The sequence below is a fragment of the Streptomyces sp. GbtcB7 genome, from assembly GCF_019091445.1.
Classification (GTDB): Bacteria; Actinomycetota; Actinomycetes; order Streptomycetales; family Streptomycetaceae; genus Streptomyces; species Streptomyces mirabilis.
The window spans coordinates 1-112,662 of sequence record NZ_JAGXJM010000020.1 but is presented as its reverse complement, the minus strand read 5'-3'; the positions used below and the strand labels follow the sequence as shown (position 1 = coordinate 112,662).

Genomic DNA, 112,662 nt, shown 5'->3' with positions numbered 1-112,662 from the left:
CCTGAAGCGAGCACGGGCGTGCCCGGAATGATCCTTTTGGTAAGGCGAGAGCCCTTGCTCATATCCCCCGGGTAGGGTGACGGAAATGGAGATCCGCCAAGCGACGGCCGGCGCCGCCCAGCCCGACACGACCCCGGTCCGTAAGCCGTGACCGGCCGGTTCGTGCTGAACACGACGGGCCCGACCCCGGACTCATGCCGCTCGGCGGCCCCATCGGGGGCCACCCCGCCCTGCCGGATCCCCTGCGGGACGCCGTGAACACACCGGCTCCACTGCCGCCGCCGGCCGAAGCCGGGGCGCTGGGCGACGCCGACTGAACCGCCCGAAGGCCACTCGACCCAACGGCCCCGCACGCCCCCTGCCGCCCGTCGCCCCCGCAACCCCCGCCACAGGAAAGAACATGCTCCCTTCTCAGCCCGCGACCACCCCCGCCACCACCCCCCTGACCGTCACCGTGCCCCAGCCCGCGGAGGGAGCCGCCGCCGACATCCGGCTCATCGTCACCGACATGGACGGCACGCTCCTGGACGACGCCAAGCGCATACCCGACGGCCTGTGGTCGCTCCTGGCCGAGCTGCGCCGACGGGACGTGCTCTTCTGCCCGGCGAGCGGCCGTCAGTACGCCACCCTGGCCAAGGAGTTCGCCGACGCGGGCCAGGGCATGGTGTTCATCGCCGAGAACGGCACCTACGTCGTACGGGACGGCGTGGAGCTCAGCTCCGACCCGCTGGACCCGTCCGTCGCCGCGCGCATCGTCACCACGACACGGGGGTTGCGGGCCGAGGGCGTGGACGTCGGCGCGGTGGTCTGCGGCAAGCGGTCCGCGTACGTCGAACGGACCGACGAAGCGTTCCTGGCCGAGGCCCGGCAGTACTACACCCGGCTCCAGCCCGTCCCCGACGCGACCACCGTCGACGACGAGATCCTCAAGGTCGCCCTCTTCGACTTCGGACCGGTGGAGCGGGCCACCGCCCCGGCCCTGCGGCCCTTCACCTCGACCCACCAGGTCGTCATCTCCGGCGAACACTGGGTCGACATCATGAACGTCACCGCCGACAAGGGCGCCGCCGTACGCCGTCTCCAGGACGACCTGGGCATCACACCCGCCCAGACGATGGTGTTCGGCGACTACCTCAACGACCTCGAAATGCTCGACACCGCCGACTGGTCCTTCGCCATGGCCAACGCCCACCCCGCCATCATCGACCGGGCCCGCCACCTCGCCCCGTCCAACAACGAGAACGGCGTCCTGCGCACGATCACCCGCCTGCTCCACCTGCCCCCCATGTGACCGCGGCCGATCAGCCCTCCACTACCCGCCGCGCACCGACCTCGCTCGGGTACTCGCGGACGGTGAACGCGGCGAGGACCCAACCGACGGCGTACGCGAGAAGGGCCGGCAGGACGGGCGCCGCGATCAGGAAGAGGATGCGGCCGGCAAGGGCCAGCCCCGTGGAGCGGCGGGTCTGGTCACGTTTGCGGCCGCGGGCCTCGCTGGGGGTCGGCGGGTCCAGGAGGTCCCTGCGGTGGCCCCTGCGCTGCACCACCCACCCCCAGACCAAGGCCACACAGGAGGCGGCCACCTGCGCCCGGTCCCACACCGTGCGCACGCCTGACGGCAGGTCGCCGCGGAACGACTGGTAGAGCACGAGCGCGATGTAGCAGGCGAAGGCCAGCACGGCGAACCAGAGGACGGCCCCGGAGACCCGGCGCAGCCAGTAGCGCGCACCACGCTCGTACCAGGTGGTGCCGAGCCCCGGCAGGGCCGGGATCCGAGCGGGGGCTCCGAGTGGCGGAGAGCCAGACGATTTTGTGGTCACGCCGAGGATCCGTGTTCCTGCAACCAGCGCCGAGCGCCGACCTCGCTGGGGTACTCACGCACGGTGAGCCAGGCGACCAACCAGCCGACGATGTACGCCGCGAACGCCGGCATGACGGGCGCCGCGAGGATCACGAGGCCCCGGCCTGCGGCTACCAGGCCGGGGGCGCGCCTGTTGTGGTCGCGCTTGGCCTGACGGGTCTGCTCGGGGGTGGGCGGGTGCAGGAGGCCTTCGCGGTGGCCCCGTCGCTGCTTCACCCACCCCCAGACCAGGGCCACGCAGGACGCGACCACCTGCGCCCAGTCGCACACGGTGCGCACGGTGGCCGGCATCTCACTGCGGAACCCTTGGTAGAGGCTGATCGAGAAGAAGCAGACCATGGCCATCACGATCAGCAGGAAGACCGTCGTACGGGCACGGCACAGCCAATAGAGCGCACCGCGCTTGTACCACGTGGTCCCGAGCTTGGGCAGGGCCGGAATATGGGCGGGGGTCCCCAGGGCGGGAACCTCAGAAGATGCTCTTGACGCCATGCCAGATGTCCTTCGCCATTCGTACGCCGTCGTCCCCGGTTTCCGTGAAGACGTGGCCCGTGCCGGTCAGCACACCACCGACTACGCCGTGGTCGTGGATGTCCTCGCTCCAGTGCTCATGGAAGGAGTGGTCGAGGAGACTGGTCGCGCCCACCGCGGCCACGACCCCGACGCCGGCCAGCGCGACCGCGCCTTCGACGGGCAGCGCGGCCACAACTCCCGCGCCGACGGCGACGCCGCCGAGTGCGGCACCGCCGTCGACAACGACGGAGTGCTGCCAGGACCAGCCCTTGTCGTGGTCGTCCTTCGCCTCCACCAGACCGCACGCCGCAGCCGCGGCGACGTCCAGCACCGGGACCTCCTTGAGGAACTCCGGCAGCGCTTCGAGGCTTCGCCCGACACGCAACGCCTCGGCCGCGTCGGCCAGTTTGATGTTGAGGGCCCGGTCGTAGGGGAGCTTGGTGCTGCCGTGGTCGGCGCGGGCGATGTCCTCTTCCAGCGAGTCGACCCTCGTCATCGCGTCGCGGTAGGCGCTCTTGGCGGGGAGGTCCTTGGGCAGTGCGCGGCCTGCCTTCTGGAAGGCCTTGCGCTCGGCGCGGAGTTCCTTCTTGGCCGCCCGCTCCTCCTCCTTGGCACCGTCGATCAGTGTGCGGGCCTCCTTGCCGCCGGCTCGGGCGTCCTCGGCGTCGTATGCGTACAGACCCCGCAGCATGTCGGCAAGGGTGATCTTGTCGCCCGGTGACACCGACGCGGTGACCTGTGCGTACAACCCCCGCAGCTTGTCCGCCGCGACCAACCTCGCGTGCTGCGCCGTATACAGGATCTCCGTGCGCACCTTGTCGTACTCGCCGAACGCCGAGATCGTCCGCTGTTCGTCGGCGCTCGGCGGGTCGGACGTCACGAACTGGAGCGGAGCGCCCTGGGCGCCCATGGGTACGCCCTTCTTCACGGCGATGTGCTCGGCGTTCTGCAGGGCGGTCTCGCAGGCGGACAGCGCGCCGACGAGGGTGTCGAGAATGTCGCCCGCGTCGTGGACGAGGCCCGCGAAGGCCCCCGCCGTGAGGGCGTCCTCGCTCCAGGTGGCGCGGAAGGCCTCGGCCGCCTCGCCCTTCCAACTCGCGTCGCCGACCAGTTCCTCGACGGCGCTGCTGAGCGGATGGACGACGTCCTCGAGCTTCTTCTTGGCGTTCTTGTACGTCTCGGCCATCGTGCGCAGTCCACCGATGTCGCCGCCGACCCAGCTGTCGCTCATCAGCCGTCCCCCACCATCAGGTCCTCGAACAGACCGTGTACGTCGATGTCGTGCCGCTGGAACGAGTCGCGGGCGTACGCCACCTTGTCGCCGTGGTCGTCCAGCCGGTCGGCGAAGCCGGTGTGCAGGGCGACGATGAGGTCGGCGACCTCCTTGATGGCGTGGTCGAGGCCGCTGTCACCGCCGCTGACGACGGGCGGGGCGACCTGGTCGTGCAGGTTCCGGTAGTGGGTGGCCTCGTCGTGGAAGGTCTTGGACATCGAGGTGAGGTCGCTCAGGACCGCCTTGAAGTCGGGCGGCATCAGCGCACCTCCCGTGCGTAGGCGGCCAGATCGTCCGGCTGCCAGTTGTGGTGTCCGGGCGCGACGCGCGGGTCGACGCGGACGGTGACGCCGTGCTCGCGCACTCCCTCGGCCAGCGGCCCGATCGACGTGGCGACCCACGGCTGGGCCTCGCCGAGCGCGGCCACCAGCCGGGCCGGCGTGGTGAAGGCGAGGGCCACGGTCCCGTCCGTGGGGTGTTCGAACAGTTCGTAGGCGATGAAGGGCACGCGGGTGGGGCGGCCGGAGGCGTCCAGCGCGTCGACGTAGCGCGGATGGGCCGGGACGAGCACGGGGGTGTGGTAGGCCGGAACGCCGGGCTTCGGGGCCTGCCGTCCCTCCGCGTCCCGCAGTACGGGCGGCTCCGCCTCGGCGTAGTCGAGCAGGCGCGAACGACGCGGCTCCGGCTCCGGGTTCGACGGACGAGGTTCCAGGGCCGAGGAATCGGCCTTGGCCGACGGCTCGGCCGGCCCGGTCTCGGCGTAGTCGGAAATGTGCGACCGTATCGGCGCCCCCACCGCCGTCACCTCTTCACTCTTCACCGTGGGCATGGTTCGGCCCGGACGTTTTGGCGCGCTCACCCTAACGACCGGCCCCGAGGGCAAATCCCGCTATGTCAGGCTGCCGGGCCGTGTACATGCCGAGTGCATGCCTACTGCATACCGACCGCATACCGACCGCATGCTGAACCGATACGGCCGCTGTGACCCAGCTCTCATCTCCCCCGTGCAGCAGATGAGGGGGCTGCCCCGTCGTGGAGGGGTGACAGGAAGGGAGGAGCGTGTGGATCTGGCAACCGAGTGGAAGCTGGGCGCCGAGCGGGGCGGGACCGAGTCGCTGGACATGGACTTTCCCGCTTTCGTCGCCGCCCGGTCGGCCGCCCTGTTCCGTGGCGCCCTCGTCTTGACGGGAAGTCGCGAAGCCGCGGAGGACCTGCTCCAGGAGACCCTGGAACGGACCTGCCGCAAGTGGCGCACGATCGCCGCCAAGGACGCCCCCGACGCCTATGTGCGGCGGATCATGGTGAACCTGGCGAACGACCGTTGGCGAAGATTCCGCCGCACGACCCCGCACCCCGACAGCGGCGGCGACCGAGCCGCTCCGGGGGACGAGTACGGGCAGATAGACAGCAGGGACCAGCTCGTTCGCGCCCTTCAGCAGCTGCCGATGCGTATGCGCACGGTCGTGGTCCTGCGGTACTTCCACGATCTGTCGGACGCGGAGATCGCGGCCGATCTGAAGATCTCGACGAGTACCGTACGGTCCCAGCTCGCTCGTGGGATCGAGAAGCTGAGAAGCCAGTTCCCCGCGCTCCCCGGCCCTTCACCGCAGCGGCCCACGGAAGGAAACCGATGACTTCACACGATGCACGGCCTTCCAGCCGCACCGGTTACACACCCTTCGAAGAGGAACTGGTGAACGCCATGAACGAATTCGCGAACTCCGCCGACGCGCCGTCCGTCGACACCGTCGGCATCCTGCGCAAGACCCGCCGCAAGCGCGTCACGGCCATCGCGGGTCTCGCCGCCGCCCTGATCGTGGCCGGCGGCGGTACCGCCCTGGCCACCGCCGTCACCAACGGATCCAGCCCCGCGAAGCCCGCCGCCGCGACCACCGCGGCCGGCAACGACGCCACCAACGTGCTGCTGAAGGGCAGCAAGTTCCCGCTGGAGTTCGCGGGCCTCGACCTGGACTTCGCCAAGCAACTGCTGCTGAAGGGCCAGCTCAAGCTCGGCACGGTCAGCAAGGTGGACTGCGGCAAGAACGGCAAGCCGGGCTCGGTCCACTCGGTCGACCCGCACAGCCCGAAGACCGTGTCCATCGGCGCCACCATCAACCTGACCATCTGCGCCGGCTGATCCAAGGCACCCCAACCGCCCCCCGGTCGTCGCGAGCTCCGACGACCGGGGCGGACGACAGAGGTGTGTGCCGAAGTGTCATGAACGGTCGGGACCTCGTCAGGTGAACGCCAACACCCTGGCCCGCCGCCCTCCCCCCGCGTTCGATGGAACGCGGATACCCGTGTCGACGTACGCCGAGGGGTGAGCGAGCGATGGGCGAGGGACAGCGGCGGCGGATCGTCGTGGGGGTGAGCGGTTCGCCGGGGAGTCTGGCGGCGCTGCACCGGGGCGCGTTCGAGGCGCGCCGCACCGGCGCCGTACTGCTGGCCGTGGGTGCCTGGGAACCGCCGCGCGGCGCGCTCGCCCACCCGAGTTCGATGCTCGCGCCGCCGATGACCGAGTTCCGGCAGATGGCGGACGACCGGCTGCTCACCGCCCTGGACACGGCCTTCGGCGCCGACGGGCCCGGGGTGCCGTGCCGGGGGCTGGTCGTGTGGGACCGGCCGGGGCGCGCCCTGGTGCGGACCGCCGACCGGATCGGCGACCTCCTGGTGATCGGCGGCGGGCGGCGCGGCCGCATGCGCCGGGCGCTGTTCCCGTCCGTCGCGCGCTACTGCCTCGCACACGCCGCCTGCCCGGTACTGGCCGTACCGCGCTCACCCCTGCACCGCGAACTCGCCTCCGTACGCCGCCGGGTCAGCCTGCGCCTGCCGCTCGACGCCAGCGAACTGACCGACGGCAGGTCCTGACCTGCGGTTCTGCCGTCCCGGCCCCGCCGTCCGGACTCAGCCGACCCGGAAGCCCGCCGAGACCGTGTCGAAGACCGGGCGGAAGGTGTCCCACTTGAGGTCCGGAGCCGAGAGGTAGATGTCGTACTCCCGGCCGCCCTCCTGCCCGAAGCCCAGGTCGATGGCGCGGAACGCCCGGACCCGGCCCTTGAAGGTGAACTCCCACACGGCCGCGGGCTTCTCCTGGAACGTGGTGCGCTGCATGCGCAGTTTCCGATACGAGGAGGGGTAGTTGAGCTTGGTGTTCGCCTCGATGTTCGTGAAGTGCGACTCGGGGTTCGCGCCCGCCGGCTCGACCATGCCGATCGTGAGGTCCACGAGACGGGTTTCGTCGACGTAGGTGACCTGTTCGGCCGTCGCCTTGCCGCGCTTCCAGCCGTCCGGGACCGGGAAGGAGACGCCCAGCTTCTTCTCCGTGACCAGGTGGTAGCCCGCGGGAACGGCCGGCGGCGCGGAGGCGGAGGCGGCTGCTTTGTGGTGGGTGCCGCCGCTCTTGTCACCCCGGGTCATGGACCACCCGCCCGCCACGGTAGCGGCCGCCAGCACCACGGCCAGCGCGCTCCAGACGGCCACCCGGCGCCCACGGGCCCGGGGCGGTGCGTCTTCCCGCGCCGGTGCCACCGTCGTCGCGGTCGGCGGAGACGGTGCCGGTGCCGGTATCGACGCCGGTATCGGTGCCGGTACCGGACGCGTGGGCGTCAGCTGCGTCGGTACCCCCGAGACCACTTCCCTCAGAACCCGCTCCACCTCCTCCGCCGACGGCCGCTCCTGCGGTTCCTTCGCGAGCAGCGCGTCTATGAGGGGTTCCAGCGGCCCGGCTTGCTTCATGGGGTCGACCGGGTCGACGGCGATGGCGTACGCCGTCTCCACGGCCGTGGCCTTGCGGAACGGAGGCCGCCCCTCGACGGACTGGTAGAGGGTCGCCCCGAGCGCCCACAGGTCCGCGGCGGGTCCGGGCTTCTTGCCCCGCATCCGTTCGGGCGCGATGTAGTCGATCGAGCCGATGATCTCGCCGGTCTTGGTCAGCGTCGAGGTGCCGGTCGCCATGGCGATGCCGAAGTCGGTGAGGACGACGCGGCCGTCGGCGCCGAGCAGGACGTTGCCCGGCTTGACGTCACGGTGCAGCACCCCGGCGGCGTGCGCGGCCCGCAGCGCGGCGACCATGCCGAGGCCGATCCGGGCGGCCTCGGTGGCCGGCACCGCGCCGCCGCCCGCGAGCAGGGCGGCGAGGGTGGTGGAGGGCACGTACTCCATGACGATGCAGGGCAGCCCCTCGTCGTCCACCACGTCGTGCACGACGACCACGTGGGGATGGGCGATACGGGCGGCGCTGCGCGCCTCGCGGCGGGTGCGCTCGTGGAGGGTGGCGAGCTCGTCGTCGGTCAGGTGCCGCTGGACATGCAGCCGCTTGACCGCGACCTCCCGGCTGAGGACCTCGTCCTCGGCACGCCACACCGTGCCCATGCCGCCACGGCCGATCTGTTCGATCAGCCGGTAGCGCCCGGCGACCAGCCGCCCCTCGTCCGCCACCGCGTGCCCCTTGCCGTTCCTTCCGGAGCGCTCGCTCCGGACCGGTTCGAACCATTTCGCGTTCGATTCGTGTCGACACCATAGTCGGCGCAGGTTGCGGGGCAGTCTCAGCCGTCGTCCCGCTCGTCCGGGGCCGCGAGGACGAGTTGGGTCAGCGGAGTGGGGTCGCCCGTGTCCAGGGTGACCCGGTAGAGGCCGGGCGCGGGCACGGTGACACGGGCCGCGAGGTGGTCGTCGTCGCCGTACAGCCGAGCCGGTCGGGCGAAGGCCCCGCCGACCTCCTCGACCGCGCAGTCCAGCCCCGCGGGACTGTCGACGCCGCTCACCCGGACCGTCCAGGGCGTGCCCGGCGCGACGAGGTCCGGGACCTCGATGCCGACCCGTGCCCCGGCCTGCGGGGGGCCGAGGTGCTCGTCCTCCTCCAGGAACGAGGTCACCGCCTCCAACGCGGCCTCCCCCTGGGCCAGCGCACCGTGCTGCAGCGCGAGGGGCACGATGGCGCGGTTCAAGGGGGAGGTCGCGGACTCCTTGTGTACGGTGCCGTCGCCACCCACGTCGAAGCGGCGCGGGGCGCCCGTCTCGTCGCGCATCAGCTCGCCGTCGCTGTGCTCGCGGTAGCAGTGCTCGGAGGCGGTCAACACGCCCTGACGGAGGGTCAGGGACTGAAGGGTGGGCTGGCTGATGCCCACCAGCGCCCGGTGCCCGGGCAGCGCCCGCCCGCGCAGGGTGTCGTGCAGGGTCTGGGAGTCGACGGCCAGATCCTTGTCGCCGCCCAGGTCGGCGATGTCCGTGGGGCTGAGCCGGCGGATGTTCAGGCCCTCGTCGAGACAGGGGAACGTCGGGAGCAGGTCGTGCAGACCCGGCATGGTGTAGGCGAGTCTCCTGAGCCTGCCGTGCGGCAGCGGAACCGGCGCGCCCTGCCCGGTGTTGAGGATCGCGGCGGCGGCCACCGCCCCCTGGAAGGGCGTACCGAGGGTGAGCACCCCACGTGTGTCCGCCGCGAGGTCGCCGTCGGGGCCGTCGGTGAGAGCGGCAAGGGTGAGCAGTCCGCCCATGGAGTGCGCGACGAAGACGAGCCGACCCTCCCGTTCGTCGACCCGGTGCTTGCGGGCGAGCGCGTGTGCGGGGTGCCGCCGCCACCGTTCCAGGTGTTCGCGCGCCGCCTCGGCGAGGAACCGGGCGTTCGTGGCGACGGACAGTCGCCAGTCGTAGGCGAAGGGCAGCACGGCCTCCGGGTCGGCCACGCTCCGGGTGACCGTGGCGACCAGGTCGTTGTAGGGCTCGATGCCGCGCAGGAACGGGCTCCAGGCGGGGGTGCGCAGCAGGCGCCGGGCCCGGATGCGGCCGAGGCGGCCCTCGCGTTCGTCGGGCGTGAGGCGCAGGGCGCGTAAGCCCCGGGGCGCCGTCCACGCCTTCAGCAGCCATCCGGCGTTCGCGAGGCCCCAGACGACGTCGCCCGACTCGGTGTCGTACAACTCGCTCCCCATAATGCCGGGAACGACGACGACGGCGTCCTGCGTCGTGTTCGGGGAGAGGCCCGGGAGGCGGTAGGGCCGCTCGTCGAGGCGGCGGCCTGCGGTATTGGGCTGCGAGGGCTCGGTCATGGCGGGAAGAATAGAGAGCATGCGAGGGCGGGCGGGCGGGCTTGTCAGGATCGGGGAGCCGGGGGACGCCGGCGATACGGGGCGGGCCACGGCGGGCCGTGCGTCGGTGAATGCCGTGGACGAGGACTCCACGCGGCGCACCCTGTTGACCCTCGCCGTCCGCGACTACGGCGACGGGGACGCGGAGTTCACCGCCGGCATCGACGAACAGCTCTCCGTCGTGGCCGACTGGTGGTGCGCGCCGGGAGCACCGGAGCCCTTCACGCACGTCCCCGCGCCGGAGCTGCGCGAGCGCTACGACGTGGAGCGGTTCCTGCACGAGAGCGGGGTGCGCGAGATGCGCGGCCGCGCCCTGGTCGTCTTCATCACGGGACACGGCCAACTAGGCGCCTCCCGCACCCATTTCCTCCAGTTACCGAGGACCGAACCCCGGCGCCAGCTGGCCACGGCCATCCGCACCAGCGAGATCGTCGCCGCCGCCCTCGACTCCCGCGCCGAACACGTCCTGGTCGTCATCAACACCTGCTACGCGGCCGGGATCGCCGAGGAGCTGGAGAAGCTGCACCAGGAGATCCTGCCGAGCCGGCGCACCGGCGGCAGCCTGGACGTCGTCGCCACCTGCGCCCACGACCAGCTGGTCCAGGTACGGCAGTTCCCCTCGGTGATGCGCCGTGTGCTGGAGCGGCTGCGCACCACCGCCCAGATCACCACGCCCTGGCTGAGCGTCGCCCATCTGATGACGGAGTTCGAGAGCGAACTCGGCACCGACACCGAGCGGCGCAAGCACCGGCTCAAGCGGGTCCTGGACGGCGGCGGCCAGACCGCCCTGACGCCCTGTCTGCCGAACCCCGGCTACCGGCCGGTGCGGGAACTGGTGGGGCCCGCGCGCCGCCAGGTCGCCACCCCGGCCGACGAGGTCGACCACTGGCTCGACCGCGCCAGCGGCCGCCCCCAGGAGACCGACCCCGGCTGGTACTTCAGCGGTCGCGAGGGGCTGGGCCGCGCCGTCACCGCGTTCCTCGGCCGTCCTCGCGGTGTCCTGCTGTTGACCGGAACCGCCGGGAGCGGCAAGTCGGCCGTGCTGGCGCGGGCCGTGACGCTCAGCGACCCGCTGTTCCGCGACGACCCGCGCTACGGCCCCGCGCTGCGCTCGGCCGCGCCCGAGACCGTCCCGCCCGAGGGCTCCGTCACCGCCGCCGTACTGGCCCGCCACCGCACCGCCTCCGACGTGCTCGGCGACCTGCTGCGCGCCCTGGAACTGCCACCGCGCCCGGCCGGGCCGACCGACGACCCGGTGGAACTGCGCCGCACCCAGCTGCTGGCCCATCTGGACGAACCGGGCGACCCGGTCACACTCGTCCTCGACGGCCTGGACGAGTCCGTCGAACCCTTCCGCGTGGTCAGGGACGTCCTCGCCCCGCTCACCACCCACTGCGGCGCCGCCCCCGCCCTGCCCGGCCAGCGCCGCCCGGAGCGGCAGCGGTCCCTGCGGCTGCTGATCGGCGTACGCAGCAGCCGTCCCCGTGCGGACCGCGCCGCCCCTCCCGGCCCCGCGGGGCGGGAGGCGGGGCTGCTCGGCGCGCTCCGGGAGGTCTTTCCCACGGCGTCCGTGCTGCGTACCGACGAGACGGACAGCGAGAGCGACATCGCCGACTACGTCCAGGCGCTGGTCGGCGCCGAGACGTCCGACGGCGACAGCACCCGGCAGGCGGCCGAGACCGTCGCCAAGCGGGTCTGGCCGTCCTTCCTGGACGCCCGGCTGGCCGGCGAGCAGCTGCACCACGCGTCCGACCCCGACGCGCTGGCGGGCAACCCCGACTGGCTCGACCTGCTGCAGGCGGGCACCATCGGTCTGCTCCGGCGCGATCTGGCGCTCGTCGAGGACGAGGGGCTGCCCGCGGAGGTCGCCCTCGCGCTGCTGCGGGCCGCCGCGTTCGCGCTGGGCGCGGGGATCCCCTGGTCGGACGTGTGGCCTGCCGTCGCCGGGGCGCTGCTCGGCCGGCCGGTCGAGGAGCCGGACCGGATGATCGAGAACCTGCTGAAGAGCAGGCTCGCCGGATATCTGGCCCACGACGACGAGGACGACCGGCTGGTGTACCGGCCGGCCCACGAAGCCCTGGCCGAGCTCCTGCGGGATCCCCGCCAGGACCTGCTGGCCGGCGTCGGGGGCGACGCCGTATGAGCGACGCGGACAGCCCGTACCGCGCGCCCCGTCCGGGCCGCTCCGACACGGGCGACTCGAAGACGTGGGCCGACGACTCCAAGGCGTGGACCGACACCAAGGACGCGCACCGGCTCATCGCCGAGGCGCTGGCCCGGCTCGTCGCCACGGACCCGACGATCCCGCCGCACCCGTACCTCAGCCGCCACCTGGCCCATCACGCGGCCCGGGGCGAGGTCCTCGACGACGCCCATGTACCGCTCGCCGTACTGCCCTGGGAGTCCAGCGCGAACGTGCGCACACTGCTGCGGCAGAGCGACGCGGTGAGCGCCGCGCGACGGCAGGAGTGGCTGGAGGCGTGGGCCCGCATCGAGCCCTTCATCGGCGGCGCCGGTCCGGACTCCCGGCTGACGAGCCTGCACCTGGCCCATCACGCGGCGACCCGCCCCCGCACCCCGCTCGACACGTCCGCCGCGCGGGTGTCCGGTTCGCGCGTCACCCCGCTGTGGAGCGACTGGACGGCGCAGGACAACGTACTGGCGGTCTCCGAGACCCGCCTCGAATCGCTGACCCGCACCACGACCACCGACGGCCGCTCCCTGCTGGTCAGCGGCGACAACCACGGCACGATCCGCATGTGGGAGCCGCACGGCGTACCGGCGATGGCGCCGCTGCACACGTACGGCGGCGCGGTCCAGCATCTGCTGCCGCTCCCGGGCGATCTGCTGCTCTGCGCGGGCACCGACGGTTCGGTGCGCGTCTGGCACCTCACCCGGGGCCAGCTGCTCGCCGAACCCGTCCACCGCCCCGGCACCTGGGTCAGCGCCCTCACCCTCTTCGCGGCGAAGGACGCCCCGGAGGTCGTCCTCGTCGCCCACAGCGACGGCCGTCTCGGCGCGCTGGATCCCGTCACCTTCCGGCCCGTCGACACCCCGCTGCCCTCCCTCGATCCCGCGCCGGCCCTGCTGAGCGGGGTCGGTCTGGGCGGGGCGGAGGGGATGGCACTGGCCGTGGCCCAGGGCCGGCGCGTGCGCGTCTGGGATCCGCGGCGGGCCGACGGGTACACGTACGAGCACGAGCACGAGGGGGCGGTGCGGGCCCTGGTGGACCTCGCGGCACCGGGGCGATACGCGCTCTGCGACGACTCGGGGTACATCGGTTTCCGGGACGCCTCGACGGGCCGGGAGACGGCCGTCGCGCCCGCTCCGCCCGCGGGGCCCGTCGTCGCGCTGACCGCCCTGACCGTGGCGGGCCGGGCGGCGGTGGCGTCCGGGGGCAGCGACCACACCCTGCGGGTCTGGGACGCGCGGACGGGCGCGGCGATCGGCGGCCCCCTGGAAGGGCACACCGCTCCTCCCGTGGCTCTGACCACCCTGCCGGGCACCTCGCCGGGCACCTCGCGGGAACTCCCCGCCCCGACCGGGCAGAAGCTCCTGGTCTCGGCCGGGCAGGAGGTCCTCGTCTCGGCCGGCGCGGACCACACCCTGCGGCGCTGGAAGCCGGGCGGCCCGGGCGTCGGCGCCGGGCGCGCGGTCCGGCGGCCCGTCACCGCGGCGGCGCTGTCCGGTCCGGGGTCCACCGCCGGGGCGCCACTGATCGCCGTGGCCGACGAGTCCGGTACGGCGCTGTGGGACACCGGGACCGGTCGCCCGATCGCCCTCCCGGCGGGCCACGCCCCAGTGACCGCCTTCGCCTCGGCGCGCGTCCGGGGCGAACCCCTGCTGGTGACCGCGCACAGCGACGCCGGAATCCAGCTGTGGTCCCTGGACCGGGGCGCCCACGCCGCCCCCGCACGGCTGGCCGGACTCCTCGGCCACAGCCTGCCGGTGCGGTCGATGGCCGCCTTCCCGCACGACGGGCGGACCCTGCTGGTCACCGGGGGCGCCGACGGCACCGTACGCCTGTGGGACCTCGACCGGGTGTGTGCGCTGGCCTGCCGGGAGGACCATCTGCTCAGCGTCCGGGACGTCGCCGTGCTCGACACGGCACGGGGTCCGCGGATCGTCTCGGCGGGCACCGACGGGACCGTACGGCTCTGGGATCCGGTGACGCTGCGGCCCGTGGGGGCGCCGCTCCACTGCGAGCAGCGGGTCGTCAACGCCGTCGCCGCCGTGCCCGTCGACGAGCCGGACGGTGCCGAACTCGTCGCGTCCGGCGGGGAGGACGGCACGATCCGGCTCTGGGATCCCGGCACCGGGCGGCCGGTCGGGCGGCGGCTGGACATCGGCGACGGGCCGGTGGCCGCGCTGGCGTTCTTCAGGACCGCGACCGGCCGCCCCTGCCTCGCGGCGACGGGCCCCGGCGGAACCATCCACCTGTGGGACACCGACACCGGCTCGCATCTGCTGCGGATCGTGACGGGCAGCCCGCTCGGGGCCCTCGACGCGCTCGACGCCCGGCAGCCGGGCGGCCCGCGCCCCGAGCACCCCGTCCTCCTCGCGGCCGGAGTCGCGGGCGTATGCGTGTTCGACATCCGAATGGAGGGGCGCTGATCCGGCGCCCGCCGGGCCGCCGAACGTGGGCGTGCGCCTCCCGTGTGCCCCAGCGCCCCCCTCTCGCGCCCCCGCCACGGCGTGGAAGCGGGCATCCGGGGGCGCGCGCTACGGGAGAATGATCGCCCGCATGTTCCGGCGGAACATGCGGGCGAGGGACACGTACGACCACGGGAACGTACGGCCACAGGAACGTACGGGCACGGGAACGTACAGGCACGGGAACCTGCGGGACACAGGGACGCGCGCCTCGTGCGGACCGCGCGGCACACCTTCCGCACGGCACGCGGGCCGCGCGGGCCACCCGAACGCCGGCCCCTCGGCCCGCCGGGCGGCGCCCCGGCAGTGCGGCAGCGGACGCAGACCATCAGCTCAGCAGCGAGGACCAGGATGAACAACAGCCCTTCGGCGGTGACCACAGCCCACTTACCGTCCCTCGTCCCCGCTCCGGAACGCGGAGTGTGGCGGCTGGGCAAGAGGGACCACCCCAAGGAGTACAACCGGCTCGAACCCGAGACCAGCCAGGGCTCCAGCGCGGGCCGCTTCAGCCTCGCCACCTACGGAATGCTGTACTGCGCCAGCGATCCGGCCGGCTGTTACGCCGAGGCGCTCGCGCCCTTCCGCGTCCACCCCAAGCTGCGCGGGCTCATCGGCCACGAGTGGGACGAGCGGCCCAGCCACATGAGGCTCGGCCACCTGGCCTCGGGCTGGCGCGAGGACCACATCCTGGTCCGGCTCGAACCTGCCAAGGACGCCCAGTTCCTCGACGTCGACGCCGAGGCCACCCGGGCCGTCCTCGCGCGCGAACTCCGGGGCGAGCTGGCGGCGTGGGACATCGAGCCCCCGCTCACCGACCTGCACATCCACGGGCGCGACCGCAGGCTCGCCCGGCAGATCGCGGCCTGGACGGTCGCCCAGCGCAACGACGCCGGCCACCGGCTGGCCCAGGGCATCGCCTACCGCTCCGGATACGGCGGGCGCACCTGCTGGGCCATCTTCCACGACGTCGATCTCGTCGAGGCCGAGCGGCGCCCCATCCAGCCGGAGTCCCCCGAACTGCGCGCGGTCGCGGCGGAGTACGGCCTGCGGATCTTCTGAACGGGGTACGTGGATCTCCTCATCACGGCGCGTGGATCTCCTGAACGGGGCCTTCGGGTCCGCCGAACGGCGCCCGTCCCCCGGGCGTTCGGCCGCACCCGCGTCGCCCGATCGGGCGGTGCTCCGTCCCGTACCCATCGACGGCGACGGAGAAAACCCCTGGTCAAACCCCTCACGCCATTTTCGAGGTGGGATTTCACAGGGGATTGAAGGGGGGAAAACGGTGGAGTGAGAGACCCTCTGACGGGTAGACTTCCCTCAACACAACTGAGGAGACGCCATGTTGACACCCCGTCTGTCACCCCTCGCGCCATCCCGCGTCTTACCCGTTTCATGACCGCCAGGAAGCGAGGAATCATGCAGCCACTGCGAGAGCCCGCGTCCAAGACGGTCACCACGAGCGTCACCGACACGGTCACCGAGACCACCGCGCACGCCAACACGGTCCAGAAGTCGATCGCCGACATAGCGCGCTTCCTCCAGGACAACTTCGGGCAGAAACTCACCGCGTTCATCGCCGGTATCGAGGACCCGAAGCAGGTCGGCAAGTGGTCCAGCGCCCAGAACAGCCCGAGAATCGACTCCGAGCTGCGCCTGCGGGCGGCCTACCAGGTGTTCCAGATCATCGAGCTCCAGGAGAACTGCCACACGGCACGCGCCTGGATGATCGGCATGAACCCGCAGCTGGAGGACGACTCACCGCTGCAGGCCATCGCCGAGGACCGGCACAAGGACGTGATGGCGGCGGCCCGCTCGTACGTCAAGGGCGATCTCTGACGCGCCCCACGGGCTTGCTTGCATATGCAAGGATCTCGCGCCTATCTTGGCGCGCATGCAGTCCTACACCATCGGTCAGGCGGCCCGGCTGCTCGGCGTGAGCCCGGACACCGCACGGCGGTGGGCGGACGCCGGGCGGATGGCGACGCACCGGGACGAGGGCGGGCGGCGGCTGATCGACGGGCGGGATCTGGCCGCGTTCTCCGTCGAGCTCGCCAAGGGCGGCAGCGGTGAGGAGGACGCCTCCTACACCTCTGTGCGCAACGCGTTCCCGGGCATCGTCACCGCCGTGAAGCTCGGCGACGTGGCGGCCCAGGTGGAGATCCAGGCCGGACCGCACCGGCTGGTCTCCCTGCTGACCCGGGAGGCCGTGGAGGAACTCGGCCTCGAGGTCGGCATGGAGGCCACCGCCCGCGTGAAGTCGACGAACGTGCACATCGACCGCGTCTAGGGCCTGTCTTTCGCATCGGGCCCGTCGGGCGGCGGCCTCGACGGCCGTCGGTCTACCCGCTCATCGGGTGACGGAGTACGAGTGCGCCCCCGTCCCCGCCAGCGCACCCCCGTCGACGATCAGGTACTCGTCCCGGATCGGGGTCCCGTCGAGCCAGGACTCCAGGATCTCCCGGGTACCCGCCGCGTAACGGGCCTGCGCGGACAGCGACGAACCGGAGATGTGCGGGGTCATGCCGTGGTGCGGCATGGTGCGCCAGGGATGGTCGGCCGGCGCGGGCTGCGGATACCAGACGTCACCCGCGTAGCCCGCCAACTGCCCTCCGCGCAGCGCCCGGTCGACCGCGTCCCGGTCCACGATCCGGGCCCGCGCCGTGTTGATCAGATAGGCGCCGCGCTTCATCGTGGCGAGCAGCTCGTCGCCGAACAGGCCCTCCGTCTCCGGGTGCAGCGGCGCGTTGATGGTGACGACGTCGCAGAGCGGCGCCATCTCGGCGGCCGTGGCGTGGAAGGTCAGCCCGAGCTCCCGCTCCAGCTCCGCCGGCAGCCGGTGCCGGTCCGTGTAGTGCAGCTTCACGTCGAAGGGCGCGAGGCGGCGCAGCACCGCGAGGCCGATGCGTCCGGCGGCGACCGTACCGACGTGCATGCCCTCCAGGTCGTACGAACGGGCCACGCAGTCCGCGATGTTCCAGCCACCGTCCAGGACGACCTGGTGGGAGGGGAGATAGTTGCGGACGAGGGAGAGCGTCATCATCACCACGTGTTCGGCGACGCTGATGCTGTTGCAGTACGTCACCTCGGCGACCGTGACACCGTGCGCGATGGCCGCGTCGAGGTCGACGTGGTCGGAGCCGATGCCCGCCGTGATCGCCAGCTTCAGGTTCTTCGCGGCGGCGATCCGCTCGGGGGTCAGATAGGCGGGCCAGAACGGCTGCGAGATGACGACGTCCGCGTCCGGCAGCTCCCGGTCGAAGACGGAATGGTCGCCGTCCTTGTCGGAGGTGACGACCAGGGTGTGCCCGCGCTCCTCCAGGAAGCGGCGCAGACCGAGTTCGCCGCTCACGCTGCCGAGGAGGTGGCCGGGGGTGAAGTCGGTCGCCTTCGGAGTGGGCGTGGTCTGACCGCCGGGATAGTGGTCGATGACGGGGAGATCGTCCCGGGCGTACGTCGTGGGGTATCCGTCGGTCGGGTCGTCGTACAGCACGCAGAGCACCTTGGCCATGACGCGGCTCTCCTCAACTCCGTTGATCGCGGGCTCCGTTGAACGGACGGTGCTGTCACGATCCTCGGAGCCGATCGCGCTGGTCAAAGCGAACCTCGCTATGCCCGTATAGACGGCGGCTATCAACGCGCCCTCAACCGCGCCCGCCCAGATAGGTGTGGAGCAGCGCGTCCAGCGCGTCCCTCACCCGCGCCTCCCGCGCTACCGTCAACAGCGCCTCCGCGAGGACGGACGGAGGGTCGTCCCGCACCATGACGAGCCCCACCCTCGGCCCGTGCGCGGGCCCCTCCAACGGAACCACCCGCATCCCCTCCGGCACCCCGAACATGTGCAGCCAGGCATGGGAGATCACGCTGGACCAGCGACCACTGGGCAGATGCGCGTACAGCCCGGCGACACTGTCCGACTCGATCGCAGGGGTCGCCTTCGCGCCGTCCGCCGCGAAGCACTCGTCGATGATCCGCCGGTTGCGCATCCGGGGACTCAGCAGGCACAGGGGCAGGGCGGCCGCGTGCGCCCAGCGGGCGGTCGTCGCCGCGCCGAGCGGACCGGTCACCGGGGTGAGGAGCACATACCGCTCCTCGTACAGCGGGAAGCGGCGTACGTGACGGAGCTCTTCGTCGTCGAGATACGTCATCGCCGCGTCGAGCTCGAACTCGGCGAGCCCCTGGGTGATCTCGGCCGACGACAGGGACTCCAGGCCGACGCGGGCCCCCGGGTGGCGTTCGCAGAACGGGGTGGTGAGGAGGGAGGCGGCGGGCAGCGCGGTGGGGACGATGCCCAGGCGCAAGGTGCCGGTCAGGCCGCCGCGCAGCGCCGACAACTCCTGGTGCAGGGCGTCGCGTTCGGCGAGGATGCGGTGCGCCCAGGCGAGTACCACCTCCCCCTCCGGGGTCAGCCCCTCGTAGCGTCGGCCCCGGCGCACGATCGGCACGTCCAGCTCGTGTTCGAGACGGCGGATCGCGGCGGACAACGAGGGCTGCGAGACGAAGCAGGCGGCCGCCGCGCGGGCGAAGTGCCGCTCCCTGGCCAGCGCGACCAGGTACTCCAGCTGACGCAGCAGCATCCACGACCTCCCCGGCGGGTCAGGCTCGCAGACGCGGGTGCGTGGCGTCCATGCCCTGCCCGTCTACGTCCACGACGGGTAGCGGCCGTCCACGCGGATCGCGTTGATGCCGCTGATGTGCCGGGCGCCGCAGCGGTCCTGGGGCAGCACGAGCTGGGGGCCCGCCCGGTCCAACGGGGTGTCGTCGATGCCGACCGCGAGGAGGACCGGGGCGTGCCCGAAGTCCGGGTCGATCTCGGCCCAGGTGAGGAGCGCGTGATGGCCGTCCGCCCCGGCCACCGCGATGAGGAAGCGCAGCCGGTCCTTGCGGCGGGCGGGGTCGAAGCCCGGTCCGGCGTCGTGCAGGACGTCGTGCAGCAGGGGCCCCTCGAAGCGGTGGTGCTGTACGCCGCTGGTGGCGCACTCGAAGCTGACCCGGGCCCGGTGCTGGGGCCAGGCCAGCAGGTCGGGCACGGTCAGCCGGACGGGGCGGGCGAGGTCTCCGGTCAGGGCGACCGACGCGAGCGAGTGAGCGGGCGACTGAGTCGGGGACTGCCCCACTGGGCACCACCTCCCGAATGTCCGTACCCAGGAGGTGGTCCGGTACAAACGCACATGCGTACATCCAGACAACGATCGTGCAGCTCATGCGATGCGACAGGAGACTTCCGGCTTGCATCTGCGGAAGTATGATCGGCGTAGGCATGCCTGAGGCTTCCGAGGGAGTAGACCCGTGATGACCCGATCCACGCGCCGGACCCGCACCCGCACTCTGCGCGTGGCCGGCGTCGGTGCCGCCGCGCTGCTGGCCCTGAGCGCCTGCTCGTCCTCCGACTCCGACTCCTCCTCCAACTCCTCCCCGAAGTCGGACACCTCGGCCTCCTCCTCGCCGAAGCTTTCCGGCACGGTGACCGTGTTCGCCGCCGCCTCGCTCAAGGAGAGCTTCACGACCCTGGGCAAGGAGTTCGAGAAGGCCAACCCGGGCACGAAGGTCACCTTCAACTTCGGCGGCAGCGACACGCTCGCCGCCAGCATCACCGGGGGCGCCCCGGCCGACGTGTTCGCCGCGGCCAGCCCCAAGACGATGGCGATCGTGACGGACAAGAAGGACGCCGCGACCACGCCCGCGACCTTCGTGCGCAACCAGTTGGAGATCGCGACCCTGCCCGGCAACCCCGACAAGGTCGCCTCCCTGAAGGACCTCACGAAGTCCGGCCTCAAGGTCGTACTCTGCGACAAGACGGTGCCGTGCGGTGCCGCCGTGCAGAAGGCGCTGGACGCGAGCAAGCTGAAGCTCTCCCCGGCCTCCTACGAACAGGACGTCAAGAGCGCCCTGACGAAGGTGGAGCTGAAGGAGGCCGATGCCGCCGTCGTCTACAAGACCGACGTGAAGGCGGCGGGTGACAAGGTGGAGGGCGTGGAGTTCCCCGAGTCGGCCAAGGCCGTCAACGACTACCCGATCGCCCTGCTCAAGGACGCGCCCAACGCGGAGGCGGCGAAGGCGTTCATCGCGCTCGTGCAGTCCGCCGAGGGCCAGAAGGTACTCACCGCCGCGGGGTTCCTGCAGCCGTGACCGAGCTGGACGTCTCCGACGCCGCGGCCGACACCCTCACCGGTGGGCCGCGGCGCCGGCACGTCCGGAAGGTCGGCCGGCCGACCGGGGTCCCGCTCCCCCTCCTCCTCCCCGCCCTGGTCGGCCTGGCCTTCCTCCTCCTCCCCCTGATCGCCCTGCTCCTACGAGCCCCCTGGCGGGACCTCCCGAACCAGCTGACCAGTACGGAGGTCTGGCAGGCGCTCCAGCTGTCCCTGGTCTGCGCCACGGCGGCGACCGGGGTGAGCCTGGTGCTGGGCGTGCCGCTGGCCTGGCTCCTCGCCCGTACGGACTTCCCCGGCCGGGGCTTCGTGCGGGCCCTGGTGACGCTGCCCCTCGTGCTGCCTCCGGTGGTGGGCGGTGTGGCGCTGCTGCTGGCGCTCGGGCGCAACGGCGTCGTCGGGCAGTGGCTGGACTCGTGGTTCGGGATCACGCTGCCGTTCACCACGGCGGGCGTCGTGGTCGCGGAGGCGTTCGTGGCGATGCCGTTCCTGGTCATCAGCGTGGAGGGCACGCTCCGGGCGGCCGATCCGCGCTACGAGGAGGCCGCCGCGACGCTCGGCGCCTCCCGGTTCACCGCGTTCCGGCGGGTCACCCTGCCGTTGATCGCGCCCGGAATCGCCGCCGGTTCCGTATTGGCGTGGGCGCGGGCCCTCGGCGAGTTCGGGGCGACGATCACCTTCGCCGGCAACTTCCCCGGTCGCACCCAGACCATGCCGCTCGCCGTCTACCTGGCCCTCCAGAACGACCCGGCCGCCGCGATCGCCCTGAGTCTGGTCCTGCTGGCGGTGTCGATCGCGGTCCTGGCAGGCCTCAGGGACCGCTGGACGGCGGCGCCGTCATGACGGACCCGACGCTTCCCCCGGGCAAGCCCTCCGCCTCCGACAAGGGCCTCGACGCCCACCTGGTCGTCCACCGCGACGCCTTCCGTCTCGACATCGCCCTGGCCGCCGCGCCCGGTGACGTCGTCGCACTGCTCGGGCCGAACGGGGCGGGCAAGAGCACCGCGCTACGGGCGCTCGCGGGGCTCACACCGTTGTCCGACGGCGGCCGGATCCGGCTGGACGGCACGGACCTGGGGCGTACGCCGCCCGAGGGCCGCCCGGTCGGCGTCGTCTTCCAGGACTATCTGCTCTTCCCGCACCTGTCCGCCCTGGACAACGTGGCGTTCGGGCCGCGCTGCCAGGGCGTACCGAAGGCGACGGCACGGGAGCGGGCCGCGCGGTGGCTGGACCGGATGGGGCTGGCCGAGCACGCGGCCGCCAAACCGCGCCGACTGTCCGGCGGACAGGCGCAGCGCGTCGCGCTCGCCCGCGCGCTGGCCACCCACCCCCGGCTGCTCCTGCTCGACGAGCCGCTCGCCGCGCTGGACGCGCGCACCCGCCTCGATGTGCGCTCCCAACTCCGGCGCCACCTCAGCGACTTCGAGGCCGTCGCCGTACTCGTCACGCACGACCCGCTGGACGCGATGGTGCTCGCCGACCGGCTGGTCGTCGTCGAACACGGCCGGGTGGTCCAGGAGGGGACACCGTCGGACATCGCCCGCCACCCGCGCACGGACTACATCGCCCAGCTCGTCGGCCTGAACCTCTACCGGGGCGCGGCCGAGGGCCACACCGTACGACTGGACACGGGTCCGGCGATCACCACGACCGAGGACCTGGCCGGTCCCGTCTTCGTGGCGTTCGCGCCCAGTGCCGTCACGCTGTACCGCGACCGTCCGACCGGCTCCAGCGCGCGCAACCTGTGGCGGTGCGAGGTCGCGGGCCTGGAGACGCACGGCGACCAGATCCGCGCGGACCTCACCGGAGAGCTCGCGCTCGCCGCGGACCTGACGACGGTCGCCGCGGCCGAGCTCGACCTGCACACCGGGGCGCCGGTCTGGGCGACGGTGAAGGCCGCCCAGACGCACGCGTATCCGGCCTGACGAGGCCTGAAGAGGGGGAGGGGCCACTCCTCCCGGTCACTCCTCCTTGGGTACGGCTTCCGCGCGGACCATCACGCAGTCGAACTCGACGACCCGGCCGGTGCTCTCCTCGCGCGTCACCGGGTACATCCCCGAGATCTCGAACCCGCTGCCCTCGTACGTGGCGATCGACTCGCTCATCCGGGGGCTGCCCTCGTAGAGCCGCAGGGCCGCGACCTCCGACTGCATGCCCACGAAGTCCGCGATCCGCTCACCGGCCCCCGCGAACACCTCCAGGTCGTAGCCCTGGGTGTCCATCTTCAGATACGGCCGGGGGTCGGCGATGCCGTCGAGCGCCTTCTCCAGCATCCCGTCGAGGCGCCGGATCTCGATCTCCTCGGTGTTGGTCTTCGCGAACCGGAGATAGCGGTCCTTGCCGTAGTCGCTGGGCGGGAGAAGGGAGTTCATGGTGTTCCAGCCCACGTGGATGGACTGGGCGGAGTCCTCGCGGCCGAGCCCGACGTTGTACACCCACCAGTCGTCGTCCTTCTTGGCGGCGCGCTCCAGCTTCTCGAAGGCGTCCTTGGTGGGTTCGAAGGAGACGATCCGGCCGGTGTAGCCGAGCTTGCGCAGCCGCCGCCCGTACTGGCCGGAGTTCGCGCCCACGTCGAAGACACAGTTGACCTGGTACTTCTCCAGCAGGGCCGTAACGTGCTGGGTGCACAGATACTCGGCGGCGGCCAGCTGGAAACGGCGTTCGTCGGCCGCCGAGGCCGTCTCGTCGACCAGCAGCCGCCCACCGGACTCGCCGAAGGAGACACTGCCCCAGACGTCACCCGGCGACGAGGGCTCCCGGGCGACCACCCACATGTCCGCCTTCGCCTCCGCGCCCACCGGTGTGACCACGTACTGTCCGCTGCCGCGGGCGATCAGATCGGCGGCGCGCCCCAAGGGGACGCGGGTACGTTCGCCGCGCCGGTAGACCACCGCCGCACCCGAACCGAGATCAAGAACCCGCACCCCGATCCGGGGCAGCAGACCGAGCATTCTTCTGTAAAGGGTCGGCATCCCCACACCCTTTCAGACTCCTGTGAGACACGGGAGTGGTCGGAGAACTTTCGAGCGGAAGGACGGAAAGTGAACACGAGCACCGATCCGGAGAAACCGGCGACGGCCGCCGCACTGGGCATGCGGAGGCATCCCGAGGGCGGCTGGTTCGTGGAGACATGGAGGGCGGCGCGGGACTTCCACCCCGCCGGCTACCCGGGTCCCCGGGCCGCCGCCACCGCCATCTACTTCCTGCTGTCCCCCGGGGAGACCAGCGCCTGGCACACGGTCCGCTCCGACGAACTGTGGCTGTGGCACCGCGGCGGCCCCCTCGACCTGCTCCTCGGCGGCGACGGCGAAGCCCCGGACGCGGAGCCGACGGTCCTCCGTCTGGGCCCCGCCCTGGAAAGCGGCGAGCGCCCGCAGGTCCTGGTCCCCGGCCACGTCTGGCAGTCCGCCCGCCCGGCCGACGACCGAGAAGTCCTGGTCAGCTGCGTGGTGGCCCCCGGCTTCGACTACGCGGACTTCCGCCTCCTCGGCAACGGGCCCTGAACCACCGGCAACCCCACCGTGAACCACCAGCAACTCTGTACATCCTTGGCGGCTTTGTGACCTCCGCCCCTGGTTGCCGATCGCCGGGGGCGGGCATCACCGGAGGGCAGGACCGGCCGCGCACCGTTTCGCGCGGGTCCCGGCCGGCGGGGGTCCGGTCGCCGGGTACCGGTTGTCCTGGGAGGGGAAGTGAGGTTGTCATGCGTGCGCAGCAGCGCGCCGTCCGACTGACCGCCCGCGTGGAGTACACACTGCCGCGCGCGGCCGTTTCGGCAGGCAGGGCCCGCAGGTTGACCTCGGCGTTCCTGACCCGTCCGCGTCCGCGGACGGCGGCGCCGACCGCCGACCAGGTCGACGACGCCACGCTCATCGCTTCGGAGCTCGTCGCCAACGCCGTCCGGCACGGCCGTACGGGCTGTCGGCTGCGGCTGCAGCTGGGACAGGGCGGCGAGGTGACCGTCGAGGTCCATGACGACAGCCCCGGCCGCCCCCGGGTCGGACTGGTGGACACCGACGCCGAAAGCGGCCGCGGCCTCGCGATGGTCCAGCAGCTCGCCCACCGCTTCGAGGTCGTCAACACGGGCGTCGGCGGCAAGACGGTCCGGGCGATCCTGGCGGTGTAGCCCCGCCCGCCTCACCCGGGAGGGTGACCCGGGGCGGCCCGTCCAGCGGAGTCGACCGGTGGAGAGCCCGCCCGCAGGTAGAGACAAGCATGCGCTTCTCTCCTCACGAGCCTCACGAGCTCCCCGTGCCGCAACCGCCGCGCGAGCCGGGCAAGCCGCGCAAGAAGATCCGGGTGGCGGCGGTGGCGGCCACGACGGCGCTGGCGGGCGCCCTGACCGCCCTCCTGCTGCTGCTCCCCGGCAACGGAGGCGCGTCCCCGCACCCGGTCTCGGCGGACGAGGCCCAGCGCATGGCACTGGCCCGATTCCGCGCGTACGAGGCGAGTCCCGCGGAGGTGACGGTGCGGCTGCCCGCGGCGGAGACGGGGGACGGGACGATCACGGTGCGTGCCGTGGTCGACCACCATGTGCACCGGGCCGTGGGCGCGTACGAGATCGTCGACGACACCCGGACCGTGCAGGGCCTGCTCGCCTGGGACCTGGAGGACATCGCCGTGGCCCGCCCGCCGGCCGCCGAGCCCGGCGCCGAGCCCGGCCGAACGACGGCCAGGCCCCCCGCCCCGGACATCGTGACGACCGCCGCGCAGGCCGTCCGCAGGGCCGGCACCCTCAAGGGCGAGGAGTGGACCCGCCGCCCCTACTCCACGGCGCCCCTGGACCGAGCCCTGCGCCTGGTGGTGTCCGTGGCCGCGGACCGGCCCGACAACGCGGCACTCCTCGCCCGTTCGGGTCCGCTGTGGCTGCGCGACGAACGCCTGGACGGCCACGGTTACGGCGTCTTCTCCGCCCCGCGCCCCGGCCCGAGCGCCTCCGCGAGCCCCGCCGACGACTCCACTCTCACCTACTGGATCGACACCGACGGCAATCTCCGCCGTGTCACGGCCCGGATGTCGCCGGGCCACTACGCGACGGTGGACTTCGTGGCGACGAGGGTGCGGACGGGCGTCCCCGGCGCCCCGTGGATGAAGGGCTGAGGAGACCTTCTTCGACCGCGCGGGTCCGGCCGGTCCGGAAAGAGGCGGGGTTGCTGGGCCGAACGGGGTGTTACGCGGTCTCGGCCCAGCTGGGGACGGCGGAGCGGGCCGGGGTGACGGCCGGGTGGCAGACGAAGCCGAGACGGGTGAGGGCGCGGGCGACCTCGAGCTCGGTGAAGTCACGGCGGTCCTGCTTGGTGATGACCTCCCCGACCTGCTTGACGGGGTAGGAGTGCGGGCCGATGACCACGGACGCGCTGGTGACGGGTTCGGGCTCGCGGCCCGCCATCGAGTGCTCGACCTCACTCTTGATGAGGTCGAAGGGGAAACGGGCGATCACACAACGCATGGTGTCTCCGCGGGATGAAGTTTCACGGCGCCGGAAGGTGGGCACGGCGGACCGGAAAGTGGGCACAGCGGCCAGAAAATTCGCCGGAAATTCAATCCGGAACGACCGGGAACGGCGGGGCTGAACCGGGGCCGACCCGGACGGAAGAAAAAAAGCAGGTGGCCGGGGCCCGCACCTCATGGTGCAGGTCCCGGCCACCTGTAAGCGTCGGCCGACTCAGAAGTCAGGCGTCAGCAGGTCCCGGACTAGGCGGGGACGATGTTCTCCGCCTGCGGGCCCTTCTGGCCCTGCGTGACGTCGAAGGTCACCTTCTGGCCTTCCTGGAGCTCACGGAAGCCCTGGGTGGCGATGTTCGAGTAGTGGGCGAAGACGTCGGCGCCGCCGCCGTCCTGCTCGATGAAGCCGAAGCCCTTTTCCGCGTTGAACCACTTCACGGTGCCAGTAGCCATGTCAAATCTCCTTCGGGGCAAAGCTCGAGGACCCACACTGTGCGGGTCCGCGTCGCCGCAATGATTGCCCCATCCGGAAAAACTTCCGGATAATTCAGAAGCGACCGACCGGTACGGACCGGAAGTACGCTCCAAGACTTTGGGAACCACAACTGCAACTGATATCGACACTAGCACGTGCAGCTCCCGAAGGGCGGCGCACTATCTCACCCCACCTCGGGGAATAAAAAAACCGCCCGGACGGCGGCCCATTTTCTACCCCGGCCATGACAGATATCTGCCCGCAGAGCCTCGCCGGGGCGGTCCTGCGGGCAGTGGCGGGGTGATCGGCCGGGCCGCTCACCCGGACGGCCCGGTGCGACTGGTGGGCCGCCGGGCCCGGTGGTGGCGTGGGAGGGACACTCGCGCGTCCGCCCCCCTGGAGGCCCCGCCATGAAGGTTCCGAACGGTCCGACCGGTCCGAACGGTCCGTACCGTCTCCTCGCCCGCGCCCTGACCGCGGGCGTCCTGGTGTCGGCGTCCGCGTGCTCGTTGCACGGCCTGAGGCCCGCGGACGCGCCGTCCATCGTGCCGCCCACCACCTCCGCCACCCCCTCCCTCACCGACGCCCAGGCCTCGGCCGCGCTGATCACCCAGGGCGAACTGGGCGGTCGCTGGTCCGCGACACAGGGCGGGGCGACCTGGCGGGACGGGCTCCTCAAGACCAGGACGGACGCGCCGGACTGTCAGCGACTGCTCGACGGTCTGTACGCCGAGGATCTGCTGGGCGAGCCGACGGGAGCGCGAGCCGTCGTGGGCCTCGACGAGAACGGCAACGCGGCGCAACTGCGCTACCAGGTCGCCGCGTACGCCGCCCCTTCGGAGGTGGACGCCAAGCTGGCCTGGTTGCGGACGCTGCCCTCGAAGTGCGCGCAGTTCACGTCCACGGACGTGCGGGGTGGGCGGCTCAACGTGACGGTCGTGCCGGCGGTGTTGCCCGGGGTGGGCGATGCGCGGGAGGGGTTGCGGCTGACGATGAGCGGTGCGTCGGCCGCCGACGCCGGGGACGGTTCCGGCGCGGCGCCGATGCTGACGCTGGACTTCGCCGCCGTGCGGGTCGGGGACCGGGCGGTCTCCCTCACCAACGGCGGGCTGGGCGGGGCGGCGCAGGACTCCACCCTGCAGGCCGTCCAAGTCGGTACGCAACGACTCCAGGACGTCCTGGCGGGCCGACCCCCCACCACCGCGCCGGCCACTCCCACCACCACGCCGGCCGACCCCACCACCACGCCGGCCGACCCCACTACCGCGCCGACCGACCCCCTCACCGGCAGGCCCACCGAACCCCTCACCGAAAGCCCCGCCGACACCGACAACACCACGGCCGATACGGCCGATACGGCTGACACGGCTGACACGGCTGACACCGCCGACACCGCCGACATCGCCCAGGAGGGCTGACCCCGGGGCCCGGCACCAGGACGGGGCTCCGCCCCGAACCCCCGCCACCCGAAGCGCCTCCCCCGCGGGCTGGTCGTGCAGTTCGCCGCGGCCCTGAGGACCCTGGCTCGTCCGGCGTTCGAGAACGGGGGCGCGGCGGCGGTCAGACCAGTCGGTCGACCGCGTCCTTCGCCTCCTTGAGGCCCGCGCCCGTGACCTCGCGGTACACCTTGATCGCCTGGATCTTCCTGCCGTCGCGCGCGAGCGCGGCGACCTGTTCGAGCTCCGGGTCGGCCTCCGCCAGGCCCAGGTGGTCGAGGATCCGGTCGAGCTTCTTCTCGACGCGGGCGATCCTGCGGTCGTTGCGGCTCAGTCTGCCTTCCAGGCCCGAGTAGCACGCGAAGACGATCATGGCGAGGACGAAGAAGCCGAGTATTCCCATGGAGTCAGATCCTAGGGAAGCGCGTCCCCCCGGATTCCCGCTCGGCGCGACGACGGCACCTACCCGGCCGGTACCGCCACCACGGACGGCTCTGTGGACACCGACGGCACGGGCGTGCCTGCGGTCCGACCGGGATAGGTCGCGGCGCCTCCGGTGCCGCCCGGCAGGACCGTGCCCTCGGTCGCCGACGGCGACAGGTCCACCGCCGGGGTCGGGGTGGTCGCGCCCCTGATCTCGACCACCGCGCCCGGCGCCAACTCCTTGTACAGCCACACCGCGTCCGCGCGGCGCAGGCCGATCCATCCGGTCGTGACGTCGTAGTTCCCGGGGGCCTTCTCGTCGCTCGTGAGGGTTCCGACGAAGTTCGTCGTCCCGTCGGCGGCACGCAGACCGATCACCCAGGACACTTTCTGCAGGTCCTTGCCCGCGAACAAGGACAGCGTCCTGACGCTGTCCTTCGTGACGACCATCATCCGTCCCGTGGCCGTTGGGTAGCGGACGGAACCGGAGGAGATCGGCAGGTCGCGGCCCGCGACCGTCAGCATGCGCCGCGAGAGGTCGACGGTGGCCTCGGGCGCGGCCGGGGAGGGGGTGCTGGGCGGGGCGGTGGGGCTCGAAGCCGGGGAGGGGCGGTCCTCGCGGTCGCCGCCGGTCAGGTTCAGGGCCACGACCAGGGCCAGGCTCGCGGCGGCGCAGGCACCGGCGACGGTCACGGCCGTACGGCGGCGGCGCCTGCGGCGTACGGCGCGCTGCCGGATCTCGGCGCCGGACACCGACGGGGGAGTCTCGGCGTCCTGGGCCAACTCGCGCAGGCCGGAGGCGAGTTCATCGGACACGGTCGTCCTCCCTCTTCCCCTCGTCCGTCGGATTCAGCGAGCGCGCGGAGCGCGGCGAGTCCGGGGAGCCCGCGGAACCCGCGGAACCCGCGGACGGCTTCCCCCTGTCCGCGCTCTTCTTGCCCCTCTCGGCGGTCTCCCACTCGTCCGGCGTCGCCAGCGTCTGCGCCAGCGCCGCCCGGCCGCGGGACAGCCGGGCCTTGACCGTGCCCACGGGGGCACCGGTTTCGGAGGCTACCTGCTCGACACTGAGGTCGCACAGATGGTGCAGGACCAGCGCCATCCGCTGCGCCTCGGGCAGCGTGCGCAACGCGGCGACCAGCGCGGTGCGCTCGGGGTCGGGGCCCGGCGTGTGCTCGGGCGGCGGGGTGCGGCGGACGAGTTCCAGCCAGCGGCGCGCGCGGCGCCAGCGGCTCACCGCGAGCCGCATCGCCACGGTCCGTATCCACGCCTCCGGCGCCCCTTCGGCGAGGAACTCCCGCCGCCGGTCCCAGGCGCGGACGAACGCCTCCTGGACGACGTCCTGCGCCTCGCCGTGGTCCCCGGTGAACGCGTACAGCTGACCGGTCAGCCGGGGGAACGCGGCGGCGTAGAACGCGTCGAACTCTTCCTCGGTCATGCCCCCCGTCTCTTCCTCGGTCGTGCCCCCGCCGAAGACTTCGGAATTTCAACTGCCCCGTGCAACCCGGCGGTCCGTGCCGTGCGTACAGGTCCCGTACGCCGCTCATCGAAACACACCGCAGGGGGATCAGGATGACCAGGAGAGCCAGGAGCCGTCGTATCGCGGCCGGTTGGACGGCGGCCGCCGTGTGCGCGCTCGCGCTCGCCGGCTGCTCGAAGGGGGCGGTGACGGGGAGCGCGGGCACCGAGGTGGACACGGCGGCGAAGCCGGACACGACGGCCGGTCAGAAGCCGACCACCCGGCCCGTCAGGACCACACCCCTCGCGAAGCTGACCGGCGCGCACATCAACATCGCCGACGGGCAGACCGTGGGCGTCGGCATGCCGATATCCGTGACCTTCGACCACGCGATACCGGCCGGTGAACGGGCCGAGGTGGAGCGGCAGTTGAAGGTCGACGCCGATGTCGAGGGCTCCTGGAGCTGGGTGAAGGACCGCAATCTGCTGGAAGGGCAGCGGGTGGACTTCCGGCCGCGCGCGTACTGGAGCCCGGGCACCGAGGTCACCGTCCGGGCGGGCTCGGGCATCACCCGGCACTTCACCGTGGGCCGTTCGCTCGTCGCCACGGTCGACGTGCGCACGCACATGATGAGAGTCGTCAAGGACGGGCAGACCCGGAACGTGCCCATCACCGCGGGCGCCCCGGGCATGGACACCTGGAACGGCACGATGGTCGTCTCCGACAAGGCGACCAAGGTCTTCATGAACTCGCGGACCGTCGGCTACGGCGACGCCTACGCGGGCTATTACTACTACGCCGTCCACCTCACCACCTCCGGGACCTACCTCCACCAGAACCCGAAGGCCAATACGTACGCCGGGCACCAGAACGTCACCCACGGGTGCGTCGGACTCGCGACGGACGGCACCGCCAAGAAGTTCTACGACGAGGTCATCCCCGGCGACGTCATCACCGTCGTCGGCTCCAAGGACACGGTGGCCGTGGGCAACGGCTACGGCGACTGGAACGCGGACTGGGCCCAGTGGCGGGCCGGCAGCGCGCTGAAGTGAGCGTGCGGGCGGGAGAGCCGGGTGTTCAGGTCCCGGCTCCCCCGCCCGCCCACACCCCCCACGTACCCGACTCCGAGGGACCGCAGGCCGTGCCCCACACCTCCTCCCCCGCCTCCTCCGACGCCGCTTCCCATGACGTTTCCCCTGCCGCCTCGCGTGCCGCCTCCAAGACCGCCGACGCGCCAGCCGGGAAGGGTGAGTTCGCCCTGTACGCCACCGCGGCCTGGCCCCGTCTGGTCCGCACCGCGCACCTGCTCACCGGCGATCTCCACGAGGCCGAGGATCTCGTGCGCACCACGCTGGCCCGGGTCCGTGCCCGCTGGCGGCGCATCCCGCGCGACGACGTCGACTTCTACGTACGGCGCTCCCTGGTCAGAACCCACCTCGGCCGGACGCGGAGGAGACGCGCCGCCCGTCTGCTGACGCCGCTCCTGCCCGAGCGGGCGCGCCGGGCCCTACCGGATCCCGCGGGGGCCGTCGGCCGGCGGGACGCGCTCGGCCGGGCGCTGGCCGCGCTGCCCGCGCGGCGGCGGGCCGTGGTGGTGCTGCGCCACTGGGAGGGACTGGGCGAGGCCGAGATCGCGCAGCTGCTGGGCTGCTCGGCCGGCACGGTCAAGACGCATGCCCGGCGCGGCCTTGCGGCCCTGCGCGCCCATCCCTCCCTGGGCCCTGCCGTCACATTCCCCGCTCGCCGACACCCCGTCTCCGGAGCCCGCTCATGAAACGTCACCGCAAGTTCCCGCGTCCGTCGGCCGAGTCCGAGCGGCTGCGCGAGGTGTTCGCCGAAGCCGCCTACGACGTCACCCCCTCGGCGGTGCCGCTGGCCGCCATCGAGCGCGCGGGCCGGCAGCGCGGGCGGCGCCGTACGGCCGCGGTGGCGGGGTCCGCGTGCGCGCTGCTCGTGGTCCCGCTGGCCGTGGTCGCCCTGCGCACGGCCGTGTCCCCGGGGTCGGGCGACGAGCGGGGGACGTCCCCCTCCGGTACGCCCATGGCCACGGTGCGGGTCGTGACCGCCGGCGAACGGGTCGAGGTCGCGCACGGCATCAAGATCTGGCTCACCGAGGACGGCGCGCACTGGTCCTCGGCCGCCGGCTCCGGCCCGCTGTTCAGCAGTGTGAAGGACGGCGCCGACAAGCCCGGCGTCACCGTCCAGCAGGAGGGCGCGGGGGACTGGGGGTACTTCCTCTCCGGCGTCTACCGCGGCAAGGACGAGGCGGCGCGGGTCGTGATCGAGACCACCGCGGGCCAGGTCGCGGGCACGGCCCTCACCCTCGCGGGCGGACCGCACTGGGGGGTCTGGTACGCGATGGTGAGCACACCGAAGTCGGTCGCCCCCGGCAGGCCCGTCGATGTGACCAGGAGAGTCACGGTGTACGACTCGGCGGGCGGGGTGACAGCGAGCACGGGGGCCGGCCGGTGAACGGCGCGGACGTGGACACGGGCGGAGGCGCCGGCGGCACCGGCGCCGCCGGTGCCGCCGGTGACCAGGGCAGGGGCGGCAGCCCCGGCGGCGGACGCCACGGCGCCGGTGGGCGCGGCCGGCTCATGGCGGGCCTGCGACGCAGGCTCGCCAAGCGGCGGATCCGTATCCGTCGCACCCGCGGGCGCCGGCTGCGCCGCGCGCTCGTCGTGCTGCTCGCGCTCCTCGCGAACCTCGTCGGCGCGGCCGTGGTGGCGTACCACCTGACGAAGATCCCCGAGCCGCATCCGGAGACGGCCATGCAGAGCACGGTCTTCGTCGACGACCACGGCGACTACCTGGGCCGGCGCGGCCCCGTGGACCGGCAGGAGATCCCGCTCTCGCAGGTCCCCCGCTATGTGCAGGAGGCGGTGATCGCGGCGGAGAACCGGTCCTTCCGCACGGACACCGGGATCTCACCGAAGGCGATCGCGCGGGCCGCCTGGTCGACGGTGAGCGGCGGCGGCCGACAGGGCGGCTCCACGATCACCCAGCAGTACGTGAAGAACGCCCTGCTCAGCCCGCAGCAGTCGCTGTCCCGCAAGGCGCGCGAGGCCTTGATCTCGATCAAGCTGGACCGCACCCGTTCGAAGGACGAGATCCTGCAGGGCTACCTCAACACGGTGTACTTCGGCCGGGGCGCGGCCGGCATCCAGTCCGCCGCCAGGAACTACTTCGGCGTCGACGCCAAGGACCTCACGGTGAGCCAGGGCGCGGCGCTCGCGTCCGTCATCAACATTCCCTCGTACTACGAGAAGGCCGGCTCCGACCCGAAGGTGACGGCCAAGCTGGTGGACCGCTGGGAGTGGGTGCTGGACGCGATGGCGCACAGCGGCGCGATCACGTCCGCGCAGCGGGCCGGGGCCCGTTTCCCGGCCTTCCGTTTCTATCCGCCGGGCGACACGGACGGTCAGCGCCAGTACCTCATCGACGCGGCCGCCTCGGAGGCCGCCGACCGGCTCGGCATCACCGAGGACCAGCTCGCCCGCGGTGGTTACACGGTCCGTACGACCTTCGACCTGACGGCGCAGGACGCGACGGCGGAGCTGGCGGCCGACGGCACCGAAAAGAAGACCGGGGAGAAGACGGCCGAGGAGAAGGCGGCCGAGGCGAAGGCAGGTGGAAAGAAGCGGGCCGAGGTGAAAACGACCGGGGACGTCCGGGTCCACACGGCCGTGGTCGCGCTGGTCCCGGGCGACGGCGCGGTCCGCGTGCTGTACGGCGGCGCGGACTACGCCAGTCAGCCCTTCAACGACGCGCGGGACGGAGCGGTGGAGGCGGGCACCGCGCTCCAGCCGTTCTCCGGCATGAAGCTGCTCGCCCCCCTCACGGACCTCACCCGCACCGCGGCCCCGACCCCGCTCCGGCTCGCCTCCGCGTACGCCACGGCGGCGGCGCACGGCGTCTACGCCACGCCGTACACGGTCGCGAAGATCACCCGCGCGGGCCGCACCCTCTACGAGGCCCACCCCCGCACCCGTACGGCCATGACACGCGCCGACGCGGGGACGGTCGCCAAGCTCCTGTACGGCCGGTTGGACGCTCCTCTGGCCACCCAGACCGGCGCCGCGGGCCTGCGCACGCTCTGGCAGACGACCTACGACGAACATCTCACCCTCACCGTCGCCCTCTTCGCGGAACACCCGGCCAAGGGCAAGAAGGCGGCCCTGCCCGCACCCCTCCCGTACACGGCGGGGAGCCGTTCGCTGTCCGTCTCCGAGGGCGTCTGGTCCAAGATCGTCGGCACCGCCGAAGGCCACGATCCGGCTGCGGAACCAAATCCGGGGCTTCCAACCGGCCAAACAAAGCCCATACTGGCTACACGATGACGAAACCCTCCGCGCCCCGGCGCCACCTGCCCACCAGCCCCTTCGCCGCCCCGGTCATCCCCGTGGCCAAGGAATTCAGCCTCGGAGACCGGGTCACCCACGACCAGTTCGGCCTGGGCACGATCATCGGTGTCGAAGAGGGCATCGCCATGCTCGTCGACTTCGGCTCCCGCCAGGCCCGCATCCTCAGCCCCTACACCCGGATGGACCGGCTCTGACGCACGTCACGAGCCCACACCTCGCGACCGCGCACCTCACGAACGGCCCACTCCACTAGCCGCTCGCCGTTCGTCGGCAGAGGCTGGACGTATGACCGTCCCGGCGCGTGATGACCTTCCCTTCGACGATCTCACGGACTTCGAGAACGCCGATCGGGGGTTCATCGCGGCGTTGGACCCGCCCGTGATCACCGACGCCGAGGCACAGATCGTCTACGACGGGAACGCGTACGCCTTCCTGGACGAGGACTGCCCCGACACCGCGCACCCAAGCCTGTGGCGACAGTCACAGCTGTGCGCGCGCCACGGCCTGTACGAGGTCACCGAGGGCGTGTACCAGGTGCGCGGCCTCGATCTCTCGAACATGACCCTCGTCGAGGGCAAGCACGGTGTGATCGTGATCGACCCGCTGATCTCGGCGGAGTGCGCCGCTGCCGCCCTCGGGCTCTACCACGAGCACCGGGGCGCACGGCCCGTGACCGGGCTCGTCTACACCCACTCCCACGTCGACCACTTCGGCGGCGCCCGTGGAGTGGTGGCGCACGGCAGCGAGAGCGGGCTGCCCGTCCTCGCGCCCGAGGGGTTCCTGCAGCACGCGGTCAGCGAGAGCGTCTTCGCGGGCAACGCGATGCTGCGCCGGTCGGCGTTCATGTACGGCTCCCGGCTGCCGAGGGCCCCGCGCGGCCAGATCGGTACCGGGCTCGGCACCATCACCTCCACCGGCACCGTCACGCTCATCGCCCCGAACGTGGACATCACCCGGACGGGGCAGGAGGAGACCGTCGACGGTGTGCGGTTCGTCTTCCAACTCACGCCCGGGACCGAGGCGCCCGCCGAGATGAACTTCCTGCTCCCCCAGCAGCGCGCCCTGTGCGTGGCCGAGAACGCCAGCCACACCCTGCACAACGTGCTCACCCTGCGTGGGGCCCCGGTCCGCGACGCGCACGTGTGGGCCCGCTACCTCGACGAGACGATCGACGTGTTCGGTGACACCTACGACGTGGCGTTCGCCTCCCACCACTGGCCGATCTGGGGCCGGGCGAACGTCGTCAGGTTCCTCGGCGAACAACGGGACCTGTACGCCTACCTGCACGACCAGACCCTCCGCATGCTCAACCGGGGCCTGACCGGCACCGAGATCGCCGAGGAACTGCTGCTGCCGCCCGCGCTGGAGAGGGCCTGGCACGCCCGCGGCTACTACGGCTCGGTCAGCCACAACGTCAAGGCCGTCTACCAGCGGTACATGGGCTGGTACGACGGCAACCCCGCCCACCTCTGGGAGCATCCGCCGGTCGAACTCGGGCGGCGGTACGTGGAGTTGGCGGGCGGGCAGACGGAGACCCTGGTCAAGGCGCGGGCGTACATCGACGCCGGTGACCTGCGGTTCGCCGCCACCCTCCTCAACCACCTGGTGTTCGCCGACCCGTCGAACAACGCGGCCAAGGACACCCTCGCGGGCGTCTACGAACGGCTCGGGTACGGCGCGGAGAACGGGACCTGGCGCAACGCCTACCTCACGGCCGCCCTGGAACTGCGCGCGGGCACCGCCGACATCCCCGTCGACACCACGAGCCCCGAACTGACGTCCGCGCTGACCGTGAGCATGCTCCTCGACTCGCTCGCCGTCCGTATCGAGGGCCCCCGCGCCTGGAACGAACACCTCACCCTCGACCTCGTCGTCATCGACGAGCAGCGCCGCCACCGCGTCAACCTCCACAACGGCGCCCTCACCCACCGCGCCATGCCGGTCCATCACACCCCGAAGCCCCACGCGGACCTGACCCTGACCCTCACCCGCCCGGAACTGCTCGGGGTCGTGTCGGGCCGGGGCCTCGCGGGCATCGAGTCGGACGGCGACACCACCGTGCTGGCCCGGCTGCTGTCGTACGTCTCCGAGCCGGACAAGGCGTTCCCGATCGTGACGCCGTAAAGGCCCCGGGATCGTGACGCCGTAAAGGCCCCGGGAGGGCGTGCCGGGGAAAACCGTTCGACAGGTCCGGCTCCCCCCGATGAGGATCCGCGCTGTGACAGACAACGCTGCAAGAGACAACGTCGAGCGGGTCGCCCGCGTCCTCCCCGCCGGCCCGAAGTCGGTGCGATTCGTCGAGGTGACGAGCGCGGCCATGACCGCCCTGCTGGACTCCGACCTCGACCGGGCCGGCGGGGAGGTGGGGGCGGAACTCACCGAGTACTTCCTCAGCGACAGCGCGCGCTGGCTCTGGCGCTACCGGCTGAACCAGCTGACCGCGCGGCCCGAGTGCGCGGGATGGCTGTCCAAGGTCGTGATCGCCGAACCGGAGGGTACAGTCGTCGGCTTCGCCGGGTTCCACGGGCCGCCGGACGAGACGGGCATGGTGGAGATCGGCTACTCCGTGGACCCCGCCCACCGCCGCCGGGGCTACGCACGGGCGATCCTGGCCGCGTTGATGCGCCGGGCCGCCGCCGACGCCCGGGTCCGGACCGTACGCCTGACGATCAGTCCCGACAACGCCGCGTCGCTGGCGACGATCGCCGGGTTCGGCTTCACGGAGGTCGGCGAACAGTGGGACGAGGAGGACGGCCTCGAAACCATCTTCGAGATCCCCGCCTCCGAGATATCCGCCTCCTAGACACCGGTCGGGGTGCGCGCGCTACCGCCGCTCGTAGGGGTTCTCCGGCTCTTTCACCTTCGTCACCGAGGCCGCGTCCACCACCGGCGGCCATGCCGCGTCCGAGCCGAGCTTCCCCTTGGGACGCCAGGTGCCGGTGACGGTGACCCAGGTGTCGTTCACGGGCGCGTCGGCGCCCCGCACCTCGATCTTGTACGTACTGGCATCCGCCGCACAGCACGTTATGAGAAGCCGGGCCAGATACCAGCTCCCGTCGCCGCCCCGCGTGACGAAGCCCGTCATCCGCACCGTGCGGCCCTTCAGCGAGCGCCCGCTGTCGTAGACGGCCCGGGAGGTGAACTGGCCGAGGGTGAGGTCGACGGGGTCGCCGGCGGGGAGGGCGGGAAAGGTGCCGACCCCTTGCGCCGCCCGCTGGGCCGCCTCGCGGTCGGCGCTGTAGGAACCGAGGGCCGGGGGCGGGTGGAGGAGCAGGGCGGCGGCGGGGACGGCGAGGAGGAGGGAGATACGAGGGGTACGGCGGTGATCGTGCCCGCCACGGTCCACCTCCACGTCACGCTCTTTGCCCTCCTCATCCTCTTCGCCCCGGTGGTCGTGGTCGTCCTCGTACGTTCTTGTCGCGCGTACGGCGCCCAGTACGGCCAGGATCACCAGGAGCACCCCGGACACGACGAGGTACGGGCGCAGCCCGGCCTGCACGTACCGCAGATACAGGTCGCCGAAGAGCGAGATCCGCAGCACCGCCGCGCCGCTGAGCAGCAGCAACAGCGCGGGTCCGTACCGCCTCACAGGAGCCACCACCCCACCAGCGAACTGCTCACCAGGGCGACCGCCCAGGTGACGGACGAGAAGCGGACCGCGAAGGCCTTCCCGAAGGTTCCCGCCTGGAGGGCGATCAGCTTCAGGTCCACCATCGGGCCGACCACCATGAAGGCCAGCCGCGCGGTGGGCGAGAAGCCGGTGAGCGACGCGGCGACGAACGCGTCGGCCTCGCTGCACACGCACAGCACCACCGCCAGGACGGCGAGCAGCGCGACCGACAGCCACGCGGAACCCGTGAAGACGTCGAGGACGGAGCGGGGGACGGCGATGTTGAACGTCGCCGCCGCGGCGGCGCCGAGGACCAGGAAGCCGCCCGCGTGCAGGAAGTCGTGCTGGAGCCCGGCGCGGAAGTCGTCCCAGCGGGAGGTGTTCGCGTCGGTGCGCGGGCGGGGCGCGGTCGGCAGCCGCAGCCACTCGTCGCGGCCGAACCGTACCCAGAGCCAGCCCATCACGACGGCCGTCGTGAGGGAGGCGGCCAGCCGGGCGAACACCATCATCGGCTTGCCGGGAAAGGCGATCGAGGTGGCCACGAGCACCACCGGGTTGATCGCGGGCGCGGAGAGCAGGAAGGCGAGGGCGGCGGCCGGGGCGACCCCGCGCCGCATCAGGCTTCCCGCGACCGGCACGGAGGCGCACTCGCAGCCGGGCAGGACGACACCCGCCGCCCCCGCGACGGGGACGGCGAGCGCCGGGTTGCGAGGGAGGAGGCGGCTGAACACCTTCTCCGGGACGAAGGCGCCGATGGCCGCGGAGACGAGGGTGCCGAGGAGTAGGAACGGGACGCCCTGGACCGCGACCGCCGTGAACACCGTCCACCAGGCCGCCATCGCGGGGGTGGCGAGGTCGAGGGCGAGGGTCGGGCCGAGGACGGAGGCGACGGTGGCGATCGCGATGAGGGCGAGGCCACCGAGGACCACGTGGACGAGGGCGCGGGCGGCGAGGCGCAGCGCGTCGGGGCGCCGCCGGCTCTCCGGGTACTCGTTCTCCACGCCGCCGTTTCCCGCCTGCCGCGAATGTACGACTCCGGAGGCTAGCCAGTACGCCTGTCCAGAACCCGGCAATCCCCAAAGACCCCCCTGTGCGCCCCCGCCGAGCTTTTGGGGGCGCGGGGAACTGCGCGACCAGCCCCCACCGGCCCGCGGCCGAGGAACCGCCCGCAGTCGCGGAACCGGCCGTTACAGCGGGGGCTGGGCCGGGGCCGGGCCCAGGGTGGTGGTGCCGGGGGCCGTGCGGTGGCCGAGGCCCGTGCGGTAGGCGTCGAGGGCCGCTTCCACCCGGCCCGTGCGGCGCAACAGGTCCCCGAGGAGCCGGCACAGGTCGGCGAGATCCCCCGCCGCCCCCGCCCGCTCAAGAAGACTCAGCGCCCGCACGTAGTGCTCCTCGGCGGACTCCGTGTCCCGGGCGTCCTCGGCGATGATGCCGAGCAGGCGGTGCGCGCCGGCCGAGTGCACGGCGCCGCGCTCGGGACTGAGGTCACCGAGCACCTCGTGGAGGAGGATGGCGGCCTCGCCCGACTTCCCGCGCCGGTGCAGTACGTCCGCGAGCTCCACGTTGACCTGGCTCGTGTACAGGGCGGCGCGCTTCGCCGAGAGCATCGCCTGCGCCTCCCGCAACTCGCCCTCCGCCCGTTCCAGTTCACCGTTCTGGGCGTACAAGTAGCCGCGCATCCAGTGACAGTTGGCGAGCTCGGTACGGATCTGGAGCTGCCGGTAGAGCTCGGAGGCCTTGGCGAGGGAGGCGTCCGCCTCGGCGACCCGGCCCTCGGCGATCATCGTGCGGGCGACGGATCGGTGCATCCGGGCGACGAGGGCCGGATCACCCACCTGGGGCGCCAGGGCGAGCGCGAACTCCGCCGCCTGTGCGGCCCGTGCATGGGCGCCCATGTCCATGTACGGGGCGATGACGCCCGTGTAGAGGAGCAGCAGCGCGTCCGGGTCGTGCATCCCCGTGCGGTTGAGCTCGTCGAGGGTGGACTCGAACAGATAGCAGGCGTAACGGAGTTCACCGGCGAGGTAGTGGGACACGGCCCGGCCGCGCAGGGCGGGCACCCGGTTCGGCAGGGGCGCGTCGCCGAGGCGCTGTTCCGAGGCCTCGAAACGTTCCCGCGCGGTCTCCAGGTTCCCGGTCTCCAGGGCGCATTCGCCGAGCCCGAGCAGCGCCGCGGCCTGCTCGGCGACAAGCCCGTGCGCGTCCGCCTCCGCGAGGAGCGCGTCGTACTGCTCCGCCGCGACCTCCGCCTCGCCGGTGGCGAGCGTGCGCTGGGCGTCGGTGAGGCGCAGCCGCAGATCGGTGGCGAGGTGGGCGGGGCGCCCGGTCGCGATCTCCTCGTACGCCACCCCGAGCCGCTCGGCGATGTGCCGCAGCGCGGGCTCGGAGGCCCGCACCCGCCCGGCCTCCAGGGTGGAGATGTACGCGGGCGTGTACGCCGGTTCCGCCAACTGTTTCTGCGTCAGTCCGCGTTCCGTACGCAACTGCTGAACCCTGCGCCCGATGACCTCCGGGCCGTCACGCTCCGCCATGGATTAAGCATGCCATTAACCCGACTTACACTCGGCCAACTTTTGACTATTGTCCAACTCCCCTTGCACCCCTTGCCCTTCGATGCATCGAACCCCTACGTTAAGCGGCGGATTAAGCCTGCTTAATACGCCGCTGTTGTTGCGAGGTCGCCATGCTCCGACGTATTTCCGCGCGCTACTTCAGAGGATTCGGTGCGGCCGTCGTCGCCGTCGCCGCCCTGGTCCTGGCAGCGAACGCCGGCCCCGCCCGGGCGGCCGAAGCCACCACCCCGCACCTCCAGCACCTCACGGGCCACGCGCAGGCCCTTCGATAGACCGGCCGCCGACGGGAACTCCCCCGTCCCGTCGGCGGCCCCTACGCTGGCCCCGTGATCTCGCCTGCCGCACGCATCGCACTGGACCTCACCGCCGACCTCCCGGTTCCCGACCTGGAGGACTTCTACCGCGACCTGCACCGGCACCCGGAGCTGTCGATGCGGGAACACCGGACGGCCGCCGCGCTCGCCGACCGGCTGCGCACCTCCGGGTTCGACACGGTCACCGGCGTCGGCGGCACCGGAGTCGTCGGCGTCCTGCGGAACGGGCCCGGGCCGACCGTGCTGCTGCGCGCCGACATGGACGCGCTGCCGGTGCAGGAGGAGACCGGACTGCCGTACGCCTCCCGGGTGCCCGGCGTGATGCACGCCTGCGGGCACGATCTGCACGTCACCTGGCTGGCGGGCGCGGCCCGGGCGCTCGCCGCCGGACGCGAGGCCTGGTCCGGCACGCTCCTCGTGCTCGGGCAGCCCGCCGAGGAGACCGGCGAGGGCGCGTCGGGGATGGTCGCGGACGGACTGTACGAGAGGTTCCCGCGGCCGGACGTCCTGCTCGCCCAGCACGCGGCCCCCGGTCCCACCGGGCTCTACGCCCACTCGCCCGGACTGATCATGTCCGCCTCCACCGACGTGGACATCGTCGTGCACGGGCGGGGCGGGCACGGTTCGCGTCCGGAGTCGACCGTCGATCCGGTCGTCACCGCCGCGTACCTCGTGACCCGGCTGCAGACCGTCGTCAGCCGGGAGCTCGCGGCGCGCGAGTCGGCCGTGCTGAGCGTGGGACGGATCGAGGCGGGCACCCGGCACAACATCATCCCCTCCGAGGCCCGGATCGCCCTCAACATCCGTACGCAGTCGGACGAGGTCCGTGAGCGGATGATCGCGGCGATCCGGCGGATCGCGGCGGGCGAGTGCCTGGCCGCCGGCTGCCCGCGCGAGCCCGACGTCGTCGTCGGCAACAACTTCCCGGTCACCGTCAACGACCCGGAGACCGACCGCCGGGTCGCGGCCGTGCACGGCGAGGTCTTCGGCGCCGGGACGATCCTCGACCCGGGTCCGGCGATGGGCAGCGAGGACTTCCCCCGGCTCGCGGAGGGGAAGATCCCGTACTCCTACTGGTTCGTGACCAGCACCCCGGCGGAGGTGTGGGACGCGGCCCCGGGCGACGACCTCATGGAGAAGTTCGCGGCCGTGCCCAGCAACCACAGCCCGCAGTTCGCGCCCGACCTGGCGACGCTCGCACCGGGCGTGCGAACGCTGGTGTCGGGGGCGCTCGCGTATCTCGTCAGCCCGGAAGAGCCTTCCTGAGTTCCTTGTCCAGTTCGGCGGCCAACTCCGCGTCGCCCGGCGGGTCGTCGCTGAACAGCCTGCCCAGCTCGGTGGCGAACGTCTGGGTGAACGCGCCGTACAAGGGGGTGCGGGGGCGCTGGACGGCGCGCCGGAGCGCGGGGAGCAGGATCGTCCGGGCGTACGCGGGGCGCCCGTGGTCGTCGCGCGGCATGCGGTCGGCGCTCTCGCCGGAGGGCGAGGCCGAGGGGGAGGCCGCTCCGGGGGTCCTCGCCACGCCGCAGGTCACGTCGTCGGCCGTGTACGCGGTCTCCCGGGTGGCCGCGAACCCCGCGTCGAGCAGACAGCGTTCGCTCTCCCTGCTGGTGAGGAACTGTATCAACTCCCTTGCCTTGTTGGCCTGTTGGGACGATCCGGCCAGCGCCAGGTTCTGGCCGCCGAGCACCGCCCGGCCGGGCAGCGGAGCGACGCCGAGCTGCGCGTCGGTCAGGGACTGGTGCAGGGTGCGGTAGGCGTAGGGCCAGTGACGCAGGAACGCCGTACGCCCGTCCGCGAAGTCGGTGAGCGACTCGCCCTCGTCCGAGCGGACCGCGTCCCCGAGCGTGTACGCGCCCTGGGTGCGGGCGCGCAGCTCCGCGAGCCCGTCCGTCAACTGCTGGACGGTGGCGGTGTAACGGCCGTTCTCGTCGGTGAGGCCGGCGCCGTCGGTGGCGGACAGGAACGCCTCGATCCCGTTGACCGTGCGGCCCTCGTACGGGCCGAGCTGGGTGGTCCAGCCCTTCTCGTACCCCTTCGGCCGCGACCGGCCCGGCGCCTCGACGGCATCGATGAGGTCCCGCAGCTGCCGCCAGGTGATCCCCTTGCTCAGGTCGGTGTCCTGGACGTGCGCCTGCTTGAGGTGGTCCCGGCGGTAGTAGAGCAGGCCGACGTCGCTGTTGAAGGGGACGGCGTAGAGTTTTCCGCCCCAACGGGCCGTGCTGGCGACCGACTTGATGACGTCCGCGCCGACCAGGGCGTCCGGCAGCGGGCGGATGAGGTGCGCGGCGGCGAACTCCGGCACCCAGGTGACGTCCAGGTTGACGACGTCGTACTGGGCGCTGCCGGACTGGAGCGCGCCGAGCAGCTGGCTGCGCTGCTGGTCGGCGGAGCCCGGGAGTTCGACCAGGCGGGCGTGGACGTCGCTGTGTTCCCTGTCCTGCTGGGCGTTCCACGCGTCGATGAGCTGTTGCCGGATGCCGCCCTTGCCGGTCACGTCCCGCCCGCTGGCCACGACGATGTCCCCGGAGGCACCGGGGGAGACCGTGGCGCCGGGACCGGCCTGCCCGCCGCCGGTGCAGGCGGTCAGCAGCAGAGCGAGGGCCAGCCCGTATCCGTAGACCCGCCCGTGGACTCGTCCGTAGACCCGTCCTTGGACTCGTCCATGGACCCGCCCAAGGCCCCGCCCGGATGTCCGCCGCCGTCGCATCACTCGTCCCCCGTTCCGGTGCGCGCGACCTCGTCCCGCAGTCCTGCCACGAGGTCGCCCTTGGTGTCCAGGCAGCGCCCGCCGCTCGCGTCGGAGATCCGCTGGTCGGGCCTGCCCTTGGCGCAGCCGCCGCTGTCGAGGGCCGCCATGACCACCGGGACGCCCTTGGCGCGGGCCGAGGTGAGCAGCTCGTCCAAGTGGCCCTTCGCCGTGAGGTGGTTGTCGTCCTCGTCGTCCGTGAGGAAGACGATCAGCTCGGGGCGGTCGTCGTCCCTGCCCTTCTGGGCCATGGTGTCCAGCGCCGCCTTCAGCGCGTCGTACGGGTCGGCCTCCGCGTCCTTGACCGCGGCCCGGTCGAGGGCCCGCTCGGCGTCGCGGCGCTTGTGGGGTCCGAAGGGCAGCAGTTCGGCGTACGGGCTCCGGCCCGGGGAGGCCACGGACCAGACGCCGTACTCGTCCTGTGCGCCGAGTCCGCCGAGGGACTGCTTGAGGATGCCGGGGGCGCCGCCCGGCCCCTGCCACAGGCCGGCCATCGAGCCGGAGCTGTCCAGCAGGAAGAGCACCCGGCCGGGGCCCTTGGCGTTGCGGTACTGGTTCAGGGCCGTGTCCATCGCCTCGGCACCCGCGGCCCCGGCGGGCCGGCCGGGGTCGGAGATCAGACCGGTGGCCGAGTCGTGGGCGGCGAGGAAGGCGCGGGCGCCGGAAGGGGCGCGGAAGCCGTCCTGCCCGAAGACCGCGAGACCGTTGTCGACCTCGTTGCCGCTGTTCTTCTCGCCCGTGTCACCGGTGCCCGTGAGCCAGTCGTGGAAGCGCCGTACCGCGTCGTCCCGGGCCGCCTCGTCGTTGTCGCCGCCCGTCCAGCGGACACGCACGAAGGTGGGAGTCAGGCCCGGTACGTCGTCGGGGTACTCGGCCATCCGCGGGGTGCGTGTCGTCCGGTCGCAGCCGACCCCGCTCACCATCAGGAACTCCGGTACGAGGGCCGCGGTGCTCCGGTCGGTGTCCGCGTTGTCGGGCAGGGTGCACAGCAGGTCACCGGCGGTGGGCGCGGGCGGTCCGGTCTGGGCCACGCTCCCCTCCGCCCGGCCCACGTCGGCCTTGCCCGGGCCGTAGAGGCCGACCGTGGCCAGCAGCGCGGAGTCGGTGTACTCCGGATCCGGGCGCCGCACGGAGGCGCTCTTGTCCCGGCGCGCCAGCTTCGCCCGCAGGCCCGCGAGCGAGTCGCCGGTCCGGTCGCGCACCGCGTCCTCGGCGATGCCCTGCGGCAGCGACAGCACCATCGGGGAGTACGCGAACGGCGCCGCGTCCGGCTCCAGCGTCACGTAGGTCCGCGCCACCCCGGAGGAGCGCGCCCTGGCCGCGGTCGCGAGCGTGCCCGGGATCCAGATGTCCGGCTGGGGCCCGATGTCGCGCTGCGGGTCGGTGTCGTCGCTCACCGGCCGTTGCCAGGGATCCGACTGGTCGCGCAGACCCGCCACCACGGCCGCCGCGCCCGCGCCGTACACCGTGATCCCACTGCGCCGGCAGCCGCCGCCCGTGGTGTTCGCCGCCGACGTGAGATAGGTGTCGGCCGCCTTGCGGACGGTGGATTCGAGATCGGGGTCCGTGAGCAGCCGCAGTTCCACGGGCGGGCCGCAGACGGACCGGTCGGAGGCCGCCTTGTCGACGACGAAGTAGCCGACGAGGCCGAGGGCGGCGGCGAGGACGAGGAGGACGACGGCGGCTCGGCGGGTCGATCGCCCGCCGGGGGCCTGGCCGGGGGGCCGGTGCGGGGCGGGAGCAGAGGGCCGGAGCGCGCCCGGGCCCACGGCCCCGGGCCGTATCCGGGCCGCCGCCGCACGCACCCGAGCCACGAAAGCGCGCCGCCGACGGCGACCGGACGTGGGGCGGCTCGCCGCGCCCGCTCCGACGGCCTGCGCCCTGGAGCCGACAGGTCTCCCCGCCCCCGCCCGGATCCCCAGCACCACGTCCACCGGAGGGTTCTCCGTGCGGCTCTGCGGTTCCCAGGCTTCGCCGCGTTCGGTCCGGTGGTGGGTGGACATGTAGGCCCTGAGCGCCTCCGCGAGGGCCAGGAAGTGAACCTCGTCGCCCCGCCCCTCGCCCTCCTGGTCCTCGATGCCCGACGTCAGCAGTTCCACCAGCCGGGCGGTGAACGGCGTGGGGGTGTCGGCGTCGCCCGCGTCGATGCGGTGGTTGGCCTGCACGCTCATCAGCACCGAGACGCGCCGTCGGACGTCGGGGCGCTCCACCGCCTCCCACACCCGGGCGGCGTTGCCCGCGTTGCAGCAGTCGAGGACGACCACGATCCGTTCCGCGTGGCTGTTGGCGAGGATGCGCAGCACGTTGGTGAACCGGGCCGCGCCCTCGAACCCCGCCGTCTCGCCCCGGACGACCTCGGCGTCGCGCATCTGCAGCCACAGTTCGTCGCCCGCGCTGGGCACGGCTCCGTGTCCGGCGAAGTAGAGCAGGAGCAGCCCCTCGGCGGAGTCGGCGGCCGCGCGCAGGGAGTGGCGGAAGTCGGCCAGCCGTGGCGAGCGCGCGACGGTGATCTCCAGGGGCCGGAGGACTCCGCCCCGCTCCAGGGCCCGTACGAGCACCGCGAGGTTGTGGGCGACGGCGGGCAGCTGGCCCGGGACGCCGTCGCGGTGCTTCGGCCGCGTGAACTCGTACTCGGACACACCGACCAGCAGCGCCCGGTTCACCTTTCCCCGCGGGTCGAAGCGGTCCACCCGGCTACCTCTCGTCGGGACCCAGGGGATCGACACGGGCCTCCGGCGGATCGCCGTTCTCCACGGAGCCGCGGTTGTCGCTCCAGGCCCGTACCGCGCTCTTGACCTGTGCGAGCAGTTCCTTGAAGAGCGTCTCGGCGCCCGCCCCGATCAGCACCAGCACGATGTCCATGCCGACGCCCATGGGCGTGCCCTGCTCATCGGTCCCGGCGCGCTCCTCGATCCTGAGATCGCCCCGTTTGACCAGCTGCTCCAGCGGCCTCTCCCGCTCCAGCCACTTCTTCAGGGCGCCGACATCGCTGTCGCTCGCCGTCCCGTCCAGACGCACGCGGATGGCCCGGGCTGCCACACCCTCCCCCTCAGCAGTCATGACTCACCATCATGGCACCGGAGTTGACGCCGGGGGAGGCTCTCGACAGGGGCGGAACGGCATTCCCACGCGTTCCAGGGACCCCTGCGCCTCCTGTTGTCAGTGGCATGACTTAACCTTTGCCCACTCGCCACACACGGCTCACAGGTCCTGCACGACTCGCAGGTCATACCCGGCCAGGACATCACTCGACCCGTGTCCGTGGCGCCCACACTTCGTACCGGGGGGTTCGAATCAGCGTGCGTATGCGCACTCTTCCCATCGCCACGGCGTTCGCGGTCGCCTTCAGCTCCGCCGCCCTGGCCATCGGCACCGCCACGACGGCGAGTGCCGACTCCAGCAGCATCCTGCCGGTCATGGCGACCGGCGACCTCGTGGTGGACGGCGTCCACCAGCACGTCTTCGTCAGCGACCCGCGCAACGGCAAGGTCGTGGTGACGGACTACAGCGGGCGGGTCGTCACGCAGGTGACCTCCCTGGCGGGCGTCACCGGTCTGCAACTGTCTGCCGACTCGGGCACGCTCTACGCCGCCGCACGCGACGACGACGCGATCGTCGCCATCGACACGGCGACGCTGACGGAGTCCGCGCGGTACCCGACGGGCGCCGACACCGAGCCGGAGTACCTCGCCGCCGCGGGCAACAAGATCTGGTTCGGCTACGGCACCTCGTACGCGGGCAACATCGGCTCCCTCGACCTGACCGGCACCGACCCCGTGGTCGCCCTCGGCCAGGACGACGCCTCCCACTGGCGGGACGCCCCGCGGCTGGCCGCGACACCGGGCGCGCCGAACGCGCTGGCCGCCGGCGACCCGGTCACCTCCTCGTCGCTGCTCGCCGTGTACGACGTGGCGGGCGGCACGGCGGCCCGCACGGCGTTCATCGACCACAACCACGGTCAGACCGAGGACCTCGCGTTCACCCCGGACGGCAGCAAGGTCGTCACGGCCAACGCCGACGACCGCAACTGGGTCTGGCAGTCCTCGGACCTCTCGACGGCGGGCTCCCTGCCCACCACCCACTACGCCAACGCCGACGCGGTCGCCGACGACGGCACCGTGGCCGCGGGCTCCGACTCCTCCTACGATCCGGACGTCCACGTCTTCACACCGGGCGCCACCAGCCCCGTACGGCAGTACGACTTCCCGAACACGGGCCACAGCAGCGGCTCGGATCTGCTGGCCACCGGCGCGCTGGCCTGGGAGCCCGGCACCAGCAGCCGGCTGTTCGCGGTGACGTACAACTCCGAGGGCGTGTTCTCGCTCCGCGTCATGAACGCCCCCACCCAGTCGAAGCCGACGCTGACGGTCAGCGCACCGGCGAGCGCCACCCGCGCCAAGTCCCTCACCGTCTCGGGCACGCTCACCGCGACCCTGGCGCTGCCCGCCGGGACCCCGGTCACCGTCACCCGCACCGACATGGAGTCGCCGAACGGCAAGTCGCTGGGCACCAAGGCCCTGGGCGCCGACGGCAAGTTCTCCTTCAAGGACACCCCGCCGGCCGGCGGCAAGGTGAAGTACACGGTGAAGTACGCGGGCGACGCCACCCACACCCCGGCGTCCGCCTCGGACACGGTGGAGGTCTCGCGCGCCACCCCGACGCTGACCCTGAACAACGATCGCAAGGTGTACGCGTACGGCACCGACGTGAAGTTCACGGCGCACCTGGGGTCGACGTACAAGAACCGCACGGTCGAGATCTGGGCCGACCCGTTCGGCTCCGACAAGCCCAACAAGCTGGTGAAGTCCGGCAAGGTGAACTCCTCGGGCAACCTCACCGTGACGCTCGACCTCACGCGCGACGCGAAGGTCACCGCGAAGTTCGCGGGCGACTCGCGCTACAAGCCGAAGTCCGTGAGCAGCACCGTCGGCGCCAAGGTGAAGGTGTCCACGGCGATCAGCGGCCAGTACAAGAAGAAGTCGGTGTACGGCCACACGTACAACTACTTCCACAAGTCCAAGGACCCGCTGTTCACCACGACGATGACGGCGTATCCGCACCGTCAGCAGCGGCTGGAGATGGAGCTCTACTACCAGGGCACCTGGTACGACGCGGGCACCCAGTACTTCAAGCTGAGCTCCACGGGCGTGTCCAGGGTGCAGCTCGGCGGCACCCACGAGACGGGCTACCGGATGCGCGTGCGCTCCTCGTACTACAACGGCACGTCGGGCGACAACGTGAACTCGACGACGCACGGCGACTGGAAGTACTTCATCTTCACCGGCTGATTCATCTTCACCGGCTGATTCTCGGCTGAGCTGATACATCGGCGCCGTGGCCCGGAAGCCCGCCTCCCCGGGGGAGGGCGGGCTTCCGCATGTCTCGGACAGTTGTTCCCGACCTGGCCTCACTACCTGCCGGTACGTGTCACCATACGAGCCGCTCTGTTTGAAATTGACATTTCAATCGACGTCTTCAACAAAATGTGCCAGTAAAGGAACAGGACATGACCACCCCTGTCCCCTTCGACTCCCCCGCCCGGCTCCTCGTCGTCGACGACGAGGAGCATCTGCGCGCCATGCTCACCATGGCCATGGAGTTCCTGGGATTCGAGGTGACCGGCGCGGCCACCGGGCGCGAGGCGCTCCACGCCGTCGCGCGCGGCCGCCCCGACCTCGTGCTGCTCGACATCAACCTGCCCGACCTCGACGGCTTCGACATCTGCCGGACCCTGCGGACGCGGGGGCACACCATGCCGGTGCTGTTCCTCACCGCGCGCAGTGACGTCGACGACCGGGTGCGCGGACTGGACCTGGGCGGCGACGACTTCGTCACCAAGCCCTTCGAACTCAAGGAGATCGCGGCCCGCGTACGGGCCCTGCTGCGACGCACCGCCGAGCGCCCCGCCGAGCGGCACACCCTGCAGGCCGGTGCCGTGCGCCTGGACGTCCACACCCACGAGGTGTGGGCCGCGGGCGAACCCGTCGGCCTCACCACCACCGAGTTCGCCCTGCTGCGCTATCTGATGGAGAACCCGGGCCGGGTACTGTCCCGCGCCCAGATCCAGGAGCGGGTCTGGAACCACCGCGCCGACGGCTCCGGCATCGTCGACACCTACGTCTACTACCTGCGCCGCAAGCTCGGCGACGCCGGAGCGCCGCTCATCCGGACCGTACGCGGGGCGGGTTATCTGCTGTGCTCGGACTGACGACCGGGGAGCCGCGCGACCCGCACCGCGCACCCCCGCGACCACCGGTCGCCGCCGGTTCACGGGCCGTCGCCCTGTGGCTCGCCGCCACGCTGGTGACCCTGGGCACGGTCGCCGCGCTCTCCGCGCAGGCACTCGGCCACCACCTCGTGCTGCGCACCGACGAGGAGATCGAGAAGTACCGCGGCGTCCAACTGAGCGAGGCGGCCGGCGTGACGGGCCCGAACGGGCGCCCCGCCCTGGACCGGTCGTGCCTGATCCTCGTCCTGGACAGCACCGGCCGGGTGACCGAGCGGTACGCGGGCGCCCCGGACCTGCCGTCCTTCCCCGCCCTCGCCCCGGCCCGGCTGGCCGCCCTCGCCGCACGGGGGCACCCGGTGGGCATCGGCGGCACCTACCGGGCGCTCGTGGTGCGCCCCCGGGGCCCGGCCCCGGACCGCGACCGCACCTATGTCGTCATCGCCCGCTCGATGGCCGACGCGCACCAGGCCGTCACCCGGCTGCTGCGGGCCGAGGCCGCCGCCTCGCTGGTGCTGCTCGCCGCGGTCGCGTGCGGTGCCCGGTGGCTGGACGGCCGGGCGGCCCGGCAACGGCTCGACTCGGAACGGCGGTTGCGGGAGTTCCTCGCCGCCGCCGGACACGAACTGCGCAATCCGCTGACCACCATCTCGGGGTACGCCCAGCTCGCCCGCGTCGGGCATCCGTCCTCCGAGCGGATGCGGGAGGAGGCGTTCGGACGGATGTCGACCGAGGTGGAGCGGATGACCTCGCTCATCGACGAACTGGTGCTGCTGTCCGAACTGGACCTCGGCCAGTCCCTGCGGGTGCGGTACGTGGACCTGGCGGAGCTGTGCCGTGCCGCCGTCACCGCCGCCCGCGACTGCCATCCCGACCATCCCGTACGGCTGCTGGTGGCGCCCGGCGAGCACACCGTCGCCGGGGATCCGCTCCGGCTCCACCAGGTGGTCGCCAACCTGCTGGCCAACGCCCGCACCCACACCCCGCCCGGCACCACGACCACGCTGGGGCTCGGCACGGAGGGCGACCACCGGGTCATCGAGGTGACGGACGACGGGCCGGGGGTGCCGGACGCGCTGCGGGCCAGGATCTTCGACCGGTTCGTACGGGGCGAGGGCGCGAGCGCGGGCGGTGGCGGGAGTACGGGCAGCGGGCTCGGGCTCAGCATCGTCGCGGCGATCGCGGCGGCACACGGCGGCACGGTGACGCTCGAACCCTCCGACCGCGGCGCCTGGTTCAGGGTCAGACTGCCCGCCGGGCCCTGAACCCGACCGTCACACCCGCGCCTGGAGCCTGCTGAGGTGCCGCTGTATGTGGTCGAGGGCGCCCCGTCGGCGTCCGGGCACGCGCAGCCTCAACTCGGCCAGTGCGGAGCCGAGTTCGACGGCCCGCGCGGAGTCGCCGATCTGCCCCCACTGGTGGTGGGCCCGGTCCACGGCCGACTCGACGGCCGGGGCGTCGGCGGGCTGGCCCACGTCCAGCCGGTGTCCGGCGATCGCCAGCCAGGTGCGGCAGCTGCCGACCGGGTCGCCCGCGAGCATCGCCAGGTCCGCGCGGACCTCCGCCCAGTGCAGGGCCTGTTCGGAGGCGACGCCCCAGGTGCGGGCCGCCTCCTGCTCCCAGCGCGCGGCCAGTGCCGCGGCCTCGTCGTGCCGGCCGGCCTGCGCGGCGGCGGTGATCGCGGCGTGCGGGTCCGGGACCACGGGTATCCGCGCGGGAGCCGCCAGCACGATCCCCGACGGCCCGCTCTCGGCCTCGATCCGGGCCAGCGACTGCTGGTGCAGCAGCGGGAGTTCGGGGCGCCGGCCGCTGCGCAGGATCGTGGCGAGGGCCTTCATGTACGCCGGTGACGCCACCGTGCGCCGGGGCGGCGGCGGGGCGACGCGCCCGTACAGTCCGACCCCCGTGCCCGCGGTGAGCGGGCTCGTCGCGAGGTGCTCCCAGGTCTCCGCGTCGGCGTGCAGGTCGACCAGGAGCTCGGTGGTGCCCGGTGCGCGCAGCCGGAGCTCCTCGGTGATCCAGTGCCAGGGGAAGGCCGTGTAGCGGACGGTCGAGGGGGTGGTGCGGGCCAGCGCGAGGTGCGGCAGGCGCTGGCGGCGGTCCAGTTGGAGCTGGCCCGTCACGAACATCGTCAGCGGGCCGGGAGCCGTGGCGGCCGCGCGCAGCCGGGTCAGCACGGCCTGCGGCTCCAACGGGTCGGCCAGTTCCACCACGTTCGCGGTGTCCGTGCCGGACAGCACCGCGGGGGACACCGCCGCGAGCACGGGGAGTACGGACGCCGCGTCCACCAGACACCCCTTGCCCACCGGTGAGGCCGCGAGGAGCAGCACGGTTCCGGGCATGGTTCCCTCCCTCCCCATCGATCACGTACGCCAGCACCGTAACCGCTGCGCCTGCGGAGGGGGGACGGCAGCCGGGCAAACGCCCGCCTATGGCCGGCTTGTGCCCCCGCCCGTGCCCTCCGGGACCACGTTCGGCGACACCACCGGCCTGGGGTCCCCCCGTCGTCGTACCGCGAAGATCGTGGTGTCGTCGGCCAGCCGCCCGCCGCTGTGCCGCAGTGTGCCGTCGCGGACGAGTTCGACGAGGCGCTGCGGCTCGACGGTGCGCGGGTCCTCGGTCAGGGCGCGCGTCACCCGGTCGAAGAGCGGGAAGAACGCTCCGTCGGCGTCGCGGGCCTCGGTCACCCCGTCCGTGACGAGGAGCAGGGTCTCGCCGGGGACCAGGACTGCGGTCAGGACGAGCGGCTGGTCGGAGGTCAGCTCGGCGAGACCCAGCGGAAGTCCGTGACCCGGCGGCAGGGTACGTACGCCGTCGGGCGCGACCACGAGGGGCGGCTCGTGGCCGAAGTTGACGAACTCGACGGTGTCCCGGGTGTCGTCGGGGAAGCCCACCAGGACGGCGGTGGCGAAGCGGTCGCGGTCGTCGAGGCCGACCGCCGTGCGGTAGCCGACGTGCCGGAGCATCCGCACCTCCAGACGGTCGGCGATCGTCCGCAGGAGGGGTTCGTGGTACGCCGCCTCGCGGAACGTGCCCAGCAGCGCGGCCGCCGACTCCACCGCGCCCAGCCCCTTGCCCTGTACGTCACCGAGGAGCAGCCGGGTACCGAAGGGGCCCGGCTGGATGTCGTAGAAGTCCCCGCCGACCCGGGCCTCGCTGTCGGCGGTGAGGTACACGGCCGCGTGGTCGAGGCCGCCCCAGCCCGGCGGCATCGGGCGCAGCACCGTGCGCCGGGTGGTCTCGGCGACGTCCTTCATGTGCAGCATGCGCCGCTCGCCGCGGACCCGTACCGCACAGGCCAGGACCGCGAGGACGCCGCCCACGCTGACGAGGATGAAGTCGGGAAGGCCGGTCTGGTACTGGTGCTGCCAGGACGCGTCCACCTCGACGTAGGTGACGACCGCCAGGCAGGCGAAGATCGCCGTGGTCCACACCCCGCAGATCGCCGCCGCGATGCTGGGGACGAGGACAATCCAGGAGATGATCCGGAACTGGTCGGAGGTGTTCCAGTCGGCCAGCCCGATGCCGATGAGCAGGAGCAGCGGCGGCACCCAGGCGACGCTGTGACCGCGCAGCCGCAGCATCTTCTGCCGCTGGACGGAGTCCTCGCGCTGCTCCGGAGGCACCGGGCCGAGCAGCGGCGACAGGTCTCGGATGCGTCGCAGGCCGCCCACGTCGCCGTACCATCCGTTCCTCGTCAGTACGCCACCGACATCCGGGCGCGCGGGTGGGCGGACGTCTCCAGCTCGTCGACGAGGGCGATGGCGTAGTCCTCGGCGCTGATCCTGCTGTTGCCGTGCTCGTCGGTGAGCAGCCGGTCGCCGCCCAGGCGGAAGACGCCGGTACGGGCGCCGGGGGCGATGTCGGCGGCGGGCGAGATGTACGTCCAGTCGAGGTCGTCGACCGTGCGGTAGAAGTCGAGGGCGTCGCTGTGGGCGCGCGCCTCCGCCACAACGGCCTCCGGGAAGCCGGGCTGGTCCACGAGCGCCTGTCCGGGCGCGACCTCCAGACTGCCCGCCCCGCCCACGATCACCAGCCGCCGCACCCCGGCCGCCCGGGCGGCCTCCACCAGCGCCGTGTTCAGCGCCAGGAACGGCCCCCGGGGATCCGTCCCGTCTCTCGGCGGTACGCAGGCCGAGACCACCACGTCCGCGCCCGCCACCAGCTCGGTCACCTTCGCCGTGTCCGAGGCGTCCGCGGCGGTCGCCGTGACCCCGGGGACCGGCGACTGCCCGGAGCGGCTCACCGCCAGGACCTGGTGCCCGCGCGCCGATGCCTCCGTTGCGATGCGGCTGCCGATCATTCCGGTGGCGCCGAAGAGTACGACCTTCATGGGGTTCAGCGAAACACGAGGCCAAAACCCCCGCATCCCGACTTGCCAGCCACCCGGCCGGGGTGTGACCTGGAAGGCGGGGCGAGGAGAGAGGAGTGCTCCCATGACTCACGCGGCACCAGTCTCGAAGGCGTCAGGGGCACGACACGGAGCGGTGACAGGGCGTACGGCGGGAACGGCGGGAATCGCGGGTTCGACCTGGGCGGCGCGGACGCACCGCGCACCCGATGTCTTCGACGCGCGCACCCACGCCGTCGCGAAGTGGGCGGTGCCCGTCGTCGGCGGGCTGATCTACGGGTACTGGGCGGCGGCCAACGTGCGCGACGCCGGACCGATCACGGGCTGGAACGTCCTGTTCGGGTTCGTGTGCGCGATCGTGGTCGCGGCCGCCTACATCGGCGTCCGCATGCTGGCGCCGGTGCTGAGGCGTGAAGAGCACGCGCTGGCGTGGGCCGTGTTCGCGGGCGTCACGTTCGGGTTCCTCTTCAGCCTGACCGGTGAGTCCGTGCTGCGGTCCACGTCCGTGGCGCTGGGGGTCGCGGTGTTCGTGTTCGCGGGGAGCTTCTACCGCTACTACACGCACGAGGACGCGGCGGGCCATCCGGTGAACTGACTCGGCGGCACGCCGACGCGACGCCACGGCATGGTGCACGAGGCCCCGGCAGGCTGCCGGGGCCTCGTGCACCTCCCTCACTCACCTACCCCCTGGGACCAGGTCCCAGGAGTCTGGGGAAGAGCCGCTACAACCAGGTAACACCCGTTCGGGTGAGCTCTCCACCGGAGCGGCTTGTCGTTTGCACCCGTATGGAGTCACTCCGCTCGCGCTCGCCCCCCACGGGGCCTTTGCCTGGTGAGGTGTCCCCTCGTGTGCGCAGCACCCTGTCGGCCGTCCTGATCGCCCTCGCCTGCCTGTTCGCGCCGCTCGGCGCGCTGTCGACCTGGGCGGCGTACGGGATCGGCGACGACGAGCGCTACGCGGCCGCGATGGAGCCGCTCGCCGCCGACACGGACGTACGGGAGGCGATCGCCGCGGCCGTCACGACCGGGATCCTGCGCGAAGTCCATGTGCGGGCACCGCTCCAGGGGCCGGTGAACCACTTCGTACGGGACGCGGTGCGCTCGTTCACGCTGACACCGGCGTTCCACACGGCGTGGCAGGCGGCGAACCGGGCCGCGCACGAGGCGGTGATGCGGGCGCTGCGCAGTGACCGGGAGGAGGCCGTGACGATCGACCTCGCCCCGGTCGCCGAACAGGTCAGGAGTCAACTCGCCGACGCGCACGTGCCGTTGTCGAACCGTATCCACGTCGAGCACACCGAGATCACGGTGTTGCCCTCGGAGGATCTGGCCGAGCTCCGGAAGGGGTTCCATGTGCTTGAAGTCGCCGGATTCTGGCTGCCCGTCTCGGCGGCCGTCCTCGCCGTGACGGGCATCCTCGTCGCGGTGTGCCGCAGACAGGCGGTGCTGGCCACCGGGCTCGGCACGGCGCTGGGCGCCGCGCTGCTCGGCGTCGCGGTCGCCGTCGGTCGCCGGCTCACCCTCGCCGACCTGCCGCCCGACGTGTCCCCCACGGCGGTGGGCGCGGTCTACGACGCCCTCACCGACACCCTGCGCCTGGTCTCCTGGGCGCTGCTCGCGCTCGGCCTCACGGTCGCGCTGACCGCCCTGCTCACGGCCGCGTACGCGCGACGTCGGCGAGCGTCCCGAGCGCCCGGGCCAGCTCCGGCGGAGCCACCGACGCGAGTCCGAGCCTGACGGCGTCCGCAGCGCCCGCCGCGGCGGCGGGGGCGGCGGCGAAGGCCGAGCCCGGGGTCACCGCGATCCCGCGCGCCGCTGCCGCCGCCGTGAACGTGTCCGCCCGCCATGGCGCGGGCAGCTCCCACCAGACCTGGTACGCCCGCGGATCGGCCCGCACACGGAACCCGGCGAGATGCTCGGCGACCAGCCCCTGCCGCAGTTCCGCGTCCGCCCGCTTGGCGGTGACCAGCCGGGCGACCGTGCCGTCCGCCAGCCAGCGCACCGCGGCCTCCAGCGCGAACCGTCCCACGCTCCAGGCACCGGAGCGCAGCGCCGCCGCCACGTCCTCGACCCGGTCCTCGGGTACGACGAGAAAGCCGACGGTGAGGCCGGGCGCGACCCGCTTGGAGAGGCCGTCGACGAGGTAGGTGCGCTCGGGGGCGTGGGCGGCGAGGGGGTCCTGGCCGGTGTGGAGGAAGGACCAGATGCGGTCCTCGACGAGCGGGAGGTCCAGGTCGCGTGCGGTGTCGGCGAGTTGCCGGCGGCGCGCGTCCCCCATCGTCGCGCCGGTCGGATTGTGCAGGGTGGGCTGCACGTACAGGGCGGACAGGGGCGCCGAGCGGTGGGCCGCGGTGACCGCCTCGGGCCGCAGCCCTTCGTCGTCCATGGCCAGCGGGACCAGAGTGACGCCGAGCCGCGTCGCGATCTCCTTGACCAGGGGGTACGTCAGTGCCTCGACGCCGACGCGGCCGCCCGGCCGGACGAGGGAGGCGAACGCGGCGGCGATGGCCTGACGGGCGTTGCCCGCGAAGGCCAGCCGGGACGGGGCCGGACGCCAGCCCGGCGTGGCGAGGAGGCCGGCGGCGGCCTCGCGGGCGGCGGGCGTACCGGTGGCGGGAGCGGTGCGCAGGGACTCGGTGAGGACGTCGGGGCGCAGCAGCGGGGCGAGGGCGGGCGTGAGCAGCTCCGACTGGCCCGGCACGGTGGGGTAGTTGAGCTCCAGATTCACGAGCGGGGCCGGGGATTGGGAGGACGGCTCGGCGAGGGCGCGTCCCGAGGCGACCGGGGCGGCCCGGACGAAGGTGCCCCGCCCGACCTCGCCGACCACCAGTCCGCGCCGCACCAGTTCGGCGTAGACGCGTCCGGCCGTCGATCCGGCGATCCCGCGCCGCCGGGCGAACGCCCGCTGCGGGGGCAGTCGTTCGCCGGGTCTGAGCCGCCCGGCGGCGATGTCGTCGGCGAGCCGGTCGGCGATGCGCCGGTAGTCGTCCACCACGTGAAGTCCCCCTGTTCGCGTTCTGGATCGCGGTATCGGGCCGCACCGCCTGGATTGCACCGAGGGCAAAGATCCTATTGCACCGAGCAGTTGGCCGGACCTAGGGTCGTGACCATGGCACCCTTCCTCGCATACGAGGACAAAGGGGGCGCCGCCGATGCCGCGGCGCTCCCTCTCGTCCTGATCCACGGCCACCCCTTCGACCACACGATGTGGACCCCTCAGATCGCCGCGTTCTCGTCGCGACGGCGAGTGATCGCCCCGGATCTGCGCGGCTACGGCGCGTCTCCGGTGGTCCCCGGCGTCACGCCCCTCGCCACCTTCGCCGAGGACATCGCGGCGCTGCTGGACCACCTCGGGGTGGACCGGTTCATCCTCGCCGGACTCTCCATGGGCGGCCAGATCGCGATGGAGTGCTACCGGCTGTTCCCGGAGCGGATCCGGGGGCTGGTGCTGGCCGACACGTTCCCGTCGGCCGAGACCTCGGAGGGCAGGAAGGCGCGCGCCGCGATGGCGGACCGCCTGCTGCGCGAGGGCATGGCCGGCTACGCCGACGAGGTGCTCTACAAGATGGTCGCGCCGTACGCGGACGCGCGGGTCGCGGCGCACGTGCACCGCATGATGACCGCCACGCCGCCCGAGGGCGCGGCGGCGGCCCTGCGCGGACGGGCCGAGCGCCCCGACTACCGCGACCTGCTGACCCGCGTCACCGTCCCGGCCCTCGTCGTCGTGGGCGCCGACGACGAGTACACCCCGGTCCCGGACGCCGAGGCGATGCACGCGGCGCTGCCGCACTCGACGCTCAGCGTGATCGCCGCGGCGGCCCATCTGCCGAACCTGGAGCGACCGGAGGAGTTCAACGGGGCGCTGGCGGACTTCCTGGACGGACTCGACGCCTGAGCAGACGCCCCACCCGTCTTTGAGGGAGGATTCGGGCACGCCACGCAGACGAGCGGAAGGCAGGCCCAGACTTGGAGACTGCGGTGACCGCCCCGGCGGGGTCCGGGGAGCGGGTGGAGCGGTCCGGGGGCCGGCGGATCGGGGCCTGGACGGGCGGACTGCTGCTGGCCGGGGTGAGTGTGGTGGTCGGGTGCCGGGGCGCCGACAGCGACGGCATCACCCCCGTGCCCCAGCTGCTCGCCTTTCTGCCGTGGCTCCTCGCGCCGACCGCCCTCGGACTCCTGCTCGCCCTGTTCGCCCGCTCGCGGGTCGCGATGGTGTGGGGTGTACTGCTGCTGGGCGCGCTCGCCTGGTACATCGAGCCGTACGGCAGGACCGCCGAGCCGACCGGGAGTCCGGTCGCCGAACTGCGCGTGATGACGTCGAACGTGCAGTTCGGACGGGGCGCCCGCGCGCTCGTCGCCGCCGTCGAACGGCACCGGCCCGACATCGTGTTCGTGGAGGAGTGCGAGTACACGTGCTCCGCCGCGCTCAAGAAGGCCTTCCAGGGCCCGGGGGGCGGCTATCCGTACCGCGTGTCCGTCGAGGGCGCCGGGTCCGACGGCTCCGTGATCATCAGCCGGTTCCCGCTCGCGGTGGCGGACGGCGTACGCGGGACGATGGGGATGCCGGGGGCCGTGGCCGACGTACAGGGGCACTCCGTACGGCTCCAGCTCGCGCACCCCATGCCGCCGCTGCCGGGGCAGGTCGGACTGTGGCAGCGCGAGCTCGGCGAACTGCGCGACTACGCCGCCGGGGGCAAGGACAGCTCCACCATCCTCGCCGGGGACTTCAACGCCTCCCAGGACCACGCCGCGTTCCGCCGCATCCTCGACACCGGACTGCGCGACAGCGCCCGCCTGGCCGGCTCCCCGCGCACCCCCAGCTGGCCCGCCCGCACCGCCCCCACCCTCGGCGCCCAGATCGACCACGTCCTCGTCTCCCGGGACTTCTCCGCGAACGCGGCCACCTTCCTCGGCATCGCCGGCAGCGACCACCGCGCGCTCGTCGTCGATATCACCCTTCACCAGCACAAATGAGCCCCAGGGGCGGTGGCGCAATGCGGTCATAATGGGTCCATGCCCCGCCAGTTGCCCAGTGTTCTCACCCCTCCCGACTGGCTGGTCAGGAACCTCCGACCGCAGCAGGCCTCCATGCCCTGGGCCGCCGCCGCGCGCGCCGCGATCGCGCTGGCCCTGCCGCTGGCGATCGGCCTCGCGGCGGGCGAACCCGCGTACGGCGCCCTCGCCTCCATGGGCGCCCTGTCCGGCGTCATCGGCGACACCGCGGACGCCTACCGCATGCGCATCTTCAACATCGCGGTCCCCCAGCTCTTCGGCGCGATCGGCGTCACCATCGGCTCGCTCGTCTACGGCCACGGCTGGGTCGCCGTCGGCGCGGTCACCGGCGTCGCGCTCGTCTCCGGGATGATCTCGACGATCGGCGCCGTGGCCTCCGTGTCCAGCCTGCTGCTCCTCCTCAACTGCTCCATCGGCGCCGGACTTCCCCTGCCGGGACCCTGGTGGCTGGCGCCCGTGCTGATGTCCGGCGGCGGCCTCCTCGTGCTGGCCCTGGCCCTGCTCGCCTGGCCGCTGCGCTCGGGCATCCCCGAACGGGCCGCCGTCGCCCACACCTACCGGACCGTCGCCGACCTGCTCGCCGCGACCGGCACCGAGCGGTACGTCGACATCCGCCTCGCCGTCACCCAGTCCCTCAACCAGTCCTACGACCTCGCCCTCGCCCGGCGCGCCTTCCACCACGGCCGCAACCCCGAACTCGCCCGGCTGCTCGCCCAGCTCAACGCCATCACGCCCGTCGTCGAAGCCGCCCCGGCGGCCCACCAGTTCCACGAGCCGCTGGCCCCCGAAGTCCCGGACGCCGTACGCCACCTCGCCGACGCCGTCGAGACCGGCTACACCGGCCCCATAGGGCTCAGCCTCCCGGTCCCCACCAACGAGACCGCTCGCGCCGTCGACCACGCCCTGCGGCACGCCGCCGACGTCGTCAGCGACCGGTCCGCCGGCAAGGCGTCCCTCCGCAACGTCGACGACCGCCTCGGCAGGCCCTCCCCCAAGCTCTCGGCTTCGCTCGACCAGGGGGGACCCCCATCCCTGCGCGTCCGCGCCACCCGCGCCTCCCGCAACGTCCTGCTGTCCGCCGCCTCCTGGCGCTACGGCCTGCGCCTCGCCCTGTGCATCGGCCTCGCCCAGGCCCTGGTCTCCCTCGTCCCGGTGCCACGCTCGTACTGGGTCGCCCTCACCATCACCTTCGTCATGAAGCCCGACTTCGGCTCGGTCTTCTCCCGGGCGCTGCTGCGCGCGCTCGGCACGGTGGCAGGACTCGTCGTCGCGGCCGTCGTCCTCGCCCTGGTGCCGCTCGGCTGGTGGGACGTGCCGGTCATGTTCGTCCTCGGCCCGCTCATCCCGGTCCTCGGCCGACGCGGCTACGGCTACCAGACCGCCGCCGTCACCCCGGTGATCCTCCTCCTCTCCGACGTGCTCAACCATCTGGGCACCGCCCTGCTCGTGCCACGCCTGGCCGACTCCCTCATCGGCTGCGCGATCGCCCTCGTCGCCGGCTATCTGCTGTGGCCGGAGAGCTGGCACACCCGGGTCGGCGACCGCCTCGCGGACGCGGTCGCGGACACCGCCCGCTATGTGGAGTACGCCTTCGGGGCGGACGTCGACCCCGCCGCCCGCGCCCGGATGCGCCGCCGCCTCTACCGCGACCTGTCCGGCATCCGCACGGAGTTCCAGCGCGCCCTGAGCGAACCGCCGCCCAGCGGCCGGCGCGCCGCGGCCTGGCTGCCGCTCGTCGTCGCGGTAGAGCGGATCGTGGACGCGACCACGGCCGCCGGGGTGCGGATCCGGCACGGCGCCCAGCGCCCCTCCCCGGCCGAGATCTCCCACGTCGCGCTGCAACTGCGGGAGTTGTCGGACGGGCTGCGCGAGACCGACACCCTCGTCGCGGTCCGTACGGATCTCACGGGGCCGTCCGGCAGTGTGCTGGAGCCGCTGCGCCAGGAGGTCGCGGCGGCCCGCGCCATCGCGTCACCGCACTGACCGGTCCGGAAACGGGGGGGTGGGGACTGGCTGTTACGGGCTGGCGGGCGTCGGTCTTGCTCAGGGCCTTGTCCAGTGCCTGTGCGAGACCGTTGGCCCAGAGCTGGTTGACGCGCGAGCGCTCGGTCGCGTTGGGGATCGCGTTGGTGCAGGACGGGCCGAGGCCGAGCTGGACGGCGTCTGTCCGGACTTGGCGGAGGCGTACCGGGAGACGGCACAGCAGTCCCCGGCGTACCGGGAGTGGCTGGAACGCAGCGGCGTGGACAACCCCGTCCCAGCCCTCCCCTAAGACCCGTACGCGGCTTTCGCGACGACTTCCGCGGCCTCAGACCCCGATGTCGCAGCCGTCCGTGCGCCACACCGAGACGACCGCCGGGCGCACGATCTTCCCGGGTCCGTCGGGCCAGTTGCTCGCCGGTTTCTCCACCGACGCGCCGTCGATCTCGCCCGGGTGCTGGACCGCGACGAGTACCCGCCGGTCCTGGATGATCGGCCCGCAGGTCTCCGCGCCGGTCGGCACCGTCAGGAACTGCTTCAGCTCACCGCGCCGCTCGCCCTTCGTCGCCACGCCCAGCAGGCCGTCGTGCGAGCCGAGCTGGTTGCCGTCCGTGGAGATCCACAGGTTGCCGTGCGGGTCGAAGGCCACGTTGTCCGGGCAGGAGATCGGGCTGACCCTGTCCTTCGGGAAGCCGGCGAAGTAGGTCGCGGGGTCGGCCGGGTCGCCCGCGACGAGGAACAGCGACCAGCCGAAGGTGGTCGCCTCGGCGCGGCCTCGGCGCTCGGTCAGCTCCAGGATGTGCCCGTGCTTGTTGGCGTTGCGCGGATTGGCCTCGTCGGCGCCCGCGGACCCTGCCTTGCCACGGTTGGTGTTGTTGGTCAGAACGACATAGACCTTGCCGGTGTGCGGGGAGGGCTGGATGTCCTCGGGCCGGTCCATCTTGGTGGCGCCGACCTTGTCACCGGCGAGCCGCGTGAAGACGAGGACCTCCTCGGCCGTCATCCCGTCCACGTGCGAGACGGCCCCGCGGGCGGTCGCGGTGGCCAGCGGAATCCACTCACCGCTGCCGTCGAACTCCCCGTCCGCCGGAAGCTTCCCGCTCCCGTCGATGTCGGCGGCGGGGGAGTCGCCGGTCAGCCGGGCCACGTAGAGCGTCCCCTCGTCGAGGAGGGAGAGGTTGTGCTCCCGGACGGAGCGCGAGGAACCGTGCCGCATCCGCTTGCTGCCGACGAACTTGTAGAAGTAGTCGAAACGCTCGTCGTCGCCGGTGTAGACGACGGGCCGCCCGTCGTCCGTCAGCCGCACGGTCGCGGCCTCGTGCTTGAAGCGGCCCAGCGCGGTGTGCTTGCGGGGCGTGGAGGAAGGGTCGTACGGGTCGAACTCGACGACGTATCCGAAGCGGTGCGACTCGTTGGGCTCCTGCGCCACGTCGAACCGCTTGTCGAACCGCTCCCACTTGCGCTCGGTCGCGCCGGTACCGAGCCCGTACCGCTTGTCGGTGTCACGGCTCGCGTTGGCGAAGTACTGGTTGAAGTTCTCCTCGCCGTGCAGCGTGGTGCCCCAGGGGGTGGTGCCGCCGGAGCAGTTGTTGAGCGTGCCGAGCACCTTGCGGCCGGTCGGGTCCGCGGAGGTCTTGAGCAGGTCGGACCCGGCGGCGGGGCCGGTGAGCCGGAACTCGGTGGTGGCGGTGACACGACGGTTGAGGGCGTGCCGGGTGACGGCGGTGAGCCTGCCGGTCCTGCGGTCCTCCTCGACCACGACGGCGGACAGACCGTGGGCGGCCCACGCCACCTCGACCTGCTCACGGGTGGGGTTCGCGGGGTCGTACCCGCGGAACATCAGCACCTCGTCGGTGTACTCGTGGTTCGCCACGAGCAGCTGCCGACCGCGCTCACCGGGCAGCGGGAGGAGAGCGAGGAAGTCGTTGTTGTAACCGAACTGGCCGGCCTGGGCCTTGGCGGTCTGGTGCTCCGGGTCGAAGGAGGGAGCGCCGCGCAGGATGGGCTCACCCCAACGGATGACGACATTCTGGCCATATCCACCGGGGACGGTGACGGCGTCGGCGGTGTTCGGCGCGACGGGGCTGAACCGGAGCCCGCGCGCGGCCTTGTCGACCGTGTGCCCGGTACGGGCCGCGACACTCCCTTCCACCCCCTGAGCGGCCTGCGCGTCCTGGGCGCCGGTACCGACGACCGCCGCACCCGTCGCCGTGGCGACCGTGACGACGGCCGCGGCCCGCATCATCGAACGGCGACCGATCGCACCGGCGATGACATCACCGACGTACGCGTTGTCGCTGGTGTTGGGCACCTCGTGGAAGCAGGCGTCACCACAGCGGAACCGACAGGTCAGGGCGGATCGCCCGCCGGGATGCGAACCGGGCGTTCCGATCAACGGCAGCAGTCTGCGCACTTTACTCTCCCCATACGAATCCTTGGTGTAAGCGTGACGCTAGGGGGGTGCGGGTGCAAGCACCCTGCGGCCGGGTGAACAGAGTGTGAACCTCCCGCTCTCGCAGGGGTCTTGATAACGCTCTTGACACCGCTACCTGTCGGTACCCGACCCTGCCCAAGATCGCCGGAGACGGCCGCTAACCTTACGTGTCCGTCCTGGCCAGGGATTGACGGCTTCAACTCATGCGAAGGGTTGCGCACATGGGCATTCTCACTCTCCTGCGGAACGCGTTCGGCCGCTCACGCCAGGGGCGTGACGCCGACGCGGAGACCTCGCCGACGGAGGCTACGGCCCCCACGGTCCCGGCCCCTGCCACCGAGCCGGAGCCCACGCCGGCTCCTGCTCAGGAGGCCGAGCCAAAGATCCCCGCACCTTCGTCGGAGCCGTCCGTGGTGGACGAGCTGGTGTCGGCGGCCTTCGACAACGTCACGGTCCCCAAGCCGGCGGAGCCGGTGCTTGAGGAGAAGGCGACCGAGGAAACGAAGGCGACGGAGGAGACGGAGGAGACGGAGGAGAAGGCCGAGACGGAGCCGACTCCGACAGCCGCTTCCGCTTCTACTTCCGCTTCCGCTTCCGTTTCGATTCCGTCTCCGGCTCCGGATCCCGAGCCGATGAGCACGGCCGAGGCCGAGACCGAGGTCGCGGCGGAGCCCGAGGCCGAGCCTGAGGTCGAGGTAGAGGCCGAGGCCGTGGTGGAGGCGCCCGCGCCCGAGCCGGAGCCCGTCGTCGAATCGGAGCCGGTCGCCGAAACCCCCGAGGTGTCCGCCCCGGAGCCCGAGCCCGTGGTCGAAGAGGCGCCCGAGCCCGTGGCCGAAGAGGTCTCCGAGCCCGAGCCGGAACCCGTCATCGAAGAAGCCCCCGCGCCCGCCGCCGAGGAGACCCCGGAACCGGTCGCCGCGGAGGCCTCCGAGCCCGTGGCCGAAGAGGCTCCCGAGTCCGCCGCGGAGGAGCCCTCCGAGCCGGTCGCCAAGGAAACCCCCGCCCCGGTCACCGCCGAGATCACCCCCGCCGAACCGACCACGGAAGCGGTCATCGAACCGGTCGCGGAACCGGTCACCGAACCGGTCGCAGCCTCGGTGGACGAGCCCGTCGCCGCCGACGGCGATCAGCCCCCGGCAGGGCCACCCGCAGCCGACGACGAGAGCGTCACGGGTGGTGCGGGTGGGGAAGAAGACCCGGCCGAAGGCGAAGCCGAGGCCGGAACGACCGGCGCCCCCGCCACCCCCCTCACCCACGTGAAGACCCACGCCCCCGACCTCGCCACCGCCTACCAGGAAGCAGGAACGGCCCTCGCGAAGAGGGACCTCACCGGCACCCGGGCCAAGGTCTACCTCGTCCTCGACCGCTCCGCGTCCATGCGCGCGTACTACAAGGACGGCTCCGCCCAGGCCCTCGGCGAGCAGGCCCTCGCCCTCGCCGCCCACCTCGACCCCGAGGCCAAGGTCCAGGTCGTCTTCTTCTCCACCGAACTGGACGGCACCGGCGAGCTCACCCTCTCCGAGCACGAGAACAAGATCGACGACCTCCACGCCGGCCTCGGCCGCATGGGCCGTACGAGCTACCACATCGCGGTGGAAGAAGTCGTCACGCACCACCAGAAGTCCGGCACCACCGACCCGGCCCTGGTGATCTTCCAGACGGACGGCGCCCCGGACGCCAAGACCCCCGCGACCCAGTCCCTCACGGACGCGGCGAAGGACCACCCCACCGTGTTCTTCTCGTTCGTCGCGTTCGGTGAGCACGACAACAAGGCCTTCGACTACCTCCGCAAGCTGAAGACCGACAACACGGCCTTCTTCCACGCGGGCCCGACCCCGCGCGAGCTGACCGACGCGGAGGTCTACGAGGGCGTACTGGAGAACTGGCGCCCGTAGCACCCCGTAGGCCCAACAAGAACAACCGGAGGCCGCCCGTTTCCCACCCCTTGAAAAGGGAAACGGGCGGCCCACCCATGTCGGCTACGATTTCAAGGTTCGCAAGACGACCGACGGTACGACCAGAACCGACGATCGTCACCCCACGTAACGACACGTAACGACTTGGGAGCAGCCGCGATGGCTCGACACCTCATCACCAGCGCCCTTCCGTACATCAACGGGATCAAGCACCTGGGCAACATGGTGGGGTCCATGCTCCCGGCGGACGTGTACTCCCGGTACCTCCGCCAGCGCGGCCACGACGTCCTCTACATCTGCGCGACGGACGAGCACGGCACCCCGGCCGAGCTGGCGGCCAAGGAGCAGGGCCTGCCGGTCGACGAGTTCTGCGCGCAGGCGCACGACGCGCAGAAGGCGGTGTACGACGGCTTCGAGCTGGCCTTCGACTACTTCGGCCGCAGCTCCAGCCCGCAGAACCGCGAGATCACGCAGCACTTCGCGCGCCGCCTGAACGAGAACGGCTTCATCGAGGAGCGCGCGATCCGCCAGGTGTACTCCCCGGCGGACGGCCGCTTCCTCCCGGACCGCTATGTGGAGGGCACCTGCCCGCACTGCGGCTACGACAAGGCCCGCGGCGACCAGTGCGAGAACTGCACCCGCGTGCTGGACCCGACCGACCTGATCAACCCGCGCAGCGCGATCTCCGGCTCGACGGACCTGGAGGTCCGCGAGACCAAGCACCTCTTCCTCCTCCAGTCGAAGCTCCAGAGCGAGGTCTCGGAGTGGGTGGCGCGCCACGAGCACGAGTGGCCGCAGCTCGCCTCCTCCATCGCCCGCAAGTGGCTGACGGAGGGCCTGCACGACCGGGCGATCACCCGCGACCTGGACTGGGGCGTCCCCGTCCCGGCCGACACCTGGCCGGAGCTGGCGGCGGAGGGCAAGGTCTTCTACGTCTGGTTCGACGCGCCGATCGAGTACATCGGGGCGACGAAGGAGTGGGCGGACCAGGACCCGGAGAACCGCGACTGGAAGTCCTGGTGGTACGAGGCGGACTCCGGCGAGAACCCGGTCCGCTACACGGAGTTCATGGCGAAGGACAACGTCCCCTTCCACACCGTCATGTTCCCGGCCACCGAGCTGGGCGTGCGCGAGCCGTGGAAGAAGGTCGACTACGTCAAGGCCTTCAACTGGCTGACGTACTACGGCGGGAAGTTCTCCACGTCCCAGAAGCGCGGTGTCTTCACCGACCACGCCCTGGACATCCTGCCCGCGGACTACTGGCGTTACTTCCTGATCGCCAACGCCCCCGAGTCGGACGACTCGTCCTTCACCTGGGAGCACTTCACCGCCACGGTGAACAAGGACCTGGCCGACACCCTCGGCAACTTCGTCAACCGCGTCCTGTCCTTCTCCAAGAAGCGCTTCGGCGAGGAGGTCCCGGCGGGCACCGCGGCGGGCGAGGCGGAGGCGAAGCTCGGCGAGGAGATCGCGGGCCTGCTGGCCGAGTACGAGACCCAGATGGAGGCCCTCCAGTTCCGCAAGGCCGCGGCGGCGCTGCGCGCCCTGTGGTCGGCGGGCAACTCCTACCTGGAGGAGAAGGCCCCCTGGCTGGAGATCAAGACCGACCCCGACGGCGCGGCCCTGACCCTGCGCACGGCGATGAACCTGATCCACCTCTACTCGGTGGTCTCGGAGCCCTTCATCCCCGCGTCCTCCCGCGCGATGCGCTCGGCGTTCGCGCTGACGGACGACACGGCGGCGTGGGTTTCGGCGGACGAGGCGAGGTCCCTGTCCTCCGTCCCCGCGGGCACCCCCTTCACGGTTCCCCCGGTCCTGTTCGCCAAGATCACGGACGAGGACCTGGAGTCGTACAAGGAGCGCTTCGGCGGCGCACCGGAGTAGTGACGGCGTAGGGAGGGGCCCGGCACCGAAGCGGTGCCGGGCCCCTCCCTTTTCCCGCCGTCCGTCTCACCCTTCGGCCGGAAACCGACCCCGCTGGTGACATGCTCTTGACCACCCGTATGGTTTCGCCATGGCAGTCCCTCCGGTCATCCCGATCGCCTACGAGCCGAAGTCCCGCACCGAGAGCATCGGTCGCTACGCGGACGGCCAGTTCCTGGCGTCGATCACCTACGCCTTCCCCGAGGGCTACCGTCCCGACGATGGCTGGGAACAGCACAAACGCCTCTACACGGTGCTGCACACCTTCGACGCCGAGGGCCGCTACCGCGACTCGGAGATCTGGTGCGCGGGCACCTGGGCCGAACAGCAACGGGCGCCGGACGGACCGGACTCGGTGCTCTCCCGCGCCAGGGCCCATCTGGCGAAACTCCTGCGGAGCCTGCCCCGCCGCTCCTACACGAACATCGCGATCCGCCCCTTCCAACGCACTGTCGACGGCGTCCTGTTCGGCCTGGTGATCAGGGAGGACGAGGAGGAGGCCTGGGCCGAGCTCTACCCGGACCGTCTCGCGTTCGCCGAGCCGTGGAACGGCCAGTACGACACCTGAGCCGCGCGGCGCCCCCCTTCCCCGCCCTTTGCCTTTTCTTGAACAAAAGCCAAACCCGCTGGTAGCATCCGGCCACTTGGCGAGGGTGGGGACCCTCGCGGGGAGGGAAACTCACGTGGGCAGACACGCCCTGAGACGGGGCGGTCTTGCCGCTGCCGTCTCCACACTCGCCGTCGCCGTCACGGCCACGGCGGTCACCGTGCTCGCGCAGGGGCCGGGCGGCGCGACCGCCCAGGCGGCGCCCGTGGCGGGCGCGGGCACCAAGGAGATCACGCTCGTCGACCCGAACACGGACACCCCGCGCGTCGACCGGCCGCTCACCGCGGGCCCCACCGGCTTCCTGCACCGGCAGAGCGGGGTCGACGGCCTGCTGTGGACGGACTACGACGACGGCTCCACCGTCACCGTCGAGAACGCGAACGGCGTCTACACGCCCGGCGCGGGCTGCACCTACCTCGGCTCGCTGTGCCGGACGGCCTGGTACGGCTCGGACGGCGACCTGGTCGCCCTGCCGACGTCCCTGACCAGCAAGTCCGTCACCCTCTGGGACCCGGCGACGCACAGGACGTCGACCGTCACCTCGGACTACTACTACCGGGCACTGGCCGGTGACACCGTCGTCACCGGCCGCACCCTGATCGACTCCGTGGCCGGCGAGCGGCGCGAACGCTTCGTGACCGGCGACTGGTTGACCGTCCAGGACCAGGCGGTCGTGGCCGCCGACTCCGACGGCGTACTGGTCGAGAGCGGCACCGCCCTGTACTACATCGACGTCGACTCGGCCGTCGGCACCCGGGCCTTCAGCGACGTCACCGCCAACTCGTCGTACGTACAGAGCGCGGACCGCTTCGGCTGGTACGAGCCCGGCACCGGCGACCTCCACCTCAAGTCCCGCACCGACCCGGCCGCCGCCGAGGAACAGGTCGTCGACCTGCCGAACTTCGGTGCCCTCGACGGCGACCCGGTCCTGGTCGGCGACTGGCTGCTGCTGCCCACGGACACGAACACCGGCACGGCGATCACCGCGGTCTCGCTCACCGACGGCTCCTCGCGGACCCTGCTGGGAGCCTCCGGCGCGTACGCGATCCACGCGTCCGGCGACGACGCCCTCGTCACCGGCGGCACCGGCGCCGCCGACTGGTGGGTGCAGCGCGTCGGCCAGGCCGCCGACGGCTCCCCGGAGCTGACGAAGGTGCGGGAGATCCCGGCGGCGGAGAACGCGAAGACGGGGCTCGCGCTCAGCCGGGGCAGTCTGCGCGTGGCCGAGGAGAGCCCCTCCTCCACCTCCGACACCACGTCGATCCGGACCCTCACCACGGACGGCGCCGCCGGCCTGACGGCCTCCGCCGCCACGGCGGGCGACTCGGTCCGACCCGCGTGCCCGTACGCCGGCACCACCTGCTCGGCGATGTGGGGCAACCGCGGGGGCAGGCCCGAGGACGTCTACCTCATGACGTTCGACGACGTCAACGACGGCGGCACCGGCCTCCCGAACGCGGACAAGCTGGTCGCCATCGGAGACGCCACGTCGAACTACACGCTGGAGTTCGGGACCCAGGGCGGCAGGATCGTCGACGTCTCGGACGGCTACGCGGTCTACGACTCCGGCGGCACCACGCCCATGCAGTACGTCGGCCGGTTCGGTTACGGGCAGCAGCTGAAGCGCACGATCCGGGCCGCGGCGCTGAACGGCTCCACCCTCTGGAGCGCCGCCTCCACCGCCGGCAAGCTCACCTCGTACAGCCTGACCGAGCAGAAGACCCTCTCCACGGTCACCATCGCGGGCGCGGGCTGCGTCCCGACCGAACTCCAGACGGCGGGCCGCTGGGTGTACTGGTCCTGCGGGGACTCGGCGGGTGTGTACGACACCAAGGCCGGTACGTCCGTGCCCGTGACCCCCGGTGACGTCCTGCTCGGCGACGGATTCACCGTCCGCCACGACCACACGACGGACGAGCTCGTCCTGACCGACGCGGCCACCGGCGCCACCCGTGCCATCGCCTCCGGGCTCCCGGACTCCGGCCTGGCCACCGACCGCCGCTACCGGTGGACGGTGGACGAGTACACGGGCCTGGTCGCCTGGTTCGACACGTACGAGCGGACGCATGTCGCGACGACCGGGGTGACCCCGTCCGCCCCGACCGTCTACGACGGCGCGGCCGACGACCTCATCTGGTCCAAGTCCTCGGACACCGACTCCAGGACGTGGAACGGCTACTGGCTGCTGTCCCGCCCCGTCACCTCCTGGTCGCTGGCCTTCACCTCGGTCCAGAGCGGCGAGACCGGCAAGGCGGGCCGCACACTCACCGGCGGCGCCGCCACCGCCTGGCTCTCGCCGACCTGGAACGGGAAGGCGACGAACGGGACCTACTTCCCCAACGGCCCCTTCAAGTGGACCCTCAAGGCGACCGGCCTCGGCAGCGCGACGGCGGCCACGGTGACCACCGGCACGGGAATAGTGTTCGGCGGCGCGGCGGTACGCCACGACTTCAACAGCATCGAGGGCGAACCGGACGGCGTCGGCGATCTCCTCACCCTCAACTCCTCCGGCGGTCTGAGCTACCAACACGGCGTGGGCAACGGCAAGTTCTCCGAGAAGACGACCGGCACCGGCTGGGCCACCTCCATCAAGGCGGTCCCGTTCGGCGACCTCAGCGGCGACCGCTGCAACGACGTCCTCGTCCGCTACAGCAGCGGGGCGCTGCGCCTCTACAAGCCGGGCTGCGGCAGCGCGCTCAAGCCGTCGTCGTCGTACACCACGCTCGCGACGAGCGGCTGGACGCAGTACGACGTCCTCACCTCGCCCGGCGACATCAGCGGTGACGGCCGCCCGGACCTGGTCACCCGCAACTCCTCCACCGGCGCGGTCTACCTCTACAAGGGCACGAGCACGGGGAAGCTGTCCTCCCGCGTGAAGCTCTACGACAACTGGAAGGGCTACAAGAAGATCGTCGGCGTCGGCGACCTCAACGGCGACGGCATCGGCGACCTGCTCGCCCAGGACAAGTCCAACACCCTCTACCGGTACGCCGGTAAGGGCAACGGCACCTTCGCTGCCCGGGTGAAGCTGTTCACCAACTGGGGCTCCACGTACGACACGGTCGTCGGCATCGGCGACCTGAACCGCGACGGCAAGGCCGACCTCGTGGCCCGAGACACCGCCGGAAAGCTCTGGCGCCTGAACGGAAACGGCGCCGGTTCCTTCGGCGGCCGTACGCAGATCGGCACGGGCTGGGGCGGCTACAAGTCCCTGTCCTGAGCCTTCGAAGTCGGAAAGGGCGCCCGGGGGTTTTCCCGCCCCAGGCGCCCTTTCCATGTCCGGACCTAGTTGGTCAGAACCGCACCGGTGGTGGTGGCCAGCTCGGTCGGCAGGTTCTTCGCGGAGGACTGGATCCCGGCGTTCAGGGTCGGCGTCCAGTTCACCGTCGTCTTCAGCTTCTTCGAGTTCGCGGCGTTGTACGCGGCGACGAGGTCGGTCGAGGTGCCGTTGACGAGGTTGCCGCCGCCGGCGATCGAGCCGGTGCCGTCGCCGCTGAGCAGCTTGGAGATCTTCCCGCTCGTCGGGACCTTCCAGTAGTTGTCCTCGGCGACGACCTGGGCCTTGGCGCGGGAGTTGATGCTGTAGAGGGGCGCGTACCCGTTGACGGTCGTGGTGTCGAAGTAGTTGTTGTAGATGTGCACCTGCCCGATCCGGGTCAGGGGAGCCCTCTGAACGATCCCCTTCCACACGTTGTGGTGGATGGAGACGCGCAGCTTGCCGACGCTGTCGGTGTCGCTGCTGCCGATCAGCATGGTCTTGTCGTGGTTGGTGAACTGGTTGCGCTCGACGGTCACCAGGTCCGAGCCCTTGGTGATGTCGAGGTCACCGTCGTGGATCTGGTATTCGCGGCCGTAGTACTTCGGGTTGGCGCTGTCGAAGTGCGACGCGTCGGTGAAGGTGTTGTGGTCGGCCCACACGTGCGTCGCCCCGCGCAGGGTGACGGCGTCGTACTGGGAGTTCCAGTTACCGCTGTCGCCGTCGGTCGGGTCCCACTGCGGGAAGCAGTCCTCGGTGGCGGAGAAGGTCAGATTGCGGATGATGACGTTGTCGACGCTCTGCACCTGCAGACTGCCGCCGGTGATCCCGGCCTTGGTGCCCGGCACACCCACGATGGTGGTGTTGGCGGGCACCTTGAAGACGATGTTCTTCGCCTGCTTCTGCTGCGCGGCGTCGCGGGCCTTCTCCTGCGTGCCGGAGGGCAGCTTTGAGGTGCTGTACGTGGCCGGGTCGTAGGCCTTCAGATAGGCGGCCCTCGCATACCCCGTACCGGCGGAGTAGTCGGCGCAGGTCAGCTTCTTGCCCGAGTCGTCGGTGTTGGCGTCGATGACGCCCTTGACCTGAATGATCTTCGGCGTGGAGTTGTCGGCCTTGCCTAGTGCCTTCACGAGCTGGGCGCGGGTGCTGACGGTGTAGACGTGCGAGGAGTCGGCCTGCGAGCCGCCGGTCGTCCCGGATCCGGATGCCGCCCAGCCGTCCTTGGCGGGCAGCACCTGGTGCGCGAGGTCGACCGTACCCGCGTTCGCGTTCATCACGAACGCCACAGCGCCGAGGCCCGCGGCCGTGACGGCGGCGGCGGAGACGATGACGACGCGACGCTTGCGGAGGGACCTGCGGTGCGAGGGGGATGCCACGGATGAGTCCTTACGTGGTTGTGGAGCACGTGTTGTGGTGCGCGAAGCCCCGCTGAACGGTGCTTCTGACTCATCAGTGGCCGCGGAGATCGGAAAGGTTGCCGGCCTTTCGTTCAGAGAAACCTGAAGCCCGACCTTCAGAACATCGGGCCGCCCCCGTGCGGGCGGCGGAGGCCGTCGAGGAGGGCGTCGGCCAGGATCACCCCGCCGGCTCCGGCCGCGCCGGCGACGAGGGCCGTCTTCCACCAGGGGGCGCTGTACCAACCGCCCGGCATCTGCCGGCCGCCCACGACCCCGCCGGGGTAGTAGTACGGCGTCGCGTCACCGGGGCGGGGCGAGGCCGCGTAGGTCCGGCCGTCGACCGTGACGCGGCCGTCCCGGGCGGTGATCGCGCCCGTGCCCAGGTCGGGCAGGGCGGGGCCGGGGTCGAGGCCCAGCGAGGTGCGGGCGGCGCGGATGTAGTGCAGGCCCTCCACGGCCGTCTGCGAGGCCATCGCGTACTGCGCGCCGGAGCGAGCCGTGACCAACTGCCCCTGCGCGGCCCGGTGGCGCTCGGCGGCGTCGGTCAGTGCCTGCGTCGCCGCCGCGTTGTCCCGCGCGTCGAGCGTGGACAGGCTCCCGCCGAGTCGCTCCACCCAGCGGTGGGCCTCCGCCTCCGCGTCCAGGTCGGACACCGCGCCGTACGGCTGCGACAGCCGTCGCTGGTAGGCGACCGCCGCCACCGCTCCGACGATCAGCAACATCGCGACCAGCACGACTCCCATGGCTTCCTCCGGCGCTTGCGGTGTTCCGGTACGGCGCGAGGTGACCTCACCCGCCTCCCCCATCACACGCCCAGCCACTGTGCGCCCCCGCCGAACCGCCTGTGCGTCGACGGTGAACCTCCCCCGGACGTCGGTCAGGAGACAGCCGGTGTCTGTACGGCGGAGGCGAGCAGGAGGAGTTTTTCGGCGCTGTCGGTGCCGGGGTCCGGGTGGTAGACGACAAGCGTCTGGCCTGCCGTTCCGTCGATGCCCAGCCGCTCCCGGTTCAACTGCAGGCCACCGACCTGGGGGTGGTCGATGTGCTTGGGTGCGCCTTCGCACGCCTCCACGTCGTGGCGGGCCCAGAGCCGGCTGAAGCGGGGGCTGGCGAGGCAGAGTTCGCCGACGAGCTCGATGAATCGGGGATCGTCGGTGTCCGTGCCGACGGACTCGCGGAAGCCGGCGACCATGCCCCCGGCCGCGCTCTCCCAGTCCGGGTGGAGGGCCTGCTCGGCGGGGTCGAGGAACAGGGACCGCAGCCGGTTGGCTCCCGCCACGAGGCGCGGTGACAGAGCGGTCGCCAGGGCGTTGGCGGCGAGGACGTCGAAGTAGCGGCCCTCGACCAGTGCGGGCAGCGGGAGCGTGGCGACGAGCTTGGCGATGCCCGCAGGAACGGTCTCCTTCCGGCGTCGGCGTCGGTGCCGTCGGGGTTTGTCGGCGCCGAGGCGCAGCAGGTACGCCGTCGCGGCGTCGTCCAGCCGCAGCACGCGGGCGAGGGACTCGAGGACCTGCACGGAGGGGTTGCGGTCGCGGCCCTGCTCCAGGCGCAGGTAGTAGTCGGCGCTGATGCCGGCGAGCATCGCGACCTCTTCCCTGCGCAGACCCGGCACTCGCCGTACCCCCGAAACGGGGATGCCGACCTGTTCGGGAGTGACGAGCTCACGGCGGGCGCGCACGTAATCGCCCAACAGGTTGGGGGCGTCGGTCATCTCCCCACTGTAATTCGCGCCGTCGCGCGCGTGCCTGGTCCTGTCACCCCCAGGATCGCGGGGGCCCTGGCTCGGTCAAAACCCCGGCGGCAGCCTTCGACACGACCGAGCCCGACCACACCGCCATCGACCTCACCACCGGTATCGACGGCGCGCAAGGAGCGAAACCATGTCAACGTATCTGCTGGTACACGGTGCCTGGCACAGCGGAGAGTGCTGGGAGCGGGTGGTCCCGTTGCTGGCGTCGGCCGGACATCGGGTGATCGCGCCGTCCCTGACCGGCTACGGCGACACGTCGCATCTGCTCGGCCCCGAGGTGGGGCTCGACACCCACGTCGACGACGTCGTCGATCTGATCGTCGAGGAAGACCTCACCGAGGTGGTCCTCGTGGGACACAGCTACGCCGGGCTGGTCATCTCGTCCGCGGCCAACCAGGTCCCGGACCGGATCGCGCGGTTGGTCTACCTCGACGCGATGGTCCCCGAGGACGGCGAGAGCGCGGCCGACGTCCTCCCCGTGACCGAGGCCCTGATCGACCTCGCCGTGCGGTCCGACAGCGGCTGGCGGGTTCCGCCTCTGCCCGAGATGCCGCCGCCCTCGGGCCTGTTCGGGGTCACCGACCCGGCGGATGTCGTCTGGCTGCGCACGATGCTGTCCGATCAGCCGGTGCGCTGCCTCCAACAACCGGTCCGACTGGACAACCCGGCCGTGAACACGATCCCGCGGACGCACATCCACTGCACGGTGGGCAAGCCGGAGGGCTTCGCCCGGCGGCCCGTCCCCGCGACACAGCCCAACGGCACCCCGGCACAGGTGTGGGAGCTGGCGACCGGCCACGACTGCATGGTCACCATGCCGGTCGAGCTCACCGAACTGCTGCTCAAGCTCGGCTGACCCGCTCCTCCCGCGCCGACGGCCCAAAGGGCCCGGAACCAGCGGAGTTCCGGGCCCGGGTCGAGCGAGCTGGTGGGGTCAGCTCGCCGAAGGCGACGCCGACGTGCTCGGCTGCGTGTCCGTGCTGTCGTGCGTCTCGTCCGGGGCCACGCCCATCGTCAGGTGGGCGCGGACTCCCTTCGCGATGTTCCTCCTGTCGTACTTGAGGTACAGGAGGCCGCCCGTGTGGCCGTTCTGGGGGTAGATCGTGTCCTCGGTGAGCGTGGTGCGCGTGGTGGTGTTGGTGGAGTACGGGGAGACCTCCGCCGACGCCAGCACCGACTTCTCGTCGAAGAAGAACTGGCCCGTGTGGCAGGTGTGCCCGCCCTCGTAGCCCGCGTCGGTCCAGGTGCCGTCCACGTGCACCTTCGTGTGGATGTGGACGGCACGGCCCTGGTACCAGCCCGGGAAAACCGTCTTGAAGGTGACGTAACCGTGCCTGTCGGTCTTCCAGGTGCCGCGCAGATAACGCTTGTCGTCGGTGGGCTCGGCATGGCCGCCGCCCGGACCGCCCGGACCGCCGGAGGGGCCGCCGGACGGGGGCTCGCCGGTAGGCGTACCGGACGGCGGGGTACCGCCGCCACCGCCTCCGTTGCTCATCGCCTCGTAGCCGGAGTAGACACCCACCGCACTGCAGTGCCAGATGTCGACCGCCGCGTTCTTCACGGGCCTGCACGTATCGGCGTCGATCACCTTGAGCTTGAGGGTCAGCGGGATGCCCGGCAGGTCCTCGGTGATGTCCTGGCGGATCTTGTCCGCGTCAATGTAGTACGGGCCCTCGGTGGTCTCCGAGGTCAGCGTGTAACACGCCTCCGATGCCGTGCCGGAGGAGGACGGAGTGCCGGCGGTCGCGTCGTCCGCGAACGCGTCCACGGCAAGGCCGCCGCCCACGCCCACGGCCACGACGGCCGCTCCACCTGCCACGACGACCTTGCGCCTCGTCATGTTCCGACTGTCGGCCGGTCCTTGTTTCTCAGTCATGGGCGGGCACGCTAGGAACACCACCTGTGAACCACATGGGTAAGGACTGTGGTTTACATGACCATGCAAAAGTGGCTCGGAACCGACGACGGTTCCGAGCCACTCGGGCGAACAGGGCTTACTTCAGCACCTACTTCGGCTGCGGCTTTCGCACCGACAGGTGCAGCTCGCGCAGCCGCGTCTCGTCCAGCTCCGTCGGCGCGCCCATCATCAGGTCCTGCGCGTTGCCGTTGAGCGGGAACGCGATCGTCTCGCGGATGTTCGGCTCGTCCGCGAGGAGCATGACGATGCGGTCGACGCCCGGGGCGATACCGCCGTGCGGCGGGGCGCCGAAGCGGAAGGCACGCAGCATGCCGGCGAACTGCTCCTCGACGGTCTCACGGTCGTAGCCCGCGATCTCGAAGGCCTTGAGCATGATCTCGGGCTCGTGGTTGCGGATCGCGCCGGAGGACAGCTCGACGCCGTTGCAGACGATGTCGTACTGCCAGCCCAGGATGTCCAGCGGGTCCTGGGACTCCAGGGCCTCCAGGCCGCCCTGCGGCATCGAGAACGGGTTGTGCGAGAAGTCGATCTTCCCGGTGTCCTCGTCCTTCTCGTACATCGGGAAGTCGACGATCCAGCAGAACCGGAAGACGTTCTCCTCGAAGTTGCCCGAGCGCTTCGCGGCCTCGACCCGCACCGCGCCCATGATCTTCGAGACCTCGTCGAACTCGCCCGCGCCGAAGAACACCGCGTGGCCGGGGGCCAGGGAGAGGCGCTTGGTCAGCTCGGCGACGTTGTCCTCGGTGAGGAACTTGGCGATCGGGCCCGTCAGCGAGCCGTCCTCACCCACCCGGACCCAGGCCAGGCCCTTCGCGCCCTGCTCGACCGCGTAGTCGCCGAGGCCGTCGAAGAACTTCCGGGTCTGACCGGCGACGTCCGGCACCGGCAGGGCGCGTACGTGCTTGCCTGCGAAGGCCTTGAACTCCGAGCCCTCGAAGATGTCGGTGATGTCGACCAGCTCCAGCTGGGCGCGCAGGTCCGGCTTGTCGGAGCCGTACTTCAGCATCGCCTCGCGGAACGGGATGCGCGGGAAGGGGGAGGTGACGTGACGGCCACCGCCGAACTCCTCGAACAGCTCCGTCATCAGCTTCTCGATGGGCTGGAAGACGTCCTCCTGCTCGACGAAGGACATCTCCACGTCGAGCTGGTAGAACTCGCCCGGCGAGCGGTCCGCGCGCGCGTCCTCGTCGCGGAAGCAGGGCGCGATCTGGAAGTAGCGGTCGAAGCCGGAGATCATCAGCAGCTGCTTGAACTGCTGCGGCGCCTGCGGCAGGGCGTAGAACTTGCCCGGGTTCAGACGGGAGGGGACCACGAAGTCGCGCGCGCCCTCGGGGGAGGTGGCGCTGAGGATCGGGGTCGCCATCTCGTTGAAGCCCAGCGCCGTCATCTTGTGACGGATCGCGGAGATCACGGCCGTACGCAGCAGGATGTTGCGGTGCATGCGCTCGCGGCGCAGGTCGAGGAAGCGGTACTCCAGGCGCCGCTCCTCGTTGACGCCGTCCTCGGCGTTGATCGTGAACGGCAGCGGGGCGGCGGCGCCGAGCAGCTCGACCTCGCTCACCTCGACCTCGATCTCGCCGGTGGGCAGGTCCGGGTTGACGTTCTCCGCGCCACGCGAGACGACCTTGCCGTCGACGCGGACCGTCGACTCCTTGGAGACCTTGTCGAGGGCCTCGTAGGCGGGCGTGCCGGGGCGGGCGACGAGCTGCGTGATGCCGTAGTGGTCGCGCAGATCGATGAAGAGGATGCCACCCAGGTCTCGGCGATTGTGCAGCCAGCCGCTCAGCCGGACGTCGCTGCCGACGTCAGAGGCGCGGAGCTCGCCGCAGGTGTGGGACCTGTACCGATGCATCGTCGTTCATCCAGTCTTCGCGGATCGGGGTCTGATTCACATGAGCTTGGGTCTGTTTCACGTGAAACTTCCGGGCCGACGCCCGGATCCCCCAAGGGTACCGGCCGCCCAAAGATCACCGCCCCGAATACTCTCGGTGGCACCTTCCGATCACCTCTTCATACAGTGGGTCAATGCGCACTGGTGAGCCCCTGCCCGCGGTGGGGGACGTACTGGCCGCCCTTGCGACCGGCGTGTGGCGCTGGGACAACGCACACGGGCAGGTCACCATCGACGCCGAGGCCGCCCGGCTCCTCGGGTTGCCCGCGGAAAGGGCGACGGTCACCGAGGTGGCCATGCGCTCCCGGTTCCACCCGGCCGACTGGAACGAGGTCGTCAGCGTCGTACAGCTCGCCGTCGCCGAGGACACGCTCGCCGAGGTCCGGCTGCGGATCATGGACGAGCACGGGCGGGTGATCCGCACCGTGCGCAGCCGCTCCAAGCCGACCGTCGACCCCGAGACCAGGGAGTTCGTGCTGTTCGGCACCCTCCAGGAGGTCACCGAGACCTCGGGAGCCACCGCCGCGCGCACCCCGCTCACCGGCGACTGGCGCCGCTCGCGCGAGGCGTTCCTGCTGGACGCCGGGCGGGCGCTGGCCGAGGCGCGGTCCACGGCCGAGGTACTGCGGGTCGCGGCGGGCCTGTCGATGCCGGGGTTCACACCGGACGGGCTGGCCGTCTTCGGCGTGGACGGGGACCGGCTCACCGTCGTCGGCCACCACGGGCAGAAGCCGGGAGACGAGGGCCCCTTCACCCATATGTCCCTGGCCACCGACTACCCGGCCGCGGAGGTCGTCCGAACGGGCCGCGCCGTCTATCTCTCCTCCCCGAAGGACTACAAGGAGCGCTATCCGGTCTCCTGGCCGCTCGCCGAACACTTCGGGCGGGAGTCCTGGGCCTTTCTGCCGCTGACCGTCGCCGGGCGCACCATGGGCGCGTGGATGGCGGCCTTCACCTACCCCGTCAGCTTCACGCCCGACGAGCGTTCCGTGCTGACGACCGTGGCCCGGATGCTCGCGCAGGCCCTCTCCCGGGCCGTGGCCGCCGAGACGGAGCGGGAGCTCACCGACGGCCTGCAGCGCTCGATGATGCCCACCCTCGGCCCGCAGATGCCGGGCATGGGGGTCGCCGCGCGCTATGTCCCCACCGGTGGCGGCCTCCAGGTCGGCGGCGACTGGTACGACGTGATCCCGCTGCCGAGCGGCCGCTTCGCCCTGGTCATCGGGGACGTCCAGGGTCACGACGTGCGCGCCGCCGGGCTGATGGGCCAGCTCCGTATCGCCCTGCGCGCGTACGCCTCCGAGGGCCACCGGCCCGACGCGGTCCTCTCCCGGGCCTCACGGTTCCTGTGCGGGATCACGGACTCGGTGACGTACGGCTCCACCGGCGAGAGCGGCGGCAACACCTCGGACCCGCGCTTCGCGACCTGCCTGTACGTCGAGGTGGACCCGGCGACCGGCATCCTGGACTTCGCCCGTGCGGGGCACCCGGACCCCGCGATACGCATGGCGGACGGGACGGTGCTGATACGGCCCACGGCGGGTGGACTGCCGCTCGGCATCGACCCGGACGCCGACTACCCCACGACCCGGCTCGCCTTGGAACCCGGCGAGACCATGCTGCTCTGCACCGACGGGCTGATCGAGACCGGCGGCCACGACCTCGACACCGGATGGCGCCGTATCCGGCACATCCTGGAGTCCCACGACGGCGACATGGAGGAGCTCGCCGACGCGCTGGTCCAGGGCGTGCACGGGCCCTCCTCGCACCACACCCCGGGGCCGCTGGCCGACCGGCGCGAGGACGACATAGCCGTGCTGCTGCTGAGCCGGCAGGGCAAGGGGGACGGCGACGCGGTCGAGGCCCCGCTCTCACCCTCGGTGCGACGCACCGCGCTGACCGTGGCGCAGGCCGAGCCCGAGCGGATCTCGGGGGCCCGCCAGCAGCTGCGCGAGATGCTGCACGACTGGGCCTGCGACGACCAGCGCGACTCGGCGGTCCTCCTCGTCTCCGAGATGCTGACCAACGTCCTCGTCCACACCGACGCCGACGCGCTGCTCGTCGCCGAGGTGACCGGCGGTGCGGACGACCGCCGGATGCGGGTCGAGGTCACCGACGCCAGCGACGACCTGCCGCACCGCCGCCACCCGGGCGAACTGGCGTCCTCCGGACGCGGGCTGATGCTCGTGGAATTCCTCGCCGACGCCTGGGGCGTCGACCCACGGGGCGAGGGCAAGAGCATCTGGTTCGAGTTCTACGAGGCGTCCGGTGGGGACGGGGACGCCGGTGGAGACGGGGACGCCGGTGGAGACGAGGAGGCCGGTGGGGACGGGGAGGCCGACTCGTAGTGGGTCCGTAGCTCCGCGAGGACCCCGAACCCGGCGGCCGTCAACGGTACGGCGAGCAGCATGCCCAGGATGCCCGCGACGGACGCGCCCGCCGTGATCGCCAGCATCACCACCGCCGGATGCATCTGCACGGTCCGGCTCTGGATCATCGGCTGCAGCACATGCCCTTCGAGGACCTGCACGGCGAGCACGACCCCGAGCGCCCACAGCGCGATCACGAACCCCCGGTCGGCGAGGGCGACCAGCACGGCCACCGCGCCGGAGAGGAACGCGCCGAGGTAGGGGATGAACGCCCCCACGAAGACCAGCGCACCGAGCCCGACCGCGCCCGGGACGCGCAGGATCAGCAGGCCGATCGTGATGCACAGGGCGTCGATCAGGGCGATCACCGTGGTCCCGCGCATGAAGCCCTGGACGGCGTCGAAGGCGCGGCGGGCCATGGCCTCCACCGTGTCCGCGGTGCCGCGCGGCGCCAGCGAGCGCAGCAGCCCGGCGGTGCGGTGGGAGTCGCGGAGGAAGAAGAAGACGAGCAGCAGGGCCAGTACGGCCATGGCGATGGACTCGCCCACTACGCTCACGCCACTGATGACGTTGGACGCGGCCGTCCCGCCGAACTTGGTCAGCAGGTCCTTGGCGTTGGCGGCGAGGTCGTCGAGGGAGGTGCCCGCCGCACCGAAGTGCTGGGCGACGGACCGCGCGGCGAGCCTGAGGGAGGCGATGATCTGGTCCCCGGTGTCGATGAGCGCGGCGACCACGATGTAGACGGCGCCGCCGACGACCACGACCACCGCGACACAGGTGAGCCCCGCGGCCAGCGACCGGTTGACCCCGACGTTCACCAGCCGCCGGTACATCGGCCCGAGCAGCGCGGTGCCGAGGAGCGCGAGCAGCACGGGCACGATCGCCGTACGGAACTCCCCGCACAGCCGGATCCCGACCCACGCCACACCGGCGACGAGCAGGATCACGGCGCACCAGGCGGCCAGCCGCCGGGCGCCCTCGGGGAGTAGCTGCACGCTTCCACCCGACCACGTGAGGGCCGGGCCGTCCCGCCGGGACGGCCCGGCCGGGTGACACGGCGTCAGCGCGAGAGGCCCCGTCCGACGGGCGAAAGGCCCCGTCCGGGGTACGGACGGGGCCTTTCTTGGTCGCGCGGAAGAGTGCCGGAAGGGGCCCGGGAAGGGATTACATCCCGCCCTCGGACATTCCGTGCACCGCCGGAACGGTGCCCAGACGGCCCTTCTGGAAGTCCTCGAAGGCCTGCTGCAGCTCCTCGCGGGTGTTCATCACGAAGGGGCCGTAGTGGGCCATGGGCTCGCGGATCGGCTGCCCGCCGAGCAGGACGACCTCGAGGTCCGGTGTGTTCGCGTCCTGCTTCTCGTCCGCGCGGACGGTCAGCGAGCCGCCCGCGCCGAAGACGGCGGTCTGGCCGGTGTGGACCGGTCGACGGCCCGTACCGACGCTGCCGCGTCCGGCGAGGACGTACGCGAGACCGTTGAAGTCCTCGCGCCACGGGAGGGTCATCTCGGCGCCGGGCGCCAGGGTCGCGTGGACCATGGTGATCGGCGTGTGCGTGATGCCGGGACCCTGGTGGCCGTCGAGCTCACCGGCGATGACGCGCAGCAGCGCGCCGCCGTCGGGGGTGCTGAGCAGCTGGACCGAGCCGCCACGGATGTCCTGGTACCGGGGGGCCATCATCTTGTCCTTGGCCGGGAGGTTCACCCACAGCTGGAGGCCGTGGAAGAGGCCGCCGGACATGACGAGCGACTCCGGCGGGGCCTCGATGTGCAGGAGGCCGGCGCCCGCGGTCATCCACTGGGTGTCGCCGTTGGTGATGGTGCCACCACCACCGTTGGAGTCCTGGTGGTCGAAGACACCGTCGATGATGTACGTCACGGTCTCGAAGCCGCGGTGGGGGTGCCAGGGGGTGCCCTTGGGCTCGCCCGGCGCGTACTCCACCTCGCCCATCTGGTCCATCATGATGAACGGGTCGAGGTGGCGGTAGTTGATCCCGGCGAACGCACGGCGGACCGGGAAACCCTCGCCCTCGAAGCCGCTGGGCGCGGTCGTCACGGTGAGCACGGGACGGTCCACGGCGTCGGCCGGCGCGACCACACGGGGAAGGGTCAGCGGGTTCTCGACGGTCACTGCAGGCATGTCGGTACCTCCTTGTGCTTCGAGTTTAGTTGATTGTTGAACTTTCTGCCACCCACAACGACGGACGCCCGGAGGGCATTCCCTCCGGGCGTCCGGACTGTCGTAGGGGAGTGGTCGCTACCCGTAGTGGGCGCTACCCGTACATACGGCGCATGGCGAAGTCCACCATCTGCTCCACGGCCTTCGCGTCGAAGACCATGCGGTGCTCCCCCTCCATGTCGAGGACGAAGCCGTAGCCGGTGGGGAGCAGGTCGATCACCTCGGCGCCGGTGATCACGAAGTACTTGGACTCCTTGCCGGCGTACCGGCGCAGCTCCTTGAGCGAGGTGAACATCGGGATGACCGGCTGCTGGGTGTTGTGCAGCGCCAGGAATCCGGGGTTGTCGCCGCGTGGGCAGTAGACCTTCGACGTCGCGAAGACCTGCTGGAAGTCCTCCGCGGACATCGACCCCGTGGTGAACGCCCGCACCGCGTCCGCCAGGGAGGGCGGGGACGGCTCGGGGTAGAGCGGCGGCTGCTGGCCGTAACCGCCGGGCATCTGCTGCTGCGGCGGGGCGTACTGCTGCTGGGCGCCCGCATTCTGGTCGTAGCCGTACATGGGTCAAAGAGTAGTCGGCCACATATGGGCCATCAGGGGTTGATTCTTATTACCGACGGGTAGCATCATCGTAGCTACTTGCCAGTACGTGTAACGAGGCTGCGAGTACCTCCACCTCCCCGATCCCTTACGGAGCCGTCGCCATGGGGCACTACAAGTCGAATCTCCGCGACATCGAGTTCAACCTCTTCGAGGTGCTCGGGCGCGACAAGCTGTACGGCACCGGACCGTTCGCGGAGATGGACGTCGACACCGCCAAGAGCGTCCTCGACGAGCTGGCCCGTCTCTCGGAGAACGAGCTGGCGGACTCCTTCGCGGACGCCGACCGCAACCCGCCGGTCTTCGACCCGGAGACCAACACGGCTCCCGTACCGGCCTCCTTCAAGAAGTCGTACAAGGCCTTCATGGACTCCGAGTACTGGCGCCTGGGCCTGCCCGAGGAGCTCGGCGGCACCACCTCGCCCCGCTCCCTGATCTGGGCGTACGCGGAGCTGGTGCTCGGCGCCAACCCGGCGGTCTGGATGTACTCCTCCGGCCCCGCCTTCGCGGGCATCCTCTTCGAGGAGGGCACCGAGGTCCAGAAGCACATCGCGAAGATCGCCGTCGACAAGCAGTGGGGCTCCACCATGGTGCTCACCGAGCCGGACGCCGGCTCGGACGTGGGCGCGGGCCGCACCAAGGCGGTCCAGCAGGAGGACGGCTCCTGGCACATCGAGGGCGTGAAGCGCTTCATCACGTCCGGTGAGCACGACATGTCGGAGAACATCCTCCACTACGTGCTCGCCCGTCCCGAGGGCGCCGGCCCCGGCACCAAGGGCCTGTCCCTCTTCCTCGTCCCGAAGTACGAGTTCGACTTCGAGACCGGCGAGCTGGGCGAGCGCAACGGCGCGTACGCGACGAACGTCGAGCACAAGATGGGCCTCAAGGCGTCCAACACCTGCGAGATGACCTTCGGCGACCGCCACCCCGCCAAGGGCTGGCTGATCGGCGACAAGCACGACGGCATCCGCCAGATGTTCCGGATCATCGAGTTCGCCCGCATGATGGTCGGCACGAAGGCGATCTCCACGCTCTCGACCGGCTACCTGAACGCGCTGGAGTACGCCAAGGAGCGCGTCCAGGGCCCGGACCTCGCGAACTTCATGGACAAGACCGCGCCCAAGGTCACCATCACGCACCACCCCGACGTGCGCCGCTCGCTGATGACGCAGAAGGCCTACGCCGAGGGCATGCGCGCCCTGGTGCTGCACACCGCCGCGATCCAGGACGAGATCCAGGTCAAGGAGGCCGCCGGCGAGGACACCGCCGCCCTGGAGGCCCTCAACGACCTGCTCCTGCCGATCGTGAAGGGCTACGGCTCCGAGAAGGGCTACGAGCAGCTCGCCCAGTCGCTGCAGACCTTCGGCGGCTCCGGCTTCCTGCAGGAGTACCCGATCGAGCAGTACATCCGCGACGCCAAGATCGACACCCTGTACGAGGGCACCACCGCGATCCAGGGCCAGGACTTCTTCTTCCGCAAGATCGTCCGCAACCAGGGCGCGGCGCTGAACTCCCTCGCCGAGGACATCAAGAAGTTCCTGGCGCTCGGCACGGGCGGCGAGGACCTGTCCGCGGCCCGCGAGCAGCTCGCCAAGGCGGCCGTCGAGCTGGAGGCCATCGTCGGCCTCATGCTCACGGACCTGGCGGCCACCGAGCAGGACGTCAAGAACATCTACAAGGTCGGCCTCAACACCACCCGCCTGCTGCTGGCCTCCGGCGACGTGGTCGTCGGCTACCTGCTGCTGCGCGGTGCCGCCGTGGCCACCGAGAAGCTGGAGACGGCCTCGGCGAAGGACAGGCCCTTCTACACCGGCAAGATCGCCGCGGCGAAGTTCTTCGCCGCCAACGTCCTGCCCGGCGTCACCGGCGCCCGCAAGCTCGCCGAGGGCGTGGACCTGGACCTGATGGAGCTGGACGAGGCGGCGTTCTGATCCTCGCGACCTGAGGGCATCGCCGTCGGCGGCCCGTTCCCGGAGCGAATCTCCGGGGGCGGGCCGCCGTCGTATGCGGCCACAGGGGGCTCGCGGCAGCCCGCTCCTCGCATGGATTTCTCACATGACCCCGCACGGATTTCCCGCATGGATTCGAAGACCACGAGACGTGGGGAGCGAACCGGAACCTGCCCCTCCAGTCAGATGTCCGTCCTTCACACCCCCCTTACGAGGGGCCGTCCCCATCGCCGGGAGCGTGCCCTCGGGCGTCGTTAAGGTGAACCCATGAGCACAAGCGCCCGCTTCGATCGCGGCCACACCGACGACCTCATGACCTTTCTGGCGGCAAGCCCGACGCCGTACCACGCCGTGGCGAACGCCGCCGAGCGGCTGGAGAAGGCCGGATTCCGTCAGGTCGCCGAGACCGATGCCTGGGAGGGGACGAGTGGCGGCAAGTACGTGCTGCGCGGCGGCGCGATCGTCGCCTGGTACGTGCCCGAGGGTGCCGAACCGCACACCCCGTTCCGGATCGTGGGCGCGCACACCGACTCCCCCAATCTGCGGGTGAAGCCGCAGCCGGACAGCGGGGCGCACGGCTGGCGCCAGGTCGCCGTGGAGATCTACGGCGGCCCGCTGCTGAACTCCTGGCTGGACCGGGACCTGGGGCTGGCGGGACGGCTGACGCTGAAGGACGGCTCCTCGCGTCTGGTGAACATCGACCGGCCCCTGCTGCGCGTGCCCCAGCTCGCCGTGCACCTCGACCGTTCCGTCTCCACCGACGGCCTCAAGCTCGACAAGCAGCGTCATCTGCAGCCCGTCTGGGGTCTGGGCGACCCCGGCGAGGGCGAGCTGATCGCCTTCCTGGAGGAGGAGTCGGGGCTGGCGGCGGGTGAGGTCACCGGCTGGGACCTGATGACCCACTCCGTCGAGCGGCCCGCGTACCTGGGCCGCGACAAGGAGCTGGTGGCCGGACCGCGCATGGACAACCTGCTGTCCGTGCACGCCGGTACGGCGGCGCTGATCGCGGCGGCGACGGGCGAGGGCTCCCCTTCCGGCTCCGGTTCCGGCTCCCCCTCCGGTTCGGGTTCCGGTTCGGGTTCCGGTTCGGGGCTTTCGTACATCCCCGTCCTCGCGGCCTTCGACCACGAGGAGAACGGCTCGCAGAGCGACACCGGCGCCGACGGTCCGCTGCTCGGCGGCGTGCTCGAACGCTCGGTGTTCGCGCGCGGCGGCTCGTACGAGGACCGGGCGCGCGCCTTCGCGGGCACCATCTGCCTCTCCTCCGACACCGGCCACGCCGTCCACCCCAACTACGCGGAGCGGCACGACCCGACGCACCACCCGCGGGCCAACGGCGGACCCATCCTCAAGGTGAACGTCAACAACCGCTACGCCACGGACGGTTCGGGCCGTGCGGTCTTCGCCGCCGCCTGCGCGAAGGCCGACGTGCCCTTCCAGTCCTTCGTCTCCAACAACTCGATGCCCTGCGGCACCACCATCGGCCCGATCACCGCGGCCCGCCACGGCATCAGGACCGTCGACATCGGCGTGGCCATCCTCTCGATGCACAGCGCCCGCGAACTCTGCGGCGCTGACGACCCGTTCCTGCTGGCCAACGCGCTGGTGGCGTTCCTGGAGGGTTAGTTCCGCATGCCCGGCGCGCCGCCGGGTACCCGGACCGGGCCTGAGAGAAGCCGAGTTGGTTACAAGGAGGCGACACCCATGAGTCTGGGCGGATGCATCATCCTGATCGCAGCGGGGGCGGTCCTCACATTCGCGACCGACTGGCACATGAAGGGGGTCAACCTCGACCTGGTCGGCATCATCTTCATGATCGTCGGGCTGATCGGCGTGGTGACGTTCAGCAGTATCGCCAGGAGGCGCCGGGTGGTCATGCCGCCCAGCACCCCGGTGATCGAGGAGGAGCGGCACCACCGGGGCGGCTACGGCGTGTAGCCAACGCTACGGAAGTGGGGACGGTCAGTCGTCCATGCCCGCCAGCACCAGCGGCAGCCGGTCCGTGCCACCCTCGGTGAGGCGGACCGGCACACCCCAGTCCTGCTGGTGGACATGGCAGGCCGGGTACTCTCCCCCAGTCTTCGACCGGGAGGTGCCCCCAGCCGGATCGTCGTCGCAGGACGCCGCCATCGCGGAGACATGCAGAACGCCGTCCGTGACGGCCGGGTTCAGCTCCAGGGCGCGGAAGAGATCGGTTCCCGCGCCCTCGCCCGCGAGCAGCAGCTCGGGCGGGGTCGAGGACACGAGCAGCCGGGTGGACGGCCCGATGGGGGTCCCCCCTGCTCGAGCGGAGTCGAGAGCTTGGGGGAGCGTGTCCAGCTTCTGGCCCGTCGGAGCCTGGAAGACGACGTCCAGCCGGAGCCCACCCGGAGCGACTTCGATCGCCGCGCGCTGGGTGCGGTGGGCCACCGACTCCACCCGCACGGCCTCCTCGGGAAGCCGCAGCCGGGTCAGCCGGTGTCGCGCCGACTCCACGACCACGATGTCGTCCCCGACGAGAACCGCGTCGCTGGGCTCCCTCAAGTCGGTCGCCAGCGTGGTCACCTCGCCCGTCGCGGGGTCGTAGCGGCGCAGTGCGTGGTTGTACGTGTCGCTGACCGCGACGGAGCCGTCGGGGAGGGCCGTGACACCCAACGGGTGCTGGAACAGGGCCTGTTCGGCGGCCCCGTCCCGGTGTCCGAAGTCGAACAGCCCGGTGCCGACGGCGGTGTGCACGGTCCCGTCGAGGTCCACCCAGCGCAGGGCGCTCGTCTCGGAGTCGGCGAGCCAGAGCCGGTCGGCGGTGGCGGCGAGCCCGGACGGCTGCGCGAACCAGGCCTCGGCCCCCGGCCCGTCCACGAGCCCCTCGTTCGTCGTACCGGCGGCGACCCTGACGGTGGCGGCCTCCGGGTCGTACGCCCACAACTGGTGCACCCCGGCCATGGCGATCCAGACCTTCCCACCGAAGAGCGCCACGTCCCACGGCGAGGACAGGTCCACCTCGCGCGCCGGCCCGGACGTCGGCGAGCCCTGCCACCACTGGCGCCCCGTCCCCGCGAGGGTGCTGACCTCGCCGGTCACGAGGTCCAGGCGGCGCAGCGCGTGGTTCACGGTGTCCGCGACGACGACCGAACCGTCGTCGAGCAGCGCCAGCCCCTGCGGCTCGCTGAACCCGGCCTTCTCGGCCGACCCGTCCACGAACCCCCGCACCCCGGAGCCGATCCGCCGTACGACGCTCTCCCCGTCGCCCTCCAGCTCGACGAGCTGGTGCCGGGTCGTGTCGCTGACCAGGAGGTTCCCGCTCGGCAGGGCGAGGGCCTTGCCGGGGAAGCGGAGCGCCGTGGGCTCGGGCTCGGGTGCCACGTACGGCCCGTCGCCGCGGCGCAGCGTCCCCTTGGCCGCGTGCTCGGCCTCCAGCTCCTCCACCAGGCGGGCGATCGCGTGCGCGTGCCCCTCACCGGCGTGCTGCGCGACCACGTACCCCTCGGGGTCGATCACGACGAGCGTCGGCCAGGCACGCACGGCGTACTGCTTCCAGGTCGCGAGCTCGGGATCGTCGAGCACCGGGTGCTCGACCCCGTACCGCTCCACCGCGTCCACGACCGCCTGGTGCTCGGCCTCGTGCGCGAACTTCGGCGAGTGCACCCCGATGATCACCACCGTGTCCCGGTGCTTCTCCTCCAGCTCCCGCAGCTCGTCCAGGACATGCAGACAGTTGATGCAGCAGAAGGTCCAAAAATCGAGGATGACGATGCGTCCTCGCAGGTCGGCGAGGGTGTACTGCTGCTCTCCCGTGTTCAGCCAGCCGCCCTTGCCGATCAGCTCGGGGGCGCGGACACGGGCGCGACGGGGGGTGGGTGCCGAGGCGGCGGTCGGGGCGGAGTCGTTCATGGAAACAAGGGTGCCACCCGCCACCGACAGTCAGGTCAGGGCATGCCCCGTGGTGGCGTCCACGTGGTCCGGGATCTCGTCGTGGCGGTCGCCGACGGTGAGGGTTCCGGTGGGCTCGAAGAGCAGGATCGCGGCGCCGGTCGGGGCGGCCGGCCTGTGTTCGGTGCCGCGGGGGACGGTGAAGACGGAGCCCTGGGGGAGGACGACGGTCCGTTCGCCCGCCGTCTCCCGGAGCGCGATGGTCAGCTCGCCCTCCAGGACCAGGAAGAACTCGTCCGTGTGGTCGTGCACGTGCCACACGTGCTCGCCCTCGACCTTGGCGATGCGCACGTCGTAGTCGTTGACGGCGGTGACGATACGGGGGCTCCAGAGGTCGGAGAAGGAGGCGAGGGCGGTGGAGAGGGTGATGGGCTCACCGCCGCTGTTCGAAGAGGTCGTGTGGGTGCTGCTCGAAGAAGCCATGGGGTCATCCTCGGCGGTGGTGCGGCAAGGGCACGAGTGCTAGAAATCGCATATGGCGCAAGAATCCTCTCACCGTGTCGTGCTGATCGTCGACGAGAACTCGAACCCGTTCGAGATGAGCTGTGCCATCGAGGTCTTCGGGCTGCCCCGGCCCGAACTGGGGCGGGAGTTGTACGACTTCCGGCTCTGCGCCGCCGGGCCGCGTACGCGGATGCGGGACGGCTTCTTCACGCTGACCGGAGTCGCCGGGCTGGAGGCGGCCGAGGAGGCGGACACGCTGATCGTGCCGAACCGGCCGGACACCGAGGCCCCGCGCTCACCCCGCGTGCTGGACGTCGTACGCCGGGCGCACGCACGCGGCGCACGGCTACTCGGCTTCTGCTCGGGCGCGTTCACCATCGCGGAGGCTGGACTGCTGGACGGGCGGCGGGCGGCCTGCCACTGGATGTGGGCGGACTCCTTCCGGGCGCGTTTCCCGGCGGTGCGCCTGGAGCCGGACGTCCTCTTCGTGGACGACGGCGACATCCTCACGGCGTCCGGCAGCGCCTCGGCCCTCGACCTGGGGCTGCACGTCGTACGCCGGGACCACGGCGCCGAGATCGCCAACGCGGTCAGCCGACGGCTCGTGTTCGCGGCGCACCGGGACGGAGGTCAGCGGCAGTTCGTGGAGCGGCCGGTGCCCGACGTGCCGGACGAGTCGCTCGGTCCACTGCTTGCGTGGGCGCAGGAACGGCTGGGCGAACCGCTGACGGTGGCGGACCTCGCGGCCCGCGCGGCCGTCTCCCCCGCCACCCTCCACCGCCGTTTCCGAACCCAATTGGGCACCACGCCACTGGCCTGGCTCACCGGGGAACGCGTCGCCGTCGCCTGCCGGTTGATCGAGCGGGGAGAGGAACGGCTGGACGTCGTGGCCAAGCGGAGCGGCCTGGGCACGGCGGCCAATCTACGGGCACGGCTGCGGCGGGAGACGGGGCTGAGCCCGTCGGCGTACCGGAGGCGGTTCGGGCCGGCCCCTGGAGAAGCGGTGGCACCCGGCCCCTTCGTGAGGGAGGCGCCGAGCGCGGGTTTTCCGGCCTCAGGAGGACGGAGAGGGATCGGGCTGTGAAGTGGCCCGGGATCCGACCTGCTTGCCCCAGGCCTCCGACACCGCCTTCGGAGGGGTTGAACTCGTGATGATCTTGCGGTTCCCGGGAACCGGTAACGGTATGAGATTCCTCGTACGCGACCGGCTCCTCGGCTTCGGTGACGACTACTGGATCGAGGACGACCACGGCAACAAGGTGTTCCTCGTCGACGGCAAGGCGATGCGCCTGCGGGACACCTTCGAGCTGAAGGACACCCGCGGGCGTGTCCTCATCGACATCCACCAGAAGATGTTCGCCCTGCGGGACACGATGGTGATCGGGCGGGACGGGGAACCGCTGGCGACGATCAGACGCAAGCGGCTGTCCCTGCTCCGCAACCACTACCGGGTGTCCCTGGTGGACGGTACGGAACTCGACGTCAGCGGCAAGATCCTCGACCGCGAGTTCGCCGTCGAGTACGAGGGTGAGCTGCTGGCGGTGATCTCGCGCCGCCGGCTGCACGTACGGGAGACGTACGGCGTCGACGTCGTCCGCGAGGACGCGGACCCCGCGCTGCTGATCGCGGTGGCGGTGTGCGTGATCCACCTGGCGGAGAAGGAGCGGGACGAGGACTGACTCGACGGACCGAGGCGAGGAAAGGCCAGAGGAGTGGAGCGGCCAGAAGGCCGGAAAGAGGACTGAATCAGCGGCGCGGTGCCGTCAGTCCCAGCATCCGGTCCTTCAGCGCCGGGAACTGCTCCCGCGTGGTCGCGACCTTCCCGGGGTCGAAGTCCACCGTGAGCACCTGCTCCCCGGCCCCGGCCTCCGCCAGGACCTCCCCCCACGGATCGACCACGATCGAGTGACCGGCCTGGGGAACGCCCGCGTGCGTGCCGGCCGTTCCACAGGCAAGAACGAACGCCTGGTTCTCGACCGCGCGGGCCTGGGCGAGCAGCGTCCAGTGGGAGCGGCGCCGCTCGGGCCAGCCGGCCGAGAGGACGAGGGTCTCGGCGCCGGCGTCGACGAGCCCGCGGAAGAGCTCGGGGAAGCGGAGGTCGTAGCAGGTGGCGATGCCGAGGGTGGTCTCCGGCAGACGGACCGTCACCAGTTCGGCGCCCGCGCCCATCAGTACGGCCTCGCCCTTGTCGAAGCCGAAGCGGTGGATCTTGCGGTAGGCGGCGGCCAGGTCGCCGGAGGGGGTGAAGACGAGGGAGGTGTTGTAGAGCGTGCCGTCGGCGTCCCGCTCGGGGATCGACCCGGCGTGCAGCCAGGTGCCCGTGTCGCTCGCCGCCTTCGCCATGACCTCGAACGTCGGCCCTTCGAGGGACTCCGCCTCCGTACCGAACGCCTCGTAGGCGAACGCGCCGGTGGTCCACAACTCCGGGAGCACGACCAGATCGACTCCGGCTTGTTCTCGTACCAGAGCCGCCACACGCCGCCGACGCGAATCGACCGATTCGCCGTCGTTTACGTCGATCTGGAGGAGAGAGGCGCGCACACTACCACCGTCCTGGCATTCGAGCCGTCCATACAGGCCTACGATCGTCACACGAAAGCACTGCCGGGGTGCCTCACAGCAGCGTAACTTAGCGTCCCAAGACACCCGCTACCTGTGCACTGCCCGCGTCCAACCGCCCGAGGGGTCCCGTTCCGTGAGTCTGCATCCCAGCCTTCAGTCCTACGCCGACGCCTGGACCCACTCCGTCGATGCGATATCCGAGTTGGTGTCGCCGCTGGTGGAAGGTGAGTGGAACCGGCGCACGCCCTGCCCCGGCTGGTCGGTGCGGGATCTCGTCTCGCATGTCATCGGGCTCGACTGCGAGATGCTGGGCGACCCGCGGCCGATCCACACGCTCCCCCGCGACCTGTTCCACGTGACGAACGAGCACCAGCGGTACATGGAGATGCAGGTCGACGTGCGCCGCCACCACACGGCGCCGGAGATGACCTCCGAGCTGGAGTACACGATCATCCGCCGCAACCGTCAGCTGCGGAACGAGTCGCGGCAGCCGGACGCCAAGGTGCGCGGGCCGCTCGGGACCGAGATCACTCTCGAACAGGCGATGCGCAGGCGTGCCTTCGACGTGTGGGTGCACGAACAGGACCTCCGAACCGCGCTCGGCGTCCCCGGCAACCTCGACTCTCCCGGCGCACACATCGTCCGCGACAAGCTCCTCGGGGCCCTGCCGAAGGTCGTCGCCAAGGACGCGGGGGCGCCCGCGAACTCGGCGGTCGTCTTCGACATCCACGGGCCGATGGAGTTCCTGCGGACGGTGCGGGTCGACGCGGACGGGCGCGGCTCGATAGACGGCGCCCCCTCTCTCGGCCCGGCCGCCACCCTCACCCTCGACTGGGAGACGTACTTCCGTCTCGCCTGCGGCCGCGTCACGGCCGACGCCGTCTCCGACCGCATCAAGACGGAGGGCGACCCGGAACTGACCACAGCCATCCTGAGGAACTTCACGGTCACGCCGTAGCGCGAAGTTCTTGGACCGCGGGTGGGCGGGGACTGGTCAGGCAGTTCCCCGCGCTCCCGAAGGGGCGCTACGCGGGGACGTGTACCGTCTCCACGCGGCTGGCCACCAGCCGCTCACGCTCCCTGCGCGCCGCCTGCTTCCGCAAGCGGAAGATCTGGCTCAGCCCCAGCGCCTGAAGAACGAACACGGCGGAGAAGGCGACGCGATAGTTGTCCCCGGTCGCGTCCAGCAGCACGCCGATCGCGAACAACGTCGTCATGGAGGCGACGAAACCACCCATGTTGGTGATCCCGGACGCGGTGCCCTGCCGCTCCGGCGGATTCGCGGGCCGCGCGAAGTCGAACCCGATCATGGAAGCCGGCCCACACGCCCCGAGCACCGCGCACAGCACGACCAGCAGCCACATGGGATCCCGGTCACCGGGATACGCGAGCGCGCTCGCCCAGACCACGGCCGTCGCCGTCACCGTCCCGAGCGCCAGCGGAAGCCGCGCGGCGTGATGCCGGGCGACGATCTGCCCGTAGACAAGACCCACGAACATGTTGGACAGCACCACGAGCGTGAGCAGTTCACCGGCCGTCGCCCGCGACAGCCCCTGCGCCTGGACCAGGAACGGCATGCCCCACAGGAGCAGGAAGACCATCGCCGGGAACTGTGTCGTGAAGTGCACCCACATCCCCAGTCGCGTACCGGGCTCCCGCCACGACGCCGCGATCTGCCGCCGCACGTACGCGGCCCCCTGGTGCGGGAACGGTTCCGGCTCGTGCCCCTCGGGGTGGTCCTTCAGGAAGAGAAGGAGGAGTACGAGGACGACGACTCCGGCGAACGCGCTGCCCGCGAACGCCGTCGTCCACCCCACCCCGTGCAGCAGCCGCGCGATGACGAGGGTGGAGACCAGGTTGCCCGCCATGCCCACAAGACCGGCGAGCTGCGCGACCAACGGGCCCCGCCGCGCCGGGAACCACCGTGTGCCCAGCCGCAGCACGCTGATGAACGTCATGGCGTCCCCGCAGCCCAGCAGTGCGCGCGAGGCCAGGGCCATCCCGTACGTGGAGGAGAACGCGAAGCCCAACTGGCCCGCGGTGAAGAGCAGTACGCCGATGGTCAGCACCTTCTTGGTGCCGAGTCCGTCGACCAGCAGTCCCACGGGTATCTGCATGCCCGCGTAGACGAGGAGTTGCAGGATCGAGAAGGTGGAGAGGGCGGAGGCGTTCACATGGAAGCGGTCCGCGGCGTCGAGCCCGGCCACTCCCAGCGATGTACGGAAGATGACGGCGACGAAGTAGACGGAGACGCCGATGCCCCAGACGCCGATCGCGCGGCGGCCGCCGGGCGGGTCTCCGGGGAGCGAGACGGCCGAGTGGGAGCTCATCGGACCTCTCCCCGCGCCAGGTTCGAGAACCAGCTGACGTGACCGTGGACGATGTCGACCGCCGCCTCCGCGTCGCCGGACCGTAGTGCTTCGAGGATCGCCTCGTGCTCGGTGAGCGTCTTGGTGATCCGGTCGGGGTGCGCGTGCATGACGGCGACGCCCATCCGCAACTGCCGGTCGCGCAACTGGTCGTAGAGCCGGGAGAGGATCTCGTTGCCGCCGCTGCGGACGATCTCGGCGTGGAAGCAGCGGTCGGTGACGGCGGCGCCGGCCAGGTCTCCCGCGGCGGCCTGCTCCTTCTGCTGCGCGAGAAGTTCCTCCAGGCGCGCGATGAGATGCGGCGACGCGGGTACGGCCTTGCGGACCGAGTGTTCCTCCACGAGTTGCCGTGTCTCGACCACGTCCGCGATCTCCTGCGCGGAGACGGGCAGGACGAGCGCGCCCTTCTTCGGGTAGAGCTTGATCAGGCCCTCGACCTCGAGCCGGAGCAACGCCTCGCGCACCGGCGTGCGCGAGACCCCCACGGCCTCGGCGAGCTCGCCCTCGGTGAGCAGCGTCCCACCCTCGTAACGACGTTCCAGGACGCCCCGCTTGATGTGGGCGTAGACGCGGTCGGCGGCGGGGGGTTGCTTGGTGGCGGGCGGAGCGGACACGGACGGCGCGGCAGGCATGCGCACATCATAGATACAACACGTACGCATGGTCGTGCGTCGTCCAGGATGCGGACCGGTAGCCTTTCACGCGGTCAACACCCGCCCCTCGGCGTAACCCACGTCACACAATTCCACCCCATCTTCCGTGCATCCCTTTGGGTCCCTCACGAGTCCGTACGTAAGACGGCACTCCCATGTGCCGTTCTCCCAGGGGCATTTCGCGCATTCGGAGCGTTCATTTTGATTACCGGCATTAAGGGCACGCGTTTCCGCCGAGCCGCCGCTGTCACCGTTACCACCGGCGCCGTGCTGGCCGCCGGAGCTTTCGGGGCCGCCCCCGCAGGGGCTGTCACGACACCCACGATCGCCGCCGCCGGCGGCTACGTGATGAACAACGGCACGGCCAAGACCTTGTACACCAAGGCTGCGGACACCCAGCGTTCCACCGGTTCCACCACCAAGATCATGACCGCCAAGGTCGTGCTCGCGCAGCCGAACCTCAACCTCGACGCCAAGGTCACGATCCAGAAGGCGTACAGCGACTACATCGTCGCCAACACCGCGTCCTCCGCCCACCTGATCGTCGGTGACAAGGTCACCGTCCGTCAGCTCCTCTACGGTCTGATGCTGCCGTCCGGCTGTGACGCCGCCTACGCGCTCGCCGACAAGTTCGGCTCGGGCTCCACCCGTGCCGCCCGTGTGAAGTCGTTCATCGGCAAGATGAACACCACGGCGAGGAGCCTCGGCATGACGCGGACGAAGTTCGACTCGTTCGACGGCATCGGCAACGGCAGCAACTACTCGACGCCGCGCGACCTGACGAAGCTCGCCAGCAGCGCGATGAAGAGCACCACGTTCAAGACGGTCGTGAAGACCAAGTCGTACACGGCGAAGACCGTCACGAAGACCGGCAGCATCCGCACCATGGCGGCGTGGACCAACACGAACACGCTGCTCAGCAGCTACAGCGGCGCCATCGGCGTGAAGACCGGCTCCGGCCCCGAGGCCAAGTACTGCCTCGTCTTCGCCGCCACCCGCAACGGCAAGACGATCATCGGCACGGTCCTCGCGTCGACCTCGATCACCCAGCGCGCCACGGACGCCACCAAGCTCCTGAACTACGGCTTCGCCAGGTAGTTCCCGGACAGAGTGGTTCTCGGACACCACAGCCGAAGGGGGCCCGTCGCCGAAAGCGACGGGCCCCCTTCGTCGTGCCGCGCGCCGTTTGCGCGCCGGCGCTCACGCCCAGGTGATCAGGCGCTTCGGCTGTTCCAGGATCGCCGCCACGTCGGCCAGGACCTTGGAGCCCAGTTCGCCGTCGACCAGGCGGTGGTCGAAGCTCAGCGCGAGCGTCGTCACCTGGCGGGGCTTGACCTTGCCCTTGTGGACCCAGGGCTGGAGCTTGATCGCGCCGATCGCGAGGATCGCCGACTCGCCGGGGTTGAGGATCGGCGTGCCGGTGTCGACGCCGAAGACGCCGACGTTCGTGATCGTGACCGTGCCGCCCTGCATCGCGGCGGGTGAGGTCTTGCCCTCGCGGGCCGTGGCCACCAGCTCGCCCAGGGACCCGGCGAGTTGGGGGAGCGTCTTGGTGTGGGCGTCCTTGATGTTCGGGACGATCAGACCACGCGGGGTGGCGGCGGCGATGCCCAGGTTCACGTAGTGCTTGAGCACGATCTCCTGGGCCGCCTCGTCCCAGGACGCGTTGACATCCGGGTTGCGCTTGATGGCGACCAGCAGGGCCTTGGCGATGAGCAGGAGCGGGTTGACCCGCAGGCCCTGCATCTCCTTGTCCTGCTTGAGCTCCTCGACGAGCTTCATCGTGCGCGTCACGTCGACCGTCACGAACTCCGTGACGTGCGGCGCGGTGAACGCCGAGCCGATCATCGCGGCGGCCGTGGCCTTGCGGACCCCCTTGATCGGGATACGGGTCTCACGCGCCGAGTCGTACGTGACGACCGGAGCGGGAGCCTGGGCCTGAGCGGGAACCGGGGGCGCCGTCACCGCCGCCACCGCCATCGGCTCGGGGACCGGAGCCGGTGCGACCGCCGCGTGCACGTCCTCGCGCGTGATGATGCCGTCCGGGCCCGAAGGCGTGACCGTGGCCAGGTCGACGCCGAGGTCCTTGGCGAGCTTGCGCACCGGGGGCTTGGCGAGAGGGCGCTGCCCGACCGGCGCGGACCCGTGGCCGTGGCCGTTGAGCTCGCCCTGGATCGCGGTCGCCGCCAAGAAAGTCTCGGGCTGCTGGGCCGGGACCTCGGCACCCTTGCGGGGGCGGCGCTTCGTGGAGGCCTCGGCCACCCCGTACCCGACGAGGACCGGCGTGCGGCCCTCGGGCTTGGGTTCCTCGGCGACCGGTGCCTGGGGGGTGGGGGCGGCGGGCGCCTCGGCCACAGGGGTTTCCACGGCGCCGGGGGTCTGTCCGGTGGGTGCCGATCCACCGGCCACGTCGACCGCGATGATCACCTGGCCCACGTCCACCGTCGTCCCCTCGGGGAAGTGGAGTTCGCGCACCACGCCGTCGTACGGGATGGGCAGTTCCACGGCGGCCTTGGCGGTCTCGACCTCGCAGACGACCTGGCCGTCGGTGACCGTGTCACCGGGCTGGACGTACCACTTGAGGATCTCCGCCTCGGTGAGCCCCTCGCCCACGTCGGGCATCTTGAACTCGCGGAGCCCCGACGCGTTCTCAGTCATCGTCGTCACGACCCTCTCCTCAGTACGCCAGTGAGCGGTCGACGGCGTCGAGCACCCGGTCCAGGCCCGGAAGGTACTCCTCCTCCAGGCGCGCCGGCGGATAGGGGGCGTGATAGCCGCCCACCCGCAGGACGGGTGCCTCCAGGTGGTAGAAGCACCGCTCCGTGATGCGGGCGGCGATCTCCGCGCCCGTACCGAGGAAGACCGGGGCCTCGTGCACCACGACCAGGCGGCGGGTCTTCTCCACCGAGGCCTGGACGGAGTCGAAGTCGATCGGGGACATCGAGCGCAGGTCCAGGACCTCGATCGACTTGCCCTCCTCCTGGGCGGCCGCGGCCGCCTCCAGGCAGACCTTCACCATCGGGCCGTAGGCGGCGAGCGTCAGATCGCTGCCCGCGCGCGCCACGACCGCCTTGTGCAGCGGTCCGGGAATCGCGTCGGTGGTGACCTCGCCCTTGTCCCAGTAGCGCCGCTTCGGCTCGAAGAAGATCACCGGGTCGTCGCTCTGGATGGCCTGCTGCATCATCCAGTAGGCGTCCGACGCGTTCGACGGAGAGACCACCTTCAGGCCCGCCACGTGCGCGAACAGCGCCTCGGGGGACTCGGAGTGGTGCTCGACCGCGCCGATGCCACCGCCGTACGGAATCCGGATCACGACGGGAAGCTTGATCTTGCCGAGCGCCCGCGCGTGCATCTTCGCGAGCTGCGTGACGATCTGGTCGTACGCCGGGAAGACGAAACCGTCGAACTGGATCTCCACCACCGGCCGGTAGCCGCGCAGCGCGAGACCGATCGCCGTGCCGACGATGCCCGACTCCGCGAGCGGGGTGTCGATGACCCGGTCCTCGCCGAAGTCCTTCTGGAGCCCGTCGGTGACCCGGAAGACACCGCCGAGCTTGCCGACGTCCTCACCCATGATCAGGACCTTGGGGTCGGCGTCGAGGGCCGTGCGCAGCGACTCGTTGATCGCCTTGGCCAACGCCATCTTTTCCGCAGCCATCGCTACTTGCCCTCCCCTTCATCCGCGAACGACGCCTGGTAGGCGGCGAACTGGGCCCGCTCCTCGTCGACGAGCGCGTGCCCGTCGGCGTACACGTTCTCGAAGATGGCGAAGTGGTCCGGGTCCGGCATGGCGCGGACGACTTCGCGTACTCGTTTGCCCAACGCCTCGCTCTCGGCCTCAAGTTCCGCGAAGAATCCCTCGTCCGCGTGGTTTGAAGCCTCCAGGTACGCGCGCAGGCGCAGGATCGGGTCCTTCGCCTCCCACGACTCGCGCTCCTCGTCGGCCCGGTACTTGGTCGGGTCGTCGGAGGTGGTGTGCGCGCCCATGCGGTAGGTGTACGCCTCCACGAGGGTGGGGCCCTCGCCGCTGCGGGCCCGCTCCAGCGCCCACTTGGTGACCGCCAGGCAGGCGAGGACGTCGTTGCCGTCGACCCGGACGCCCGGGAAGCCGTAGCCCTGCGCGCGCTGGTAGAGCGGGACGCGGGTCTGCTTCTCGGTCGGCTCGGAGATCGCCCACTGGTTGTTCTGGCAGAAGAACACGACCGGGGCGTTGTAGACCGCGGAGAAGGTGAACGATTCAGCGACGTCACCCTGGCTGGAGGCGCCGTCCCCGAAGTACGCGATCACGGCCGAGTCCGCGCCGTCCTTGGCGATGCCCATGGCGTAGCCGGTGGCGTGCAGCGTCTGCGAGCCGATGACGATCGTGTACAGGTGGAAGTTGTTGCTGTTCGGGTCCCAGCCGCCGTTGTTCACACCCCGGAACATGCCGAGCAGGTTGGTCGGGTCGACCCCGCGGCACCAGGCGACGCCGTGCTCACGGTAGGTCGGGAAGACGTAGTCGTCCTCGCGGGTGGCCCGCCCGGAGCCGATCTGGGCGGCCTCCTGGCCGAGCAGCGAGGCCCACAGGCCCAGCTCGCCCTGGCGCTGCAGGGAGGTGGCCTCGGCGTCGAAGCGGCGGGTCAGCACCATGTCCCGGTACAGACCGCGCAGCTCTTCGGGGGTGATGTCGGCGACGTACGGGTCGTACGTGGCGTCCTTGACCCGCTCGCCCTCCGGCGTCAGCAGCTGGATGAGCTCGGGACCGGGGCCCGATGCGCCAGGTGCGCCGGGTACGCCCGGTGACTTCTTGCCGGCCGCGCTGGTGCGCTTGCTCGCGGCGCTCTTCGTACCGGTCGTACTGGCGCCGCTTTTCGCAGCGGTCGTACCGGCGCTGCGTCGCGGCTTGCGCGCGGCAGTGCTCTCCACGGTCACGTGTGCTCCTCCGTCGGTCCGGCCCCCGGGGTTGCCGGGTGGCCAGTGCGGCTCGCCTGTTCCAAGTACCCGTGCACGGGGTGGGTGCACTCGGCCGGGAACAGGCGTGACAGGTGCCCCGGCGAGCGCCCTGCAACGGCCACGTTACCCAGTGCTCCACAATTCTGTGAAACCCCTCCTGACCTGCGTTTTTGCTTGGACTTCCCACTATTTATTAGTCGGATTTCCAAGTAATGCACGCAGGTCGGGAACAGTCGCTGGTCACAGCACTGGTCACAGCCTCGCAGGGGGCCGGAACACGGGCACGTTATCCCGGTCACCCCAGGCACGGGAAGAGTTCACCCCGGGCAGGGCCAAGGGTGGTGTGTGACACTGACTTTGTGCCCGAAAGCGGAAAAATTACCGTATTTCTCCTCGACGATCACGAAGTGGTACGCCGTGGTGTCCATGAGTTGCTTTCGGGCGAGGACGACATCGAGGTCGTCGGCGAGGCCGGCACGGCGGCCGACGCGCTGGCGCGGATCCCGGCCGCTGCCCCGGACGTCGCGGTCCTGGACGTACGGCTCCCGGACGGCAGCGGGGTGGAGGTCTGCCGTGAGATCCGGTCGCGGAACGAGAGCATCAAGTGCCTGATGCTGACCTCCTTCGCCGACGACGAGGCGCTTTTCGACGCGATCATGGCGGGCGCGTCGGGCTATGTGCTGAAAGCGATCCGCGGCGCCGAACTGCTCTCGGCCGTACGCGATGTCGCGGCCGGCAAGTCGCTGCTCGACCCCGTGGCCACCGCCCAGGTCCTGGAGCGGCTGCGGCACGGCGGCGGCGGTGCCAGGAACGGCGACAAGCTCGGGCACCTCACCGAGCAGGAGCGCAAGGTCCTCGACCTGATCGGCGAGGGGCTCACCAACCGCGTGATCGGCGAGCGGCTGCATCTCGCCGAAAAGACGATCAAGAATTACGTGTCGAGCCTGCTGTCCAAACTGGGCATGGAGCGGCGCTCACAGGCCGCCGCCTATGTGGCGCGCATCCAGGCGGAGAAGCAGCACCACTGAGTGCGGCGCCACTGAGCGCGGCGCCAAAGGACACGGGTCACTGAGTGCGGCGCCGCCGATGCTGACCTCCTTGCATTTCGGGACCTTTGGCCCCCTCTTCAAGGGGCGGGCGCCTCTTTTTCGGGGCCTTCAGGGTGTCGGAAATTGGGGGCATGCCCATCGACGAAGAGCTCGCCGTGGAACTCCTCGGCCGTACCGACCACGGCCGGTTGGCCGCCAGCCTGCGCGCCATGCCCTTCCTCGCCCTCGCCCGCCACGTCGTGGTGGACGGCCGCGTCCTGGTGCGCCTGCACCGGGGCTGCGGCTACCACCGAACCTGCCTCGGGAGCGTCGTCGCCTACGGCACCGACAACCTGGCTTCGGCAGGGCCCGGCGAGAGCGTGTGGTCCGTACAGATCGTGGGCCGGTGCGAGGCCGTGGAGCCGACCGCGTCCCATCGCGGGCTGTTCGGACCCGCGCCGCGGTTCATGGACGGCGAGCCCTTCGACCCGGTCCATCTGAGCATCGCGCCCCAGTTCTCCACCGTCCATTCCGCGGACGATGCCATGGAACGCCAGTTCCGGCGCACCCTGTGACTGCCCCGTGATCGAAGACGACTGTCTGTGACAAACGCGAGGTCAGAGGCCCGGATCGTGCCCTAGCATCTGGCGCGTGCCGCGCTTATCCGCACCACCCCCGGTGTCTCACGCGCCCCCTCTTGGCGCCCTCCTCCGCCAGTACGCCGCCGGGTCCGCGCTGACCTGCGACCCCGTCGAACAGGGGCTGCTCAACCGCGGCTACCGGCTGCGCACCACCCGCGGCCGCTACTTCCTCAAGCACCATTTCGACCCCGAGACCGCCGACCCGGCCGCGATCGCCCGCCAGCACCGGGCGACCCAGCGTCTCGCGGACCTCGGCGTCCCCGTCGCCCCGCCGCTGACCGGCACCGACGGGCGCACCGTCGCCGTCATCGGGGGCCACGCGTACGCGCTGCACCCCTGGATCGACGGCCGGCACCGGCACGGCGGCCAGCTCACCACGCAGCAGTGCGCACGGCTGGGGGCGCTCCTGGGCGTCGTCCACGCGAGCCTGGAGCGGGTGATGCCGACGCAGGGCCGCACCCCGGCGAGACCGACCGACGTCACCGGGGCGACGGAAGGCTCGGCGAGGACGGGAGGCTCGGCGAGGGCCTGCGCGGGAGGCTCAGCGGCGGCGGAAGGGGTGGATCCGGCCCGGGGAGCCGACCCCGCCGACACCTTCGCACTCATCGACCGCCTGCTCGCCCGGGTACGCCGTCACCGCCCGTACGACGCCTTCGACGAGCTGGCCCGGCACCGGCTCCTGGAGCGGCGCGCCCTCCTGGAGCGGCATGCCGACCGACGGCCCCCGCAGGGCGGCTCGGTGGGCTGGGTGCACGGCGACTTCCACCCCTTCAATCTGCTCTACCGCGACGGCGAACCGGCCGCGATCGTGGACTGGGACCGGCTGGGCGTCCATCCCCGCGCCGAGGAGGCCGTACGCGCCGCGGTGATCTTCTTCGTACGTCCCGTCGGCGCGCTGGACCTGGCGAAGGTGCGGGCCTACGCGCGCGCCTACCGGCGTACCGCGGGCGCCGGCCCCGCCGAGCTGGCGGCCGCCGTGCACCGGGTGTGGTGGGAGCGCCTCAACGACTTCTGGATGCTGCGCTGGCACTACGAGCGCGGCGACACCCGCGCCGATCCGCAGTTCCCGGCGGCCTCGGCGCTGGCGGTGTGGTGGACGAGGGAGTACGACACGGTGTGCGAGGCGTTCGCGGGCTGATCGCCGACACCGGCCGGGGAAGACGCCGCGGCTGGGGCGCGAACACCGCGACCGGGGGGAGGAAACACCACGCGCGCGTGGCGCCCGTTTCGGGCTTCACGCGCGCGTGGAGAACGTTTCCGTCGGTGTACTTCAGGGGCCCTGCGAGCTGCCCTGGCTGTCGCCGCCGGCGTCGCCGCCGTCCGTCGGATTGACCGGCGTCGGCGGATCCTGGCTCTCGGTCGCCGGGTCCGAAGGCGTCGTGTCCGTCGGCGTCGTGTCCGTGGCCGTGTTCGACGGCTGGTTCGAGGGCTGGCTGCTGTAGCTCGGGGACGGCGTGTACGAAGGCGTGTAGTTCGAACCGCCGCCCGAGCTGGTGCCGTCGTCGGTGGAGTCGTCCGTCGTGGTGTCCGTGGGGCTGTCGCTGGGACTCGCGCTGGGCTGGTTGTCCTTGGCGGACGGCGTGCTGGTCGGCGAGTGGGTCGTACCGCTCCCGCCGCCACCGGTGCCACCGGTCTTGTGGAGCGCGAGCGCGACGCCCGCCGCGATCGCGATCACCGCGAGGACCGCGAGGATCCACAGCTTGCCGCGGCCGCTGCCGTGGTTGCCATGCCCCTCGAAGCCGCCGTCGTCCCCGCCGTTGCCGTACGGCGGGATGATCGGCGCCGGGATCTGCGTGGTGCCGGACTCACCGGGGTGCGGCAGCGCGGTCGTACCCGCGAAGCCGGACGCCGGGGTGTGGAACCCCTCGTGCATGGCGACCGGGCCGGTGTTCCAGGTACCGGTGTGCCCGCCCTGGTCGTACAGCATCTGCAGCCCGTACTGGACAAGGCCGCGCATCTCCTCGGCGGTCTGGAACCGGTCGTCCGGCTCCTTCGCGAGGGAGCGCATGACGAGCCCGTCGAGCTCCGGCGGCGCGCCCTGCGCGACCTCGGAGGGGGGCACCGGGATGTCCTGGACGTGCTGGTAGACCACCGACAGCGGCGTCTCGCCGGTGAACGGGGGCCGCAGCGCGAGCAGTTCGTACAGCAGACAGCCGGTCGCGTACAGGTCGGAGCGGTGGTCGACGGCCTTGCCGAGGGCCTGCTCCGGGGAGAGGTACTGCGGTGTGCCCATGACCATGCCGGTCTGGGTCATCGTCGACTGCGCGCCGTGCAGGGCGCGCGCGATGCCGAAGTCCATCACCTTCACCGCACCGGTGTTCGTGATGATCACGTTCGCCGGCTTGATGTCGCGGTGCACGATGCCGTGCTGGTGCGAGTAGGCGAGCGCCTCCAGGACACCCGACACGATGATCAGCGCCTGCTCGGGCCCGGGGGCCTCGGCGTTGATCAGCAGGTCGCGGATCGTGCGGCCCTCGACGAGCTCCATCACGATGTACGGCACGGTCGCGTGGCCGACGACGTCCTCGCCCGAGTCGTACACGGCGACGACGGCGTGGTGGTTGAGTCCGGCCACCGACTGCGCCTCACGCGTGAAGCGGGCCTTGGACACCGGGTCCTCGGCCAGATCGGAGCGGAGCAGCTTGACCGCGACGGTGCGCCCGAGGCGCACGTCCTCGGCCGCAAACACCTCGGCCATGCCGCCCCGGCCTAGTCTGTGGGTCAGCCGGTATCGGCCGTCCCCGACAAGTCCGCCATTACCCCACATCTCCGGCGCATCTGACATACCGCCGCCAGTCGCCTCGGGGTCGGACGGGCCCTGGGCGCGCTGCTGCTGTGCCATCAGTCCTCGCCGTCGTTTCTGCCCGCGGTCTGCGCGGTGGTTGTTACGGTCTCCGTCGGGCCACGCTACAGGCTTCGCGCAAGGCTCCGGCCCGAGATGGAAGTGAGATGGACCGGCCATGAAACCCGTCCAGGGTGTCGGCGTGCAAATTCTGTGTACCGCCCGTACGGCACCTGTAACGCTTCCGCGACGCTTCTTTCGCAGACGGTCACGGAACGGGCACCGCGCTTGACGTGTCAGTGCCCTACGGCAGACTTGGCCGGGAATCAGCCAATCGATCACTGAGACACAGATCGATCACAGCACGGACTCGGACGGACTCGGTACGGATCACAGCGCAGTTCACCGCGCGGATCACCGCACGACCGCGCGGAGCGCGTGCAGGACAGCTCGCAGCACAAGCAGAACAATCCGCGCCAATGGGGGACGCAGAACATGAGCCAGGACGGCGCACAGGGCCGGTACGCGGGACGCGCGGTCGCCGGCGGCCGCTACCAGCTGCGTGATCTGCTCGGCGAAGGCGGCATGGCCTCGGTGCACCTCGCCTACGACTCGGTGCTCGACCGCCAGGTCGCGATCAAGACACTGCACACCGAGCTCGGCCGCGAGCAGGCCTTCCGCGAGCGCTTCCGCCGCGAGGCCCAGGCGGTGGCGAAGCTCACGCACACGAACATCGTCTCGGTCTTCGACACCGGCGAGGACGAACTGGGCGGCATGACGACGCCGTACATCGTCATGGAGTACGTCGAGGGCCGCCCGCTCGGCTCCGTGCTCGACCAGGACATCGCGCAGTACGGCGCCATGCCCGCCGACAAGGCCCTGAAGATCACCGCGGACGTGCTGGCGGCCCTGGAGATCAGCCACGAGATGGGCCTGGTCCACCGGGACATCAAGCCGGGCAACGTGATGATGACGAAGCGCAACGTCGTCAAGGTGATGGACTTCGGCATCGCCCGCGCCATGCAGTCCGGCGTCACCTCGATGACGCAGACCGGCATGGTCGTCGGCACCCCGCAGTACCTCTCCCCGGAGCAGGCGCTCGGCCGGGGCGTGGACGCCCGGTCCGACCTCTACTCCGTCGGCATCATGCTGTTCCAACTGGTCACCGGGCGGCTGCCGTTCGAGGCCGACTCGCCGCTGGCCATCGCGTACGCGCATGTCCAGGAGGAGCCGGTCACGCCCTCCTCGATCAACCGCTCGCTGCCCCCGGCGGTGGACGCGCTGATCGCCCGCGCGCTGAAGAAGAACCCGAACGAGCGTTTCCCGAGCGCCGAGACCATGCGCGACGAGTGTCTGCGGGTGTCCCAGTCGCTGCAGGCCGCCGCGCCGAGCATCGTGCCGGGGGCCAGGACGTCGAGCGGCGCGGGCGTCGGCTCGGCCGTCTTCCCGCCCGTCGACCAGGCGATGCCCGCCCCGGGTCCCGTACAGACGCCGTACCAGCCCAATCCCTACGGGGCACCGACCCCGCCGCCCGCGCCGTCCCAGGCGTACGGGTATCCGCAGCAGGGGGGCTACCCGACGCCGGGGGCCCCGATGTACGCGCCCCAGCAGGGTATGTCGACCCCGCCGCCGTACCACCTCACGCCCCAGCCCCAGACCTCCGTCCCGGGCGGCTCGGGCGGTTCCGGTGGCCGCAAGGGCAACAAGGCGGTCGTCGTCGGCTCGATCGTGGTCGCGCTCGTCGCGATCGGCGGTCTGATCACCGCCCTCGCGCTGAACAACAACGGCGGCGGCGACAACCAGGGAGGCGACGGCAGCAGCCCCTCGCCGTCCGTGGTGGCGGGGCACAAGGGTCCGGACACGTCGAAGACGATCGACAAGGAGAAGTGCACGTCTCCGCAGGAGTCGTACAACGACCCGAACAAGATCAAGATCCCGGACTTCCAGTACAAGAACCTGACGTCCGTGAAGTCCTGCTTCCAGGCCGCGGGCTGGCAGATGAAGATCAAGCGCGTCGACGAGAACACCTACGGCCAGGACACGATCATGGATCAGTTCCCGTCCGCGGACGAGGACGTCGATCCCAAGAACATGCCGGTGATCGAGCTGAGCGTCTCTTCGGGCAACCCGTCCTGAACCGCCACTCATAAGCACCCGTAACACTCACGAGCACCCATAGCGCGCGTAAGCGCCTATAGGACAGGCCCGGCACTTCACGTGCCGGGCCCGTTTCGTGAGAAGGGGTCGCCCGGGGCTACAGGTACGGTCCGCCGGAGCGGCCACCCGCGCGCGGGTCCTCGTCGCCGTCCAGGCCGCCGACGCCCGGCGGGAGCGCGCGGCGCATCTGCTCCAGCTGGGCCCTGGCGGCCATCTGCTGGGCGAACAGGGTCGTCTGGATCCCGTGGAAGAGGCCCTCGAGCCAGCCCACCAGCTGGGCCTGCGCGATGCGCAGCTCGGCGTCGCTGGGGGTCGCGTCGTGCGTGAAGGGCAGCGAGAGCCGCTCCAGCTCCTCGACCAGCTCGGGCGCCAGGCCGTCCTCCAGCTCCTTCACGGAACTGGCGTGGATCTCCTTGAGCCGGACCCGGCTCGCCTCGTCCAGAGGTGCGGCGCGCACTTCTTCGAGGAGTTGCTTGATCATGCTCCCGATACGCATGACCTTGGCGGGCTGTTCGACCATCTCTGTCACCGGGACCTCGCGGGAGTCCTCGTCACCGGTGCCGCCGAGAGCCATCCCGTCCTGGCCCACGACCAGGATCTGGGGGTTCTCCGGCGACCTTTCGTTCCTCGGCATCTCCATGCCGCCATTCTCTCGCACACCTCCACCCCATCACGGTGGTGCCCCCCATGCAGCGTGATCCACCGTCCAGGTGACCGTCGAGATGCCGGGAAGAAGGGGTCATGTGAGGCTTGCCCCATTGATCATGGGACTCCTCACCGGGAGGGGGTCACTCACGTGACTCCACGGCTCACCGCGCTCCGTGTGACCGGAGTGCTGCTCGTCCTGACGACCGGCGCGGTATCCCCTGCGCACGCCGTCTCGCGCGCCGTCCCGCACGCGGTGTCGTACGCCGCCGATCCCGCTCCGAGCGCCCGCGCCTCCCGCGCGGGGAGCATCGCGGGCGAGGGCCGTACGCGTCCGGGGCGCGAGGAGCCCCCGGCTCGGGACGAGGACGAGGACGGGGGCGGGAGCCGCGAGGACACCGTGCCGACGTACACGGACCGCGACCCCGCCGGGGAGAACGCCGCGTCGGACCGCCCGGAGGCGACCGAGCCGTCGCGGCCCGCGGCCGTGCCCGTCCAGCACAACGAGGTCGGCCCGGCGACCGCCCCCGAACCGGTCCTCAAGATCCTGCCCCTCGGCGGCGGGCTGATCCTCATCGGCCTCGGCCTGGGCCTGGCCTTCCTCGCCCTGCGCCTGCGACGCGGCTGAGCGGATCGCCCGAGGACCTGGTTCTTTCCTGGTCCTGTCCTGGTCCTTTCCTACTCCTTGCCGGGGACCACGAGGAGGACCTTGCCGATGTGACCGCTCTCCTCCAGGACCTGGTGCGCCGTCGCCGCCTCGCTCATCGACAGCTCGCGGTCGACGACCGGCCGCACGTGGCCGGAGGCGATCAGCGGCCACACGTGCTCGCGCACGGCCGAGACGATCGCCGCCTTCTCGCCGAGCGGGCGGGCGCGCAGCGAGGTGGCGCTGATCGCGGCACGCTTCATGAGGAGCGCGCCGATGTTCAGCTCACCCTTGGCGCCGCCCTGCAGACCGATGATCGCGATCCGTCCGTTGACCGCGAGGGCCCGCACGTTCCGGTCGAGGTACTTGGCGCCCATGTTGTCGAGGATGACGTCGGCGCCCGAGCCGCCGGTGGCCCGCTCGATCTCCTCGACGAAGTCCTGCTCGCGGTAGTTGATGAGGATGTCCGCGCCGAGCTCGGCGCAGAAGTCGAGCTTCTCCTTGGTACCGGCCGTGACGGCGACCTTCGCGCCGACGGCCTTCGCCAGCTGGATCGCCATGGTGCCGATGCCGCTGGAGCCGCCGTGCACGAGCAGGGTCTCGCCCGGCCGCAGGTGGGAGACCATGAAGACGTTGGACCAGACGGTGCAGGTCACCTCGGGCAGCGCGGCCGCTCGCCTGAGGTCCAGGCCCTCGGGAACGGGCAGCAGCTGTCCGGCCGGGACGGCGACCTTCTCGCCGTATCCGCCGCCCGCGAGCAGCGCGCAGACCTCGTCGCCGACAGCCCATCCGGAGACTCCGGGGCCGATCTCGACGATCCGGCCCGAGCATTCGAGTCCGGGGTACGAGGAGGCGCCGGGCGGCGGGTTGTAGAAGCCCTGCCGTTGCATCAGATCGGCGCGGTTGACGGCGCTGGCCACTACTTCGACGAGAACTTCCCCGTCACCGGGAACGGGATCCGGCACATCCGTCCAGGTGAGCACTTCGGGGCCGCCGGGCTGGGTGATCGTCACTGCCTTCATGAAGCTGACGCTACCCCTGTCACACGGTGAGAAGCCCGCGGGCACCGTACGCGGCGCGCTGCCGGCGCTCGGCCCGGCGGACGGCGACGAGGGTGGTCGCGTGGTCCCGGCACGCTGGGTGGGTGTCTGCGGGAGTCCGGGGATTCAGTCCTGGGGATTCCCTGGGGATTCAGTCCCGAGGATTCAGTCCCGAGGATTCAGTCCTGGGGCAGCGGTCGGCTGTGTGGTGCCACCCGGGTGCCGGGCGTGACCCGCACGATGGTGATGAGCCGGTCGGTCAACTGGAGCTTCCCGATGGCCGGATCGTCGTAGCCGAGCACGCGATGCCCCCGTACGACGCTGACCACCAGGTCGTCGGTCTCGCGTACGCCCTTGCCCACCTCGGCCTTCACGACCGGCCGTTCCACGATGTCGAGTCCGCTGCCCTGCTGGATGAGGTCCTCCATGACCATGCCGGCGCTGGGGCTGAGCACGGAGAGCCCGAGGAGCCGTCCGGCCGCGCTGGCACTGGTGATGACGACGTCGGCACCGGACTGCTTGAGCAGCGGCGCGTTCTCCTCCTCACGCACCGCGGCGACGATCTTCGCCTGCCGGTTGAGCTGACGTGTGGTCAGCGTGACCAGCACGGCCGTGTCGTCGCGCTGGGTCGCGATGATGATCTGCCGCGCCTTGTGGACCTCGGCCCGCATCAGCACATCGCTGCGGGTCGCGTCCCCTATGACCCCGGCGTACCCCTCGGCCGTCGCCGCCTCGACCGCCTTGGCACTGGGGTCGACGACCACGACCTGCTCCTTCTTCAGCCCGGTCGCGCAGACGGTCTGCACCGCCGACCGCCCCTTGGTCCCGAACCCGACAACGACGGTGTGGTCGCGCAAAGCCGCCCTCCAGCGTTTTCTTGAAAGTACCTTTAGAACATGGACAACGACCTTGTGCAGCGGGCCCGTTGGGGCGACCTAGCGGGACAGAACTGAGCCGGTCTGGTCCGACTGTCCTTCGAGGTCGACGAGGGTCCCGCTACCGCTGGTGACGACGCTACTGGCAGCACGGACGCCAAGCCCGCGTTCCGGCCGATGACCGGACGGGACATCAGGAGCCGAGACGAGCAGGAGAAGGACAACCGCTCGTTCGTCGAGTCGCGCGGCGGGCGGTACGTCTACACGTACGAGGAGCCGGGCACGAGCGCGTGGAAGCGCAAGCGTGTGCGCCTGCCCAACGGGGAGATCGGCTACCGCGTCATCCGGCCCGTGTTCGAGGGCGCGTTGGAAGACCTCAAACGAGGGACCGCGCCGAACGGCGAACGTCTGGACGGCCTGATCGTCTACGACATCGACCGCCTCACCCGCGACAACCGGCACCTTGAGGACGCGATCGAGGTCGTTGAGAACTTCGGGCGACCGATCATCGACATCACGGGCACTCTCGACCTGCTGACAGACAACGGCCGCACCGTCGCGCGCATCGTGACCGCGACCAACAACAAGCAGTCGGCCGACACGGCACGACGGGTTGCACGCAAGCACCGGGCGCTGCAACAAGCCGGGATTCCCACAGGCGGAACCAGGCCGTTCGGCTGGAAGGAAGACAAGCGCGCGCTCGACCCGTACGAGGCCCAGTGGCTACGTCAGATGGTCGACTGGCTGCTCGCGGGAAAGCCGATCTCTGCTGTCATCAGGAAACTGAAAGATGCCGGAGTGACCACGTCGACGGGCCGCGACTGGTCGCACGCTGGGCTCAAGGCTGTGATGCGCAATCCCCGCTTGTGCGGGTATCGACCGCGCCAGGTAATCGACGTCGATCCCGTGACAGGGACGGCGAACACGCGAGTCGAGATCGTCTTGGACGACCGGGGCAAACCCGTGATCGGGCAGTGGGAGCCCGTGATCTCCGTCGAGGAGTGGGAGGCCGTCACGGAACTACTCGGTTCGAATCCCGCGCCGGGCCAAGGTCGCAATGCCCGCAAGTCCCTGTTGCGCGGCACTCTTCGGTGCGACCGCGAAGATTGCGGCGCACTGCTGCAGTCTCCAAAGCAGAGAAGCGCCTCAACAAGCCGGAGGGGTACTTCTACTACACGTGCCCAAGCAGCGGCAGCGCCTACGGAGGGTGTCGGCGACGGTCCCAGGGGTGTGGCGGTGACCCCGGACGGCACCCGCGTCTACGTCACGAACGCCATCTCGAACGATGTGTCCGTGATCGACACGGCCACCAATGCCGTTATCGGGACCCCCGTCGCCGTCGGCAACGCCTCCTTCGGTGTGGCGATCGGAACCGTCACTACGAGGGAGCGGACCCCGACCAAGCTGACCCTGAAGGCGCAGAAGAAGGAGTCGAAGGGCACCCTGGGCAACGATGGCCTCACCCTGAAGGCCAAGCTGACAGCCGAGGGCCAGCCCCTGGCAGGCAAGACCATCGACTTCACCACCGACTCCACCGCGCTGTGCACCGACACGACCGACAGCAAGGGCGAGGCCGCGTGCAAAGACTGCTGGACCCGAGCGCCGTCCATGACGACGTGCGCGACATGGTGCGGCCTGCTCTGGCCTCGGCGGGCCTGCCGGAGTGAGACCGCAGTAATTCGTTCGCCCCATGGCGCATGATTCAGAAGATCAAGCCCGGCACCCCGGCCCTCGACTCCGGGCAGTACCGCCCCGTTGGGGGCGGCAGCGAGGTGGCCTCTGTTCAGGGCAAGCCTCTGCCGCCGACCCCCAAGCCGGGGTAGGGATGGAAGCTGGTTGACAAGACCAAACACGAGCCCAAGGGCAAGTAAGTAGCGAGGGGGCAGCCCCGACGGTCTGCCCCCTCGTCGTTTCAGTCCGCCAGGGGTAGGTACACCCGGTTCCCGCTCGCCGCGAACTCCTTCGATTTCTGGAGCATCCCCTCCGCGATCTCTTCGGGAGACGCGCCGTCAGCCGCCGCACTACCGAACCGCTCTGTGATGCTTTGGTTAATCTTCATCGACGAGCAGATCAAGGAACACACGCGGCGAATCGACGATCACGACGGCCGCCTCGACGCCCTCGCACGGGCCCGATGGCCGCTCCCCATCCGTGGCCGCCCTGGTCGGAGTGATCGGCCTCGCACTTGTCCCTCTGGACCTTCGCAACACAGTAGAGACCGCACCCCGCACCGGCCTACGGGGGGCGGGAGGGGGCTCCTTCGGCGTCAAGCGCGTCCTGGACCGGTCCGGTTGTCTCAGCCGGGCAAGCCTGCCGAGGTCATGGTGTCCTGCATGAGGTCGTGGATGTCGTCATGGAGGTCGCTCGGGTCGGGCACTTCTGACCAGGGGTCGTCCTTGCGGTCCTTGCTCTTGCAGACGGTGGAGGTGGAGGGCTCGTAGGTGTCGTCACCGGCGAAGGTGGCGGTGTAGCAGATCTCTTTGGGCTGCTCGCCGGGCACCTTGCAGGTGGCCTTGCCCTTGCTGTCGGTCGTGTCGGTGCACAGCGCGGTGGAGTCGGTGGTGAACTCGATCTCCTTGCCTGCCAGGGGTTGGCCTTCTGCGGTCAGCTTGGCTTTGAGGGTGACGCCGTCCTTGCCGCCGGCACCCAGGGAGTCCTTCCACTTCCACTTCTTCTGCACCTTGAGGGTCAGGGTGGTCGGGGTGCGCTCCGCGGCAAGGGTCCCGATCGCCACGCCCACGGGGACGTCTCCGACGGGGACGGGGCTCCCGATAACGGTGTTGGTGACGGTGTCGATCACGAACACGCTGTCCGAAGCGGCGCTGGCGACGTAGGCGCGGGTGCCGTCCGGGGTG

Annotated in this window: 100 protein-coding genes and 4 pseudogenes; 55 read left to right on the top strand and 49 right to left on the bottom strand. The window is 71.3% G+C overall.

Going from position 1 to position 112,662, the window contains the following annotated elements:
* The first annotated feature begins 194 nt into the window (after positions 1–194).
* Both KVT44_RS60130 and KVT44_RS30050 read left to right on the top strand, forming a co-directional pair.
* Positions 195–317 carry a hypothetical protein gene (locus tag KVT44_RS60130; RefSeq protein ID WP_302832118.1) on the top strand — a complete coding sequence of 41 codons (123 nt, stop codon included), beginning with the start codon at positions 195–197 and terminating at the stop codon, positions 315–317.
* 83 nt (positions 318–400) lie between these two features.
* The gene (locus KVT44_RS30050) at positions 401–1,291 is read left to right on the top strand and encodes a Cof-type HAD-IIB family hydrolase (protein ID WP_217569994.1); all 891 of its coding nucleotides are present in this window, start codon (positions 401–403) and stop codon (positions 1,289–1,291) included.
* A gap of 10 nt (positions 1,292–1,301) precedes the next feature.
* Here KVT44_RS30050 and KVT44_RS30045 read toward each other — a convergent pair whose 3' ends face one another.
* Genes KVT44_RS30045 through KVT44_RS58440 form a run of 5 tightly spaced genes read right to left on the bottom strand, consistent with a single transcriptional unit; the run spans position 1,302 to position 4,467 of the window.
* On the bottom strand, positions 1,302–1,820 hold the full coding sequence (locus KVT44_RS30045; RefSeq protein WP_308314150.1) for a hypothetical protein: 519 nt from the start codon (positions 1,818–1,820) through the stop codon (positions 1,302–1,304).
* Positions 1,817–2,353, bottom strand: coding sequence for a hypothetical protein (locus KVT44_RS30040; RefSeq protein WP_099921593.1), 537 nt, complete (start codon positions 2,351–2,353; stop codon positions 1,817–1,819). The genes KVT44_RS30045 and KVT44_RS30040 overlap by 4 nt, the downstream gene beginning before the upstream one ends.
* Entirely contained in the window at positions 2,331–3,605 is a 1,275-nt protein-coding gene (locus KVT44_RS30035) for a WXG100 family type VII secretion target (protein WP_217569992.1), read from the bottom strand. The genes KVT44_RS30040 and KVT44_RS30035 overlap by 23 nt, the downstream gene beginning before the upstream one ends.
* Complete coding sequence (locus KVT44_RS30030) at positions 3,605–3,907, bottom strand: DUF6317 family protein (protein WP_101399342.1); 303 nt, start codon at positions 3,905–3,907, stop codon at positions 3,605–3,607. Before KVT44_RS30030 ends, KVT44_RS30035 begins: the two co-directional genes overlap by 1 nt.
* Positions 3,907–4,467 carry an SAV_915 family protein gene (locus KVT44_RS58440; RefSeq protein ID WP_254650055.1) on the bottom strand — a complete coding sequence of 187 codons (561 nt, stop codon included), beginning with the start codon at positions 4,465–4,467 and terminating at the stop codon, positions 3,907–3,909. Before KVT44_RS58440 ends, KVT44_RS30030 begins: the two co-directional genes overlap by 1 nt.
* 301 nt (positions 4,468–4,768) lie before the next feature.
* Here KVT44_RS58440 and KVT44_RS30020 point away from each other — a divergent pair, with 301 nt between their 5' ends.
* The 3 genes from KVT44_RS30020 (at position 4,769) to KVT44_RS30010 (ending at position 6,515) form a co-directional block, all read left to right on the top strand.
* Positions 4,769–5,281: a SigE family RNA polymerase sigma factor gene (locus KVT44_RS30020; protein ID WP_099925518.1), complete on the top strand. Its 513-nt coding sequence runs from the start codon at positions 4,769–4,771 to the stop codon at positions 5,279–5,281.
* Complete coding sequence (locus tag KVT44_RS30015; RefSeq protein WP_190172624.1) at positions 5,278–5,784, top strand: hypothetical protein; 507 nt, start codon at positions 5,278–5,280, stop codon at positions 5,782–5,784. The genes KVT44_RS30020 and KVT44_RS30015 overlap by 4 nt, the downstream gene beginning before the upstream one ends.
* A 194-nt stretch (positions 5,785–5,978) precedes the next feature.
* On the top strand, positions 5,979–6,515 hold the full coding sequence (locus tag KVT44_RS30010; RefSeq protein ID WP_254650054.1) for a universal stress protein: 537 nt from the start codon (positions 5,979–5,981) through the stop codon (positions 6,513–6,515).
* A 36-nt stretch (positions 6,516–6,551) separates the two neighbouring features.
* Here KVT44_RS30010 and KVT44_RS30005 read toward each other — a convergent pair whose 3' ends face one another.
* Positions 6,552–8,084, bottom strand: coding sequence for a serine/threonine-protein kinase (locus tag KVT44_RS30005; RefSeq protein ID WP_217569989.1), 1,533 nt, complete (start codon positions 8,082–8,084; stop codon positions 6,552–6,554).
* A 107-nt stretch (positions 8,085–8,191) separates the two neighbouring features.
* Positions 8,192–9,571 (bottom strand): hypothetical protein, encoded by a 1,380-nt coding sequence (locus KVT44_RS30000; protein ID WP_254650080.1) that lies wholly within the window; start codon positions 9,569–9,571, stop codon positions 8,192–8,194.
* A gap of 232 nt (positions 9,572–9,803) precedes the next feature.
* Here KVT44_RS30000 and KVT44_RS29995 point away from each other — a divergent pair, with 232 nt between their 5' ends.
* The 5 genes from KVT44_RS29995 (at position 9,804) to KVT44_RS29975 (ending at position 16,667) form a co-directional block, all read left to right on the top strand.
* Positions 9,804–11,870, top strand: coding sequence for an ATP-binding protein (locus KVT44_RS29995; RefSeq protein WP_308314149.1), 2,067 nt, complete (start codon positions 9,804–9,806; stop codon positions 11,868–11,870).
* Entirely contained in the window at positions 11,867–14,341 is a 2,475-nt protein-coding gene (locus KVT44_RS29990; protein WP_217569983.1) for a WD40 repeat domain-containing protein, read from the top strand. Before KVT44_RS29995 ends, KVT44_RS29990 begins: the two co-directional genes overlap by 4 nt.
* Positions 14,342–14,731: 390 nt before the next feature.
* The gene (locus tag KVT44_RS29985; RefSeq protein WP_217569981.1) at positions 14,732–15,439 is read left to right on the top strand and encodes an RES domain-containing protein; all 708 of its coding nucleotides are present in this window, start codon (positions 14,732–14,734) and stop codon (positions 15,437–15,439) included.
* 357 nt (positions 15,440–15,796) lie between these two features.
* The gene (locus KVT44_RS29980; protein WP_217569979.1) at positions 15,797–16,216 is read left to right on the top strand and encodes an XRE family transcriptional regulator; all 420 of its coding nucleotides are present in this window, start codon (positions 15,797–15,799) and stop codon (positions 16,214–16,216) included.
* Positions 16,217–16,271: 55 nt separating this feature from the next.
* Complete coding sequence (locus tag KVT44_RS29975; protein ID WP_054234136.1) at positions 16,272–16,667, top strand: molybdopterin-binding protein; 396 nt, start codon at positions 16,272–16,274, stop codon at positions 16,665–16,667.
* A 60-nt stretch (positions 16,668–16,727) separates the two neighbouring features.
* Here the strand turns inward: KVT44_RS29975 and KVT44_RS29970 are convergent, their stop codons facing one another.
* The 3 genes from KVT44_RS29970 to KVT44_RS29960 form a co-directional block, all read right to left on the bottom strand.
* Positions 16,728–17,888, bottom strand: a complete 1,161-nt coding sequence (locus tag KVT44_RS29970) for an NAD-dependent formate dehydrogenase (RefSeq protein WP_217569977.1) — start codon at positions 17,886–17,888, stop codon at positions 16,728–16,730.
* A 133-nt stretch (positions 17,889–18,021) separates the two neighbouring features.
* Entirely contained in the window at positions 18,022–18,954 is a 933-nt protein-coding gene (locus KVT44_RS29965) for a LysR family transcriptional regulator (RefSeq protein ID WP_217569976.1), read from the bottom strand.
* Between the two features lie 63 nt (positions 18,955–19,017).
* Positions 19,018–19,494 (bottom strand): molybdopterin-dependent oxidoreductase, encoded by a 477-nt coding sequence (locus KVT44_RS29960; RefSeq protein WP_054234138.1) that lies wholly within the window; start codon positions 19,492–19,494, stop codon positions 19,018–19,020.
* Between the two features lie 175 nt (positions 19,495–19,669).
* On the opposite strand from KVT44_RS29960, the gene modA reads away from it, so the two are divergent.
* From modA to KVT44_RS29945, 3 genes are read left to right on the top strand one after another with little or no spacing between them, the layout of a single operon-like run.
* Positions 19,670–20,506: a molybdate ABC transporter substrate-binding protein gene (modA, locus tag KVT44_RS29955; RefSeq protein WP_217569974.1), complete on the top strand. Its 837-nt coding sequence runs from the start codon at positions 19,670–19,672 to the stop codon at positions 20,504–20,506.
* Complete coding sequence (gene modB / locus KVT44_RS29950) at positions 20,503–21,369, top strand: molybdate ABC transporter permease subunit (RefSeq protein ID WP_217569972.1); 867 nt, start codon at positions 20,503–20,505, stop codon at positions 21,367–21,369. Before modA ends, modB begins: the two co-directional genes overlap by 4 nt.
* Positions 21,366–22,451 carry an ABC transporter ATP-binding protein gene (locus KVT44_RS29945; RefSeq protein ID WP_217569970.1) on the top strand — a complete coding sequence of 362 codons (1,086 nt, stop codon included), beginning with the start codon at positions 21,366–21,368 and terminating at the stop codon, positions 22,449–22,451. The genes modB and KVT44_RS29945 overlap by 4 nt, the downstream gene beginning before the upstream one ends.
* A 36-nt stretch (positions 22,452–22,487) precedes the next feature.
* On the opposite strand, the gene KVT44_RS29940 is transcribed toward KVT44_RS29945, so the two are convergent.
* On the bottom strand, positions 22,488–23,498 hold the full coding sequence (locus KVT44_RS29940; protein WP_190172634.1) for an FkbM family methyltransferase: 1,011 nt from the start codon (positions 23,496–23,498) through the stop codon (positions 22,488–22,490).
* Positions 23,499–23,567: 69 nt separating this feature from the next.
* Between KVT44_RS29940 and KVT44_RS29935 the strand changes: the two genes are divergently transcribed.
* The 3 genes from KVT44_RS29935 (at position 23,568) to KVT44_RS29925 (ending at position 25,626) form a co-directional block, all read left to right on the top strand.
* Complete coding sequence (locus KVT44_RS29935) at positions 23,568–24,029, top strand: cupin domain-containing protein (protein ID WP_308314148.1); 462 nt, start codon at positions 23,568–23,570, stop codon at positions 24,027–24,029.
* A gap of 200 nt (positions 24,030–24,229) precedes the next feature.
* Entirely contained in the window at positions 24,230–24,652 is a 423-nt protein-coding gene (locus KVT44_RS29930; RefSeq protein ID WP_229889357.1) for an ATP-binding protein, read from the top strand.
* Between the two features lie 125 nt (positions 24,653–24,777).
* Positions 24,778–25,626: a hypothetical protein gene (locus KVT44_RS29925; protein ID WP_217569968.1), complete on the top strand. Its 849-nt coding sequence runs from the start codon at positions 24,778–24,780 to the stop codon at positions 25,624–25,626.
* Between the two features lie 70 nt (positions 25,627–25,696).
* On the opposite strand, the gene KVT44_RS29920 is transcribed toward KVT44_RS29925, so the two are convergent.
* Both KVT44_RS29920 and KVT44_RS29915 read right to left on the bottom strand, forming a co-directional pair.
* Complete coding sequence (locus tag KVT44_RS29920; RefSeq protein ID WP_075031696.1) at positions 25,697–25,975, bottom strand: SCO5918 family protein; 279 nt, start codon at positions 25,973–25,975, stop codon at positions 25,697–25,699.
* A gap of 245 nt (positions 25,976–26,220) precedes the next feature.
* Entirely contained in the window at positions 26,221–26,424 is a 204-nt protein-coding gene (locus tag KVT44_RS29915; protein ID WP_010986199.1) for a cold-shock protein, read from the bottom strand.
* Between the two features lie 432 nt (positions 26,425–26,856).
* Here KVT44_RS29915 and KVT44_RS29910 point away from each other — a divergent pair, with 432 nt between their 5' ends.
* Positions 26,857–27,864, top strand: a complete 1,008-nt coding sequence (locus KVT44_RS29910) for a hypothetical protein (RefSeq protein WP_254650053.1) — start codon at positions 26,857–26,859, stop codon at positions 27,862–27,864.
* Positions 27,865–28,006: 142 nt separating this feature from the next.
* Here the strand turns inward: KVT44_RS29910 and KVT44_RS29905 are convergent, their stop codons facing one another.
* From KVT44_RS29905 to KVT44_RS29895, 3 genes and pseudogenes are all read right to left on the bottom strand, one after another.
* Entirely contained in the window at positions 28,007–28,285 is a 279-nt protein-coding gene (locus tag KVT44_RS29905; RefSeq protein ID WP_099921610.1) for a ribosomal protein L7/L12, read from the bottom strand.
* A 59-nt stretch (positions 28,286–28,344) separates the two neighbouring features.
* Complete coding sequence (locus tag KVT44_RS29900) at positions 28,345–29,121, bottom strand: L,D-transpeptidase (protein WP_217569966.1); 777 nt, start codon at positions 29,119–29,121, stop codon at positions 28,345–28,347.
* Between the two features lie 154 nt (positions 29,122–29,275).
* A pseudogene (locus KVT44_RS29895) lies at positions 29,276–29,740 on the bottom strand (SigE family RNA polymerase sigma factor); the annotation flags it as partial.
* A 134-nt stretch (positions 29,741–29,874) separates the two neighbouring features.
* On the opposite strand from KVT44_RS29895, the gene KVT44_RS29890 reads away from it, so the two are divergent.
* The 7 genes from KVT44_RS29890 to KVT44_RS29865 all read left to right on the top strand — a co-directional run bounded on the left by KVT44_RS29890 (position 29,875) and on the right by KVT44_RS29865 (position 36,928).
* Entirely contained in the window at positions 29,875–30,813 is a 939-nt protein-coding gene (locus KVT44_RS29890) for a L,D-transpeptidase (RefSeq protein ID WP_099921611.1), read from the top strand.
* Between the two features lie 89 nt (positions 30,814–30,902).
* Complete coding sequence (locus KVT44_RS29885; RefSeq protein WP_217569964.1) at positions 30,903–31,535, top strand: SigE family RNA polymerase sigma factor; 633 nt, start codon at positions 30,903–30,905, stop codon at positions 31,533–31,535.
* Complete coding sequence (locus KVT44_RS58435) at positions 31,532–32,233, top strand: hypothetical protein (protein ID WP_254650052.1); 702 nt, start codon at positions 31,532–31,534, stop codon at positions 32,231–32,233. The genes KVT44_RS29885 and KVT44_RS58435 overlap by 4 nt, the downstream gene beginning before the upstream one ends.
* Entirely contained in the window at positions 32,230–34,101 is a 1,872-nt protein-coding gene (locus KVT44_RS29880) for a transglycosylase domain-containing protein (protein ID WP_308314147.1), read from the top strand. The genes KVT44_RS58435 and KVT44_RS29880 overlap by 4 nt, the downstream gene beginning before the upstream one ends.
* Positions 34,098–34,319 carry a hypothetical protein gene (locus KVT44_RS29875; protein WP_217569960.1) on the top strand — a complete coding sequence of 74 codons (222 nt, stop codon included), beginning with the start codon at positions 34,098–34,100 and terminating at the stop codon, positions 34,317–34,319. The genes KVT44_RS29880 and KVT44_RS29875 overlap by 4 nt, the downstream gene beginning before the upstream one ends.
* A 91-nt stretch (positions 34,320–34,410) precedes the next feature.
* The gene (locus tag KVT44_RS29870) at positions 34,411–36,249 is read left to right on the top strand and encodes an alkyl/aryl-sulfatase (protein ID WP_217569958.1); all 1,839 of its coding nucleotides are present in this window, start codon (positions 34,411–34,413) and stop codon (positions 36,247–36,249) included.
* A gap of 94 nt (positions 36,250–36,343) precedes the next feature.
* Positions 36,344–36,928 carry a GNAT family N-acetyltransferase gene (locus KVT44_RS29865; RefSeq protein ID WP_308314146.1) on the top strand — a complete coding sequence of 195 codons (585 nt, stop codon included), beginning with the start codon at positions 36,344–36,346 and terminating at the stop codon, positions 36,926–36,928.
* 21 nt (positions 36,929–36,949) lie between these two features.
* Here the strand turns inward: KVT44_RS29865 and KVT44_RS29860 are convergent, their stop codons facing one another.
* The 3 genes from KVT44_RS29860 to KVT44_RS29850 all read right to left on the bottom strand — a co-directional run bounded on the left by KVT44_RS29860 (position 36,950) and on the right by KVT44_RS29850 (position 40,266).
* Positions 36,950–37,714 (bottom strand): TIGR03943 family protein, encoded by a 765-nt coding sequence (locus KVT44_RS29860; RefSeq protein WP_217569956.1) that lies wholly within the window; start codon positions 37,712–37,714, stop codon positions 36,950–36,952.
* Positions 37,711–38,736 (bottom strand): permease, encoded by a 1,026-nt coding sequence (locus KVT44_RS29855; protein ID WP_217569954.1) that lies wholly within the window; start codon positions 38,734–38,736, stop codon positions 37,711–37,713. The genes KVT44_RS29860 and KVT44_RS29855 overlap by 4 nt, the downstream gene beginning before the upstream one ends.
* A gap of 186 nt (positions 38,737–38,922) precedes the next feature.
* A complete protein-coding gene (locus KVT44_RS29850; RefSeq protein WP_217569951.1) occupies positions 38,923–40,266 on the bottom strand; it encodes a helix-turn-helix domain-containing protein in 1,344 nt (447 codons plus the stop codon).
* Between the two features lie 152 nt (positions 40,267–40,418).
* On the opposite strand from KVT44_RS29850, the gene KVT44_RS29845 reads away from it, so the two are divergent.
* Both KVT44_RS29845 and KVT44_RS29840 read left to right on the top strand, forming a co-directional pair.
* Positions 40,419–40,580, top strand: a complete 162-nt coding sequence (locus KVT44_RS29845) for a hypothetical protein (RefSeq protein ID WP_162489364.1) — start codon at positions 40,419–40,421, stop codon at positions 40,578–40,580.
* A gap of 54 nt (positions 40,581–40,634) precedes the next feature.
* Entirely contained in the window at positions 40,635–41,888 is a 1,254-nt protein-coding gene (locus KVT44_RS29840; RefSeq protein WP_217569950.1) for an amidohydrolase, read from the top strand.
* Here the strand turns inward: KVT44_RS29840 and KVT44_RS29835 are convergent.
* The 3 genes from KVT44_RS29835 to KVT44_RS29825 are packed head-to-tail and all read right to left on the bottom strand — an operon-like array spanning position 41,866 to position 46,431.
* On the bottom strand, positions 41,866–43,332 hold the full coding sequence (locus KVT44_RS29835) for an extracellular solute-binding protein (RefSeq protein WP_217569948.1): 1,467 nt from the start codon (positions 43,330–43,332) through the stop codon (positions 41,866–41,868). The genes KVT44_RS29840 and KVT44_RS29835 overlap by 23 nt on opposite strands.
* Complete coding sequence (locus tag KVT44_RS29830; RefSeq protein WP_217569946.1) at positions 43,332–46,061, bottom strand: caspase family protein; 2,730 nt, start codon at positions 46,059–46,061, stop codon at positions 43,332–43,334. Before KVT44_RS29830 ends, KVT44_RS29835 begins: the two co-directional genes overlap by 1 nt.
* A 4-nt stretch (positions 46,062–46,065) precedes the next feature.
* Entirely contained in the window at positions 46,066–46,431 is a 366-nt protein-coding gene (locus tag KVT44_RS29825) for a hypothetical protein (protein ID WP_211179035.1), read from the bottom strand.
* Positions 46,432–46,676: 245 nt separating this feature from the next.
* Between KVT44_RS29825 and KVT44_RS29820 the strand changes: the two genes are divergently transcribed.
* The 3 genes from KVT44_RS29820 (at position 46,677) to KVT44_RS29810 (ending at position 50,862) form a co-directional block, all read left to right on the top strand.
* Positions 46,677–48,659, top strand: coding sequence for an Ig-like domain repeat protein (locus KVT44_RS29820; RefSeq protein WP_254650051.1), 1,983 nt, complete (start codon positions 46,677–46,679; stop codon positions 48,657–48,659).
* 218 nt (positions 48,660–48,877) lie between these two features.
* Positions 48,878–49,579: a response regulator transcription factor gene (locus KVT44_RS29815; protein ID WP_217569942.1), complete on the top strand. Its 702-nt coding sequence runs from the start codon at positions 48,878–48,880 to the stop codon at positions 49,577–49,579.
* On the top strand, positions 49,567–50,862 hold the full coding sequence (locus KVT44_RS29810) for a sensor histidine kinase KdpD (protein WP_217569940.1): 1,296 nt from the start codon (positions 49,567–49,569) through the stop codon (positions 50,860–50,862). Before KVT44_RS29815 ends, KVT44_RS29810 begins: the two co-directional genes overlap by 13 nt.
* Before the next feature lie 9 nt (positions 50,863–50,871).
* Here KVT44_RS29810 and KVT44_RS29805 read toward each other — a convergent pair whose 3' ends face one another.
* From KVT44_RS29805 to KVT44_RS29795, 3 genes are all read right to left on the bottom strand, one after another.
* Positions 50,872–51,939, bottom strand: a complete 1,068-nt coding sequence (locus KVT44_RS29805) for a hypothetical protein (RefSeq protein WP_217569939.1) — start codon at positions 51,937–51,939, stop codon at positions 50,872–50,874.
* Positions 51,940–52,026: 87 nt separating this feature from the next.
* Complete coding sequence (locus KVT44_RS29800) at positions 52,027–53,181, bottom strand: PP2C family protein-serine/threonine phosphatase (protein WP_217570131.1); 1,155 nt, start codon at positions 53,179–53,181, stop codon at positions 52,027–52,029.
* 113 nt (positions 53,182–53,294) lie between these two features.
* Entirely contained in the window at positions 53,295–53,930 is a 636-nt protein-coding gene (locus tag KVT44_RS29795; RefSeq protein ID WP_217569938.1) for an NAD(P)-dependent oxidoreductase, read from the bottom strand.
* Between the two features lie 184 nt (positions 53,931–54,114).
* On the opposite strand from KVT44_RS29795, the gene KVT44_RS29790 reads away from it, so the two are divergent.
* Together KVT44_RS29790 and KVT44_RS29785 are read left to right on the top strand one after the other, a co-directional pair.
* A complete protein-coding gene (locus KVT44_RS29790; RefSeq protein ID WP_099925523.1) occupies positions 54,115–54,543 on the top strand; it encodes a hypothetical protein in 429 nt (142 codons plus the stop codon).
* A gap of 242 nt (positions 54,544–54,785) precedes the next feature.
* A complete protein-coding gene (locus tag KVT44_RS29785; protein WP_217569937.1) occupies positions 54,786–55,685 on the top strand; it encodes a hypothetical protein in 900 nt (299 codons plus the stop codon).
* Here the strand turns inward: KVT44_RS29785 and KVT44_RS29780 are convergent.
* Complete coding sequence (locus tag KVT44_RS29780; protein ID WP_217570129.1) at positions 55,600–56,940, bottom strand: PLP-dependent aminotransferase family protein; 1,341 nt, start codon at positions 56,938–56,940, stop codon at positions 55,600–55,602. The genes KVT44_RS29785 and KVT44_RS29780 overlap by 86 nt on opposite strands.
* A 117-nt stretch (positions 56,941–57,057) precedes the next feature.
* Here KVT44_RS29780 and KVT44_RS29775 point away from each other — a divergent pair, with 117 nt between their 5' ends.
* The 3 genes from KVT44_RS29775 to KVT44_RS29765 all read left to right on the top strand — a co-directional run bounded on the left by KVT44_RS29775 (position 57,058) and on the right by KVT44_RS29765 (position 60,944).
* Entirely contained in the window at positions 57,058–57,843 is a 786-nt protein-coding gene (locus KVT44_RS29775) for an alpha/beta fold hydrolase (RefSeq protein WP_217569936.1), read from the top strand.
* 113 nt (positions 57,844–57,956) lie between these two features.
* Positions 57,957–58,922 (top strand): endonuclease/exonuclease/phosphatase family protein, encoded by a 966-nt coding sequence (locus KVT44_RS29770; protein WP_308314155.1) that lies wholly within the window; start codon positions 57,957–57,959, stop codon positions 58,920–58,922.
* Positions 58,923–58,961: 39 nt separating this feature from the next.
* Positions 58,962–60,944 carry an FUSC family protein gene (locus KVT44_RS29765; RefSeq protein WP_217569934.1) on the top strand — a complete coding sequence of 661 codons (1,983 nt, stop codon included), beginning with the start codon at positions 58,962–58,964 and terminating at the stop codon, positions 60,942–60,944.
* On the opposite strand, the pseudogene KVT44_RS29760 reads toward KVT44_RS29765, so the two are convergent.
* Positions 60,865–61,110 (bottom strand): annotated as a pseudogene (locus KVT44_RS29760) (snapalysin family zinc-dependent metalloprotease); the annotation flags it as partial. The gene KVT44_RS29765 and the pseudogene KVT44_RS29760 sit on opposite strands and share 80 nt — an antisense overlap.
* Here KVT44_RS29760 and KVT44_RS58430 point away from each other — a divergent pair.
* A pseudogene (locus tag KVT44_RS58430) lies at positions 61,093–61,233 on the top strand (LysR family transcriptional regulator); the annotation flags it as partial. The pseudogenes KVT44_RS29760 and KVT44_RS58430 sit on opposite strands and share 18 nt — an antisense overlap.
* 36 nt (positions 61,234–61,269) lie before the next feature.
* Here the strand turns inward: KVT44_RS58430 and KVT44_RS29755 are convergent.
* Entirely contained in the window at positions 61,270–63,354 is a 2,085-nt protein-coding gene (locus KVT44_RS29755) for a PhoX family phosphatase (protein WP_217569933.1), read from the bottom strand.
* A 242-nt stretch (positions 63,355–63,596) separates the two neighbouring features.
* On the opposite strand from KVT44_RS29755, the gene KVT44_RS29750 reads away from it, so the two are divergent.
* The 4 genes from KVT44_RS29750 (at position 63,597) to KVT44_RS60635 (ending at position 71,041) form a co-directional block, all read left to right on the top strand.
* A complete protein-coding gene (locus KVT44_RS29750; protein ID WP_217569932.1) occupies positions 63,597–65,270 on the top strand; it encodes a VWA domain-containing protein in 1,674 nt (557 codons plus the stop codon).
* 180 nt (positions 65,271–65,450) lie between these two features.
* Positions 65,451–67,175 carry a methionine--tRNA ligase gene (gene metG / locus KVT44_RS29745; RefSeq protein WP_099921629.1) on the top strand — a complete coding sequence of 575 codons (1,725 nt, stop codon included), beginning with the start codon at positions 65,451–65,453 and terminating at the stop codon, positions 67,173–67,175.
* Positions 67,176–67,305: 130 nt separating this feature from the next.
* Positions 67,306–67,782 (top strand): hypothetical protein, encoded by a 477-nt coding sequence (locus KVT44_RS29740; protein WP_217569931.1) that lies wholly within the window; start codon positions 67,306–67,308, stop codon positions 67,780–67,782.
* A gap of 115 nt (positions 67,783–67,897) precedes the next feature.
* On the top strand, positions 67,898–71,041 hold the full coding sequence (locus KVT44_RS60635; protein WP_217569930.1) for a VCBS repeat-containing protein: 3,144 nt from the start codon (positions 67,898–67,900) through the stop codon (positions 71,039–71,041).
* Between the two features lie 65 nt (positions 71,042–71,106).
* Here the strand turns inward: KVT44_RS60635 and KVT44_RS29730 are convergent, their stop codons facing one another.
* From KVT44_RS29730 to KVT44_RS29720, 3 genes are all read right to left on the bottom strand, one after another.
* Positions 71,107–72,453: a polysaccharide lyase family 1 protein gene (locus tag KVT44_RS29730; RefSeq protein WP_217569928.1), complete on the bottom strand. Its 1,347-nt coding sequence runs from the start codon at positions 72,451–72,453 to the stop codon at positions 71,107–71,109.
* Between the two features lie 137 nt (positions 72,454–72,590).
* On the bottom strand, positions 72,591–73,217 hold the full coding sequence (locus KVT44_RS29725; RefSeq protein ID WP_217569926.1) for a hypothetical protein: 627 nt from the start codon (positions 73,215–73,217) through the stop codon (positions 72,591–72,593).
* A gap of 134 nt (positions 73,218–73,351) precedes the next feature.
* The gene (locus KVT44_RS29720) at positions 73,352–74,185 is read right to left on the bottom strand and encodes a helix-turn-helix domain-containing protein (protein WP_190172662.1); all 834 of its coding nucleotides are present in this window, start codon (positions 74,183–74,185) and stop codon (positions 73,352–73,354) included.
* A gap of 169 nt (positions 74,186–74,354) precedes the next feature.
* Here KVT44_RS29720 and KVT44_RS29715 point away from each other — a divergent pair, with 169 nt between their 5' ends.
* On the top strand, positions 74,355–75,080 hold the full coding sequence (locus KVT44_RS29715; RefSeq protein ID WP_217569924.1) for an alpha/beta fold hydrolase: 726 nt from the start codon (positions 74,355–74,357) through the stop codon (positions 75,078–75,080).
* 78 nt (positions 75,081–75,158) lie between these two features.
* Here KVT44_RS29715 and KVT44_RS29710 read toward each other — a convergent pair whose 3' ends face one another.
* Complete coding sequence (locus KVT44_RS29710; protein WP_254650049.1) at positions 75,159–76,064, bottom strand: intradiol ring-cleavage dioxygenase; 906 nt, start codon at positions 76,062–76,064, stop codon at positions 75,159–75,161.
* Positions 76,065–76,230: 166 nt separating this feature from the next.
* The gene (aspS, locus tag KVT44_RS29705; RefSeq protein WP_099921637.1) at positions 76,231–77,994 is read right to left on the bottom strand and encodes an aspartate--tRNA ligase; all 1,764 of its coding nucleotides are present in this window, start codon (positions 77,992–77,994) and stop codon (positions 76,231–76,233) included.
* A 173-nt stretch (positions 77,995–78,167) separates the two neighbouring features.
* Here aspS and KVT44_RS29700 point away from each other — a divergent pair, with 173 nt between their 5' ends.
* A complete protein-coding gene (locus KVT44_RS29700; RefSeq protein WP_217569920.1) occupies positions 78,168–80,381 on the top strand; it encodes a SpoIIE family protein phosphatase in 2,214 nt (737 codons plus the stop codon).
* On the opposite strand, the gene KVT44_RS29695 is transcribed toward KVT44_RS29700, so the two are convergent.
* The 3 genes from KVT44_RS29695 to KVT44_RS29685 form a co-directional block, all read right to left on the bottom strand.
* Positions 80,288–81,397, bottom strand: coding sequence for an AI-2E family transporter (locus KVT44_RS29695; RefSeq protein WP_217569918.1), 1,110 nt, complete (start codon positions 81,395–81,397; stop codon positions 80,288–80,290). The two genes, KVT44_RS29700 and KVT44_RS29695, sit on opposite strands and share 94 nt — an antisense overlap.
* 169 nt (positions 81,398–81,566) lie before the next feature.
* Positions 81,567–82,538 carry a pirin family protein gene (locus KVT44_RS29690; protein WP_054234174.1) on the bottom strand — a complete coding sequence of 324 codons (972 nt, stop codon included), beginning with the start codon at positions 82,536–82,538 and terminating at the stop codon, positions 81,567–81,569.
* Between the two features lie 133 nt (positions 82,539–82,671).
* Entirely contained in the window at positions 82,672–83,136 is a 465-nt protein-coding gene (locus tag KVT44_RS29685) for an SseB family protein (RefSeq protein ID WP_054234175.1), read from the bottom strand.
* Between the two features lie 143 nt (positions 83,137–83,279).
* On the opposite strand from KVT44_RS29685, the gene KVT44_RS29680 reads away from it, so the two are divergent.
* The 3 genes from KVT44_RS29680 (at position 83,280) to KVT44_RS29670 (ending at position 87,062) form a co-directional block, all read left to right on the top strand.
* On the top strand, positions 83,280–85,106 hold the full coding sequence (locus KVT44_RS29680; RefSeq protein ID WP_099921639.1) for an acyl-CoA dehydrogenase: 1,827 nt from the start codon (positions 83,280–83,282) through the stop codon (positions 85,104–85,106).
* 285 nt (positions 85,107–85,391) lie between these two features.
* The gene (locus KVT44_RS29675) at positions 85,392–86,750 is read left to right on the top strand and encodes a M18 family aminopeptidase (RefSeq protein ID WP_217569916.1); all 1,359 of its coding nucleotides are present in this window, start codon (positions 85,392–85,394) and stop codon (positions 86,748–86,750) included.
* A 78-nt stretch (positions 86,751–86,828) separates the two neighbouring features.
* Positions 86,829–87,062: a hypothetical protein gene (locus tag KVT44_RS29670; RefSeq protein WP_067381525.1), complete on the top strand. Its 234-nt coding sequence runs from the start codon at positions 86,829–86,831 to the stop codon at positions 87,060–87,062.
* Positions 87,063–87,086: 24 nt separating this feature from the next.
* On the opposite strand, the gene KVT44_RS29665 is transcribed toward KVT44_RS29670, so the two are convergent.
* Both KVT44_RS29665 and KVT44_RS29660 read right to left on the bottom strand, forming a co-directional pair.
* Positions 87,087–88,994: a thioredoxin-like domain-containing protein gene (locus tag KVT44_RS29665; protein ID WP_217569914.1), complete on the bottom strand. Its 1,908-nt coding sequence runs from the start codon at positions 88,992–88,994 to the stop codon at positions 87,087–87,089.
* A gap of 30 nt (positions 88,995–89,024) precedes the next feature.
* A complete protein-coding gene (locus KVT44_RS29660; protein WP_217569912.1) occupies positions 89,025–89,456 on the bottom strand; it encodes a cupin domain-containing protein in 432 nt (143 codons plus the stop codon).
* A gap of 52 nt (positions 89,457–89,508) precedes the next feature.
* Here KVT44_RS29660 and KVT44_RS29655 point away from each other — a divergent pair, with 52 nt between their 5' ends.
* Together KVT44_RS29655 and KVT44_RS29650 are read left to right on the top strand one after the other, a co-directional pair.
* Positions 89,509–90,561, top strand: a complete 1,053-nt coding sequence (locus KVT44_RS29655; RefSeq protein WP_254650048.1) for a GlxA family transcriptional regulator — start codon at positions 89,509–89,511, stop codon at positions 90,559–90,561.
* A gap of 100 nt (positions 90,562–90,661) precedes the next feature.
* Positions 90,662–91,156, top strand: coding sequence for an LURP-one-related/scramblase family protein (locus tag KVT44_RS29650; protein ID WP_099925526.1), 495 nt, complete (start codon positions 90,662–90,664; stop codon positions 91,154–91,156).
* 67 nt (positions 91,157–91,223) lie between these two features.
* On the opposite strand, the gene KVT44_RS29645 is transcribed toward KVT44_RS29650, so the two are convergent.
* Positions 91,224–92,018 carry a carbon-nitrogen family hydrolase gene (locus tag KVT44_RS29645; RefSeq protein ID WP_217569911.1) on the bottom strand — a complete coding sequence of 265 codons (795 nt, stop codon included), beginning with the start codon at positions 92,016–92,018 and terminating at the stop codon, positions 91,224–91,226.
* Between the two features lie 154 nt (positions 92,019–92,172).
* Here KVT44_RS29645 and KVT44_RS29640 point away from each other — a divergent pair, with 154 nt between their 5' ends.
* Positions 92,173–92,997, top strand: a complete 825-nt coding sequence (locus KVT44_RS29640; RefSeq protein WP_190172673.1) for a maleylpyruvate isomerase family mycothiol-dependent enzyme — start codon at positions 92,173–92,175, stop codon at positions 92,995–92,997.
* A 67-nt stretch (positions 92,998–93,064) separates the two neighbouring features.
* On the opposite strand, the gene KVT44_RS29635 is transcribed toward KVT44_RS29640, so the two are convergent.
* Together KVT44_RS29635 and KVT44_RS29630 are read right to left on the bottom strand one after the other, a co-directional pair.
* Entirely contained in the window at positions 93,065–94,369 is a 1,305-nt protein-coding gene (locus tag KVT44_RS29635; RefSeq protein ID WP_101399237.1) for a nitrate/nitrite transporter, read from the bottom strand.
* On the bottom strand, positions 94,366–95,040 hold the full coding sequence (locus KVT44_RS29630) for a GntR family transcriptional regulator (protein WP_190172674.1): 675 nt from the start codon (positions 95,038–95,040) through the stop codon (positions 94,366–94,368). The genes KVT44_RS29635 and KVT44_RS29630 overlap by 4 nt, the downstream gene beginning before the upstream one ends.
* Positions 95,041–95,262: 222 nt before the next feature.
* On the opposite strand from KVT44_RS29630, the gene KVT44_RS29625 reads away from it, so the two are divergent.
* Positions 95,263–96,159, top strand: a complete 897-nt coding sequence (locus KVT44_RS29625) for a D-alanyl-D-alanine carboxypeptidase family protein (RefSeq protein ID WP_217569909.1) — start codon at positions 95,263–95,265, stop codon at positions 96,157–96,159.
* A 102-nt stretch (positions 96,160–96,261) separates the two neighbouring features.
* Here KVT44_RS29625 and KVT44_RS29620 read toward each other — a convergent pair whose 3' ends face one another.
* The 3 genes from KVT44_RS29620 to pdhA are packed head-to-tail and all read right to left on the bottom strand — an operon-like array spanning position 96,262 to position 99,972.
* Complete coding sequence (locus KVT44_RS29620; RefSeq protein WP_217569907.1) at positions 96,262–97,728, bottom strand: dihydrolipoamide acetyltransferase family protein; 1,467 nt, start codon at positions 97,726–97,728, stop codon at positions 96,262–96,264.
* A gap of 10 nt (positions 97,729–97,738) precedes the next feature.
* Positions 97,739–98,719: an alpha-ketoacid dehydrogenase subunit beta gene (locus KVT44_RS29615; protein WP_099921650.1), complete on the bottom strand. Its 981-nt coding sequence runs from the start codon at positions 98,717–98,719 to the stop codon at positions 97,739–97,741.
* 2 nt (positions 98,720–98,721) lie between these two features.
* Positions 98,722–99,972 carry a pyruvate dehydrogenase (acetyl-transferring) E1 component subunit alpha gene (pdhA, locus tag KVT44_RS29610; RefSeq protein ID WP_217569905.1) on the bottom strand — a complete coding sequence of 417 codons (1,251 nt, stop codon included), beginning with the start codon at positions 99,970–99,972 and terminating at the stop codon, positions 98,722–98,724.
* Between the two features lie 380 nt (positions 99,973–100,352).
* Between pdhA and KVT44_RS29605 the strand changes: the two genes are divergently transcribed.
* From KVT44_RS29605 to KVT44_RS29595, 3 genes are all read left to right on the top strand, one after another.
* A complete protein-coding gene (locus tag KVT44_RS29605) occupies positions 100,353–101,021 on the top strand; it encodes a response regulator transcription factor (RefSeq protein WP_308314145.1) in 669 nt (222 codons plus the stop codon).
* 152 nt (positions 101,022–101,173) lie between these two features.
* Complete coding sequence (locus KVT44_RS29600; RefSeq protein ID WP_217569901.1) at positions 101,174–101,596, top strand: pyridoxamine 5'-phosphate oxidase family protein; 423 nt, start codon at positions 101,174–101,176, stop codon at positions 101,594–101,596.
* A 103-nt stretch (positions 101,597–101,699) separates the two neighbouring features.
* Entirely contained in the window at positions 101,700–102,800 is a 1,101-nt protein-coding gene (locus KVT44_RS29595) for a phosphotransferase (protein ID WP_217570127.1), read from the top strand.
* A gap of 132 nt (positions 102,801–102,932) precedes the next feature.
* Here KVT44_RS29595 and KVT44_RS29590 read toward each other — a convergent pair whose 3' ends face one another.
* Complete coding sequence (locus KVT44_RS29590) at positions 102,933–104,504, bottom strand: protein kinase (protein WP_217569899.1); 1,572 nt, start codon at positions 104,502–104,504, stop codon at positions 102,933–102,935.
* A 435-nt stretch (positions 104,505–104,939) separates the two neighbouring features.
* Here KVT44_RS29590 and KVT44_RS29585 point away from each other — a divergent pair, with 435 nt between their 5' ends.
* Positions 104,940–106,580: a protein kinase gene (locus KVT44_RS29585; RefSeq protein WP_217569897.1), complete on the top strand. Its 1,641-nt coding sequence runs from the start codon at positions 104,940–104,942 to the stop codon at positions 106,578–106,580.
* A 118-nt stretch (positions 106,581–106,698) separates the two neighbouring features.
* On the opposite strand, the gene KVT44_RS29580 is transcribed toward KVT44_RS29585, so the two are convergent.
* On the bottom strand, positions 106,699–107,241 hold the full coding sequence (locus KVT44_RS29580; protein WP_054234194.1) for a bacterial proteasome activator family protein: 543 nt from the start codon (positions 107,239–107,241) through the stop codon (positions 106,699–106,701).
* Between the two features lie 156 nt (positions 107,242–107,397).
* On the opposite strand from KVT44_RS29580, the gene KVT44_RS29575 reads away from it, so the two are divergent.
* Positions 107,398–107,874, top strand: a complete 477-nt coding sequence (locus KVT44_RS29575; RefSeq protein ID WP_217569895.1) for a hypothetical protein — start codon at positions 107,398–107,400, stop codon at positions 107,872–107,874.
* A 50-nt stretch (positions 107,875–107,924) separates the two neighbouring features.
* On the opposite strand, the gene KVT44_RS29570 is transcribed toward KVT44_RS29575, so the two are convergent.
* Positions 107,925–108,914: an NAD(P)H-quinone oxidoreductase gene (locus KVT44_RS29570; protein WP_217569892.1), complete on the bottom strand. Its 990-nt coding sequence runs from the start codon at positions 108,912–108,914 to the stop codon at positions 107,925–107,927.
* 197 nt (positions 108,915–109,111) lie between these two features.
* A pseudogene (locus KVT44_RS29565) lies at positions 109,112–109,804 on the bottom strand (TrkA family potassium uptake protein); the annotation flags it as partial.
* Between the two features lie 180 nt (positions 109,805–109,984).
* On the opposite strand from KVT44_RS29565, the gene KVT44_RS58420 reads away from it, so the two are divergent.
* On the top strand, positions 109,985–111,508 hold the full coding sequence (locus KVT44_RS58420; protein WP_254650047.1) for a recombinase family protein: 1,524 nt from the start codon (positions 109,985–109,987) through the stop codon (positions 111,506–111,508).
* Positions 111,505–111,630, top strand: coding sequence for a hypothetical protein (locus KVT44_RS60125; RefSeq protein WP_302832117.1), 126 nt, complete (start codon positions 111,505–111,507; stop codon positions 111,628–111,630). The genes KVT44_RS58420 and KVT44_RS60125 overlap by 4 nt, the downstream gene beginning before the upstream one ends.
* 473 nt (positions 111,631–112,103) lie before the next feature.
* Here the strand turns inward: KVT44_RS60125 and KVT44_RS29550 are convergent.
* The coding region (locus KVT44_RS29550; RefSeq protein WP_217569890.1) for an Ig-like domain repeat protein at positions 112,104–112,662 on the bottom strand (559 nt) is incomplete at its 5' end.

What these genes read in the sequence shown, in the direction of transcription:
- KVT44_RS60130 (WP_302832118.1), top strand. Translation starts at nt 195, where the DNA reads ATGCCGCTCGGCGGCCCCATCGGGGGCCACCCCGCCCTGCCGGATCCC.
- KVT44_RS30050 (WP_217569994.1), top strand. Translation starts at nt 401, where the DNA reads ATGCTCCCTTCTCAGCCCGCGACCACCCCCGCCACCACCCCCCTGACC.
- KVT44_RS30040 (WP_099921593.1), bottom strand. Translation starts at nt 2,353, where the DNA reads ATGGCGTCAAGAGCATCTTCTGAGGTTCCCGCCCTGGGGACCCCCGCC.
- KVT44_RS30035 (WP_217569992.1), bottom strand. Translation starts at nt 3,605, where the DNA reads ATGAGCGACAGCTGGGTCGGCGGCGACATCGGTGGACTGCGCACGATG.
- KVT44_RS30030 (WP_101399342.1), bottom strand. Translation starts at nt 3,907, where the DNA reads ATGCCGCCCGACTTCAAGGCGGTCCTGAGCGACCTCACCTCGATGTCC.
- KVT44_RS30020 (WP_099925518.1), top strand. Translation starts at nt 4,769, where the DNA reads ATGGACTTTCCCGCTTTCGTCGCCGCCCGGTCGGCCGCCCTGTTCCGT.
- KVT44_RS30015 (WP_190172624.1), top strand. Translation starts at nt 5,278, where the DNA reads ATGACTTCACACGATGCACGGCCTTCCAGCCGCACCGGTTACACACCC.
- KVT44_RS30010 (WP_254650054.1), top strand. Translation starts at nt 5,979, where the DNA reads ATGGGCGAGGGACAGCGGCGGCGGATCGTCGTGGGGGTGAGCGGTTCG.
- KVT44_RS30000 (WP_254650080.1), bottom strand. Translation starts at nt 9,571, where the DNA reads ATGGGGAGCGAGTTGTACGACACCGAGTCGGGCGACGTCGTCTGGGGC.
- KVT44_RS29990 (WP_217569983.1), top strand. Translation starts at nt 11,867, where the DNA reads ATGAGCGACGCGGACAGCCCGTACCGCGCGCCCCGTCCGGGCCGCTCC.
- KVT44_RS29985 (WP_217569981.1), top strand. Translation starts at nt 14,732, where the DNA reads ATGAACAACAGCCCTTCGGCGGTGACCACAGCCCACTTACCGTCCCTC.
- KVT44_RS29980 (WP_217569979.1), top strand. Translation starts at nt 15,797, where the DNA reads ATGCAGCCACTGCGAGAGCCCGCGTCCAAGACGGTCACCACGAGCGTC.
- KVT44_RS29975 (WP_054234136.1), top strand. Translation starts at nt 16,272, where the DNA reads ATGCAGTCCTACACCATCGGTCAGGCGGCCCGGCTGCTCGGCGTGAGC.
- KVT44_RS29970 (WP_217569977.1), bottom strand. Translation starts at nt 17,888, where the DNA reads ATGGCCAAGGTGCTCTGCGTGCTGTACGACGACCCGACCGACGGATAC.
- KVT44_RS29965 (WP_217569976.1), bottom strand. Translation starts at nt 18,954, where the DNA reads ATGCTGCTGCGTCAGCTGGAGTACCTGGTCGCGCTGGCCAGGGAGCGG.
- modA (WP_217569974.1), top strand. Translation starts at nt 19,670, where the DNA reads ATGACCCGATCCACGCGCCGGACCCGCACCCGCACTCTGCGCGTGGCC.
- KVT44_RS29945 (WP_217569970.1), top strand. Translation starts at nt 21,366, where the DNA reads ATGACGGACCCGACGCTTCCCCCGGGCAAGCCCTCCGCCTCCGACAAG.
- KVT44_RS29940 (WP_190172634.1), bottom strand. Translation starts at nt 23,498, where the DNA reads ATGCCGACCCTTTACAGAAGAATGCTCGGTCTGCTGCCCCGGATCGGG.
- KVT44_RS29930 (WP_229889357.1), top strand. Translation starts at nt 24,230, where the DNA reads ATGCGTGCGCAGCAGCGCGCCGTCCGACTGACCGCCCGCGTGGAGTAC.
- KVT44_RS29920 (WP_075031696.1), bottom strand. Translation starts at nt 25,975, where the DNA reads ATGCGTTGTGTGATCGCCCGTTTCCCCTTCGACCTCATCAAGAGTGAG.
- KVT44_RS29915 (WP_010986199.1), bottom strand. Translation starts at nt 26,424, where the DNA reads ATGGCTACTGGCACCGTGAAGTGGTTCAACGCGGAAAAGGGCTTCGGC.
- KVT44_RS29910 (WP_254650053.1), top strand. Translation starts at nt 26,857, where the DNA reads ATGAAGGTTCCGAACGGTCCGACCGGTCCGAACGGTCCGTACCGTCTC.
- KVT44_RS29905 (WP_099921610.1), bottom strand. Translation starts at nt 28,285, where the DNA reads ATGGGAATACTCGGCTTCTTCGTCCTCGCCATGATCGTCTTCGCGTGC.
- KVT44_RS29890 (WP_099921611.1), top strand. Translation starts at nt 29,875, where the DNA reads ATGACCAGGAGAGCCAGGAGCCGTCGTATCGCGGCCGGTTGGACGGCG.
- KVT44_RS58435 (WP_254650052.1), top strand. Translation starts at nt 31,532, where the DNA reads ATGAAACGTCACCGCAAGTTCCCGCGTCCGTCGGCCGAGTCCGAGCGG.
- KVT44_RS29875 (WP_217569960.1), top strand. Translation starts at nt 34,098, where the DNA reads ATGACGAAACCCTCCGCGCCCCGGCGCCACCTGCCCACCAGCCCCTTC.
- KVT44_RS29870 (WP_217569958.1), top strand. Translation starts at nt 34,411, where the DNA reads ATGACCGTCCCGGCGCGTGATGACCTTCCCTTCGACGATCTCACGGAC.
- KVT44_RS29850 (WP_217569951.1), bottom strand. Translation starts at nt 40,266, where the DNA reads ATGGCGGAGCGTGACGGCCCGGAGGTCATCGGGCGCAGGGTTCAGCAG.
- KVT44_RS29845 (WP_162489364.1), top strand. Translation starts at nt 40,419, where the DNA reads ATGCTCCGACGTATTTCCGCGCGCTACTTCAGAGGATTCGGTGCGGCC.
- KVT44_RS29835 (WP_217569948.1), bottom strand. Translation starts at nt 43,332, where the DNA reads ATGCGACGGCGGCGGACATCCGGGCGGGGCCTTGGGCGGGTCCATGGA.
- KVT44_RS29825 (WP_211179035.1), bottom strand. Translation starts at nt 46,431, where the DNA reads ATGACTGCTGAGGGGGAGGGTGTGGCAGCCCGGGCCATCCGCGTGCGT.
- KVT44_RS29820 (WP_254650051.1), top strand. Translation starts at nt 46,677, where the DNA reads ATGCGCACTCTTCCCATCGCCACGGCGTTCGCGGTCGCCTTCAGCTCC.
- KVT44_RS29815 (WP_217569942.1), top strand. Translation starts at nt 48,878, where the DNA reads ATGACCACCCCTGTCCCCTTCGACTCCCCCGCCCGGCTCCTCGTCGTC.
- KVT44_RS29805 (WP_217569939.1), bottom strand. Translation starts at nt 51,939, where the DNA reads ATGCCCGGAACCGTGCTGCTCCTCGCGGCCTCACCGGTGGGCAAGGGG.
- KVT44_RS29800 (WP_217570131.1), bottom strand. Translation starts at nt 53,181, where the DNA reads ATGCTGCGGCTGCGCGGTCACAGCGTCGCCTGGGTGCCGCCGCTGCTC.
- KVT44_RS29795 (WP_217569938.1), bottom strand. Translation starts at nt 53,930, where the DNA reads ATGAAGGTCGTACTCTTCGGCGCCACCGGAATGATCGGCAGCCGCATC.
- KVT44_RS29775 (WP_217569936.1), top strand. Translation starts at nt 57,058, where the DNA reads ATGGCACCCTTCCTCGCATACGAGGACAAAGGGGGCGCCGCCGATGCC.
- KVT44_RS29765 (WP_217569934.1), top strand. Translation starts at nt 58,962, where the DNA reads ATGCCCCGCCAGTTGCCCAGTGTTCTCACCCCTCCCGACTGGCTGGTC.
- KVT44_RS29750 (WP_217569932.1), top strand. Translation starts at nt 63,597, where the DNA reads ATGGGCATTCTCACTCTCCTGCGGAACGCGTTCGGCCGCTCACGCCAG.
- metG (WP_099921629.1), top strand. Translation starts at nt 65,451, where the DNA reads ATGGCTCGACACCTCATCACCAGCGCCCTTCCGTACATCAACGGGATC.
- KVT44_RS29740 (WP_217569931.1), top strand. Translation starts at nt 67,306, where the DNA reads ATGGCAGTCCCTCCGGTCATCCCGATCGCCTACGAGCCGAAGTCCCGC.
- KVT44_RS29725 (WP_217569926.1), bottom strand. Translation starts at nt 73,217, where the DNA reads ATGGGAGTCGTGCTGGTCGCGATGTTGCTGATCGTCGGAGCGGTGGCG.
- KVT44_RS29720 (WP_190172662.1), bottom strand. Translation starts at nt 74,185, where the DNA reads ATGACCGACGCCCCCAACCTGTTGGGCGATTACGTGCGCGCCCGCCGT.
- KVT44_RS29715 (WP_217569924.1), top strand. Translation starts at nt 74,355, where the DNA reads ATGTCAACGTATCTGCTGGTACACGGTGCCTGGCACAGCGGAGAGTGC.
- KVT44_RS29710 (WP_254650049.1), bottom strand. Translation starts at nt 76,064, where the DNA reads ATGACGAGGCGCAAGGTCGTCGTGGCAGGTGGAGCGGCCGTCGTGGCC.
- aspS (WP_099921637.1), bottom strand. Translation starts at nt 77,994, where the DNA reads ATGCATCGGTACAGGTCCCACACCTGCGGCGAGCTCCGCGCCTCTGAC.
- KVT44_RS29700 (WP_217569920.1), top strand. Translation starts at nt 78,168, where the DNA reads ATGCGCACTGGTGAGCCCCTGCCCGCGGTGGGGGACGTACTGGCCGCC.
- KVT44_RS29690 (WP_054234174.1), bottom strand. Translation starts at nt 82,538, where the DNA reads ATGCCTGCAGTGACCGTCGAGAACCCGCTGACCCTTCCCCGTGTGGTC.
- KVT44_RS29685 (WP_054234175.1), bottom strand. Translation starts at nt 83,136, where the DNA reads ATGTACGGCTACGACCAGAATGCGGGCGCCCAGCAGCAGTACGCCCCG.
- KVT44_RS29680 (WP_099921639.1), top strand. Translation starts at nt 83,280, where the DNA reads ATGGGGCACTACAAGTCGAATCTCCGCGACATCGAGTTCAACCTCTTC.
- KVT44_RS29675 (WP_217569916.1), top strand. Translation starts at nt 85,392, where the DNA reads ATGAGCACAAGCGCCCGCTTCGATCGCGGCCACACCGACGACCTCATG.
- KVT44_RS29670 (WP_067381525.1), top strand. Translation starts at nt 86,829, where the DNA reads ATGAGTCTGGGCGGATGCATCATCCTGATCGCAGCGGGGGCGGTCCTC.
- KVT44_RS29665 (WP_217569914.1), bottom strand. Translation starts at nt 88,994, where the DNA reads ATGAACGACTCCGCCCCGACCGCCGCCTCGGCACCCACCCCCCGTCGC.
- KVT44_RS29660 (WP_217569912.1), bottom strand. Translation starts at nt 89,456, where the DNA reads ATGGCTTCTTCGAGCAGCACCCACACGACCTCTTCGAACAGCGGCGGT.
- KVT44_RS29655 (WP_254650048.1), top strand. Translation starts at nt 89,509, where the DNA reads ATGGCGCAAGAATCCTCTCACCGTGTCGTGCTGATCGTCGACGAGAAC.
- KVT44_RS29650 (WP_099925526.1), top strand. Translation starts at nt 90,662, where the DNA reads ATGAGATTCCTCGTACGCGACCGGCTCCTCGGCTTCGGTGACGACTAC.
- KVT44_RS29635 (WP_101399237.1), bottom strand. Translation starts at nt 94,369, where the DNA reads ATGAGCTCCCACTCGGCCGTCTCGCTCCCCGGAGACCCGCCCGGCGGC.
- KVT44_RS29630 (WP_190172674.1), bottom strand. Translation starts at nt 95,040, where the DNA reads ATGCCTGCCGCGCCGTCCGTGTCCGCTCCGCCCGCCACCAAGCAACCC.
- KVT44_RS29615 (WP_099921650.1), bottom strand. Translation starts at nt 98,719, where the DNA reads ATGGCTGCGGAAAAGATGGCGTTGGCCAAGGCGATCAACGAGTCGCTG.
- KVT44_RS29600 (WP_217569901.1), top strand. Translation starts at nt 101,174, where the DNA reads ATGCCCATCGACGAAGAGCTCGCCGTGGAACTCCTCGGCCGTACCGAC.
- KVT44_RS29590 (WP_217569899.1), bottom strand. Translation starts at nt 104,504, where the DNA reads ATGGCACAGCAGCAGCGCGCCCAGGGCCCGTCCGACCCCGAGGCGACT.
- KVT44_RS29585 (WP_217569897.1), top strand. Translation starts at nt 104,940, where the DNA reads ATGAGCCAGGACGGCGCACAGGGCCGGTACGCGGGACGCGCGGTCGCC.
- KVT44_RS29580 (WP_054234194.1), bottom strand. Translation starts at nt 107,241, where the DNA reads ATGGAGATGCCGAGGAACGAAAGGTCGCCGGAGAACCCCCAGATCCTG.
- KVT44_RS29570 (WP_217569892.1), bottom strand. Translation starts at nt 108,914, where the DNA reads ATGAAGGCAGTGACGATCACCCAGCCCGGCGGCCCCGAAGTGCTCACC.
- KVT44_RS58420 (WP_254650047.1), top strand. Translation starts at nt 109,985, where the DNA reads ATGACCGGACGGGACATCAGGAGCCGAGACGAGCAGGAGAAGGACAAC.
- KVT44_RS60125 (WP_302832117.1), top strand. Translation starts at nt 111,505, where the DNA reads ATGATTCAGAAGATCAAGCCCGGCACCCCGGCCCTCGACTCCGGGCAG.